The 115,343-nt window shown below is 41.7% G+C and carries 124 protein-coding genes, 5 tRNA genes, 3 pseudogenes and 2 riboswitches (2 of these 134 cut by a window edge); of the genes and pseudogenes, 87 read left to right on the top strand and 45 right to left on the bottom strand.

Annotated elements, in window-relative coordinates:
• Positions 1-411 carry the 3' end of a DNA polymerase III subunit delta gene (gene holA / locus P343_RS20255; RefSeq protein WP_023508510.1) on the top strand. It extends 618 nt beyond the left edge of the window, so only the last 411 of its 1,029 coding nucleotides appear in the window; the start codon falls outside the window, past its left edge; its stop codon occupies positions 409-411.
• Positions 412-472: 61 nt separating this feature from the next.
• On the opposite strand, the gene rpsT is transcribed toward holA, so the two are convergent.
• Positions 473-739, bottom strand: coding sequence for a 30S ribosomal protein S20 (gene rpsT, locus P343_RS20250; protein ID WP_023508509.1), 267 nt, complete (start codon positions 737-739; stop codon positions 473-475).
• 254 nt (positions 740-993) lie between these two features.
• On the opposite strand from rpsT, the gene gpr reads away from it, so the two are divergent.
• The 11 genes from gpr (at position 994) to mtaB (ending at position 14,348) form a co-directional block, all read left to right on the top strand.
• A complete protein-coding gene (gene gpr, locus P343_RS20245; RefSeq protein ID WP_023508508.1) occupies positions 994-2,073 on the top strand; it encodes a GPR endopeptidase in 1,080 nt (359 codons plus the stop codon).
• 83 nt (positions 2,074-2,156) lie between these two features.
• The gene (locus P343_RS20240) at positions 2,157-2,474 is read left to right on the top strand and encodes a hypothetical protein (protein ID WP_023508507.1); all 318 of its coding nucleotides are present in this window, start codon (positions 2,157-2,159) and stop codon (positions 2,472-2,474) included.
• Between the two features lie 349 nt (positions 2,475-2,823).
• Complete coding sequence (gene lepA, locus P343_RS20235) at positions 2,824-4,647, top strand: translation elongation factor 4 (protein WP_023508506.1); 1,824 nt, start codon at positions 2,824-2,826, stop codon at positions 4,645-4,647.
• Positions 4,637-5,782: a radical SAM family heme chaperone HemW gene (hemW, locus tag P343_RS20230; protein WP_023508505.1), complete on the top strand. Its 1,146-nt coding sequence runs from the start codon at positions 4,637-4,639 to the stop codon at positions 5,780-5,782. The genes lepA and hemW overlap by 11 nt, the downstream gene beginning before the upstream one ends.
• Positions 5,783-5,999: 217 nt before the next feature.
• Positions 6,000-7,034 (top strand): heat-inducible transcriptional repressor HrcA, encoded by a 1,035-nt coding sequence (hrcA, locus tag P343_RS20225; protein WP_023508504.1) that lies wholly within the window; start codon positions 6,000-6,002, stop codon positions 7,032-7,034.
• A 28-nt stretch (positions 7,035-7,062) separates the two neighbouring features.
• A complete protein-coding gene (grpE, locus tag P343_RS20220) occupies positions 7,063-7,695 on the top strand; it encodes a nucleotide exchange factor GrpE (RefSeq protein ID WP_023508503.1) in 633 nt (210 codons plus the stop codon).
• A 95-nt stretch (positions 7,696-7,790) separates the two neighbouring features.
• Positions 7,791-9,638, top strand: a complete 1,848-nt coding sequence (dnaK, locus tag P343_RS20215) for a molecular chaperone DnaK (protein WP_023508502.1) — start codon at positions 7,791-7,793, stop codon at positions 9,636-9,638.
• 275 nt (positions 9,639-9,913) lie between these two features.
• The gene (gene dnaJ, locus P343_RS20210; protein ID WP_023508501.1) at positions 9,914-11,050 is read left to right on the top strand and encodes a molecular chaperone DnaJ; all 1,137 of its coding nucleotides are present in this window, start codon (positions 9,914-9,916) and stop codon (positions 11,048-11,050) included.
• Positions 11,051-11,282: 232 nt separating this feature from the next.
• Entirely contained in the window at positions 11,283-12,227 is a 945-nt protein-coding gene (gene prmA, locus P343_RS20205; RefSeq protein WP_023508500.1) for a 50S ribosomal protein L11 methyltransferase, read from the top strand.
• Positions 12,175-12,996, top strand: a complete 822-nt coding sequence (locus P343_RS20200; protein WP_317134697.1) for a 16S rRNA (uracil(1498)-N(3))-methyltransferase — start codon at positions 12,175-12,177, stop codon at positions 12,994-12,996. The genes prmA and P343_RS20200 overlap by 53 nt, the downstream gene beginning before the upstream one ends.
• Before the next feature lie 2 nt (positions 12,997-12,998).
• Positions 12,999-14,348, top strand: a complete 1,350-nt coding sequence (gene mtaB, locus P343_RS20195) for a tRNA (N(6)-L-threonylcarbamoyladenosine(37)-C(2))-methylthiotransferase MtaB (protein WP_023508498.1) — start codon at positions 12,999-13,001, stop codon at positions 14,346-14,348.
• A gap of 16 nt (positions 14,349-14,364) precedes the next feature.
• Here mtaB and P343_RS20190 read toward each other — a convergent pair whose 3' ends face one another.
• Complete coding sequence (locus P343_RS20190) at positions 14,365-15,285, bottom strand: Na/Pi symporter (RefSeq protein WP_023508497.1); 921 nt, start codon at positions 15,283-15,285, stop codon at positions 14,365-14,367.
• Between the two features lie 244 nt (positions 15,286-15,529).
• On the opposite strand from P343_RS20190, the gene rpsU reads away from it, so the two are divergent.
• From rpsU to P343_RS20095, 20 genes are all read left to right on the top strand, one after another.
• Positions 15,530-15,709 (top strand): 30S ribosomal protein S21, encoded by a 180-nt coding sequence (gene rpsU, locus P343_RS20185; protein WP_010025726.1) that lies wholly within the window; start codon positions 15,530-15,532, stop codon positions 15,707-15,709.
• Between the two features lie 70 nt (positions 15,710-15,779).
• Positions 15,780-16,223, top strand: a complete 444-nt coding sequence (locus tag P343_RS20180; protein WP_023508496.1) for a GatB/YqeY domain-containing protein — start codon at positions 15,780-15,782, stop codon at positions 16,221-16,223.
• Positions 16,224-16,366: 143 nt separating this feature from the next.
• Positions 16,367-17,365 (top strand): flotillin-like protein FloA, encoded by a 999-nt coding sequence (gene floA / locus P343_RS20175; RefSeq protein ID WP_023508495.1) that lies wholly within the window; start codon positions 16,367-16,369, stop codon positions 17,363-17,365.
• 33 nt (positions 17,366-17,398) lie between these two features.
• Positions 17,399-17,866, top strand: a complete 468-nt coding sequence (locus tag P343_RS20170) for a hypothetical protein (RefSeq protein ID WP_152525240.1) — start codon at positions 17,399-17,401, stop codon at positions 17,864-17,866.
• Between the two features lie 285 nt (positions 17,867-18,151).
• Positions 18,152-18,433, top strand: coding sequence for a sporulation protein YqfC (yqfC, locus tag P343_RS20165; protein ID WP_023508493.1), 282 nt, complete (start codon positions 18,152-18,154; stop codon positions 18,431-18,433).
• Positions 18,434-18,448: 15 nt separating this feature from the next.
• Positions 18,449-19,663, top strand: coding sequence for a sporulation protein YqfD (yqfD, locus tag P343_RS20160; protein WP_023508492.1), 1,215 nt, complete (start codon positions 18,449-18,451; stop codon positions 19,661-19,663).
• Positions 19,664-19,849: 186 nt separating this feature from the next.
• On the top strand, positions 19,850-20,749 hold the full coding sequence (locus tag P343_RS20155; RefSeq protein ID WP_051384696.1) for a PhoH family protein: 900 nt from the start codon (positions 19,850-19,852) through the stop codon (positions 20,747-20,749).
• Between the two features lie 96 nt (positions 20,750-20,845).
• Positions 20,846-22,996, top strand: coding sequence for an HD family phosphohydrolase (locus P343_RS20150; RefSeq protein ID WP_023508490.1), 2,151 nt, complete (start codon positions 20,846-20,848; stop codon positions 22,994-22,996).
• A complete protein-coding gene (gene ybeY / locus P343_RS20145) occupies positions 22,993-23,469 on the top strand; it encodes an rRNA maturation RNase YbeY (RefSeq protein ID WP_023508489.1) in 477 nt (158 codons plus the stop codon). The genes P343_RS20150 and ybeY overlap by 4 nt, the downstream gene beginning before the upstream one ends.
• A 36-nt stretch (positions 23,470-23,505) precedes the next feature.
• On the top strand, positions 23,506-23,844 hold the full coding sequence (locus tag P343_RS20140) for a diacylglycerol kinase family protein (RefSeq protein WP_236620303.1): 339 nt from the start codon (positions 23,506-23,508) through the stop codon (positions 23,842-23,844).
• Between the two features lie 15 nt (positions 23,845-23,859).
• Positions 23,860-24,255: a cytidine deaminase gene (locus P343_RS20135; RefSeq protein ID WP_023508487.1), complete on the top strand. Its 396-nt coding sequence runs from the start codon at positions 23,860-23,862 to the stop codon at positions 24,253-24,255.
• Entirely contained in the window at positions 24,252-25,157 is a 906-nt protein-coding gene (era, locus tag P343_RS20130) for a GTPase Era (protein ID WP_023508486.1), read from the top strand. The genes P343_RS20135 and era overlap by 4 nt, the downstream gene beginning before the upstream one ends.
• 167 nt (positions 25,158-25,324) lie before the next feature.
• Positions 25,325-25,471, top strand: a complete 147-nt coding sequence (locus tag P343_RS36560) for a YqzL family protein (protein WP_023508485.1) — start codon at positions 25,325-25,327, stop codon at positions 25,469-25,471.
• Positions 25,472-25,516: 45 nt separating this feature from the next.
• Positions 25,517-26,263: a DNA repair protein RecO gene (recO, locus tag P343_RS20125; RefSeq protein WP_037593765.1), complete on the top strand. Its 747-nt coding sequence runs from the start codon at positions 25,517-25,519 to the stop codon at positions 26,261-26,263.
• Between the two features lie 54 nt (positions 26,264-26,317).
• Positions 26,318-26,971, top strand: coding sequence for a transcriptional regulator CcpN (ccpN, locus tag P343_RS20120; RefSeq protein WP_031263504.1), 654 nt, complete (start codon positions 26,318-26,320; stop codon positions 26,969-26,971).
• Between the two features lie 291 nt (positions 26,972-27,262).
• Entirely contained in the window at positions 27,263-27,715 is a 453-nt protein-coding gene (locus P343_RS20115; RefSeq protein ID WP_023508482.1) for a YaiI/YqxD family protein, read from the top strand.
• Positions 27,716-27,753: 38 nt separating this feature from the next.
• Positions 27,754-29,565, top strand: coding sequence for a DNA primase (dnaG, locus tag P343_RS20110; RefSeq protein ID WP_023508481.1), 1,812 nt, complete (start codon positions 27,754-27,756; stop codon positions 29,563-29,565).
• A 21-nt stretch (positions 29,566-29,586) separates the two neighbouring features.
• Positions 29,587-30,693, top strand: coding sequence for an RNA polymerase sigma factor RpoD (gene rpoD / locus P343_RS20105; RefSeq protein WP_023508480.1), 1,107 nt, complete (start codon positions 29,587-29,589; stop codon positions 30,691-30,693).
• 300 nt (positions 30,694-30,993) lie between these two features.
• Positions 30,994-31,707 (top strand): tRNA (adenine(22)-N(1))-methyltransferase, encoded by a 714-nt coding sequence (locus tag P343_RS20100; RefSeq protein WP_023508479.1) that lies wholly within the window; start codon positions 30,994-30,996, stop codon positions 31,705-31,707.
• A 21-nt stretch (positions 31,708-31,728) separates the two neighbouring features.
• A complete protein-coding gene (locus P343_RS20095) occupies positions 31,729-32,853 on the top strand; it encodes a Nif3-like dinuclear metal center hexameric protein (protein ID WP_023508478.1) in 1,125 nt (374 codons plus the stop codon).
• 70 nt (positions 32,854-32,923) lie between these two features.
• On the opposite strand, the gene P343_RS20090 is transcribed toward P343_RS20095, so the two are convergent.
• Both P343_RS20090 and vrrA read right to left on the bottom strand, forming a co-directional pair.
• The gene (locus tag P343_RS20090; RefSeq protein ID WP_031263502.1) at positions 32,924-33,886 is read right to left on the bottom strand and encodes a 4-hydroxy-3-methylbut-2-enyl diphosphate reductase; all 963 of its coding nucleotides are present in this window, start codon (positions 33,884-33,886) and stop codon (positions 32,924-32,926) included.
• 194 nt (positions 33,887-34,080) lie between these two features.
• Complete coding sequence (gene vrrA / locus P343_RS36555) at positions 34,081-34,707, bottom strand: VrrA/YqfQ family protein (protein ID WP_084297688.1); 627 nt, start codon at positions 34,705-34,707, stop codon at positions 34,081-34,083.
• 236 nt (positions 34,708-34,943) lie between these two features.
• On the opposite strand from vrrA, the gene P343_RS20080 reads away from it, so the two are divergent.
• Positions 34,944-35,840 (top strand): deoxyribonuclease IV, encoded by an 897-nt coding sequence (locus tag P343_RS20080; protein ID WP_023508474.1) that lies wholly within the window; start codon positions 34,944-34,946, stop codon positions 35,838-35,840.
• Between the two features lie 76 nt (positions 35,841-35,916).
• Here the strand turns inward: P343_RS20080 and P343_RS20075 are convergent, their stop codons facing one another.
• Entirely contained in the window at positions 35,917-36,180 is a 264-nt protein-coding gene (locus tag P343_RS20075; RefSeq protein ID WP_023508473.1) for a DUF2624 family protein, read from the bottom strand.
• Between the two features lie 378 nt (positions 36,181-36,558).
• Here P343_RS20075 and P343_RS20070 point away from each other — a divergent pair, with 378 nt between their 5' ends.
• The 3 genes from P343_RS20070 to P343_RS20060 all read left to right on the top strand — a co-directional run bounded on the left by P343_RS20070 (position 36,559) and on the right by P343_RS20060 (position 38,775).
• A complete protein-coding gene (locus P343_RS20070; RefSeq protein ID WP_023508472.1) occupies positions 36,559-37,548 on the top strand; it encodes a sensor histidine kinase in 990 nt (329 codons plus the stop codon).
• An 81-nt stretch (positions 37,549-37,629) separates the two neighbouring features.
• A complete protein-coding gene (locus tag P343_RS20065) occupies positions 37,630-38,001 on the top strand; it encodes a hypothetical protein (RefSeq protein WP_023508471.1) in 372 nt (123 codons plus the stop codon).
• A 195-nt stretch (positions 38,002-38,196) separates the two neighbouring features.
• Entirely contained in the window at positions 38,197-38,775 is a 579-nt protein-coding gene (locus P343_RS20060) for a nitroreductase family protein (RefSeq protein ID WP_023508470.1), read from the top strand.
• A 183-nt stretch (positions 38,776-38,958) separates the two neighbouring features.
• Here the strand turns inward: P343_RS20060 and ispG are convergent, their stop codons facing one another.
• Entirely contained in the window at positions 38,959-40,068 is a 1,110-nt protein-coding gene (ispG, locus tag P343_RS20055; protein ID WP_023508469.1) for a flavodoxin-dependent (E)-4-hydroxy-3-methylbut-2-enyl-diphosphate synthase, read from the bottom strand.
• 135 nt (positions 40,069-40,203) lie between these two features.
• Entirely contained in the window at positions 40,204-40,548 is a 345-nt protein-coding gene (locus tag P343_RS0118375) for a LysM peptidoglycan-binding domain-containing protein (protein ID WP_152525239.1), read from the bottom strand.
• A gap of 246 nt (positions 40,549-40,794) precedes the next feature.
• Here P343_RS0118375 and P343_RS20050 point away from each other — a divergent pair, with 246 nt between their 5' ends.
• From P343_RS20050 to P343_RS20010, 10 genes and pseudogenes are all read left to right on the top strand, one after another.
• A complete protein-coding gene (locus P343_RS20050) occupies positions 40,795-41,439 on the top strand; it encodes an NfeD family protein (RefSeq protein ID WP_023508467.1) in 645 nt (214 codons plus the stop codon).
• Positions 41,440-41,612: 173 nt separating this feature from the next.
• Positions 41,613-41,687 (top strand) — tRNA-Asn (locus P343_RS20045).
• Position 41,688: 1 nt separating this feature from the next.
• Positions 41,689-41,762: transfer RNA gene (locus P343_RS20040), tRNA-Met, on the top strand.
• Positions 41,763-41,788: 26 nt separating this feature from the next.
• Positions 41,789-41,861 (top strand) — tRNA-His (locus P343_RS20035).
• Between the two features lie 3 nt (positions 41,862-41,864).
• Positions 41,865-41,941: transfer RNA gene (locus tag P343_RS20030), tRNA-Ile, on the top strand.
• Between the two features lie 8 nt (positions 41,942-41,949).
• Positions 41,950-42,039: transfer RNA gene (locus P343_RS20025), tRNA-Ser, on the top strand.
• 166 nt (positions 42,040-42,205) lie between these two features.
• Positions 42,206-42,265: pseudogene (locus tag P343_RS37710) on the top strand (Fe-Mn family superoxide dismutase); the annotation flags it as partial.
• Between the two features lie 357 nt (positions 42,266-42,622).
• Entirely contained in the window at positions 42,623-44,689 is a 2,067-nt protein-coding gene (locus P343_RS20020; RefSeq protein ID WP_023508466.1) for a peptidoglycan D,D-transpeptidase FtsI family protein, read from the top strand.
• Between the two features lie 430 nt (positions 44,690-45,119).
• The gene (locus tag P343_RS20015) at positions 45,120-47,192 is read left to right on the top strand and encodes a peptidoglycan D,D-transpeptidase FtsI family protein (RefSeq protein WP_023508465.1); all 2,073 of its coding nucleotides are present in this window, start codon (positions 45,120-45,122) and stop codon (positions 47,190-47,192) included.
• Between the two features lie 372 nt (positions 47,193-47,564).
• Complete coding sequence (locus tag P343_RS20010; protein WP_023508464.1) at positions 47,565-48,089, top strand: hypothetical protein; 525 nt, start codon at positions 47,565-47,567, stop codon at positions 48,087-48,089.
• A 170-nt stretch (positions 48,090-48,259) separates the two neighbouring features.
• On the opposite strand, the gene P343_RS20005 is transcribed toward P343_RS20010, so the two are convergent.
• Positions 48,260-48,790 carry a hypothetical protein gene (locus P343_RS20005; protein WP_031263500.1) on the bottom strand — a complete coding sequence of 177 codons (531 nt, stop codon included), beginning with the start codon at positions 48,788-48,790 and terminating at the stop codon, positions 48,260-48,262.
• Positions 48,791-48,795: 5 nt separating this feature from the next.
• Entirely contained in the window at positions 48,796-49,002 is a 207-nt protein-coding gene (locus P343_RS20000; protein ID WP_023508462.1) for a hypothetical protein, read from the bottom strand.
• A gap of 280 nt (positions 49,003-49,282) precedes the next feature.
• Here P343_RS20000 and rpmG point away from each other — a divergent pair, with 280 nt between their 5' ends.
• Complete coding sequence (rpmG, locus tag P343_RS19995) at positions 49,283-49,432, top strand: 50S ribosomal protein L33 (RefSeq protein ID WP_023508461.1); 150 nt, start codon at positions 49,283-49,285, stop codon at positions 49,430-49,432.
• 154 nt (positions 49,433-49,586) lie between these two features.
• Positions 49,587-50,168, top strand: coding sequence for a 5-formyltetrahydrofolate cyclo-ligase (locus tag P343_RS19990; protein WP_023508460.1), 582 nt, complete (start codon positions 49,587-49,589; stop codon positions 50,166-50,168).
• Positions 50,169-50,432: 264 nt separating this feature from the next.
• On the opposite strand, the gene P343_RS19985 is transcribed toward P343_RS19990, so the two are convergent.
• Positions 50,433-51,284 carry a hypothetical protein gene (locus tag P343_RS19985; protein ID WP_023508459.1) on the bottom strand — a complete coding sequence of 284 codons (852 nt, stop codon included), beginning with the start codon at positions 51,282-51,284 and terminating at the stop codon, positions 50,433-50,435.
• Positions 51,285-51,474: 190 nt separating this feature from the next.
• Here P343_RS19985 and P343_RS19980 point away from each other — a divergent pair, with 190 nt between their 5' ends.
• The 3 genes from P343_RS19980 (at position 51,475) to P343_RS19970 (ending at position 53,925) form a co-directional block, all read left to right on the top strand.
• Entirely contained in the window at positions 51,475-52,452 is a 978-nt protein-coding gene (locus P343_RS19980) for an ROK family glucokinase (protein ID WP_023508458.1), read from the top strand.
• Between the two features lie 46 nt (positions 52,453-52,498).
• Positions 52,499-53,131 carry an MBL fold metallo-hydrolase gene (locus P343_RS19975; RefSeq protein WP_023508457.1) on the top strand — a complete coding sequence of 211 codons (633 nt, stop codon included), beginning with the start codon at positions 52,499-52,501 and terminating at the stop codon, positions 53,129-53,131.
• 68 nt (positions 53,132-53,199) lie between these two features.
• On the top strand, positions 53,200-53,925 hold the full coding sequence (locus P343_RS19970; RefSeq protein WP_023508456.1) for a class I SAM-dependent methyltransferase: 726 nt from the start codon (positions 53,200-53,202) through the stop codon (positions 53,923-53,925).
• A 31-nt stretch (positions 53,926-53,956) separates the two neighbouring features.
• On the opposite strand, the gene P343_RS19965 is transcribed toward P343_RS19970, so the two are convergent.
• From P343_RS19965 to comGC, 6 genes are all read right to left on the bottom strand, one after another.
• A complete protein-coding gene (locus P343_RS19965; RefSeq protein WP_023508455.1) occupies positions 53,957-54,160 on the bottom strand; it encodes a YqzE family protein in 204 nt (67 codons plus the stop codon).
• Between the two features lie 95 nt (positions 54,161-54,255).
• Positions 54,256-54,645, bottom strand: a complete 390-nt coding sequence (comGG, locus tag P343_RS0118370) for a competence type IV pilus minor pilin ComGG (RefSeq protein WP_023508454.1) — start codon at positions 54,643-54,645, stop codon at positions 54,256-54,258.
• Positions 54,626-55,078: a competence type IV pilus minor pilin ComGF gene (gene comGF, locus P343_RS19960; RefSeq protein ID WP_023508453.1), complete on the bottom strand. Its 453-nt coding sequence runs from the start codon at positions 55,076-55,078 to the stop codon at positions 54,626-54,628. The genes comGG and comGF overlap by 20 nt, the downstream gene beginning before the upstream one ends.
• Positions 55,075-55,404, bottom strand: coding sequence for a type II secretion system protein (locus P343_RS19955; RefSeq protein ID WP_023508452.1), 330 nt, complete (start codon positions 55,402-55,404; stop codon positions 55,075-55,077). The genes comGF and P343_RS19955 overlap by 4 nt, the downstream gene beginning before the upstream one ends.
• Complete coding sequence (gene comGD, locus P343_RS19950; RefSeq protein WP_168371014.1) at positions 55,385-55,846, bottom strand: competence type IV pilus minor pilin ComGD; 462 nt, start codon at positions 55,844-55,846, stop codon at positions 55,385-55,387. The genes P343_RS19955 and comGD overlap by 20 nt, the downstream gene beginning before the upstream one ends.
• Positions 55,812-56,141: a competence type IV pilus major pilin ComGC gene (gene comGC, locus P343_RS19945; RefSeq protein ID WP_023508450.1), complete on the bottom strand. Its 330-nt coding sequence runs from the start codon at positions 56,139-56,141 to the stop codon at positions 55,812-55,814. Before comGC ends, comGD begins: the two co-directional genes overlap by 35 nt.
• A gap of 809 nt (positions 56,142-56,950) precedes the next feature.
• On the opposite strand from comGC, the gene P343_RS19940 reads away from it, so the two are divergent.
• Entirely contained in the window at positions 56,951-57,970 is a 1,020-nt protein-coding gene (locus P343_RS19940) for a DUF3231 family protein (RefSeq protein WP_023508449.1), read from the top strand.
• Positions 57,971-58,322: 352 nt separating this feature from the next.
• Here P343_RS19940 and P343_RS19935 read toward each other — a convergent pair whose 3' ends face one another.
• A complete protein-coding gene (locus P343_RS19935; RefSeq protein WP_031263494.1) occupies positions 58,323-59,183 on the bottom strand; it encodes an aldo/keto reductase in 861 nt (286 codons plus the stop codon).
• A 480-nt stretch (positions 59,184-59,663) separates the two neighbouring features.
• Between P343_RS19935 and P343_RS19930 the strand changes: the two genes are divergently transcribed.
• The 4 genes from P343_RS19930 to P343_RS19915 all read left to right on the top strand — a co-directional run bounded on the left by P343_RS19930 (position 59,664) and on the right by P343_RS19915 (position 63,483).
• A complete protein-coding gene (locus P343_RS19930; protein ID WP_031263493.1) occupies positions 59,664-60,914 on the top strand; it encodes a L,D-transpeptidase family protein in 1,251 nt (416 codons plus the stop codon).
• A 184-nt stretch (positions 60,915-61,098) separates the two neighbouring features.
• A complete protein-coding gene (locus P343_RS19925; protein WP_023508446.1) occupies positions 61,099-61,611 on the top strand; it encodes an FMN-binding protein in 513 nt (170 codons plus the stop codon).
• A 55-nt stretch (positions 61,612-61,666) separates the two neighbouring features.
• A complete protein-coding gene (locus P343_RS19920) occupies positions 61,667-62,587 on the top strand; it encodes an FAD:protein FMN transferase (protein ID WP_023508445.1) in 921 nt (306 codons plus the stop codon).
• Complete coding sequence (locus tag P343_RS19915) at positions 62,575-63,483, top strand: RnfABCDGE type electron transport complex subunit D (RefSeq protein WP_023508444.1); 909 nt, start codon at positions 62,575-62,577, stop codon at positions 63,481-63,483. Before P343_RS19920 ends, P343_RS19915 begins: the two co-directional genes overlap by 13 nt.
• 583 nt (positions 63,484-64,066) lie before the next feature.
• Here P343_RS19915 and P343_RS19910 read toward each other — a convergent pair.
• The 4 genes from P343_RS19910 to P343_RS19895 form a co-directional block, all read right to left on the bottom strand.
• Complete coding sequence (locus P343_RS19910) at positions 64,067-64,516, bottom strand: DUF2231 domain-containing protein (protein ID WP_023508443.1); 450 nt, start codon at positions 64,514-64,516, stop codon at positions 64,067-64,069.
• Positions 64,517-64,574: 58 nt separating this feature from the next.
• Positions 64,575-65,843 (bottom strand): sensor histidine kinase, encoded by a 1,269-nt coding sequence (locus P343_RS19905; protein WP_023508442.1) that lies wholly within the window; start codon positions 65,841-65,843, stop codon positions 64,575-64,577.
• Positions 65,836-66,516 (bottom strand): response regulator transcription factor, encoded by a 681-nt coding sequence (locus P343_RS19900; protein WP_023508441.1) that lies wholly within the window; start codon positions 66,514-66,516, stop codon positions 65,836-65,838. The genes P343_RS19905 and P343_RS19900 overlap by 8 nt, the downstream gene beginning before the upstream one ends.
• 128 nt (positions 66,517-66,644) lie before the next feature.
• The gene (locus P343_RS19895; RefSeq protein ID WP_023508440.1) at positions 66,645-68,231 is read right to left on the bottom strand and encodes an alpha-amylase family glycosyl hydrolase; all 1,587 of its coding nucleotides are present in this window, start codon (positions 68,229-68,231) and stop codon (positions 66,645-66,647) included.
• Between the two features lie 155 nt (positions 68,232-68,386).
• Here P343_RS19895 and P343_RS19890 point away from each other — a divergent pair, with 155 nt between their 5' ends.
• Positions 68,387-68,791: a GH25 family lysozyme gene (locus P343_RS19890; RefSeq protein WP_023508439.1), complete on the top strand. Its 405-nt coding sequence runs from the start codon at positions 68,387-68,389 to the stop codon at positions 68,789-68,791.
• A 173-nt stretch (positions 68,792-68,964) separates the two neighbouring features.
• Here the strand turns inward: P343_RS19890 and P343_RS19885 are convergent, their stop codons facing one another.
• Together P343_RS19885 and P343_RS19880 are read right to left on the bottom strand one after the other, a co-directional pair.
• On the bottom strand, positions 68,965-70,122 hold the full coding sequence (locus P343_RS19885; protein ID WP_236620302.1) for a glycosyl hydrolase family 18 protein: 1,158 nt from the start codon (positions 70,120-70,122) through the stop codon (positions 68,965-68,967).
• 337 nt (positions 70,123-70,459) lie between these two features.
• A complete protein-coding gene (locus P343_RS19880; RefSeq protein WP_031263489.1) occupies positions 70,460-71,284 on the bottom strand; it encodes a helix-turn-helix transcriptional regulator in 825 nt (274 codons plus the stop codon).
• A 108-nt stretch (positions 71,285-71,392) separates the two neighbouring features.
• Here P343_RS19880 and P343_RS19875 point away from each other — a divergent pair, with 108 nt between their 5' ends.
• From P343_RS19875 to P343_RS0118365, 3 genes are all read left to right on the top strand, one after another.
• Positions 71,393-72,607, top strand: coding sequence for an MFS transporter (locus P343_RS19875; RefSeq protein WP_023508436.1), 1,215 nt, complete (start codon positions 71,393-71,395; stop codon positions 72,605-72,607).
• Positions 72,608-72,718: 111 nt separating this feature from the next.
• A complete protein-coding gene (locus P343_RS19870) occupies positions 72,719-73,330 on the top strand; it encodes a flavin reductase family protein (protein ID WP_023508435.1) in 612 nt (203 codons plus the stop codon).
• Between the two features lie 72 nt (positions 73,331-73,402).
• Positions 73,403-73,873, top strand: coding sequence for a GNAT family N-acetyltransferase (locus P343_RS0118365; RefSeq protein WP_031263486.1), 471 nt, complete (start codon positions 73,403-73,405; stop codon positions 73,871-73,873).
• A 6-nt stretch (positions 73,874-73,879) separates the two neighbouring features.
• Here the strand turns inward: P343_RS0118365 and P343_RS19865 are convergent, their stop codons facing one another.
• Positions 73,880-74,422 carry a GNAT family N-acetyltransferase gene (locus tag P343_RS19865; protein ID WP_023508434.1) on the bottom strand — a complete coding sequence of 181 codons (543 nt, stop codon included), beginning with the start codon at positions 74,420-74,422 and terminating at the stop codon, positions 73,880-73,882.
• 222 nt (positions 74,423-74,644) lie between these two features.
• Between P343_RS19865 and P343_RS19860 the strand changes: the two genes are divergently transcribed.
• From P343_RS19860 to P343_RS19850, 3 genes are all read left to right on the top strand, one after another.
• The gene (locus P343_RS19860; RefSeq protein WP_023508433.1) at positions 74,645-75,094 is read left to right on the top strand and encodes an NUDIX domain-containing protein; all 450 of its coding nucleotides are present in this window, start codon (positions 74,645-74,647) and stop codon (positions 75,092-75,094) included.
• Between the two features lie 111 nt (positions 75,095-75,205).
• Positions 75,206-75,613 carry a GNAT family acetyltransferase gene (locus P343_RS19855; RefSeq protein ID WP_023508432.1) on the top strand — a complete coding sequence of 136 codons (408 nt, stop codon included), beginning with the start codon at positions 75,206-75,208 and terminating at the stop codon, positions 75,611-75,613.
• 71 nt (positions 75,614-75,684) lie between these two features.
• Positions 75,685-76,110 carry a GNAT family N-acetyltransferase gene (locus P343_RS19850; RefSeq protein ID WP_023508431.1) on the top strand — a complete coding sequence of 142 codons (426 nt, stop codon included), beginning with the start codon at positions 75,685-75,687 and terminating at the stop codon, positions 76,108-76,110.
• Between the two features lie 58 nt (positions 76,111-76,168).
• Here P343_RS19850 and P343_RS19845 read toward each other — a convergent pair whose 3' ends face one another.
• On the bottom strand, positions 76,169-76,960 hold the full coding sequence (locus P343_RS19845) for an alpha/beta fold hydrolase (RefSeq protein WP_023508430.1): 792 nt from the start codon (positions 76,958-76,960) through the stop codon (positions 76,169-76,171).
• Positions 76,961-77,171: 211 nt separating this feature from the next.
• Here P343_RS19845 and P343_RS19840 point away from each other — a divergent pair, with 211 nt between their 5' ends.
• Complete coding sequence (locus tag P343_RS19840; RefSeq protein WP_023508429.1) at positions 77,172-77,888, top strand: alpha/beta hydrolase; 717 nt, start codon at positions 77,172-77,174, stop codon at positions 77,886-77,888.
• Positions 77,889-77,895: 7 nt separating this feature from the next.
• Here P343_RS19840 and P343_RS19835 read toward each other — a convergent pair whose 3' ends face one another.
• Positions 77,896-78,198: a heme biosynthesis protein HemY gene (locus P343_RS19835; protein WP_023508428.1), complete on the bottom strand. Its 303-nt coding sequence runs from the start codon at positions 78,196-78,198 to the stop codon at positions 77,896-77,898.
• Between the two features lie 340 nt (positions 78,199-78,538).
• Between P343_RS19835 and P343_RS19830 the strand changes: the two genes are divergently transcribed.
• The 3 genes from P343_RS19830 (at position 78,539) to P343_RS19820 (ending at position 82,446) form a co-directional block, all read left to right on the top strand.
• Positions 78,539-80,152 (top strand): S53 family peptidase, encoded by a 1,614-nt coding sequence (locus P343_RS19830; RefSeq protein ID WP_023508426.1) that lies wholly within the window; start codon positions 78,539-78,541, stop codon positions 80,150-80,152.
• Between the two features lie 112 nt (positions 80,153-80,264).
• The gene (locus tag P343_RS19825; protein WP_023508425.1) at positions 80,265-80,933 is read left to right on the top strand and encodes a VOC family protein; all 669 of its coding nucleotides are present in this window, start codon (positions 80,265-80,267) and stop codon (positions 80,931-80,933) included.
• A 244-nt stretch (positions 80,934-81,177) separates the two neighbouring features.
• Entirely contained in the window at positions 81,178-82,446 is a 1,269-nt protein-coding gene (locus P343_RS19820) for a CYP152 family fatty-acid peroxygenase CypC (RefSeq protein ID WP_023508424.1), read from the top strand.
• 93 nt (positions 82,447-82,539) lie between these two features.
• Here P343_RS19820 and P343_RS19815 read toward each other — a convergent pair whose 3' ends face one another.
• The gene (locus tag P343_RS19815) at positions 82,540-82,869 is read right to left on the bottom strand and encodes a winged helix-turn-helix transcriptional regulator (RefSeq protein WP_023508423.1); all 330 of its coding nucleotides are present in this window, start codon (positions 82,867-82,869) and stop codon (positions 82,540-82,542) included.
• 130 nt (positions 82,870-82,999) lie between these two features.
• Between P343_RS19815 and P343_RS19810 the strand changes: the two genes are divergently transcribed.
• Entirely contained in the window at positions 83,000-83,707 is a 708-nt protein-coding gene (locus tag P343_RS19810) for an SDR family oxidoreductase (RefSeq protein ID WP_023508422.1), read from the top strand.
• Positions 83,708-83,744: 37 nt separating this feature from the next.
• On the top strand, positions 83,745-84,323 hold the full coding sequence (locus P343_RS19805) for an NAD(P)H-dependent oxidoreductase (RefSeq protein ID WP_023508421.1): 579 nt from the start codon (positions 83,745-83,747) through the stop codon (positions 84,321-84,323).
• Positions 84,324-84,454: 131 nt separating this feature from the next.
• Here the strand turns inward: P343_RS19805 and P343_RS19800 are convergent, their stop codons facing one another.
• Positions 84,455-85,027: a hypothetical protein gene (locus P343_RS19800; protein ID WP_023508420.1), complete on the bottom strand. Its 573-nt coding sequence runs from the start codon at positions 85,025-85,027 to the stop codon at positions 84,455-84,457.
• A 421-nt stretch (positions 85,028-85,448) separates the two neighbouring features.
• Here P343_RS19800 and P343_RS19795 point away from each other — a divergent pair, with 421 nt between their 5' ends.
• Together P343_RS19795 and P343_RS19790 are read left to right on the top strand one after the other, a co-directional pair.
• Positions 85,449-86,015 carry a TetR/AcrR family transcriptional regulator gene (locus P343_RS19795; RefSeq protein WP_023508419.1) on the top strand — a complete coding sequence of 189 codons (567 nt, stop codon included), beginning with the start codon at positions 85,449-85,451 and terminating at the stop codon, positions 86,013-86,015.
• A 45-nt stretch (positions 86,016-86,060) separates the two neighbouring features.
• Positions 86,061-86,705, top strand: a complete 645-nt coding sequence (locus P343_RS19790) for an alanyl-tRNA editing protein (RefSeq protein ID WP_023508418.1) — start codon at positions 86,061-86,063, stop codon at positions 86,703-86,705.
• A gap of 55 nt (positions 86,706-86,760) precedes the next feature.
• Here P343_RS19790 and P343_RS19785 read toward each other — a convergent pair whose 3' ends face one another.
• On the bottom strand, positions 86,761-87,681 hold the full coding sequence (locus P343_RS19785) for a DMT family transporter (protein WP_023508417.1): 921 nt from the start codon (positions 87,679-87,681) through the stop codon (positions 86,761-86,763).
• A 159-nt stretch (positions 87,682-87,840) separates the two neighbouring features.
• Here P343_RS19785 and P343_RS19780 point away from each other — a divergent pair, with 159 nt between their 5' ends.
• The gene (locus tag P343_RS19780; protein WP_023508416.1) at positions 87,841-89,115 is read left to right on the top strand and encodes an MDR family MFS transporter; all 1,275 of its coding nucleotides are present in this window, start codon (positions 87,841-87,843) and stop codon (positions 89,113-89,115) included.
• A 130-nt stretch (positions 89,116-89,245) separates the two neighbouring features.
• Positions 89,246-89,548, top strand: a complete 303-nt coding sequence (locus P343_RS19775; protein WP_023508415.1) for a rhodanese-like domain-containing protein — start codon at positions 89,246-89,248, stop codon at positions 89,546-89,548.
• Positions 89,549-89,999: 451 nt separating this feature from the next.
• Here the strand turns inward: P343_RS19775 and P343_RS19770 are convergent, their stop codons facing one another.
• The gene (locus tag P343_RS19770; protein WP_023508413.1) at positions 90,000-90,680 is read right to left on the bottom strand and encodes a hypothetical protein; all 681 of its coding nucleotides are present in this window, start codon (positions 90,678-90,680) and stop codon (positions 90,000-90,002) included.
• Between the two features lie 89 nt (positions 90,681-90,769).
• Here P343_RS19770 and P343_RS19765 point away from each other — a divergent pair, with 89 nt between their 5' ends.
• Positions 90,770-91,285, top strand: coding sequence for a GNAT family N-acetyltransferase (locus tag P343_RS19765; protein ID WP_023508412.1), 516 nt, complete (start codon positions 90,770-90,772; stop codon positions 91,283-91,285).
• 55 nt (positions 91,286-91,340) lie between these two features.
• On the opposite strand, the gene P343_RS19760 is transcribed toward P343_RS19765, so the two are convergent.
• The 5 genes from P343_RS19760 to P343_RS0118360 form a co-directional block, all read right to left on the bottom strand.
• Positions 91,341-92,204, bottom strand: coding sequence for a hypothetical protein (locus P343_RS19760; RefSeq protein WP_023508411.1), 864 nt, complete (start codon positions 92,202-92,204; stop codon positions 91,341-91,343).
• 131 nt (positions 92,205-92,335) lie between these two features.
• The gene (locus P343_RS19755; RefSeq protein ID WP_023508410.1) at positions 92,336-92,518 is read right to left on the bottom strand and encodes a Fur-regulated basic protein FbpA; all 183 of its coding nucleotides are present in this window, start codon (positions 92,516-92,518) and stop codon (positions 92,336-92,338) included.
• Positions 92,519-92,596: 78 nt separating this feature from the next.
• Positions 92,597-92,700, bottom strand: a riboswitch (SAM riboswitch).
• A gap of 78 nt (positions 92,701-92,778) precedes the next feature.
• Positions 92,779-93,246, bottom strand: a complete 468-nt coding sequence (locus P343_RS19750; protein ID WP_037593761.1) for a methylated-DNA--[protein]-cysteine S-methyltransferase — start codon at positions 93,244-93,246, stop codon at positions 92,779-92,781.
• Positions 93,239-94,156: a DNA-3-methyladenine glycosylase family protein gene (locus P343_RS19745; RefSeq protein WP_023508408.1), complete on the bottom strand. Its 918-nt coding sequence runs from the start codon at positions 94,154-94,156 to the stop codon at positions 93,239-93,241. Before P343_RS19745 ends, P343_RS19750 begins: the two co-directional genes overlap by 8 nt.
• The gene (locus tag P343_RS0118360) at positions 94,156-94,728 is read right to left on the bottom strand and encodes a bifunctional transcriptional activator/DNA repair enzyme AdaA (protein WP_031263481.1); all 573 of its coding nucleotides are present in this window, start codon (positions 94,726-94,728) and stop codon (positions 94,156-94,158) included. The genes P343_RS19745 and P343_RS0118360 overlap by 1 nt, the downstream gene beginning before the upstream one ends.
• 208 nt (positions 94,729-94,936) lie before the next feature.
• On the opposite strand from P343_RS0118360, the gene P343_RS19740 reads away from it, so the two are divergent.
• From P343_RS19740 to P343_RS19720, 5 genes are all read left to right on the top strand, one after another.
• Positions 94,937-95,749 carry a lipid II flippase Amj family protein gene (locus tag P343_RS19740; RefSeq protein WP_023508406.1) on the top strand — a complete coding sequence of 271 codons (813 nt, stop codon included), beginning with the start codon at positions 94,937-94,939 and terminating at the stop codon, positions 95,747-95,749.
• A gap of 110 nt (positions 95,750-95,859) precedes the next feature.
• A complete protein-coding gene (locus P343_RS19735) occupies positions 95,860-96,318 on the top strand; it encodes an HIT family protein (RefSeq protein ID WP_023508405.1) in 459 nt (152 codons plus the stop codon).
• Between the two features lie 159 nt (positions 96,319-96,477).
• Positions 96,478-97,284 carry a hypothetical protein gene (locus tag P343_RS19730; RefSeq protein WP_023508404.1) on the top strand — a complete coding sequence of 269 codons (807 nt, stop codon included), beginning with the start codon at positions 96,478-96,480 and terminating at the stop codon, positions 97,282-97,284.
• 59 nt (positions 97,285-97,343) lie between these two features.
• A complete protein-coding gene (locus P343_RS19725) occupies positions 97,344-97,943 on the top strand; it encodes a GNAT family N-acetyltransferase (RefSeq protein ID WP_023508403.1) in 600 nt (199 codons plus the stop codon).
• An 89-nt stretch (positions 97,944-98,032) separates the two neighbouring features.
• Complete coding sequence (locus P343_RS19720) at positions 98,033-98,269, top strand: DUF896 domain-containing protein (RefSeq protein WP_023508402.1); 237 nt, start codon at positions 98,033-98,035, stop codon at positions 98,267-98,269.
• Between the two features lie 33 nt (positions 98,270-98,302).
• Here the strand turns inward: P343_RS19720 and P343_RS19715 are convergent, their stop codons facing one another.
• The 6 genes and pseudogenes from P343_RS19715 to P343_RS37015 all read right to left on the bottom strand — a co-directional run bounded on the left by P343_RS19715 (position 98,303) and on the right by P343_RS37015 (position 104,219).
• On the bottom strand, positions 98,303-99,214 hold the full coding sequence (locus P343_RS19715) for a class I SAM-dependent methyltransferase (protein ID WP_023508401.1): 912 nt from the start codon (positions 99,212-99,214) through the stop codon (positions 98,303-98,305).
• A gap of 263 nt (positions 99,215-99,477) precedes the next feature.
• Positions 99,478-100,062, bottom strand: coding sequence for a 3-isopropylmalate dehydratase small subunit (gene leuD / locus P343_RS19710; RefSeq protein ID WP_023508400.1), 585 nt, complete (start codon positions 100,060-100,062; stop codon positions 99,478-99,480).
• A 41-nt stretch (positions 100,063-100,103) separates the two neighbouring features.
• Positions 100,104-101,513 carry a 3-isopropylmalate dehydratase large subunit gene (gene leuC, locus P343_RS19705; RefSeq protein WP_023508399.1) on the bottom strand — a complete coding sequence of 470 codons (1,410 nt, stop codon included), beginning with the start codon at positions 101,511-101,513 and terminating at the stop codon, positions 100,104-100,106.
• A 27-nt stretch (positions 101,514-101,540) separates the two neighbouring features.
• On the bottom strand, positions 101,541-102,635 hold the full coding sequence (gene leuB, locus P343_RS19700) for a 3-isopropylmalate dehydrogenase (protein ID WP_023508398.1): 1,095 nt from the start codon (positions 102,633-102,635) through the stop codon (positions 101,541-101,543).
• A 63-nt stretch (positions 102,636-102,698) separates the two neighbouring features.
• A pseudogene (locus P343_RS19695) lies at positions 102,699-103,835 on the bottom strand (2-isopropylmalate synthase); the annotation flags it as partial.
• A gap of 216 nt (positions 103,836-104,051) precedes the next feature.
• On the bottom strand, positions 104,052-104,219 hold the full coding sequence (locus P343_RS37015; protein ID WP_023508396.1) for a hypothetical protein: 168 nt from the start codon (positions 104,217-104,219) through the stop codon (positions 104,052-104,054).
• Between the two features lie 834 nt (positions 104,220-105,053).
• On the opposite strand from P343_RS37015, the gene P343_RS19690 reads away from it, so the two are divergent.
• The 3 genes from P343_RS19690 (at position 105,054) to tpx (ending at position 107,762) form a co-directional block, all read left to right on the top strand.
• Positions 105,054-106,460, top strand: a complete 1,407-nt coding sequence (locus tag P343_RS19690) for an MFS transporter (protein ID WP_023508395.1) — start codon at positions 105,054-105,056, stop codon at positions 106,458-106,460.
• Between the two features lie 148 nt (positions 106,461-106,608).
• Positions 106,609-107,088, top strand: coding sequence for a MarR family winged helix-turn-helix transcriptional regulator (locus tag P343_RS19685; RefSeq protein WP_023508394.1), 480 nt, complete (start codon positions 106,609-106,611; stop codon positions 107,086-107,088).
• 155 nt (positions 107,089-107,243) lie between these two features.
• A complete protein-coding gene (tpx, locus tag P343_RS19680) occupies positions 107,244-107,762 on the top strand; it encodes a thiol peroxidase (RefSeq protein WP_023508392.1) in 519 nt (172 codons plus the stop codon).
• 133 nt (positions 107,763-107,895) lie between these two features.
• Here tpx and P343_RS19675 read toward each other — a convergent pair whose 3' ends face one another.
• The 4 genes and pseudogenes from P343_RS19675 to P343_RS19660 all read right to left on the bottom strand — a co-directional run bounded on the left by P343_RS19675 (position 107,896) and on the right by P343_RS19660 (position 110,761).
• Positions 107,896-108,822 carry an ABC transporter permease gene (locus tag P343_RS19675; protein WP_023508391.1) on the bottom strand — a complete coding sequence of 309 codons (927 nt, stop codon included), beginning with the start codon at positions 108,820-108,822 and terminating at the stop codon, positions 107,896-107,898.
• Positions 108,822-109,028 carry a hypothetical protein gene (locus P343_RS19670; RefSeq protein WP_023508390.1) on the bottom strand — a complete coding sequence of 69 codons (207 nt, stop codon included), beginning with the start codon at positions 109,026-109,028 and terminating at the stop codon, positions 108,822-108,824. The genes P343_RS19675 and P343_RS19670 overlap by 1 nt, the downstream gene beginning before the upstream one ends.
• Positions 109,025-109,729: pseudogene (locus tag P343_RS19665) on the bottom strand (ABC transporter ATP-binding protein). The gene P343_RS19670 and the pseudogene P343_RS19665 overlap by 4 nt, the downstream one beginning before the upstream one ends.
• Before the next feature lie 126 nt (positions 109,730-109,855).
• Positions 109,856-110,761, bottom strand: a complete 906-nt coding sequence (locus P343_RS19660; protein ID WP_023508389.1) for a DMT family transporter — start codon at positions 110,759-110,761, stop codon at positions 109,856-109,858.
• 102 nt (positions 110,762-110,863) lie between these two features.
• Here P343_RS19660 and P343_RS19655 point away from each other — a divergent pair, with 102 nt between their 5' ends.
• From P343_RS19655 to P343_RS19635, 5 genes are all read left to right on the top strand, one after another.
• Complete coding sequence (locus P343_RS19655; RefSeq protein WP_031263479.1) at positions 110,864-112,279, top strand: aminotransferase-like domain-containing protein; 1,416 nt, start codon at positions 110,864-110,866, stop codon at positions 112,277-112,279.
• 122 nt (positions 112,280-112,401) lie between these two features.
• A complete protein-coding gene (locus P343_RS19650; RefSeq protein ID WP_023508387.1) occupies positions 112,402-113,328 on the top strand; it encodes a D-alanyl-D-alanine carboxypeptidase family protein in 927 nt (308 codons plus the stop codon).
• A 16-nt stretch (positions 113,329-113,344) separates the two neighbouring features.
• Positions 113,345-114,292 (top strand): VanZ family protein, encoded by a 948-nt coding sequence (locus P343_RS36255; protein WP_023508386.1) that lies wholly within the window; start codon positions 113,345-113,347, stop codon positions 114,290-114,292.
• 156 nt (positions 114,293-114,448) lie between these two features.
• Positions 114,449-114,531: riboswitch (cyclic di-GMP riboswitch) on the top strand.
• A 65-nt stretch (positions 114,532-114,596) separates the two neighbouring features.
• The gene (locus P343_RS19640; RefSeq protein ID WP_023508385.1) at positions 114,597-114,926 is read left to right on the top strand and encodes a hypothetical protein; all 330 of its coding nucleotides are present in this window, start codon (positions 114,597-114,599) and stop codon (positions 114,924-114,926) included.
• A gap of 75 nt (positions 114,927-115,001) precedes the next feature.
• Positions 115,002-115,343: the 5' portion of a 3-oxoacyl-[acyl-carrier-protein] synthase III C-terminal domain-containing protein gene (locus tag P343_RS19635; RefSeq protein ID WP_023508384.1), read on the top strand. The gene runs 645 nt beyond the window's last position; 342 of the gene's 987 nt are visible here — the first part of the coding sequence; its start codon is at positions 115,002-115,004; its stop codon lies off the right edge, out of view.

Here is a 115,343-nt window from a genome sequence, read left to right as displayed (position 1 = left end):
GTAGTTGATGAAATCGGATCGAGATCATTGGAGACAAATGTGTTTCTTCTTGTTAACCAAGTAATGCAAAGAAAAACTGCTGATGCGCTGCACTTACTCCATGATTTGGTGCGGATGAAGGAAGAACCGTTGAAATTACTTGCTCTTTTAGAGAGGCAGTTCCGGATTGTGTATCAGGCTGGTTTTTATCAGAACGCGGGATATACACAGAATAGTATTGCCGGCAAGATTGGCGTCCATCCTTACGCAGTAAAGTTGGCCTTGGATCAGACTCGTCTTTTTAGCTCGGCGCTGCTGCGTCATGCACTTGAGAAATGCGCGGAAACGGATTACCAGATCAAAACTGGCCAGGCGGATAAGCTTCTGGCATTAGAGATGCTCATTGTCGAGATTTCCAGAAGAACTGCTTAAGATTGAAAAAAAAAGCATAAAAAAAAAGAGGCCCGCTTCACTAGCGAGCCGTTTTTCATGCTTAAGCTTCCAGCGTATTCAATTTCTTGGAAAGTCTTGACTTTTCATGAGCTGCTTTGTTTTTATGGATCAAGCCTTTAGTAGCTGCCTTGTCAACCTTCTTCGTTGCAGCAACAAAAGCGACCTTTGCGCCTTCAACATCTTTTTCTTCAACTTTCGTGTTGAATGATTTAATAGCTGTGCGCATTGCGGACTTATATTGCACATTGTGCTGACGGTTCGCTTCGCTCGTTTTTACACGTTTAATCGCTGATTTAATATTTGGCATTCGATTCACCTCCAAATCATGAATTCCCGGTCATCATACTAACTCCGCCGAAATAAACACGTTCTTTTATAAATAAACGATAGGCTGAAAAAGCCTCTATTCCTATGAGCAGAGATTCATTCTGACAAAGTGTATTGTATCAAAGCGTCCCATCTTTTGCAATGAATGAATGAAAAAAGCGCAAATGAACATCCTTTTAACAGATATATATCGTTCACATTGGCTTATTCCATGTACAAGGAGGATTCAAGCGCATGACTAGCGATTTAGATTTGAAAAATTACGCAGTACGGACAGACCTTGTTATTGAAGAAAATGCCAACAAAACGTCAAACAAAGGCGTACATGTTGAGGAAAAAATGGAAGACGGCATAAAAGTGACATCAATGGTCATTGATCAACAAGCAGCTGCATCAATGCATAAAAAGGCAGGTGCTTATCTCACCTTTGAAGCAAAGGAGCTGCGTACAGGAGATACAGAGATTGAGGAAAAAACAGAGAAAGTTTTTGCAAAGTATTTCGCTCAATTTCTGAAGAAACTCAACATATCAGAGCATGCCAGCTGTCTTGTTGTCGGTTTAGGAAACTGGAAGGTAACGCCTGACTCACTTGGACCAAGCGTTGTGGAGAACGTGCTGGTTACTAAGCACATGTTTGATCTTCAACCTGAGAATGTTCAGCCAGGATACCGTCCCGTCAGCGCCATCACGCCTGGCGTTATGGGAGTAACCGGTATTGAGACGAGTGACATCATTCTTGGCGTCATCGAGAAGACGAAACCTGATTTTCTCATTGCAATCGATGCGTTAGCCGCGCGGGCGATTGATCGTGTCAACACAACCATTCAGGTTGCCGATAGCGGGATTCATCCGGGTTCCGGTATCGGAAACAATCGCAAAGAACTCAGTCGTCAATCCTTGGGAATACCGGTGATTGCCATTGGAGTTCCTACTGTTGTCGATGCCGTCACCATCACTAGTGATTCACTTGACTTGTTGCTTCGCCATTTGGAACGAGAGATGTCGGAAAACAATCCATCAAAATCACTTACTCCTTCATGGATATCGTTTGGAGAAAAAGTAGATTATAAAGGGTTGAAACTTCCAAGTAAAGAAAATCGAGCCGCTTTTCTCGGTATGGTGGGTACATTGAGCGAAGCAGAAAAAGCCCAATTAATTCAAGAAGCACTTGGTGCGAGTGGCACACAACTGATGGTTACGCCAAAGGAAGTCGACTTCTTCATTGAAAAGATGGGCAATGTGATTGCAGAGGGACTCAATGCAGCCCTCCATAATCAAGTAAATCAGAAAAATGTTGGCGCATATACCCATTAAGGTTATACTGCAAAATTCTTGTGCATAGGATAAAACAAATAACAGACTTGTGGACAAGCAATAAGAGGAGGGAGCGGTAAATAATGAAACGTTTTGTCATTGAATGTATCGTTATTCTTTCCTTGTTGCTTTTGTGCATGCTTTATGGGGCGGTAACTGTCAGGGACGCGCAACATCCGCAAATCGCAAGTCAATCAACCGGTACGGTTTTTCAAACACAAAAAATTGTTGTCCCGAAATCAAATGAACAAACTTCTGAAGGTCAAGAGACAGTCTCAAACCCGCCTGAAAAAACTGTTGAAAATGGGTATTCACTTTCGGAAAAAGTGCAGCGTTTCTTTCTATTAGTGATCAGTGCAATTGCAGAGGTAGTGGATGGTTTGATCCAAGTTTTTGCATAAAAACATTAACGACAGATTTCAGCCGATCAGTATACTGGTCGGTTTTTCATTGTTTAGGAAGTGATTAATACAGTCCAAAAGGAAATATGTGCCAAGCTTCAGAATATACACGGATAAATGCATGGACTTATGAAAAGCAGTTTTATCCTGAGGAAGGCATACTTTTGGAGCGTTTTTATTGAAAATCATTTTTTGTTGATAAGATCAGTCCTGAGGTTATTCTCCCTGTAAGATTTTTCATCCTCAAACTCTCTGGCTCATATCCATTCAGTATTCTAGATTGAAACGCTCTCTGTCGATTGATATAATCGAGAATAAGTGGTGTTTTTTACGAGCAGGAGGAACAATTATGTCAGATAAGAAAGATACGCGTCAGTCGCATATCCGCAACTTTTCAATTATTGCTCATATCGATCATGGCAAGTCAACCTTGGCAGATCGGATATTGGAAGCGACACAAGCGTTAACGCAAAGAGAAATGAAGGCGCAAGCGCTTGACGCAATGGATTTGGAGCGTGAACGTGGAATTACCATAAAACTCAATGCAGTTGAATTAAATTATAAAGCGCCGGATGGCGAAACCTATATTTTTCATTTGATCGACACACCAGGACATGTCGATTTTTCTTATGAAGTTTCTCGAAGTCTAGCTGCTTGCGAGGGCGCACTCCTCGTTGTTGATGCGGCACAAGGCGTCGAGGCTCAGACACTTGCGAACGTGTATCTTGCATTGGAAAATAATCTGGAAATTATTCCGGTTATTAATAAAGTTGATTTGCCGAACGCCGATCCTGATCGGGTTAAAAATGAAATTGAGGAAGTTATCGGCTTGGACGCTTCTGAAGCGGTGCTTGCGTCTGCCAAGACTGGTCTCGGTACTGATGAAATTCTCAAGCAGATTATTGATAAAATTCCCGCACCAGCAGGAGATCCGGAAGCTCCGTTAAAAGCACTCATTTTTGATTCTCTTTATGATGCCTATAGAGGAGTCGTAGTCTATATCCGGGTTGTTGAGGGGACCGTTCGTGTCGGTGACAAGATCAAAATGATGGCGAACGGAAAAACGTTCGAGGTGCTGGAAGTAGGTGTATCAACACCAAAAATTGAAAACCGTGATGTTTTATCTGTAGGCGATGTCGGCTTTTTGACGGCGTCGATTAAATCTGTTCATGACACACAGGTAGGTGACACGGTGACACATGCAGATCAGCCTGCATCCGAAGCGCTTCCCGGTTACCGAAGGATGAATCCAATGGTGTATTGTGGTTTATATCCTATTGACACCGCGCGTTATGACGATCTTCGTGAAGCGCTTGGCCGCCTTGAATTGAATGATTCTGCGCTTCAATACGAGCCGGAAACATCTGAAGCACTTGGTTTTGGCTTCCGATGCGGATTTCTCGGCCTATTGCATATGGATATTGTTCAGGAACGGCTGGAACGTGAGTTTAACATTGATTTGATTGCTACCGCTCCGAGCGTTATTTATAACGTCAAGTTAACTGATGGCTCAAGTGTTCGTGTCGGTAATCCTTCTGAAATGCCGGAACGTAAGTTTATTTCAGAAATAGAAGAGCCCTATGTCAAAGCAACGATAATGACGCCTAACGATTACGTTGGCGCGATTATGGAGCTTTGCCAGCGAAAGCGCGGCGAGTTCCAAACGATGGAATACCTCGATGCTAATCGGACAAATGTGATTTATGATTTGCCCCTGTCGGAAATCATGTACGACTTTTTTGATTTCCTCAAGTCGAGCACGAAAGGCTATGCATCTCTGGATTACGAGATGGACGGCTACCGTACAAGCGATTTGCTGAAAATGGATATATTGCTCAACGGAGAAAAAGTGGACGCGCTCTCTGTCATTGTTCACCAAGAATTTGCATATGACCGCGGCAAAGCAATTGTTGAGAAGCTTAAGGAATTAATTCCGCGCCAGCAGTTTGAGGTGCCAATTCAGGCGGCAATCGGACAAAAAATCATTTCGCGTTCAACGATTAAAGCTCTGCGTAAGAACGTACTTGCAAAATGCTATGGCGGCGACGTCTCACGTAAACGCAAACTGTTGGAAAAACAAAAAGAAGGCAAGAAGCGGATGAAGGCGGTCGGTAGTGTCGAAGTGCCGCAGGAAGCATTCATGGCCGTGTTCAAAATGAGCCATGACGATTAATCATAATGCAGCAAAGGGCGCGTACATTCATATCCCTTTTTGTGACCATATCTGTTATTATTGCGATTTTAATAAAGTATTTATGAAGAATCAGCCGGTTGATGACTATCTTGATGCACTGTCAACAGAGATGAACAGCTACCGTGCTAACGGTCTGCCTGAAACGCTGTATATCGGTGGCGGGACACCAACGGCATTAAATGAAGGACAGTTTGAGCGCATGTTCTCGGATATCGACCGTTATCTCATGAATCCGCGTGTCCGAGAGTTTACCGTAGAAGCTAATCCGGAAAGCCTCACTGAAGAAAAGCTGAACATCATGAAGCGACATGGAGTCACCCGATTGAGCATAGGTGTTCAAACGTTTGACGATAAGCTGCTGCAATCGATTGGACGCGCGCATAATGCAAGCGATGCAGAATATGCCGTTCGCCTTGCTCAGAAACATGGTTTTCATAATATAACGCTCGATCTTATGTTTGCTTTGCCCGGGCAGACTGAAGCAAGCCTGCATGAATCATTGGATCGGGCTTTAAGTCTTGGAACACCACATATCTCGATTTATTCACTGCAGCTTGAACCGAAAACCATTTTTTTTAATCGGATGAAGAGTGGCAAATTGAAGCTTCCGGGTGAAGATATTGAGGCGGATATGTATGGACAAATCATTTTTGCTTTGGAAAAGTACGGCTTAAACCAATATGAAATCAGTAACTTTTCGAAGCCAGGTTATGAGGGTGTTCACAACTCCCTGTACTGGCAAAATGAAGAATATTATGGCATAGGCGCCGGAGCACATGGCTATGTGAACGGTGTAAGATATGCCAATGCCGGACCGGTAAAAAAATATATTGAGCGTGTACATTCGGTCGGTCATTCAAGAATGTCTGAGCACACTGTGACTTCGACTGAAAAAATGGAAGAAGAAATGTTCCTTGGCCTCCGTCTTTTAAAAGGTGTGAGCGTAGCGCGTTTTGAAGAAAAATTTGGTAAAACGATTGAGCAAGTCTACGGTGCCCAGATAAATCAATTGAAAGAAGAAGGTTTGCTCACTGAACGAGATGGAAGGATTTTGATGACGAGAAAAGGGGTCTTTTTGGGGAATAATGTGTTTGAGGCGTTCTTAATTTCATAGAGGAAGTTCGCAAAGTCCCGTCAACAAGTAGCGTGATTAATCCACGATAACAAGTCGGATCTTAGTTAAAGCGGGAATCTCCAAATCCTGCGAAACTTCTATGAACATGTCTCATTAGAATGACTGAAAACATTTGACAAATAGGAATGAAGTTGGTAAATTTTAATGTAGATTTAGCACTCGGATAGATAGAGTGCTAACAGAGGTGATCAACAAGATGTTAACTGAGCGTCAGTTGTTTTTGCTGCAACTTTTAGTTAATGACTATGTTGTCTCTGCCGAACCTGTGGGCTCACGATCAATCGCCAAGCGGGAAGATGTTCATTTTAGCCCTGCGACGATCAGAAACGAGCTTGCGGACTTGGAAGAGATGGGTTACCTTGAGAAAACGCATCTGTCATCAGGACGGGTGCCGTCGGAAAAAGGTTACCGATTTTATGTCGATCATTTGCTGTCGCCGGCACTGCTTCCCGACGACGAAATGGGCAATATCCGTGATGCCTATCAGAAAAAGTTTTCTGAGACCGAGGAACTGATTCGCGTTACGGCCAAGATACTTTCCGAGTTCACGAATTATACGGCAATCATGATTGGTCCTGAACTTCTGGAAATGAAAATGAAGCATATTCAATTGGTTAAGCTTAGTCCGACTCAGGGTGTACTTATTATTGTAACCGACACGGGCCATGTGGAAAATCGCGTCGTGTCTGTCCCGGACTCGATTAAAGCAGAAGATATTGAGAAGATTGTCAACATATTGAATGAGAAACTGAACATGGTGCCGCTCTATCAGCTTCAGAATCGTTTGAATGCAGAAATTGCCGATGTTTTGCGTAATCACGTCCGTGATTATAAGCGTGTGATGTCGCTATTGACTGAGGGTTTGACAATCAATGATCCGGAGCAAATTTTCTATAGCGGGAAAAGCAACATGTTTTCTCAGCCTGAATTTCAAGATGTCGATAAGATTATTTCTCTTCTCAATGTTCTTGAAGGTAAAGAAATTGTCCGTGAATTGATGAACATGCCGGCAAAGGGCCTGCATATTCGTATCGGGCGAGAGAATAAATTAATTGGTATCGAGGATTGCAGCCTGATCACTACTACCTATTCGATAGGCGGTGAGCATCTTGGCACTGTTGCAGTAATCGGCCCTAAAAGAATGGCATATCCGCGTGTTGTCACACTGATCGATCTGGTGTCCAAGCTTTTGACAGAAAATCTTAACAAACAAGAGCGCAAGGAGCGTTAGTCCTTTCTATATTTCAGGAGGTGAGCCTATGACAGAACAGGCAAATAAAGAAGAACTCAATACGAACGAAAAAGCAGAAGTAATCAATCAGGAAGAACAACCGGAAACAATCGAAGAAGAGCTTGCTTCCGAGTCAAAGGATGCATCTGAAGCCGTAAAAAATGAAGAGGCTCCGGACACGGATACTTTGCTCAAAAAAATTGCAGAACAGACAGATGAAATTGACACCCTTACAAAAAAGGTAGACGATTTCAATAACCGCATGTTGAGGACGCAAGCCGATTTTGATAATTTCAGAAAGCGTACGAGTAAAGAAAAGGCTGATGCCCGTAAATATCGCGCTCAAGATCTCGTTACTGATATGCTTGAAATTCTGGACAATTTTCAGCGTGCGCTTGCAGTTGAAACAGTATCTGAAGATGGTCAGGCCTTGAAAAAGGGAATGGAAATGGTGCTTTCAAAATTGGAAAATGCGCTGAAAAAAGAAGGTGTTGAAGAAATCGCCTCGCTCCATCAGCCATTTGATCCAAATGTTCATCAAGCAGTTATGCAGGAAGACAGTGCAGAACATGAAGCAGGTACGGTCATCCAAGTACTACAGGCTGGTTACTCGTTAAATGGGCGTGTGATTCGTCCGGCAATGGTGAAAGTCAGCTCTTAATTAAAAGTCCATCTAGAGAATTTTTCCCGGACTTTTTGAGCATCAGCAAAGACAGCTCAAACTTAATGTTTTTCAAATATTAGGAGGAAATGAAAATGAGCAAAATTATTGGTATTGACTTAGGTACGACAAACTCTTGTGTGGCAGTAATGGAAGGCGGCGAGCCTGTTGTCATTCCTAACCCTGAAGGTGCTAGGACGACACCATCTGTTGTGGCTTTTAAAAATGGTGAACGCCAAGTTGGTGAAGTAGCAAAGCGTCAGGCAGTTACCAATCCCAATACAATCCTTTCTATTAAGCGTCATATGGGCTCTGATTACAAAGTAGATGTTGAAGGGAAGAAATATACGCCTCAGGAAATCTCAGCGATTATCTTGCAAAAGCTGAAATCTGATGCCGAAGCTTATCTTGGTGAAACAGTTGATAAAGCTGTTATTACAGTACCTGCTTATTTCAATGACGCTCAGCGTCAGGCAACCAAGGATGCAGGTAAGATTGCAGGACTCGAAGTTCTGAGAATTATTAACGAACCGACGGCTGCTTCACTTGCTTATGGTCTTGATAAAGGTGAAGATCAAACTATTCTTGTCTTCGACCTTGGTGGTGGTACATTTGACGTATCTATTCTTGAACTTGGCGACGGCATCTTTGAAGTAAAAGCAACAGCCGGTAACAACAGACTCGGTGGCGATGACTTTGACGAAAGAATCATCCAATATCTGACTAGTGAGTTCAAAAAGGAAACAGGCATTGATCTTTCTGGTGATAAGATGGCACTGCAACGTTTGAAGGATGCTTCGGAAAAAGCGAAGAAAGAACTGTCTGGTGTATCACAGTCACAGATCTCGCTACCTTTTATCTCTGCAGATGCTACCGGTCCTAAACACTTGGAAATGAACCTTTCTCGTGCAAAATTCGATGAACTAACTGCAGATCTTGTTGAATCAACGATGGGTCCTGTTCGTCAGGCCCTCTCAGATGCGGATATGACGATGGACGATATCCATAAAATTGTTCTCGTCGGCGGTTCTACACGTATCCCTGCTGTTCAGGCAGCGATCAAGAACCTGACAGGGAAAGAACCAAGCAAAGGCGTAAACCCTGATGAAGTTGTTGCTGTTGGCGCAGCTATTCAAGGTGGCGTGTTGACCGGTGATGTTAAAGATGTCGTTCTTCTTGATGTCACTCCGCTATCCTTGGGTATCGAAACGATGGGTGGCGTATTTACAAAACTGATCGACCGCAATACTACGATCCCAACCAGCAAGTCCCAAGTATTTTCAACTGCTGCTGATAATCAGACGGCAGTAGATATTCATGTACTTCAAGGTGAACGCCAGATGGCTGCGGACAACAAGACACTCGGCCGCTTCCAGTTGACCGATATTCCGCCGGCACCGCGCGGTATTCCGCAGATCGAAGTCACTTTTGAAATTGACGCGAACGGTATCGTTAACGTTAAAGCAAAGGACAAGGGAACCAATAAGGAACAATCCATTACGATCCAATCGTCTTCAGGCCTGAGTGATGATGAAATCGACAAAATGGTTAAAGATGCTGAAGCAAATGCCGATGCAGATAAAAAACGCAGAGAAGAAGTTGATCTGCGAAACGAAGCGGACCAACTCATCTTCGCAACAGAAAAGACAATCAAAGATCTTGGCGATAAAGTTGAAGCTGCCGAAAAATCAAAGGCTGAAGCTGCTAAAGATAAGCTGAAGAAGGCCCTTGACGGTAAAGATCTTGATGCAATCAAAGCTGCAAAAGACGAACTAAATGAAGTTGTTCAGCAACTATCTGTTAAACTGTATCAACAGGCACAGCAAGCTCAAGGTGCTCAAGGAGCACAGGATGCTGCAAATAGCAAAGCAGATGATAATGTTGTTGACGCGGATTACAAGGAAGTTAATGACGAAGACAAAGATAAGAACAAAAAGAACTGATTAGTCATATCTTAGTTAAAGGCTTGAAATGATCAGATCCAGCCGACCTACAAGGGCTGACTGGCTAGGCTTTGTTTAAAAACTTTGTCGTTTTTAAAACGAATGGTCCAAAAAGTGTTAAATCAATACAAACATCAGCCAATGTTTAACCTTGAAAGTATGTTTATTGAGAAAGTCGAAGTCGGACGCGGGTTCTGGCTTTGGCTTTTTCTTGCTTAACTATCTGTTTGAATGATAATATAAACTCTATGTGAAATCATTTCGGGAGTGATTTGATGAGTAGTCGGGATTACTATGAAATCCTTGGCGTCAGTAAAGACGCTTCAAAGGATGAAATTAAGAAAGCATTTCGGAAACTGGCGAGGAAATACCATCCCGATGTGAACAAAGATCCGGATGCGCCTGAAAAATTTAAAGAAGCGACCAAGGCTTACGAGACGTTGAGCGATCCGCAAAAAAAAGCTCACTATGATCAATTTGGTGAAGCCGATCCAAATCAAGGCGGTTTCGGTGGATTTGGAGGTCAAGGATTTAATGGTGCCGATTTTGGCGGTTTCGGCGATATTTTCGATCAGATTTTTAATGGTGGAGCAAGGCGGCGGGATCCAAACGCGCCGCGCCAGGGATCTGACCTTCAATATGAGATGTCAATCACATTTGAAGAAGCTGCTTTTGGCAAAACAACCGATATCCGGATACCGAAAGAAGAAACCTGTACAACTTGTCATGGAACAGGCGCAAAATCGGGTTCCAAACCTGAGCAATGTTCACATTGCCACGGTACTGGTCAATTGAATCAGGAACAGAATACGCCTTTTGGCCGAATAGTAAATCGCCGGGTATGCCCGTATTGCCATGGAACAGGAAAAATCATCAAGAATCCATGCGGTACATGTGCCGGAACCGGTAAAATGAAAGTAAATAAAAAAATTGAAGTCAAAATTCCTGCGGGTATTGATGACGGCCAGCAAATTCGTTTGTCCGGCCAAGGCGAGCCAGGGGTAAACGGAGGACCATCCGGCGATCTTTACATTGTCTTCAGTGTGAAGCCGCATAAATATTATCAGCGTGTCGGGGATGATGTCCTCTTGGAGGTCCCTCTAAACTTCGCCCAGGTTGCGCTTGGTGATGAAATTGAAGTGCCGACACTGTATGGAAAGGTTAAGCTCCGCATTCCTGCCGGAACTCAGACAGGAACGAAATTCCGATTGAGAGGCAAGGGCATTAAAAATGTTAGGGGCTATGGTCAAGGTGATGAGCACGTAACTGTGAAAGTAGTGACACCAAAACACTTGACTGACGAAGAAAAAACTCTATTCAAGAAACTGGCAGATATTGGGGGCAATTCAATTAACGAAGGCGATGAAAGCTTTTTCGACAAAATGAAGAAAAAAGTTTTTAAAGCAGATTAATTAAGAGATTCTGTTCAAAAAGGAGGACAAAAAGGGCCGAGAAAATCAAGGAAACGCAGCTTCGAGCACCAGAGCGTATGCAAATAATACGTGAGGAGCGGAGAAACAAGTTGACGAAGAGATTCGACAGCAATTTTTCCCGGACTTTTTGAACACCCTCTAAGAGCACCAATCGATCACAGGAACCAGAACATGCTTAACACCCTCAACAAGGAGCGAATCCATAAACGCGATGAAATGGTCGGAAATTTGCATCCATACAACAGAAGAAGCGATTGAAGCGGTGACGAACATTTTGTACGAAGCCGGTGCGGGCGGTGTGGTTATTGAAGACTCTCAAGATCTTCAGCAAGAATGGACATCGGCAGAAGGCTCTATCTATTCACTAGATCCGGCGGATTACCCAATGGACGGAGTGAACGTAAAAGCCTACTTGCCGGTGAACAGTTTTCTAGGAGAGACAGTAGAAGAAATCAAGCAGTCCGTGAACAATCTACTGCTGTATGATATTGATCTTGGTGATGGACGCATTACATTCAGCGAACATAATGAAGAAGAATGGGCAACTGCCTGGAAAAAATATTATAAACCGGTCAGCGTGGGTGAAAGGTTTTATGTATCGCCAACATGGGCGGACTTCCAACCTGAGGATGAAAGTCGTCATGTGATAGAGCTTGATCCGGGAATGGCATTCGGTACAGGGACTCATCCTACGACTATTCTTTGTATAGAAGCCCTGGAAAAATATTTGCCGAACAAGGCTGATGTTCTTGATGTAGGTACAGGGACAGGAGTTCTTTCGATTGCTGCTGCCAAATTGGGTGCTAGCAAAGTTCTTGCTGTAGATTTGGATCATGTTGCTGTTCAATCCGCTCAACTTAACATCAAGCTTAATAAGGTCCAGGACATTGTTGAGATCAGACAGAATAATCTTTCAGATAATATTGAAGGCACTTATGATGTAGTTGTCGCCAATTTGCTGGCGGAACTTGTGATTCGCCTCAGTGAAGGCGGAGTCGCAGATCTCATAGGAGGCAATGGTCTTCTAATTGCTTCTGGCATCATCAAACCGAAAAAGGATCAAGTAGTAACGGCGCTTGCTCGGACCGGCCTAAGCGTGATCGATGAAATGGAATCCGGCGACTGGATTGCTCTCGTCGCCAAAAAGGCGGATTGATATGCAGCGTTACTTTGTGCCGTCAGATCAATTTGATGAAAAAAGAGTCGTCATTACTGGAGAGGACGCTCGCCACATTCACAAAGTTATGCGCATGAAGCCATCTGACATGATTGTGTGCGCGAACAATAAAGGGGATGCCTATCTTTGCAAGATTGATCTTTGCGAAGACGGCAAGGTTCTTGCTTCAATCTGTGAGCGGCTTGAAGGAGACCCGGAACTTCCGATTCGTGTGACCATTGCGCAAGGCATTCCTAAAGCCGATAAATTTGATACAATTGTCCAAAAGGGTACTGAATGCGGTGCCGCAGAATTCATTCCTTTTCAGGCGGAACGTTCGGTTGCTATTTGGAAACAGGACAAAAAGGATAAAAAGAGGGTTCGCCTCGAGAAGATTAGTAAGGAAGCAGCAGAACAATCGCATAGGTTGTGTATACCAGAGGTTCGTGACCCAATGAATGTGAGTCAGTTGATTGCTTTTGGTGAGTCATTTAAGAACAAGATGGTCGCCTTTGAAGAGACTGCAAAAGCAGGGGCTCAAGCCGGTTTTCCCACTCTTCTGAATAAAATGAAGGAAGGCGATCATTTGCTTGCGGTCATCGGTCCTGAAGGCGGGCTTACGTCGCTTGAGGCTGAACAACTGCAAGAACATGGTTTTATTCTTTGCGGATTAGGGCCGCGGATACTAAGAACGGAAACAGCTGCTCTTTATCTATTGTCAGCGATATCCTACCATTTTGAACTATTACATTGCGAGGTGGATGAATAAAAATGCCTTCTGTTGCTTTTCACACACTAGGATGCAAAGTTAATCATTATGAAACCGAAGCAATCTGGCAGCTTTTCAAAAAAAGCGGCTATGACCGTGCTGAATTTGAGAAGCATGCGGATGTTTATGTTATTAATACGTGTACAGTGACCAATACCGGTGATCAGAAAAGCCGCCAGATCATCCGGCGCGCGATTCGCAATAATCCGGACGCTGTCATCTGCGTGACGGGTTGCTACGCGCAGACCTCACCGGCGGAAGTGATGTCCATACCTGGTGTGGATATTGTCGTTGGTACGCAGGACAGAAATCGCCTGCTTGGTTTTGTGGATCAGTATCGCAAAGAACGGGAACCAATTAATGGCGTCAGTGACATCATGAAAGCAAAAGTGTATGAAGAATTGGATGTTCCTGAGTTTACTGATCGAACCCGTGCCTCTTTGAAAATCCAAGAAGGGTGCAACAATTTCTGTACCTTCTGTATTATTCCATGGGCTCGGGGGCTCCTCCGCTCGAGAGAACCTGAAAATGTAATATGCCAGGCGCAGCAACTCGTGGACGCGGGCTACAAGGAAATTGTCCTGACCGGTATCCATACAGCGGGTTACGGTGAGGATATGGAGAATTATAATTTCGCACAGCTTTTGCGTGATTTGGAAGAAAAGGTGCATGGCTTGAAACGTTTGAGGATCTCATCGATTGAAGCAAGCCAAATTACTGATGAAGTGATTGAAGTAGTCAACCGCTCCAAAATCCTTGCACGTCATCTCCATATTCCGCTTCAGGCGGGATCGGATCGTGTGCTGGAACGCATGCATCGCAAATACAAAACGGCTTTTTTTGCCGAGAAAATCGCGCGATTGCGCGAGGCTTTGCCTGACTTTGCGCTAACGTCCGATGTGATTGTCGGCTTTCCTGGTGAAACCGAAGAAGAATTTCAAGAGACGTATGACTTTATCCAAGATCTTCATTTTTCTGAACTGCATGTTTTTCCATATTCACAAAGAACAGGTACACCGGCGGCAAATATGTCGGATCAGGTGCCTGAAGAGGTTAAGCATGATCGCGTGAATCGTTTGATCGAACTTTCCAGTAAGCTTTCAGCGGAATATGCAGCCAAATACAAGGATCATGTTCTTGAAGTTATTCCCGAAGAACCTTTAAATCACAGAGAACCGGATGGCTATTTTGTAGGCTTTACTGATAATTATTTGAAAGTAAAGTTCCAATACCCATCCAATGATATCGTTGGTAAATTAGTGCGCGTAAAATTAGTAGAAACAGGTTACCCAATGAATGAGGGGGCATTTGTCCGAGTGGTGGAAAATCCCCAAATGACAACTGCGCATTAATTAATACGGCAATGTATTATAAGCGTGTTCGCTCAACCCAACGTCCGAATGGACCGGCTAGCGGCACTGCGATCAATCCGGTAATTAAATTGAAAATTACTGACGCGTGCGCAAGTGCCGCTCTCCCACTGCCTGCAATAATCATCGTATAGTCGGCCATGAAATGAATGAATGGGAAAAAGACAACCACGCTGAGCACATTAAAAAGAATATGCGTGTATGCGGTCCACCTGCCTTCTCTACCGGTTCCAAGACTTGCAATGTAAGTTGTGAGACATGTACCGACATTAGAGCCAAGCATAATAGCAATTGCGGCTGGAAGCGACAGAATGTTGTGATCAAGAAAGCCCATGCAGACGAGCACTGTTGCTGAACTTGACTGGATAATTGCTGAAAATAGAGTACCCACGATAACTGCGTAAATCATGCTTTCGTTGGCATCGACGAGCAAATCGCGAATAAAAGGCGCTTGAACCAACGACTCAGCGAGGGAACTGAACCCGGCCATTGAAGCAAACAGACAGCCGATGCCAAACAATAATGACCCTATTGAAAAGAAGCGGCGGAACGGCAGGCACATCATGATCAACCCTGCGCCAAAGAAAAAATAGTGCATTGAGCCTACAGGCAAGGCTGCAACTTCACCGGTTATGGTAGTCCCAATATTGGCACCGAGAATGATGCCAACACTTTGTGAGAAGCGCATCGCATGTGCTCCGATTAAGCCAACGGTAATGATCGTTACTGCGGAACTGCTTTGCAGAAGCATGGAAGCGATGGTTCCGATTGCCAAACCTTTAAATGGCGTGCTCGCGGCACGTTCGAGTGTATGGCGCATTTTGGAGCCAACCAGAGCATGCATGCCGCCGGTCATAACGCCCATGCCAAGTAAAAAAAGCAAGATATACAGGATAAAGACAACGACTTGCTGATCCACATCCGATCACCTCGTCCTATTGTATGGACAAGGGTAGTTAAGAATGACTAGAAAATGGTTAATGGCTGAAAATGATAGATGCAAAATCCAGTTTTCTTCATGGACATTTTCCGGAAAAACTTTAGTAAATGTAAAAAAACGCTTACCTGAATTTGATAATTTGTCATCTATCGTATATAATGGCTAGTGACATAAAAGAGATGTCATTTGAGTTGTTTTCGTTTTTGGAGGGAGGGAAACATAGATGGTCGAGACAAGGGTTCGGAAAAATGAATCGATTGAAGACGCGTTAAGACGCTTTAAACGGTCGGTTTCTAAATCCGGTACATTAGCGGAAGTTAAAAAACGGAGAAATTACGAGAAACCGAGTGTTAAGCGTAAGAAAAAATCTGAGGCTGCGCGTAAGAAACGCCGCAGATACTAAGAGAGTTTGTTCAAAAAAGCGGACAAAAAGTCCGGACACTTTGAACATTCTCTAAGAAGGAGTTTTACACATGAGCCTTGTTGATCGTCTGACTACAGATATGAAACAGGCGATGAAAGCGAGGGAGAAAGCACGTCTCTCGGTGATTCGCATGATTAAAACATCACTGCAGAACGAATCGATCAAGCTAGGTAAACCATTGTCGGAAGACGAGGCACTGGCAGTTCTGACCCGAGAGCTTAAGCAGAGGAAAGACTCCCTCCAAGAGTTTAAGAATGCAGGGCGGCAGGATCTTGTTGAAGAAGTCGCCAATGAAATTGCAATTGTCCAGTCTTACATGCCTGAACAGCTTTCTGAAGAGGAAGTTGAGGCACTCATAGATGAAACAATTTCTGAGGTTGGTGCTGTTTCAAAGGCGGATATCGGCAAAGTGATGAAAGCAGTCATGCCGAAAGTCAAAGGCCGGGCTGATGGCAGCGTGATCAATAAAATCGTACGCAGTAAATTAAGTTAATTGAAAAGAAGCTCTGTTTGTCATAAAAGCAAACAGAGCTTTGTTTACATAGGCCATCTTTTTTTATATGAGCCTTGGTAAAATCAGAGTTACACAAACTAGTTTTACCAAACTATTGATCATTGAAAAGGGGATGAAGAAAGTTGGATGCTTCAACAGTAGGAATACTTATTATTGCGGCTTTAATCATTATCGCGATTGTCATTCTTTTTACCTTTGTTCCGGTCATGCTATGGATTTCGGCTCTGTCATCCGGTGTTCGAATCAGTATCTTTACATTAATTGGCATGAGGCTGAGACGCGTTGTTCCAAGACGTGTCATTGACCCACTGATTAAGGCAACGAAGGCAGGACTGGATCTGCACACAAACCAACTGGAAAGCCACTATCTGGCAGGAGGTAATGTTGACCGAGTTGTAAATGCGCTCATTGCGGCACATCGAGCAAATATAGCTTTGACTTTCGAACGTGCGGCAGCGATTGACCTCGCTGGTCGAAATGTGCTTGAAGCGGTCCAGATGAGCGTTAATCCTAAGGTCATTGAGACCCCATACATTGCCGGCGTAGCCATTAACGGTATTGAAGTGAAGGTTAAGGCGAGAATCACAGTACGTGCGAACATCGACCGCCTGGTCGGCGGTGCGGGTGAAGAAACTGTGGTTGCCCGTGTTGGCGAAGGGGTTGTCAGTACGATAGGCGCTTCACACACACATAAGGATGTTTTGAAAAATCCGGACACGATTTCGAAGACAGTACTTGAGAAAGGGCTCGATGCCGGAACCGCTTTTGAAATACTCTCTATTGATATTGCGGATGTCGACGTTGGCAAGAACATCGGAGCATTTCTTCAGACAGAACAGGCGGAAGCGGATAAGAATATTGCTCAGGCGAAAGCTGAAGAGCGACGCGCGATGGCTGTCGCGAATGAACAGGAAATGCGCGCCCGAGTTGAGGAAATGCGCGCCAAAGTTGTTGAAGCGGAATCGGAAGTGCCGCTGGCAATGGCCGCTGCGCTTAAATCTGGGAAATTAGGGGTTATGGATTACATGAATTATAATAATATTAAAGCCGATACGGAAATGCGCCATTCATTCGGAAAAGAAAATAATAATGACAATACTTCCGGTGATGAATACAAGTAATCTGTCATTTCATAAGAGGAAGGGGTGAGCGCAGTGTCTTTTATTTGGATTATCGGGGTGGTTATCTGGCTGATCTTCTATGTGGCGCGATCTGTTGAAAAGCAGAATGCTCAGGAACAGAAACGTCGTCAGCAGAATAGAAGCGGAACCACTCGTTCACATGCGCCATCTGTTCAAAATGTCTCAAGGACCGAGCAACGACAGCCGCGGCGACAGGAATCGGTCACTGAACAGGCTTATAGCGACACTCAGACCGATGAGAATGTTTGGATGAAAAAATATTATGAAACCGCTCAGCGGATGAATCAATCCGTGGGTTCAAGAACTGTACCCGAACGAAGAAAGCCCCAAATGAATCATTCTCGTACAGCGGAGGTTATGGAACGAAGCTGGAGGAAGAACCGCGACGCTGTACGTCAAGCCTTTATTTTTTCAGAATGTATTGGTAAACCGCGTGCAGTTGAACCGCACCGCTTTTTTTCTGGTAAGCGAATAAACTAAATAATGTTTATGATGGTCCGCAGCCGATTTCAGCTGTGGACTTTTTACGACTGCCCGCGGCAAGCGAGCGGCTGAAGTGTCATAAAGCACAAGTTTGGTGAATTAAAGCCGCATAAAGAGTGATAGCCAAGGACCAGACGCAGCCTGGTTTTTCTTTATAAAAAATACGTAGTTTATCCAGCAAGAAAAGTAATGGTTGTATTTCCTTTCTTCAAGATTAGCCATGATTCATGGTGCTAGCTTACCTCATTCATTCATAAGTTTGTAAAGAGGTGGAGAGAGATCATGAAAAAATGGAGCACTCAATTTAAAAAATGGTTTGCAGACGTGTCCAACATTCCCGAAGATGTGGTGTTGGGTGTACCTCGTATAACCTTAATTGGTCAGTTCCGCCTCTCCATAGAAAATTATCAGAACGTTCTCGCCTTCTCAAAAACAGAGCTGAAGCTCATGCTCAATGAAGGTGAACTTCATATCTCAGGTGAAGATTTTGTACTTGAGACCATTCTGGAGAAAGAAATTGTGCTTCAGGGTCGGGTGAATGATGTTCGGTTTGTGAACAATTGAAAGGAGGCTGGCCGGTTGAGGCATACGATTCAACACGCGGAGGGTTATCTGAAAGCGGAAATAAAAGGGGACGATCCCGAAAAATTTATCAGCCTCTGCGTACGTGAACACGTTAAAATGTGGCATATTATAAGGAAAAATGAGACAACCCTTATCTGTTTTATGGAGCTAATCGACTCAAAGACAATGAAAAAATGGCTTAAAGAAACAAATTGCAGGGTACACATACTTGAAAAAAATGGTCTGCCTTTTCTGCTGAAGAAATTGGGAACAAGGCTCGGTATCGTGGCAGGCGTTGTTTTTTTTATTACGTTGATGCTTGTTTTATCAAATATGGTCTGGTCTATTCACGTAGAAGGGGCGGATGCGAAACTTGAGGAACAGATTCGTACAATTCTAAAGCAGAACCATCTGTATGAAGGATCGCTTGATTTTTTTGTTCCTGATACGAGTCAATTGGAGAATGCGTTGTCTACCAAGTTGACCAAAGTGACTTGGATCGGGGTCTCCAAAGATGGCACTGCATACAATGTGGATGTGGTACAGAAAAAGTATCCGAAGCCTAAAGAGGTAACAGGACCTAGAAATCTCGTCGCCGCTAAGCAGGCAGTTGTTCAAAGTCTTTTCGTTGAATCCGGACAACCTGTTGTTGAGAGTGATCAATTTGTGCGCCCCGGACAAATACTCGTTAGCGGTATGGTCGGCAATGAAAAGTCATCCTCCTTTGTATCGGCGAAGGGTAAGGTCATTGGAGAAACATGGTATCACACCGAGGTGCGTATTCCATTAGTCAGCCATTACGCGCTTTACTCGGGAAAAAGTTATCAGAAGCATCAGCTCATTCTATGGCATCTGTCTGTACCGCTGTGGGGAATGAAAAAAGAACCCTTTAAAACATATGATCGGGAAAAGATCCGAAAGCCGATTCGTTTTCTTGTTTGGCAGACCCCCTTCACCTATGTGCGGGAACAATTCAGACAGAAAAAAATAGTTATGCGCAATCTTACGGTCAATCAAGCTATTGAGGAAGCGATTGAAGCATCAGACAAAAAACTGTTAGACAAGCTTCCGAAGGATTCGAAGATTATTTCCTCAACAATTGACAATAAAAAGATCGTGAAAGGCAGCCTGTACATCCGCAGCCACCAAGTTGTCTATGAGAATATCGCTGTACCACAGGCAATTAATGTGGCCAAAGAAAAGCAGAAAATGAAAAAGAAAACGGATTGATTATGGACATCCGTTCTTTTTGTTTGCATGCATCATGCATGTGTTTTTAAAACGGATTGGAATTTAAGCGGTGACATATGGTAAAATGATGAAAACGTGATTGATTTTGAGGAGGACACATAAAGCTTGCCAGAACGCCATTTATATAAAATTACCATAGATTGGGAAAATGGAAATGAAGCGCTGATGCTGTTTGGACCCGGAGACGCGCATTTGAAAATTATCGAGCAGACACTTGGGCTTTCGATTGTGACCCGTGGCGGCTCTATAAATGTCTCTGCAGAAAATGAGGCGGATGCACGAAAAGTAGAACAAGTCTTAAAGGCACTTTTGAGCCTGATAAGACGAGGTATTTCTATTTCCTCACGTGATGCTGTATATGCGCTTAAAATGGCGGATAACGGCCAGCTGGAAGCCTTTAGTGATTTATATGAAACAGAGATCACCACGAACAGCAAAGGAAAGCCAATCCGAGTGAAAACGCTTGGACAGAAGCGTTATGTGGATGCGATCCGGAAGCATGACATGGTTTTCGCTATTGGACCGGCTGGAACCGGAAAGACTTATTTGGCTGTTGTTATGGCTGTGACCGCGATGAAAGCTGGAAAGATTAAACGCCTGATTCTGACCCGACCTGCAGTGGAAGCTGGGGAAAGCCTAGGCTTTCTGCCCGGCGATCTTAAGGAAAAAGTAGACCCATATCTCCGTCCGCTTTACGACGCTCTGCATGACGTGCTTGGGGCTGAGCATACACTTCGCCTGATCGAAAGAGGAACAATTGAAGTGGCTCCTCTTGCCTATATGAGAGGTCGTACACTTGAAGATGCATACGTAATTCTCGATGAGGCTCAGAACACGACACAAGAGCAAATGAAAATGTTTCTGACTCGGCTCGGTTTTGGCTCGAAGATGATTATCACAGGTGATGTCACGCAAGTCGATCTTCCAAAAGGAAAAAAATCCGGCTTAAAAACAGCCAAAGAATTATTGGAACATGTTGACGGTATTTCTTTTATTAATCTTAACCGTACAGATGTTGTAAGGCATCCGCTTGTGCAGAAAATTATCGAAGCATATGGTGACTGAATAACCGAGAACACCTCGCAAGAATCTTGGCGGAGCTTGTTCATTCCGGATGACTGCCTAGCCCGGTAAAAGGAGATAAGTTGCGGAGGCAATCCAATGACATCATCAAGTCAATTCAAAAAGAGAATTAGAGAAGTTGCCCTCACCTATTTGGCAGATTGGGGGATTGTGCTCATCGTCGGTATTGCTTTATATGGACTGATGGTCGGCAGTGTTTTGCCCAAAAATCCAAATGTGAAGCTTCATCAAATTGCGACGAGTGATATTCAATCGCCGATCGACACGGTGGATACACAGGCAACACATGTGAAACGGCAGGAGGCAATCGGATCAACGCCTTCTGCTTATGCATATAATAAAAATCTTGGACTTATGCAAGTCGAAAAAGTGGGCGACCTTTTCGATACGATTGCTGCAGTCAAAAAAGACGAAAAGATTTCAAGCGATTCGCCGCAAGTAGCCGTTGACAACGCGATTAAAATGATCGGGGACCGTCTATCGGGTTCATCAGATGCTCATCTGTCGGACAGCACGCTAACTGCCTTGCTGACTGCTTCGGACCATAACCTGCAGATTGCGGAGGATATAGCAAGCACAAGCATTTATGAAGCCATGAACGATAAGGTAGGCTGGAATGATCTTCAGCGTGTTCAAGACAAGGCTTCTGCATCTTTGCCCTCTTCCGTGCTGAATGACAGCATACGAAAGGCGCTGAATGAAGTCCTTCAATCCTATATTACTGCTAACTATTCGTTTGATGCGAACGCGACCAAGCAAAATAAGCAGGAAGCGGCAAGAAATGTTGACAATGTCGTCATACATCAAGGTGAAGTCATAGTAAAAAAAGGCGAATTAGTCACAAATGATATGATTCGCCAACTCAAATTAGTCGGATTGCTTGATGAACACTTTAATGTCATTCCTTTCGTCGGATTACTGCTTTTCACTGGATTTATTACGTTTATTTTTTGGTTTGAATATTATCGTTTTAAAGAAAAACATCCAAGATACTCAGTGAAATATTTGTATATTTACGCGCTTATTTTTATTGGAGCAGCGGCCATTATAAAAATATGCAGCTATCTCAGACTGACTAATGTGTCAGGAATCAGTTATCTTGTTCCGCTTGCCATTGCGCCCCTAATGATCCGCATACTTCTGAACGAACGTGTGGCTGTGGTTTCCGGATTGCTGCTTTCACTAGTCGGTAGCGTACTTTTTGGAATCAGCGCAAAAGCAGCGATTTTTGACTCGTCAATGGGCATCTTCTTGTTTTTTTCAGCACTTGCCGGAGCTGTTGTTTTAAGAAAAAGACAGGCACGTCCGAAAATCATGCAGACCGGCGGATTGATTGCGCTCGTTAACGTGCTTGTCGTACTCTCTCTTCTAATGTTTCAGAATACGCCTTTTTCACCTGCAAGCACCGGACTGACTTTGGGATTTTCCGCCTTATCCGGATTTCTTGCTGTTGTTCTGACAAATGGATTGATGCCGCTGTTTGAAACTGGGTTCAGCATACTCTCGCCAATACGTCTGATCGAACTATCTAATCCGAACCACCCATTGCTGAGAAAAATACTGATTGAAGCGCCGGGTACTTATCATCATAGTTTAATGGTCGCTAATCTGGCGGAGAGAGCCTGTGAAGTTATCGGAGCGAACGGCCTGCTTGCACGTGTGGCAGCTTATTATCACGACGTTGGTAAGACTAAGCGTCCGAAATTTTTTGTTGAGAATCAAATGGATGGAGTCAATCCGCATGATAAAATCTCACCACAGCTGAGCCGAACAATCATTATTTCTCACCCTTATGACGGTGCGGAAATTCTGCGTCAGTATCGAATGCCGAGAGAAATCATTGATATTGCCGAGCAGCATCATGGGACAACGCTGCTCAAGTATTTTTACGTAAAGGCTCAGGAGCAAAGTGAGAAACCGATTGACGAAAGTGAATTTCGTTATCCGGGTCCGAAGGTGCAAACGAAAGAAGCGGCAGTCGTGGAACTGGCGGACAGTATTGAAGCTGCCGTTCGGGCAATGCAAAAGCCGAATCCAGTTAAAGTAAATAATCTTGTCAAAAGTATATTTAACGACCGTTTGAGTGACGGACAGTTTGATGAGTGCAATATAACATTAAAAGAGCTTAAAAGTGTGGAAAAATCGATTGATGAAACGCTGAGAGGTGTCTATCATTCGCGTATTGAATACCCAAAAGACCTCAAAATGAAAAAGGTGACCACTAAATGACAATGACCATTGATATGCACGATGAAACCGGAGAAATTAATGAATCCATTCAAAATAGCGTCATTCAGCTCATTGATTATGCTGCAGATCAGCTGAATTTGGAAGGAGAAATTGAATGTTCGCTTACCTTTGTGGACAATGAAAAAATACAAGTCATTAACCGTGATTATCGCGGAATTGACCGTCCAACCGATGTGATTTCGTTTGCGTTAGAGGAAATGGAGGAAGATGAGGTGCCCATTCTTCCTGAAGAAGGCGAACCACGTGTTCTGGGCGATATCATTATTTCTATTGAGAGGACCCATGAACAAGCGGCTGAATATAATCATTCGTTTGAACGAGAACTAGGCTTCTTAGTTATTCATGGTTTGCTTCACCTTCTTGGCTATGATCATCAGACCAAAGAAGAAGAAGAAGAAATGTTCGGGCTCCAGGAAAAAATTCTTTCCTCATTCGGATTAAGCAGAGGATAAGTGATGAGTAATCATTCTCCAAGAAGGCATAAACATTTGCCAGAAAGCTTCAAAGACGCCATTTCCGGCTTCGTTTTTGCTTTTTTGCAGGAACGAAATCTTCACATCCAAATGTTTGCTGCAGTTGTTGTCATCGTTTTTTCGTTAATGATTCATGTTTCGCTAGTTGAGCTGATGATTGTTTTCATTTTAATTGGAGGCGTGATCAGCCTCGAACTTGTGAACACTGCAATTGAGCGTCTTGTTGATCTTGTCACTCAAGAAGAGCATCCCATGGCAAAAGCGGCGAAGGATACTGCAGCAGCGGCAGTCTGGTGGTTTTCATTAATTTCAGCGATCATTTACCTTTTTATTGTGCTTGATTCTTTAATCTAATAGGAGTGTACAAACATGGATGACAAACAATTAATTGAAGAGGCGCGTCTGGCGATGCAAAAAGCGTATGTGCCTTACTCGCACTATCAGGTCGGTGCAGCCCTCCTAACAAAATCAGGAAAAGTATTTACTGGATGCAATATTGAAAATGCCGCCTATTCTGTATGCAATTGTGCAGAGAGAACCGCTCTATTTAAAGCATTCTCTGAAGGTGAACACGAGTATGCTGCGATCGCAGTCATTGCAGTGAGCAGCCGACCTGTTCCGCCATGCGGTGCCTGCAGGCAAGTCATGAGTGAATTATGCCCTGGAGATATGCGGGTTGTTCTGGCGAATACAGAGGGATTGACTAAAATAACTACAGTCGCCGAATTACTCCCAGGCGCATTTGAATCGGAGGATATGCAATGAGCAAATCGTTTAAATCAGGATTTGCGGCGATCGTAGGTCGCCCGAACGTTGGTAAGTCGACGCTGTTGAACCGAGTGCTCGGTCAAAAGATCGCGATCATGAGTGATAAGGCACAGACAACCCGCAATAAGATTCATGGCATTTACACAACAGAGCAGGAGCAGGTCGTCTTCATCGATACTCCGGGTATCCATAAGCCGAAACATAAGCTGGGCCAAATGATGACTTCACTGGCGCTTGCAACATTGAACGAGGTCGACCTCGTATTATTTCTGATTGATGCCGAGCAGGGCTATGGGAGAGGGGATCAATTTATCATTGATTTCTTGAACAAAACCAGTGTCCCAGTATTTCTCATTGTTAATAAAATCGACAAGGTGCATCCGGATGAACTGCTCCCATTAATTGATCGCTATCGCCAACTTTACACATTTAAAGAGATTATTCCGGTGTCTGCTCTTCAGGGTCAGAATGTTTCTGCGTTGATGGAGCAAATTGGCAGCTATTTGCCGGAGGGACCGAAATATTATCCTGAAGATCAGATTACTGATCATCCAGAGCGTTTTATTGTTGCTGAGCTCATCCGTGAGAAGATCCTTCATCTGACACGTGATGAAGTGCCACACGCGATTGCCGTCGTTATCGATAAAATGAAGGTTGATGAACGACGCCAGCTCACGGAAATACAAGCGACCATCATGGTTGAACGAACATCACAGAAGGGAATCATTATTGGAAAATCAGGAAGCATGCTCAAAAAAATTGGGACACTGGCACGACAAGAAATTGAAGCGCTCATTGGCTCCAAAGTATTCTTGGAGCTGTGGGTAAAGGTTGATAAAAATTGGCGCGACAAGGAAGAAGAGCTTAAGAATTTTGGTTATACCGTTCAGGATGACTAACTGCTAAGAATCATGATCTATCATGAACAACTGGAAATGAAACCTTTTTCATTCATTTTACGTCTAAAGAGGACATCGTGAGCACAAATTGACAATCATTTCTTCACATTTTTCTTCGCATTTCGCTAACGCTATAAGTGAGGAGAAAAAATGGGAGGATGAGAATTATGTTGGATATCAGTTGGAAGTTATTTTGTATGACAGGCAACATTGGCTCTTACCTTTTGGTTAGAGAGATCGAGAAGGAAAAGGATGAAGATAGCATTGAGACGGAAAGTCGGATTTCCGATATGAAAGAACATGCGGGAGCATAGGTCAGCAGTCCGCGTTTCGAAATAAGGAAGCGAGTGGTACAGATGATGGCTAAAGCGGAAGGCATTATCATTCGTACAACCGATTACGGGGAAACGAATAAAATTGTGACCCTATATACGAAGGAATTTGGCAAAATCGGGTTAATGGCGAGAGGAGCAAAGAAACCGAAAAACACACTTTCCGCGGTTAGCCATGTACTCTTCTACGGCCTCTGCCTCTTTAGTAAGGGCAGAGGTCTTGGTACGTTATATCAAGCTGAAACATTAAACTCTTTTCGGACAATTCGTGAAGATATTGAAAAAATGGGTTATGCGGCATTGATTTTAGAGCTAACTGATCGACTGACTGAAGAAGGACAACCTACACAAGGCGTCTTTAATTTATTGCGTGACATTCTTTTGCTCATTGAAAAAGGAACAGATCCTGCTGTACTGGCTGCGATCTATGCGATGAAAATGATGCCTTTTGCAGGGATTAGCCCTGAATTAAACAAATGTGTTCATTGCGGAAATCAGCATATCACCTACTCCTTCTCAATTTCAGGAGGAGGGTTCCTTTGCCCGAATTGTCAGCATACCGACGAATATGCGCTCCAACTCTCTCCGGGAGTACAGAAATTGTTGCCAATTATCAAAGCTGTTCCTTTGGAAAGATTGGGAAAAGTATCATTAAAGCCAAAAACTATTGGCGAGATTGAATCAATCATTTATGCTTATTATGAGCAAAACGCTGGAATTAAATTACGCTCTAGGCATTTCCTCGAGCAATTGTCCAAATTTCGAACAAAATGAAACACTTTGTTTTCGAAATCGGGACAAGTGTTTGAACAGGACAACACCAAAGAAATGTGGGAGGGAACTGCTTTGGATCTCAACGATCGACAGCATAAAATTATTGAAATAGTCAGAGAGGAAGCGCCGATCACAGGGGAACAAATCGCGGAAAAGTTGAACGTTACACGTGCGACTTTAAGACCAGATCTAACAATCTTGACAATGTCCGGCTTTTTAGAAGCTCGTCCAAGAGTTGGCTATTTCTATACTGGCCAGACTTCCGGAACCATACTTTCTGAAGAGATAAAAAAATTGAAGGTGAAAGAATTCCAATCTTTACCTGTTGTCATTTCTGGATCTGCATCTGCTTATAAAGCTGTTTGTGAGATGTTTGTTGAAGATGTTGGCTCCTTATTCGTAGTCGATGACAAAGGTCTGCTTGCCGGCGTTATATCGCGCAAAGATTTGCTTAGAACAGCAATCGGTTCTCAGGACATGAATCAGGTGCCGGTCAATGTGATTATGTCACGGATGCCAAACATTGCCTATTGCAAAAATAACGATTCTGTATTAGATGTCGCTGTTCTGCTGATCACTAAAGAAATTGACGCTGTGCCTGTTGTGCAAGCGAAAGATACAGGCTTTGAGGTCATAGGTAGGATGACCAAGACGAATATTACTAAGGCGTTTGTGAGTCTTTCAAGTGGAGAAAGCAACAAATTCTGAAAAAAGTTTATCATGAGATGAGGAAGGGTATTCTCATGTCGGGAAGAAGCAAGAATGGAACAAGAATCAACTAATAAAGCCTCTTTGCCGAAGCAAAACTTTATATAAGACTAGGTGCATCGATAAATTTTTTAAGAAAGAAAATAGTTTTCACTGTTTTAATCCTGAAAATTAGTTTATAATAATATTTTGTTGTCCTGCGCAAAATTCGACATATTATGACAATATTTTAAAAATAAAAACATAATAAGACAAGCAGGATTTTAAACGGAAAATAGAGAATGATTAATTATGATGAAAAACATCACATTATTTGTCGATGCCGATGCTTGTCCGGTAAAGAAAGAGATCCTGAACATTGCAGGCACATATCAGCTTGATCCTATTTTTGTCGCGTCCTACGCCAGCTTTTCACCGGAAAGGGATGGAACATGGGTATTTGTCGACCAGCAAAAAGAGGCGGCGGATCTGTACATTGTCAATCATGCGAATCCTGGTGATGTCGTTGTCACACAAGACATTGGATTGGCCGGATTGCTGACCAAACGAAGTGTATTTGTGCTATCTGTGCGTGGACAACTGATCAGCGAAATGAATGTTGACGTGTTGCTCGACAGAAGGTATCAAGCCTATCATGCGCTCAATGCGGGGGAAAAAATAAAAGGTCCGAAGCCGTTTACAAGCACAAATCGGAAAAATTTTTCCGATGCATTAACAAAACTGTTATGCCGACTCGATCATTAGGATATAAATAAGTAAGAATACTGGTGGTGCATGGCATTTTGCAACTTCAGGATAACGTTATTGAAGAAATAAGGAAATCTCTGGATATTGTTGATGTGATCGGCAATTATGTGCAATTAAAGAAGCAAGGAAAGAATTACATCGGTTTATGTCCGTTTCACAGCGAACACACACCGTCTTTTTCAGTGTCACCGGATAAACAGCTTTATCATTGCTTTGGATGCGGTGCAGGCGGCAATCTCTTCACCTTCATGATGGAAATTGAAGGCATGTCTTTTTCGGAAGCGGCGGAGTCGCTCGCTGATCGTGCCAAAATTGATTTGGGCTCTTCTTTTTCAAAGAACAGCGACAAACGCGACCCGAACAACCAGAAGAGGAAACAGGTAACCGAAGGTCTGGAACTATTAACAAAATTTTATCATTATTTACTGACAACTGCAAAGTATGGTTCACCGGGGATGCAGTATCTTGAAAATCGTGGTTTCAGTGCTGAAATGATTAAGCATTTCAGAATTGGTTACGCAGTCGACAGCTGGGATGCCGTGACCAATTTGCTCCAAAAAAGAGATGTAAACCTTGAGCAGATGGAACGTGCGGGGATAATTGCAAAGCGTGGATTCGACAACAAATACTTTGACCGTTTCCGCAATCGTGTGATTTTTCCTATTTTCAATATGAGGGGCCAGACAGTCGCTTTTGGGGGGAGAACACTTGGCGAAGATAAACCCAAGTATTTGAACTCGCCCGAATCCGAGGTTTTCCATAAAGGCAGTATTTTGTACGGCTATCATTTAGCAAGGCAGGCAATCCGAAAGACGAGTCAGGCAGTGCTTCTCGAAGGCTACGTAGATGTGATTCGTGCACATCAAGCAGGTGTAACCTGCAGTGTGGCTTCAATGGGTACATCGCTGACCGAAGCACAGGCCGCGGCGCTGACCCGCATGGCCGATACCATTATTATTTGTTATGACTCCGATAATGCAGGAATTGAAGCAAGTTTCCGCGCGGCGGAGATGCTTCAAGGAAATGGGAAAGTCATTAAAATCGCAAAAATGCCCGAAGGTCTCGACCCCGATGACTACATTCGCAAGTTTGGCGGCGAACGCTTTAAAAGCGATGTAATAGGGGCTAGCCAAACACTGATGACTTTTAAGATGGGCTATCTCCGGCGAAAAAGAAATCTGAGTGATGAAGGAGATCGGCTCCTCTATATTGAAGATGTATTGAGGGAATTGACAAAGCTCAATCGCGCTGTCGAACGTGATCACTATCTCAGATTGCTTTCGGAGGAATTCTCAATTTCCCTTGATTCCTTGAAAAAGCAGCAGCACCAATTGTACACCATGGTACAAAGACGGGAAAAGCAGAAAGCGCGAACCATGCCGCTTGCCCGGACAAATCGGATTCCCCCTGCATATGAAATGGCGGAGCGAAAACTGCTCGCACGGATGATGAGAAGCAGGGAGATTTCCGATCGTGTCCAAGACACTTTGGGTGGCTCCTTTACCATTGATGTCCATCAAGCCTTGGCCGCGTATCTTTACGCCTACTATGCACAAGGAAATCCACCGGACGAAGGACTTTTTATTCAGAAGCTTGAGGATCCCGCGCTACAGCGCAAAGTTTCGGAATTATCCATGATGCCGATGAGTGAACAGGTGGATGATAAGGAAATTGAGGATTGCTTGCATCAAGTCATCAGACAGTCGAAGTCGTCGATGATTGCGGATAAGGAAGAGGAGAGAAAGAAAGCCGAGCAAAGCGGAGATTATGGCCGTTCAGCACGGTTGCTATCCGAGATTATCAGTATAAAAAAACAGTTGGGCCATTTTCAGGTAGAGCATGATTAGGATTTGGAAGGAGGGGGTCAAATGGCTGGAAAAGTCAGCAAGACGGATCAAGAACTGACGGTGGATCAGGAAAAGGAACAGTTATTGGAACTCGGAAAGAAAAGGGGTTCACTCACCTATCAGGAAATAAGCACCCGTCTTGCTCCATTTGATCAGGAACCGGAACAGATGGATGAATTTTATGAGACACTTGCCGATCAAGGCATTGATGTGTCAGATGAATCCGAAGGGCCGAGTTCCGACGAAAAGAATAAAGAAGAAGAATTCGACCTGAATGATCTCAGTGTTCCTCCGGGTGTTAAAATCAACGACCCCGTAAGAATGTATCTTAAAGAAATCGGCCGCGTTGATTTGCTCTCTGCTGATGAGGAAATTACACTGGCGAAACGCATCAATGATGGAGACGAGAGCGCAAAACGGCGTTTAGCTGAAGCAAACCTTCGGCTTGTTGTCAGCATCGCAAAGCGCTACGTGGGCCGCGGCATGCTATTTCTTGATTTAATTCAAGAAGGCAACATGGGCCTGATGAAAGCCGTTGAAAAATTTGATTATACAAAAGGCTTTAAATTCAGCACTTATGCAACCTGGTGGATTAGGCAGGCAATCACCCGCGCGATTGCCGACCAAGCACGTACGATTCGAATTCCTGTTCACATGGTCGAGACAATTAATAAATTGATTCGTGTTCAAAGGCAACAGCTGCAGGATCTTGGTCGCGAACCTACACCTGAAGAAATTGGCAAAGAAATGGAATTATCTCCAGAAAAGGTTCGTGAAATATTGAAAATTGCACAAGAACCGGTTTCACTTGAAACCCCAATTGGTGAAGAAGATGACTCACATCTTGGCGATTTTATCGAAGACCAAGATGCGAAAGCCCCTTCTGAAGCAGCTGCTTATGAACTGCTGAAAGAACAGCTGGAAGATGTCCTAGACACCTTAACGGACCGTGAAGAAAACGTATTGAGACTCCGTTTTGGTCTGGACGATGGTCGTACTCGGACATTGGAAGAGGTCGGCAAGGTATTTGGAGTGACAAGGGAAAGAATCAGGCAAATTGAAGCAAAAGCATTGCGAAAGCTGCGCCATCCAAGCAGAAGCAAGCAGTTAAAGGATTTTCTTGACTGACCCGCAAATACGGTTGCTCCCGGCAGGGGGGCAATTTTTTTTGTCAAGTTCGTCGGGATATCCGAAAGCTCTTTAGCTCTAATTCTAATTAGTTTTATGACAAGATGCAAATGGCGGCCTAAAGACTAAGAGAACAGGCAGATGCGGGAAGTGCCTCTCTCTTTTCTATTTTAATACATTTTGCAAGCGCTATCAATTATGTTATTTTTATTTCTGTGCTCGTCTTTGATAATTGGGGTTTTTTCCACCTTTGTGGTACGATAACAGGGAAATATGAATTGATATGTAAGGATTGTGACTATGGAAACCGTACAATTATCCCCAAGATTGAATGCCGTGCTTCAATTTATTCCAAAATCAAAATGTTTGGCAGATATCGGTTCTGACCATGCCCATCTGCCCTTGCGTGCGGTTCAAGACAAAATCGCAGAAACAGCAATTGCGGGTGAAGTTAGACCAGGACCTTATTATCAGGCTCTAAATAATGTGAAGACGTCTAGAATGCAGGAGTATATTGACGTTCGAATGGGTGATGGGCTCGATGTGATTCGTGAGCCTGGTCAAGCAGATGCTATTGTAATCGCCGGTATGGGTGGCGAACTGATTCGTGATATTCTCGAACGCGGAAAGTCTAAACTTAGTACTAATACAGTACTTATTCTTCAACCGAACATTCGTGAGGCATATGTCCGAAAATGGCTCAATGATAACGGATGGGACATTATAGATGAATGTATTGTTGAGGAATTTCCTCACTTTTATGAAATTATTCAGGCCAGACAAGTAGCGGAGAGAAAAGAGTTAACGGATATGGAGTTGCAAATGGGGCCGATACTCTCAAAAAAAGGAGAGCCGGCGTTTATAAAAAAATGGAAAAGACGTGAGAAAAAACTGTTCGATATTCTGGATGCTCTGAATCATGCAGAAGAAACTGATTCCGTACGCCGAAAGAAAGAGGATAGTGAAAACTATTTGCAATTGATCAAGTCTTGCTTAAATCAACTTGAATCATAAAATGGATCAGGAGTGATCAAAGTGGCACAGTGGATTTCAGGAGACCGGCTCATTCAGCGTTTTGAAGCGTGGGCGCCCAAGAAACTGGCTTATGAGCATGACAAAATCGGTCTTTTAGTAGGGAGCTTGCATAAAAAAGTTAAACGCGTCATGGTCACCTTGGACCTGCTAGAAAACGTTGCAGATGAAGCAGCAGAAAAGAATGTGGATTTAATTATCGCCCATCATCCTTTAATCTTCCATCCACTGAAAAATGTTCGTTCGGATGAAGGGCAGGGGAAAATTGTAACCAAGTGCATTAAACATGATATAGCCGTTTATGCCGCCCATACCAACCTCGATATTGCAGAAGGCGGTGTGAACGACATGCTGGCGGATCAGCTTGGATTGAAAGACACAGATATTTTGCAACCCACTTATTCTGAACCGTTATATAAGCTGGCGGTCTACGTTCCAGTGAGTCATGCTGAACATATAAGGGATGTCCTGGGCGATGCCGGAGCCGGAGCAATTGGAAAATACACGCGCTGCTCGTTCAGTACGCATGGAGAGGGCGCTTTTCTTCCACAGTCAGGTGCAAAACCATATAAGGGAACGGTCGATAAGATTGAAAAAACATCAGAAGAGAAAATTGAAGCGGTCGTTCCTGAACATTTGCTTCATATAACGATCCAGAAAATGATCAAAGCGCATCCCTATGAAGAAGTTGCCTATGACGTCATTCCTCTGCAGAATGAAGGTAAAAAATATGGACTTGGAAGAATCGGAAAACTTTCCGAAGCAATTCCATTTAAAGACTATTGTCTTCTCGTAAAAGAAAAACTTGGCTTAGAAGGCCTGAGGACAGTTGGATCGCCGGAGAACATGGTGAAAACAGTCGCTGTATCCGGCGGTGATGGGAATAGCCTGATTCCGTACGCAAAATATCAGGGGGCAGATGTCCTGATTACCGGCGATATCTATTACCATACTGCCCACGATGCACTGCTTTGCGGTCTGAATGTTATAGATGCTGGTCATCATATTGAATCCGTGATGAAACAGGGGGTTAAAGACTTTCTGTGCAAAGTCATCGCTGAAGAAAAAAGTGACACGGAGGTACTCATTTCAAAAGCAGTGACAAACCCATTCCACTTTGTTGTCTAGTGGGTGATCATTTTGGTTTTCAATGCAAAAAAGAGGGGACTGTTGTCCGCCTCTTTTTGTTATATAGGTCTTATTTGGTCTGCTGCTTCAATTTAACCTTAGGTAAAATATTTTTGTTTTTTGTTGCTCTGCTTTCAGTCGACCATGTCTCAGGATTATCAGGATCATACTGATCGAGGAACAGAATGACTTCTTTGGTCAGTTGGGTCGGAGTAGACGCTCCGGCAGTGACAGCAACGGTGTGAACACCTTTCAGCCATTCCAGTTTAAGTTCGGAAAGGTCGGCAATGCGGTAAGAGTGTGTATGCGCAATTTCTTTCGACACTTGAGCAAGACGGTTTGAATTGTTGCTGCGCGGATCACCAACGACAATCAGCAAATCCGAATCCTTCGCCTGCGATGCGACAGCCTCTTGTCTCGTCTGAGTTGCTTGGCAAATTTCATTACAGTTTTCCGCCTGAGGGTACTTGGTTTTTATATAATTCATGATGTCCATGACATCCCACTGGCTCATCGTCGTTTGATTGGTAATTATAATCTTGTCAGTGTCCAACTGGAGTTGATCGACATCATCCATTGTCTCTACAAGGTGGACAATATCCGGTGCGACACCGATTGCTCCTTCAGGCTCAGGATGCCCCTTTTTGCCGATGTAGATGACGTGATAGCCTTCTTTTTTCTTTTCTTCAATAAGATTGTGGGTTTTTGTGACATCAGGACAGGTCGCGTCGATCGCGGTCAATCCTCTTTGCTTTGCAATTTGCCTGACTTCAGGCGATACACCATGAGCTGTAAAGATCACGGTTCCATGATCGATTTCCTGAAGCAGATCGATTCTTTTTTTACCGCGAACGTCAAGCGTGATGACTCCATCCTCTTTCAGGGCCTCAGTGACATGGTGATTATGGACGATCATTCCTAATATATATATGGGCCTTGGCAAGTCTGGATTCATGGCAGCTTGTCTTGCAATGACCAAGGCGTCGACAACGCCGTAGCAATAGCCTCGCGGTGAGACTTTGATAACTTTCATGGAATCTCCCCGTTCTGCAGTTTCTGCATATTGGTTCTGTTCAAAAAAGGAGGACGAAAGATTCACGCTAAGAACGCAGCATCCTGCGAAACATCAGCTGATTTTTTCCTGGGCTTTTTTGAACACCCTCTTATAGTGATACTTCTCAATTATTATAAATGACCCATGTCATGAACACAATGAATCTGTAGTAACTAAATATACATACGTGGAACCGATGGCTTTGTTGGCAGTGTATCGCTATTCAACAAAGAGGCTTTTTTTTGTAATGCAGTCGTCTTTTTGACTTTTTGAGTGGTTCTAGTCTTTTTTTTCTCGGTTTGCACAGTTGCATGATGCGATTCACTAGAAATATTCTGATTTTTGGGCTCAACAGGCGATTCAGTATCGCCATTTTGTTCTTCATCCTTTTTGTCCTCATTCTTCGAATCCTCAGTTGCAGAATCTTCTTGCATGCCTTTGAGCACGCTGATAATGGCCGGGGCATTCTTTATCAGCGGTCCAAACTGTTGAATCATAGGAAGTACAGTTTGAGCCGTCTGTATGGCCTTCTGAGCATTCATGAGCATGCCAAATAGATTCATACCTCCTCCTGAGCCGCCAGCTGTTCCGGGGGAAAGAAATGATGAGATTAATCCGCTTAATCCGCCCAATCCACCTGTAGCTGAAGATGGAGGAATCGGAGCTTGAGACGGAGGAGGAGCCATGCTTGGGAAAATTGGCGGGAACCCACGAGTTGGCGGCGTGGGGCGCTGTGAAGACTGTACAGGAGGATTCCAGAAAAATGGCTGCTGCGGCCCACGGTCAAACGGTGGCATCATGACTCATTCCTTTCTTAACGACGTTTGTACGCTATTCAAGTGATGCGATTTTATGACTCTGTCACGGGGCGAACAAGGCCTGATTAACACTGTAATCCGGTACAAAACAGGGATACTTGCTGATATCTAGTTTATGTCGGCCGTGCTTTAACGGTGACAATCGTTGATAAGCCGGCAATAAAGTGCAAAGTGGTACAACTATGTTAAAATAACAAGGTATAAAGGAGGAGATGTCTGTGCTGAAAATTGGATCTCATGTCCACATGTCGGGCGCAAAAATGTTGCTTGGCGCAAGTGAAGAGGCGGTCTCATTCGGAGAGAACGTCATGATGATTTATACAGGTGCACCGCAGAATACGGTTAGAAAACCGATTGAGAAATTAAATATTGAACCAGGACATGCACATATGGCAGAGCACGGCGTTGAGGAAGTGGTCGTTCATGCACCATATATTATTAATATAGCTAATACCGTGAAGCCGGAGACATTCGCTTTAGGCGTTTCTTTCCTGCGCAAAGAAATTGATCGTGCTGAAGCAATCGGAGCGAAACAGATTGTTTTGCATCCTGGTGCTCATGTTGGCGCAGGTGTTGACGTTGGAATTAAGAAAATCATTGAAGGCCTAAATGAGGTACTCGAGCCGCGGGATAAGGTGCAGATTGCTTTGGAAACGATGGCAGGAAAGGGTAGCGAATGCGGTTTCCAATTTGAACATCTTGCAAAAATTATTGATGGTGTGCAACTGGAAGAAAAATTATCTGTGTGCTTTGATACTTGCCACACAAACGATGCAGGTTATCCGATCGCTGAAGATTTTGATGGTGTACTCGAAGAATTTGATCGCGTAGTCGGTGTTAACCGGATTCAAGTGGTACACGTGAATGACAGCAAAAATCCTGAAGGGTCCAGAAAAGACCGTCACGAAAATATTGGTTTGGGAACCATTGGTTTTGATGTCCTGAATTACATCGTTCATCATCCACAGCTTGAACATTCACCAAAAATTCTCGAGACACCTTATGTCGGTACTGATAAGAAAAACAAAAAACCGCCATATAAGTATGAAATTGACATGTTTAAAAAGCAACAATTTAATGAGCATTTGATTCAGGATATCGAATCGCAATCTTGATTAATAGAAAGAATTCCGGAGCATTTATTTGCTCCGGTTTTTTAATGGGTTTTGATGCTCAATTTCTATGGCAAAGTTACAGCCCCTTCGCCAAATGTTCAAATTGTTTTTCAAGAATTTCGGCAAGCTCAGTTCCAATCTCTTCATTGAGGATTTTTCGAAGTGTCTGCTGACCGTCCGGCTTGAAAGGGTTAATATTTTTATTCTGAACACGCATGGCGATACTAGAGGCTTGTTGCTTTGTCACCGGAATATTATATTGGCTGGCATATTGATAAAGTTCTCCGGGCGTCAATTGGTTCATTCGCTGGATCACAAGCTGTTCAATGAAAGGATTCATATAGTCAACTCCAATTCCTATATTAGACTCACTGTTTAAACTATGATTGATTCTTGAAAATGATGACGTAGACAGAATGCAAATATTTCTGAAAAATGTCGGAACTTGTCTAACAATAATTGCCAATAAAATTGTCACAATGCACAGGATTAAAGTATAATTAAGGTCAATAAGAGTGATAAAAAAAGAGATATTTGTGTTCCATCACACTGATAAAAGTTCAGCTCAAACTGCGAACGTTCCAGTCATGCTGAAAATGACAAAGACAAATAAGAAAGCAGAACGCGAGCGATTATGCTTTTTCGTGCTATACAGAACACAAAAAGTATGCATCCTTCTGGGGAATGGTGACTGAGAAGCTGTTACTAATGCAGGGGAGTGATAACAATTATCTACCGTGAATCGTTTCTTTCTGTTACTGAAAAAGACCAATTTGAAGAACAATTTTCTTTGGAGATACGTTTTTGCCTGACTCCTGATGGACGAATACTGGAGTGCAACAAAAATGGACAGGTATTAGTGGATCGATTCGGCACACACTTTCTGAATTTCTTTACGGATCATATCGCTTTGGAAGTGAAAACTTATCTGAAAACAATTATAGAGAGCAATGACATCGTCTCTGCCCTTCTTAGGGATAAATTAAGCGAGAAAGATCTTGGTACTTTATATAATGGTTTTATGAAGGCAGGAAAAATTATTCTTGTTGGTTTTCGAACGCAAATGCTGACTCGGATGACTGCTGAATTTGCGCATGAACTGAGAAATCCTCTGACTGTCATCAAAGGTTTTTTACAATTATGTGAATATACGAAGGAATACGATAAATACCAGCCGGTTATTTTGTCGGAAATTGACAGAATGTATACGATATTGGAAAATTTCTTGACGATGTCATCAAGGAAGTGCAATTATCAGTCCATGAACCCTGATGCGCTCTGTAAGACAATTGTTTCACTCTTGTCAGCGGAATGTATCGTGAATAAGATTGACTTCGATTACGATGTTACTTATTCTGAAAACGTATGCAAAGTAGATGTTGATAAAATAAAACAAGTCATGATTAACTTGCTTCGTAATGCATTGGAAGCATTTAATGACCGTACAAGAGACAAGAAAATTGTATTTCGTGGAAGCGTGGAAGATAAAGGGTACCGTTTTTCATTAATTGATAATGGTCCAGGGATGGAGACAGATGTGCTCAAGAATCTTGGTCAGCCGCTTTATACAACAAAACCAAGAGGAACTGGAATTGGATTGTCACTCTGTAAGAAGATTGTTGCCGATCATCGGGGAATTTTTTGCGTTAGCAGTGTTCCTGGAAAAGGGACAACCGTCAGTTTTTTTCTTCCCTTTGTATCCCCATAAAATTTCCATAATGTGCATCTGTGAAAATCATCTTTATGAGTCACACTATAGGTGATCCTAAAATGAAAGTGAGGGGTCATTATGGCTGATAAGGATCATTTTCACGATGAAGACTCATTATATGATAAGCAAAATGCTTTTCATAATGAGGAATACGCGAGAGAACTGTCTGCCGATCAATATGATCCGGAAGCGGGAAGATCGCGCAATGATGATAACCGTTCCACACGTGGTGATCATCGAGGAACTGTTGAAGGCGGCAAAGGCATTGGTTGGTTAGCTTTGGTTTGTTCCGTTATCTCATTGTTCTTCCTGCCGATAGTCTTGGGTATTGCCGGAATCATTATTGGCTATATTGCCCTTAGGCAAGGCGCTCGAACATTGGGAGGATGGGCGATCGGTATTGGCTGTCTCGCTGTACTGATTCAATTGCTTTCACCGCTTTTTTGGTAAAAAAACAAGGGAACCTTTGCTTCGGTAAAGGTTCTTTTGTTTTGTTTTAGAATGTAAAGAATAGCAGGGGACAAATTGAAAATATGTTTGGGTTTAATTAGCTGTTTTGCGGTGCATATTTCTAGAAGGTTAACTGTGATAAATGTTACACTAAATTAGAGATATTTTGAACATATACAAAAAGGAATGAGTGCTATGGAGACCATTGACGCGATAAACACACGGCGTTCGATACGCAAAGTCACAGAACAGGAACCGTCAAAAGAAATAATTGAACAAATTCTTGATGCTGCAAGACGGGCACCGAATCATATGAACACTGAGCCGTGGCACTTTACCGTTTTGACCGGTGAAGGAAGGAATAAGCTTGGTGAAGTTTATGGAAAAGTGAATCAGAAAAATCTGGCAGATGCCGATCAACCGACTTTAGATGCAGCCTTTGAAAAAGGAGTTGCCAGCGCGAAACGAGCACCTGTCATCATTGTTGTAACAATGGAACCGAGTGATAATCCTCGTGCAATTGAGATTGAAGATGTTGCGGCAACCGCATGTGCGGTGGAAAACCTGATGCTCGCTGCTCATTCGCTCGGGCTTGGCTCTATCTGGCGCACTGGTGGCGCTGCTTATTCGGAAGAAGCAAAGCAGCAATTCGGTGTGTCCGAAAATGGCCGGGTCATGGGCTTTGTCTATGTTGGCTACCCTGATCTAGAAACGACGCCAAAAGTTCCTGAACGTAAATCTGTTGCTGAGATCACTGAATGGGTTGACGCGTAATTCAATAATCATAGTAATTAATAAAAAGACCGGATAATATTCCGGTCTTTTTGCATTATCCAAATTGAGAACGCTTGATAAGACCTGAACTCTACATATGGATTACTATGAACTCGTCATACAAAAAAGCAAGCCTAGATTTTTAGGCTTGCTTTTTGTACGTGGCAGTTAATGTAGTTAATATTAAATGTTTACTTCAACCTGCTCCGCTTTCTTTTTCGCAAAGTATTCAGCTGCCAGCTTGTCAATTTCAATTTTCAATTCTTCAACCATGCGATCTTCAGGCACTTTGCGAATCACCTCGCCATGCCGGAATAGAAGGCCTTCACCACGACCGCCGGCTATACCGATATCCGCTTCTCTAGCTTCTCCAGGACCGTTAACGGCACAGCCAAGCACAGAGACTTTAATTGGCACATTGATGTCGGAAATGTATTGTTCGACTTGATTGGCAATCTTGATCAGATCAATTTGGATACGCCCGCAGGTCGGACAGGAGACGAGTGTCGCTGCGTTGGTTAGTCCAAAGGTTTTCAGAAGTTCTCGGCATACCTTGATCTCCTGAACAGGATCGGCAGACAATGAGATACGAATCGTATTACCAATCCCTTTGTTCAGCAGAATACCCAAACCGGCGGCACTTTTAATGCTTCCTGAGAACAGTGTGCCGGATTCGGTAATGCCCAAGTGAAGGGGATAATCAAAGGTGCGTGCCGCTTTTTCATAAGCCTCGACGGCGAGATTAACGTTCGATGCTTTCAGCGAAACAATAATGTCGTGAAAGTCCAGGTCTTCAAGAATCTTAATATGATGCAACGCGCTTTCGACCATTCCGTCCGCAGTAGGATAACCGTACTTATCCAAGATGTGTTTTTCAAGGGATCCGGCATTAACGCCAATGCGTATTGGAATGTGTTTTTCTTTAGCGGCGCGAACAACCGCTTCAACGTTTTCCTGTTTTCCGATATTGCCCGGGTTAATCCGGATCTTATCTGCGCCACCTTCGATTGCCTTTAATGCCAGTTTATAATTAAAATGGATATCCACAACGAGCGGAATATGAATTTGCCTTTTGATATCCGGAATAGCCAATGCATCTTCCATGGTCGGACAAGCAACACGCACCATTTGGCAACCGGCATCTTCAAGTCGCTTGATTTCCGCTACGGTAGCCTCGACGTCCCGCGTTTTCGTGGTCGTCATGCTTTGGATAATGACTTCATTGGACCCGCCGATCGTCAGGTTGCCCACTTTGACTTTTCTTGTTTTCGTGCGGTGTGTAATTTCAGACACGAGCGCTTCGCTCCTTTTTAAATAAGTGAATGATTTGTGACTTTTGCAACTAACGTCAGTATATCATGAATCCACCCGGACTGCCTGAATAAATGCATGTGTGAAAGACTTTACACATCAAATTGCAACTGTAAATCAAGGAGCAGTGGATGCTGGTGATGAAACGCTTGTCTTATCATAATTTGGAAATGCATAGGTTTCTCCGATCTGAAGATGGTTAGGATCCACTGATGGATTCAGTACGGCGAAATCTTTAAGTACTCTTTCAATAGAAGGTTCATTCTCATTAATTTTTTCGGTAATGGAGAGCAGAGTATCTCCCGGAGCCACGGTGATCCGTTGATAAGGGACAGCGGCTTTTTCAGTTACCGTTTTTGCAGGTTGGGCAGCTTGTCCGGCTGGAAGTGATCCGGAAGTCAGATCAACATAACTTGTCCAACAGGCCATGATAAAAAGTATGGTGAAAAATCGTTTTTTCATCGCTTCTTCTCCGTTCAAAACAGCAATTTTTGCGAAACAACGCGCTATAATCATCTATATGCCGGTTATCCGAATAATATGCTTATTTTTTGAAAAAAGTTGGGCGATTTTTCAAAGAAACTTTCCCTGGTGCACGGTGTATGGTTTAATTAATAGTGAGAAATTTTATGTGTCTCAGATGCAGGAAAGATCATATTTTTATTATAGAGAAAGAAAAGATTTGCTCATATATAGAGGAGGAACGACATGGGACTACTATCGTATCCTGCAGGTGGATTTATTATTATTTTACTCGCGTCTTGTTTTTTGTTTGCAGAACTGCTTGTAAAAGCGAAGGGACTGCTTGCTCTGACAGGAAGTGGGCTATTCATCTATTACTTTTTGCATTTTCTTACCGAACAAGCGTCACCATGGATTTTCTTGCTGCTTATTGGAGGCTTGCTTTTGATCATTGTTGACGGCAAGTTATTTACGACCGGAGTTATCGGCGTGTTCGGCTTTATTCTTATGGTTCTCGGCTGCGCCTTGCCAACACCGTCATTGCTCTATGGGATGTTGGTTGGAATCGCGTTTGTGATCGGATCTTGCTCTTCGTTATTCTTTAGGAAGCTATTGCCTGATCGTGACTACCTTGACAAACTCATGCTCAATGACCGGCTTTCTAGTGAAAAGGGCTATAACTCCATGAATAGTGACTATCATGGTTTGATCGGGAAAGAAGGAAAAACAATGACACCGTTTCATCCGGTCGGAACAGTGAAGATTGAAGGAAAAAACTACAGCGCGATTACCGATGGTGTTTTTTTGGATAAAGATATCTCAGTTAAGGTTATATCTGTGGATGGCACTCGAATCTTCATTGACCAGCTCAATGATGGTGTTGGTGTTTAACGTATTAAAGAATGATTTGTAAAGAAATAATAGAGAAATGTAAAAAAAAGTATTGTTATTTACAACCAGTTATGGTATATTATTTCTTGTCGTTGGGACAGGCATTGAAGCTTAGAAATTTAAGTTGACAGGCTTTAGCGCTTATGTTAAATTAATTCATGTTCTGAATTTGTTCCACAGTAGCTCAGTGGTAGAGCAATCGGCTGTTAACCGATCGGTCGTAGGTTCGAACCCTACCTGTGGAGCCATGGCGGTGTAGCTCAGCTGGCTAGAGCGTACGGTTCATACCCGTGAGGTCGAGGGTTCGATCCCCCCCGCCGCTATTTTTTTCTTTACATCACTACCCATGGCGGTTATGGTGAAGTGGTTAACACACCGGATTGTGGTTCCGGCATGCGTGGGTTCGATCCCCATTAACCGCCCGTGGACCCTTAGCTCAATTGGTTAGAGCTGACGGCTCATAACCGTCCGGTTGTAGGTTCGAGTCCTACAGGGTCCACCACTTAGTATGGAGGAATACCCAAGTTTGGCTGAAGGGATCGGTCTTGAAAACCGACAGGGGCTTCACGGCTCGCGGGGGTTCGAATCCCTCTTCCTCCGTTGGTATACATAATGTAATACCTCAATGCAAGCACTCGGAAATCGCTCTCAGATAGCATTTCCGGGTGTTTTATTTTGTTTGGATATTTATCTGTATCTGACAGATTTTTATAGGCACATGCACTTTGACCCTCTAGCTATGATGACAACAACAAATTAGGATTCGCCGCTTTTTGCCGGGAAAAAACCACTGCTTGGTCTGGACGTCTGGGAACATGCGTATTGACCCGAATATATCGCCGCTTTTTTTAAAATTATTGATTGGAAGGAAATCAATCAGCGATTTATTACAACCACATAATAGTCCGATTAAGATTTTGACAGAATAACAGTGCAAACGTAAAATAAATAATAGGCTTGACATCATGGGGACGCCAATCGCTGGCGTCCTTTTGTGATGAATAGAAATAACCGTTTATATAGGAATATAACGATGATTTACGCAAAATATGAAAACTCTTGCAAATCACCGTATATAAATCCGTGCGTGCACACGAATATATGTACTTAGCTAAAAAATGTTCGGATGAAGCGATACGGTATTGCGCTGAACACAAGGCTATTCAGCCTAGGAGGGGAAAAAGTGGCTCAAGAAACGGTGAAAAATAAGGGAACAAAGCATAACTTGCCAATGAGATTGAATATTCTATTCCTTATTGTTTTCATGGCATTTGCAGGCTTGATTGTGAGGTTGGGCTACGTCCAAATAGTCAATGGCGAGCATTATAAAAATGCCGTGAATGCCAACAAGTCTCAATCGGCGCGAATCGATTCGGCAAGGGGCAGGATTTTCGACACAAATGGTGTAACCCTTGCAGATAATAAAGCGGAACTTGCAATTGTCTATATTCGGAATGCCGGGATCAGCGCTTCAAAGAGTATTAAGATTGCTCAGAAACTGGCCCAATACATTACTTTGGACAATAAAGCCATCAAGCTGATATCGACCAGAGATAAGAAAGAATATTACATTCTCACAAAATTCAAGAACATGCAGGACGCTTATGATAAATATTTGTCTGCATCAGAGCAAAAGAACAATGCCAAAACACCGAACAAGGCATATAAATTACTTCTCTCCCGAGTCCCTAATTCAGTACTGAATGGTTATTCGGCAAAAGATGTTCAGGTCATGGCAATCCAGCATGAATTTAATCAAGCATCAAATCTGAGTCCATACATTATCAAGCGTGGCTTGCATGTCGACGATAAAGAATACATCAATGTTGTCGATAACCTCAGTGATTTTAATGGCGCCATTCAAACGGCAGATGTTTCTTCGCGTACCTATATTAAGAACAAGCCTTTTTATGTTGGGAAAATGGGTCCGATTCCGGAAGATAAAATTAACGGCTATTTAGCACAAGGATATAGCAGAAATACAGAGGTCGGGATCAGCTATATTGAGGACCAATATGAGTCTTACTTGCGCGGTGTACCCATGACACTGACTTACGAAACGAAAAAGGGGATGCCGGTGGGCAACCCAACAATTAAGTCAGGGACACGTGGAGATGATTTGCAGCTGACCATTGATATTCGGCTGCAAAAGAAGCTCGACCAGGTGTTGGAACAGAATATCTTGTCCGCACGATCGATGGCGGGAAATGGACAGAATAACAGTGCCTATGCCGTGATGATGAATCCGAAAACCGGTGCAATCCTTGCCATTGGCGGGAAAAAATATGTTAATGGAAAGTTTGTTGATGTCGCAAGCGATGCTATAACGTCGCAATTTGAAATGGGATCCGCAGTCAAAGGAGCTACGGAATTAGTTGGCTTTCAGCACAATGCGGTTCCTTCGCAATTTCACGATATGCCAATCAATTATCGAGGTTCCAAAAAATATTTCAAATCATGGGAAGTGAGCGGACTTGGGACATTGACCCCTGAAACTGCTTTGCAGTTTTCTTCCAACGTTTTCATGGCAAAGATCGTTTCTAATATGTCAGGAATTATTTTAGCTCCTTCCGGTGGAAAATATATAGCGAGAACTCCTTTCGTTACGAGTCCGAAATTCATTAAAGCGATTAATGATTTGCGAAACGGGTACAGCCAGTTCGGACTTGGTGTGAAGACTGGAATTGATCTCCCGACAGAAGGAAGCGGATATAATGGCGGTATGCCTAAGGATCCCGGTGTTATTCACCAATATGCCATCGGCCAGTTTGACACGTACACCCCGCTAGAGATGGTGCAGTATATTTCAACAATCGCGAATGGCGGATACCGAATGCAACCTCATCTTCTGGAATCGGTTCATGCGCCGGGAAACGACTCGAACAATCTTGGCGCTAACGTGTATACGTATTCACCACAGGTGTTAAATACGATAGCGAATAATAAGCACGATTTGGCACGCGTGCAGCATGGACTATATCTTGTTACCCATGGCGCACGCGGTACTGGAAGTGTCTTCTATTCACAAGGTCAGAAATATAAAGTGGCTGCGAAAACAGGTACTGCGCAGATTAATCAAAAAGATTTGAGCTTGTACAACGAAACTTTGGTATCATATGCACCATATGACAATCCTCAAGTAGCCATTTCTGTTGTTGTACCAAGCGTACGAACAGGTCATCAAAACCAGCAAATTGCTCTAGAAATGTATAAGGAATATGATCGGTTGTATCACTATACCAGTAATTAAAATGATTTTGATTGTAAAAAGGATAACTTCTGATAAGTTACAGGGGTTATCCTTTTTTAATGACTTAGTTCATTAATCTACTGTTTCCGTGAGATAGTAAAGGATTAAACAGGATTGGTTTAGTTTATAAACACGGGATCAAAAAACGAAGCTATCTAAATGTCGATTTTTCAACGTTTAGATAGTATTCTTAACTTAGAAAGTCCTTGAAATATAGTCATTTCTAATTTCTAATTTTGTGAGCGGATACCCTTTTTGAAAACGTCGTTTAGTGAAATACAGCAATATTCAACCAGAATATAAAAACACTTGCAAGTCATTGTATATAAATCTGTGTATGTACATTAATACATGTACTTAGTCACAAAAAGTACATAAAGTGTTACAGTTTGTGCTGAACGCAAGGCTTTACTGTCTAGGGGGGATAAAAGTGACACAAAAAACGGTAAAAAATAAGGGAACAAAGCATAACCTGTCTATGAGACTAAATATTCTATTTCTTTCTGTTTTCATAGCATTTGCAGGTTTGATTGTCAGGCTTGGCCATGTCCAAATTGTCGATGGCGAGCATTATAGAAATGCCGTTAATGCCAATAAGTCTCAATCGGCGCGAATCGATTCGGCACGCGGAAAAATTTTTGACACGAATGGTGTGACACTTGCCGATAATAAAGCAGAACTTGCGATTGTCTATATTCGGAATGCTGGGATCAGCGCCTCAAAGAGTGTTAAGATTGCTCAGAAACTGGCCCAATACATCACATTAGATAACAAAGCCATTAAGCGTGTATCGAACAGGGACAAGAAAGAATATTATATCCTCACAAAATTCAAGAAACTGAGCGGTGCTTATGACAAATATTTGTCGGCTTCGGAACAAAGAAAATATGCCAAATCACCGAACAAGGCGTATAAGGTGCTTCTTTCCCGTATCCCTGATTCGGTGTTAACTGGGTATTCAGCAAATGATGTTCAAGTCATGGCGATTCAACATGAATTAAATCAGGCATCTAACCTGAGTCCGTACATCATCAAGCGCGGCTTAAATGTCCATGATAAGGAATACATCAATGTTGTCGACCACCTCAATGATTTTGATGGCACCATTCAAACGGCAAATGTGTCTTCACGTACTTATATTAAGAACAAGCCTTTTTATGTGGGAAAAATGGGTCCGATTCCGGAAGACAAGATTAACGGCTATTTAGCACAAGGCTACAGCAGAAATACTGAAGTTGGAATAAGCTATGTTGAGGATCAATATGAGTCATACTTGCGCGGTGTTCCGATGACGCTAACTTACGAAACGAATAAAGGTTTACCGGTGGGCAACCCGACGATTAAATCCGGAACACGCGGAGACGATTTGCAGCTGACCATTGATATCCGGCTACAAAAGAAGCTCGACCAGGTGTTAGAACAGAATATCTTATCCGCACGATCGATGGCGGGAAACGGACAAAATAATAGTGCCTACGCTGTAATGATGAATCCGAAAACCGGGGCAATCTTAGCCATTGGCGGGAAAAAATATGTTAATGGAAAGTTTGTCGATGTCGCAAGCGACGCTATAACGTCACAATTTGAAATGGGATCTGCGGTCAAGGGAGCAACAGAGTTAATAGGATTTCAGCATCATGCAGTGCCGGAACATTTTTATGACATGACCATTGACTATCCAGGAGGATTAGGAAGTTTTTCGTCTTGGGAGCCAGGAGGATTAGGCGCACAGACACCTGAGACTGCCTTGCAATTTTCATCAAACGTTTTTATGGCATCGATCGTATCCAAAATGGCTGGTATATCATTGTTGCCAGCGGGAGGTCATTATAGCGCGAAATTTCCGACTGTTAATGATCCACGATTTATACGAGCATTTAATAATCTTAGAAATGGTTATAGCCAATTTGGCATGGGAGTTAAAACAGGAATTGATTTGCCAACAGAAGGTACAGGTTTCAATGGTGGAATGCCTGACAATCCTGGACTTATTCACCAGTTTGCCATTGGACAGTTTGATACCTATACACCATTAGAGATGGTTCAATATATTTCAACAATCGCCAATGGTGGGTATAGAATACAGCCCCATCTTCTAGAATCGGTTCATGCACCTGGAAGTGATTCAAACACACTCGGTAAAATGGTATACTCACTCGAGCCAAAAGTGCTGAATACGATACCTAATAACAAGCATGATTTGGCACGTGTGCAACATGGTTTATATCTTGTTACCCATGGCGCACGAGGAACCGGAGGTGTTTTTTATTCACAAGGTCAAAAATATAAAGTAGCTGCAAAAACTGGTACAGCGCAGATTGATCGACATAATCTAAACCTTTATAATGAAACCCTGGTTTCCTATGCACCCTATGATAATCCTCAAGTAGCAATCTCTGTCGTTGTCCCAAGGGTCGAAATCGGACATCAAAACCAACAAATCGCTCTTGAAATGTATAAGGAGTATGACCGATTGTATCACTATACAAGCCCAGGAAATTAAAACAAGTAATTAGAGGATTGTGTTGGTCTTTTTGTGGATTGTATTGAGTTCTCTCTAATGTTGCTGAAAGTAATTTTTTTATATGATGTTAACAGAAAAATTCAAACAAAACCTGATTCCATACGGATCGGGTTTTGTTTTTAGATGCGTTAAGAATGTATGACAACTTATAGGACAATGTTCGCTACAAGATAGCGTAAATAACTATTTTTGTGTTGATTTGTTTTTAAGTATAATAAAGTAGACTTATTTAGATAATGCACAGGCTAATCGATCATGCATTAGTGATGGTTCTAATAACTATTTTCATAGCGTCAAGATTGAATTCTATTCATGAAGCTTACAAGGATTTCAAATAAGAGGAGCCGAAGTATGATTAACTTTTGGAAAACTCACAGATCTTGGCGATACTTGATCATAATTATTTTTATTATCGTCTGTTTTATTGTATTTCCATTGTTCCTATCTGTTTTTTGTACAATCGATTATTCAAGTTATTTTTCTCTTCTTTTTCAAGGGAATTTATTATTTTGTGTATTTCTTTTTATACTGATCAAAAAATATTTAATAAGAGACATAGATAACGCCCCAAAAGATTCTTGGATCGATCATGCAGGCAGGTTAATTGGTGTAATTGCTATAATTGTTTTATATCTCTATTTTGATGGCCCTCGAATTTTGGATGTCCCAAATGCATTATCAAATAAAACTAAATTAATAACAGGAACTATTTATGAAGTCGATAACGGTAGATCCGGAACACAATATTTCTATTTAGAGGATGAATATTATGAATATGATTATGCTAAGTATGGGTTGAAGGATGGTGACCATGTGTCGATGATTATATTGCCGCATAGTCATTTTGTAGTGACACTTAAAAAAATCAGGAGTTAAAGGTGCTTGTAAAAATTGTTCCAAATTAAATTCAAAGTACTTCGAGTAAATGAATTTTGGTTTTGAAAATTGCTCGTTTTGTATTAACAAGATTAAATTTATGCCAGTGTACATGCAAAAAAACCAAGTTGAATTGTTAGGTCAACTTGGCTTTTCTACCTTTTATTTAATTAATTGCTGTGGTTTTTTGTAATCACTTGAGCAAGCTTCTGAATGGACATATCGCTGGACACTTTGTATGATCCGAGCTGAACATATTTTTCAAGCTTATTTTTGTGGAGATACTGGTCGAAATTGAGCTTCTGATTCGATTTGAGAATCTTCGCACTGACCAGTTCGCTAGAAATGTCTCCCGGTGTCATGCCGCTCTTAATATGCAGATTATAGGTTGTTGTTTTGCTCGTTTTTGCCGGTGATTTGTCTTTACTGTTAGTGTTTGTTTGATCTTTGCTCTTACTTGCCTTATCAGTTGCCTTTTGTGTATCGCTCAGCCATTGGTTATAGGCGTCGAGATCAATGGCTTTACGGTGATGGCTGGCAAGATATTGAGTGACGGTCGCTTCCGTCAACGGCGTTTGCTTGACTACATTTTTAGCCGGTTTCTGTTCTCCTTGATTGAAGATCAAATAGTAAAAGAAAGCAAAGACGGCGCATGTCAGCAATATGCCTGCGGCGAAACCGCGAATTTCATTTTTTGTCACTGCATTCACCCTTTAGAATGATCCTGGTCCCCGAGCATAATTTCCTCTTCGAGCACACGAATTTTTTTCTTGACCTTGTACAGTTCCTGCATCATTGTGATTGAATTTTCCTCCAGCTGGCCCTCCACTTGCTTAATGCTGTCTTGTTTGTAATAGGATACAGCCAGTGCAGTCAATCCAATGATCATGAGTATCAAGATGACAAACCCCAATTCATTACCCCCCTCACGATTGTCTGAGGTTCATGTGTATTAACGCTCACATGACAATCACCATAGTTATTTATAACATATCTCAAATAGTTACGGAAGAATAAGGGTGAAAAAGAAAGAAGATTGTAAAATAAATAGAAAAAAATGGGGAAAATGAGAAAGTAGTCCACTTCCTTATATGAAATAAGTTATTGTAGAGGTTGAAGCATTTCTTTTTTTTTGTTAAGATAAAGTGTATGTTTTTGGACACGATGATAATAAGTGCAATGGAGGGATAAATATGCGAGTTAAGGTTATTTTGGAAAATACGGAAACCGGTGATCGCGATTACATCACAACGAAAAACAAACAAAAGAACCCTGAACGTCTTGAGCTGAAAAAGTACAGCCCAAAACTGAGAAGGTATGCGACTTACCGCGAAACAAAGTAAGCAGGCTTGAATAAAAAGCCGCGAAAGACCTCTGACGGGTTTTTTGCGGCTTTTTGTCATGCAGGTCCGTTTTCGTTCCGGACTTATGCCGGCTGCTTATTCGCGTGACTACTCTGAATTTCTCAGTCATCAGGTTTTCAATATGGAGGATAGAATGAACTTACAAAAGCAGAAAATACGCAACCAGATACTCCATGATATGGAAAAAATTGATGAGTATGTTTTTACCGAAAAATGCAAGAAGGTCAGGAACCATTTGTTTGCTTCCGAAATGTGGAAAAACGCCGAATTCGTTGGGGTTACACTATCCGTCGGCAGAGAAGTGGAAACCATGGCCATTATTACGAAGGCGTGGACAGAAATGAAACGGGTTGCTGTGCCAAAATGTCATCCATCTGATCGAACGCTCAGTTTCTATGAACTGGAATCGTTTAGTCAGCTTGAATCCGGATTTTACGGCCTGATGGAGCCGAATACAGATAAGACACAGCTGATTGGAACAGACGCGCTGGACTTGCTCATTGTTCCAGGCGTCGTTTTTGATCATCAAGGTTATCGTATCGGTTATGGAGGCGGTTACTACGACCGTCTTTTGCCACATTATTCAGGCATCACGGTGTCACTGCTCCTTGAAAGCCAATTTATCGCGGGCATTCCTGTAGAGGATCATGATCAGCGAGTGAAATGGCTAATCACAGAAGAGGGCAGGTATCGCGCGCAAGAAATTAGCGAATGAAAGCAGCTCGATTAAGCCACACTAAACCCAAATTAGAAAGTCCGGGGGTGTTTTATTGTGGTGAGAAGAACGGAAATCCTTGCAACCGTGTTGTTGGCACTGACAGCGGTGTTTATAATACGCAGGCGCCGTACGCTTTTTGAATTATTGGTACTGATCATAGGACATTGCTGCTTGTTTGGATGGATGAAAAAAGACGAATCTGTCCGATAGTGAAAAAGAATGCCGGCATAAATTATCGTCGGTCAACGTTCTGCTCTGAATTTATGAGAAATTTTGTCTAAGCAAAACAATTTGTTGCCCTGCAGTTTCAATAACAATCAACATATGATCGGGCGCAATCAATAAAAGAGGCATGCTGCTGCCAAGCGCCGGCTCTCCTTGTTCAGGCGTAAGCTGGATGCCTTTTACATAAGTTTTATAAATACCTTCCCAGAGCTGCCCGGTGATGCGCTCTGCTTTTTTCTCTCCAAATGGAAAGATGCGTTGAAATGACTCTGCCGTCAACTCGTCAAGCGGAACGACACGATAGTCGGTTAACTGAAATCCATATTTTTCGGATGCTTTACGGAGCAGCGCTGATCGTTCAGCTTCAGTTTTTTGTGCATAATGACTGATCTGTTTTACCTGTTCAGAGGTTGCTGGTTCTCGAAATGCGCTGTAAGAACCATTTTTTGGCGTGACAATGAGAAAGTCCTGTGACAGTATTTCTTTGCCATAGATAGATTGACCAATATGTAATTCGGCTTGATGAACAGTCAGACCTACATAATATCCGGATGACAAAGGCATTTCCTTTGTTGCAGTCAGTTCACTAACATTTTTCTGCCAATGATTGATGATAGAAACGAGACGGTTGTTTCGAAACAATAAAGAAAAATCTTGCATCAAGTCGTTTTTTTCAACGGTTTGAGAGGACACTGACCATCTCAGTAATTTGTCTTGCGGCATAGCACTTAGCTTGGTTTCAGCAGCAGTATAGTGCAACCGTGCATGCTCTGGAAAATAAGTGATACTCGGCTGTACCTGTAAGAAGAACGGCAATATTAGCAGCACGAAAATAGCCGCTCCTGCAGCGATCAGGCTTTGAAACAGGACATTTCTATTTAGTCGCATAGACAGAAAACCTCCGGACAAGTCGATATAGTTCACTTTATTCGTACAAGCCGTCATTCATGCCTCAGCCTTGGGTCATTTATAGGCATATGGAATGGTTTCATAATGTTAACGATTTATTCATTGGCAAATTGCGCTTTTTAGGCGAAAATAGAACTATGATTTTATTTCGATTGGCGGGTGTATGGTAATGATTAATATAGGTGTGGATTTAGGCGGAACAACAATAAAAATGGCGTTAATTGATGATGATGGAAAGATGATCGACAAATGGGCAATCGCGACGAACACCATTGATAATGGAAAACATATCGCAGCAGATATCAGTGCCAGTGTGCTTAAGAAGATGAAACAATTCAATTTGGAACGTTCGACCGTAAGAGGTGTAGGGGTAGGTGCTCCCGGATTTATTAACATGGACACCGGATTTATCTATCAAGCAGTTAATATAGGATGGAAGGATTATGCGCTGAAAGATGAATTGGAAAAATCAATCGGCCTGCCTGTAGTGATTGATAATGATGCAAATATGGCGGCACTTGGCGAGATGTGGCTTGGCGCGGGTCTTGGCGCAAAGAATTTGATTTGTGTCACACTCGGAACAGGTGTAGGCGGGGGAATCATCTGTGATGGAGAGATCCTCCATGGAGTTAGTGGGATGGCTGGAGAAATCGGTCATATTACAGTGTTGCCAAGTGATGGAGCTCCATGTAATTGCGGCAAGACAGGCTGCCTCGAAACAGTTTCTTCGGCAACCGGTATTCGCAGACTTGCTTTGGATGCATTAGATTATAATGATTCAGAAAGTATTCTTCGCGATATCTTTGAGAGCAAAGGCGATATCACTGCAGAAGATGTGTTCAATTGTGCAGCGCAGAATGACCCGCTCTCTTCAACAGTTGCCGAGAAAGCAGCGTTCTATCTTGGCTTCGCGCTTGGCGCTCTTGCTGTAACAATTAATCCGGAAAAAATTGTTATCGGTGGCGGGGTCTCCCATGCAGGCGAGACATTGCTTACTCCTCTAACAAAATATTTTAAGCGTTTTTCGTTACCACGTGTCTTTGATGCTTGTTCCATTGATATTGCAAAATTAGGTAATGATGCTGGGGTAATCGGCGGGGCATGGCTCTCTAAGACGAAGCTCCAACAGGCACATACAACTGCGTAAATCTATGAATCTCATGTGATTGGTCGCTCTAGAAAAGGGGGATTTGATGAGCTGGATGGTTTGTCCGGTTGGCCCTATACAAGCCAATTGTTATGTAATAAAAGATAAAAATTCTAATCAGTCGCTTATCATTGACCCCGGAGAAGAATTTGAAAAAATAGAAGCGATTGTCGCGCGTGAACAGCTAGAACCCATAGCCATTCTCTTGACACACGCTCATTTTGATCACATTGGCGCTTTGGATCAGGCACGGGATGCATGGCGTATTCCTGTCTGCTTGCATCAGGATGAGGCCGATTGGCTCGATGATCCGAAAAAAAACGGCTCGTCATTTTTTTCGATGATCCAACCCGTTTGTGCCAGAAAAGCGGAAGTGTTGCTGAGTGGCGGACAACGATTATCTATTGGTTCTTTTGCATGCAAAGTCCTGCACACGCCAGGTCATTCACCTGGAGGTGTGTCTTTCTACTTTGAACAATTGAAAACTGTTTTTTGTGGGGACGCCTTATTCCGAGGAAGCATCGGCCGTTCAGATCAATTTGGAGGGAACCACGAGCAATTACTATCGAGCATTGAACAACAATTGCTTACGCTCCCTGAAGATACGGTCGCATGCCCGGGACATGGACCTTCGACAACGATTGTCAAAGAGGCAGAATCGAATCCTTTTCTGATTTAAATACCACTGCACGTTCAAGTGCCTTTATCATAGGATAGGTTGATAAAGAGCGAAGGAGCGTGCGGGGTGTGAACAAACACCGATATATTGATTTTCTCGCTAAATTGGCAGTTGATAATGCGCATCCTGGTGGTCATCAACTTACGAAGGCGATTATTGAACGATTGCCGATTAAGAAAGGCTGCGGTGTATTGGATGTAGGGTGTGGTACTGGTGCTACAGCGGTCTTTTTATCCGAACAATTGGAAGCAGACGTCACTGGAATCGATCTGCATCCGCGTATGGTGGAACGGGCAAAGGAACGTGTGAAAGCATGCGACAAGCCCGTTAAGATCATTCAGGCATCTGCCGAGCAGCTACCCTTTCAGACAGACACATTTGATTGCCTGCTTTCGGAGTCAGTAACAGCGTTTACAGATGTTGAACGCTCCGTTCCTGAATATTTCCGAGTCCTGAGACCAGGCGGACATTTGATGGCAATCGAAATGACGATCGAACATCCGATTGATGAGAGGGATCAACAGCTGATTCAATCGGTATATGGTGTGAATGGCTTAAATACTGAAGAAAATTGGCTGGAAATTTGGAAACGTGCGGGTTTCGCTCAAGTCACTGTATTACCTGTAAGTCAGTTCAGAAATGTCACAGGTGACGCATTGCCAACCTATAACTTCACAAGCGAGATTGATGAGGAAACGCTCGAAGTCTGGCTAGAGCACATGCATATGATGCAGACGTATAAAAACATTTTGTCTTACCGAATTTTTCACGCAATGAAAACAAACGCGGATTAAATAACCCGGCTGCGCTCTTCGCGTTGCCGGGTTATTTCTTATGCTTGTGAAGACGCTCGGTAATTCTGGACGCATAGCTTTCGATAGCATCAGGAATTTGGCCGAAAAGCTGATTACGAAATGGCGGACGAGCTGCTTTTTGTTCCATTCGAACCTTTTTTCGCTCCGCACGAGGGGTTTCCATATAACGGACAAACTGTTCTGTAAGAAAGCGAACATATTCATCGGATTTCAATTGGGAGATCTCCTTTGAATTTTTATAATAGTTTGCCCGTTTTTTCTCATTTTGATGCATTAAAGAAGATTTATTGACAAAATAGGGTATTCAGATCAGGGATCTATTCGCTCGAGCCAATTTATAGGCTCTCCGCTTTCCATTGAATAAGTCATTTGGTCGGTTTCTTTACTCTGATTGTCTGACAGTGTAAATTTAACCTTCAACAGCCCTCCGCTTTCTGTGGCAGAAAAAGTAACTGTTCCTTTGTGATAGACAAATGTTCCTTGACTAGGCAATGTCTTCTCTCTTATATTCTGTTCAAGGTCATTCAGCACACATTCACGGAGCTGCTGAAGTTGAAACTGAGCATGGACTTGGCGGAAAAATTGCCGATCGCTATATAACAACAGCAGAGCATGAAAAACAAAGGCGAGGAGGAGTAAAGACAGTATCATGGTTAACGGAAGGATGAATCCACGTTGGCTATGGAGAGGGCTTCGCATTTACATTCTCCTTCACATAGAGACGGTCGTCCCAATAATAAGAATGGTTGGCTTCATCGATCACTTGAATGGAGACGTATGTTCCATCGGATTGGAAAAATGCATTTTTGACATGTTGAAGAACAATTTCATAACCTTGTCCACTAACCTGGCGAATGACGCGTCCAGGACTAACACTTTTATAAGTTATTGTTTCTGTTCCTTTTTTGAGGATAAGGCTGCGATGATCTGAGGAACTGCTGACTGTTTGTGACAGGTGTAATTCAGTTGCTGTCTGGACAAAAAAGATACGTGTCTCTTTTTGCGTATCTAAGCGTGACTCAAAGCGGTTGGTCATGAATTGTGTTACAGCCACCATCAGGCCAACAATAATTAACAAAATAGAGAGGGCAATCATCATGGAGAGTAAGGTAAAACCATTTTGGTTTCTCATTTTTTCGCTTCACCCGTCAGGTAATGGGTTCTCCCGGCATAGTTCCAATAGACGCGTAGATATGCTGAGTGGTCGGTTTGTTCGATCCACTCCAGCTGAAAGACCGTAGCAGGCTCAGCTTTAGAAAGGATGTCCCCATCAGTCTTCCATAATAATAATTGATGTCGGAGATAGGTGAGTGCTTCATTTTTCTGTTTTAAAATTTGTCGTTCACGATATGTTTGCATCAAAATAGGGAAGACAATACCAATAACAATTGTGAGTATGCAGATTGAGACAACAGCTTCTGTTAGAAATATGCCGCGTTCATCCTGAAACTTTCTCAATATAAACCCTCCCTTGTCCAAGCAGCATCACCAATTTGTAACGAATGCTCCCCATTGAGATTGTGAAGGTGCCCGATTGAGAAAAATGGCCAAGCCGATTAATCGTAATTGTGGTTTCGCCAACGCTGTTATAAATCATGATTCTGCGATTCATATCCGACTTTTCAATTTCATTGCTGCGTGAAACATAATAATAGTGGTCCTGATTGTTGAAAACGATATGAACAAGCTGAGATTGGGTGATCGCTTCGATCTGTGCATCTTGAATCATGTCTTCAATATCTTCGGTGAAGTGTCTTAGTGTGATTTCATCAGACCAATGAGAGAAGGTGAGAAAAGTGAGGGGACCAATGATACAGGCGATTGAAAGAACAATAAGCATTTCAAGCAGCGTGAATCCTGCCTGATTACGGAGCACTAACGGTTCCTGTTGCCGTATCATAATCAAGCTCCGTGCCATTGGATGTGGTAATGCTATTGACATAATTTCCAGTAAGAAGATCATCTAAAGTCGCCGGCAAGCTGCCGTCATGGTCCATCTGATAAGCAGCAACCTGGCTTTGTACCAACTTAACGGTTGCTTCTGTACTTTTATCTGTGACAACAGCATTGGACTTTGTCATATTTGGCACGGCAATCAACAATAAAATGGAAATAATTAACAAAACGATCATCATTTCAATTAGGGTAAATCCGCGTTCTGAGGTAAGAATCAATTTGCGAAGTGTTTTCAACATTCGAGGAACTCCTTTGGTGTGGGATAAAAAACGACTAGAAGATAAGCTTTACTGGAAGATAAATCGAGCAGATAGAAAAGTAAATCAGATAAATGAAGAAAAGCCTGAAAGATGAAGCGATGAGAAAGAGGAAAATGATATTGAAGGAAAAACGACAGGTAACATTCGCCTCCTTAAACCGTGATCAGATGGTAGAAGAGAACCATGGTTAATGAATTCGACAGCATCGAGTCTGATCCTTTTTTATTTGACAAAAATTTGTGACAAAACCCAAAACAGATTACAAAATCTGAGACAAACTTATTGGGCTTAGATCGTATTTACACAAGAGTTTTGACTTGATCCATACCTCTGTTTATTTCGGTAAAGATTGGAACGGTGCCTTTTTAATGAGTGACAATGAAATGATAAAGTAATGAATATCCTTATAATCGAAGTATGAGAAATATTAACATAGAGCAGCCGAAAGCATGCGGGTATAAGAATAATAATTACAATTAAGGAGATTTTCGGATAAAATTTCCTGACACTTCTTGTCTGCGGTACTCGGTTATCCTCCAAAACATCCAAACGTTTGATATAAACGGCAATACGTTAACAGGCAAGTAAATCTATTCTGCACCGTGATATTACTGTTACCATTATCCAGTAGGTTCGAAATAAATTACGTCTTAATTAGTTGCGTATCTTTCTATTTGTGCGGCAGATATTTCCGTAGTCATTGTACATAATTTGGAAGACGTATGGATGAAGAAAATGTTCATAATACTAAATGAAGCTTAACAACAAATGGAGGAAAATACGCGCTTATGGAGAACATGAAGCATGAAACGGAACACAGCATACGCCTAACGTCACCAGAGATGGCAAGCCTTTGGACTTCGTACCAAAGTGATACAATGGCAATTTGTGTACTTAAGTATATGTTGGAAGAGGTTGAGGATAGTCAAATAAAAACAGTTTTTGAATACGCCTTAGAATTGGCCAACACTCATATCCAAACAATTACAGGAATCTTTAAAGAAGAAAATTTCCCTATTCCTGCCGGATTTACGGATGAAGATGTAGACCTAACAGCACCACGTTTATTTTCTGATACCTATTGGTTAAAGTACCTTCATGTAATGACAATTCACGGTCTTACTGGATATGCTGTTGCTTTAACGACTGCGACACGTTCAGATATTCGTGATTATTACACTGAATGTAATCGTTCATCAACCGAATTGTACAATAAGACCATAGAAGCGCTTTTATCAAAAGGGATTTTCCAAAGACCTCCATATATTTCAACTCCAGATAAGGTTGAGTTTGTTAAGAAACAATCCTTTTTAAACGGTTGGTTTGGTGATCGCAGACCTTTAAATTCTGTAGAAATCAGTAATATTTTCTTCAATTTAAATAAAGATACCGTTAACAGAGCATTACAAATTGGCTTCAGTCAAGTGGCAAAATCTAATGAAATTCGTGATTTTATGTTAAGAGGTGCAGATATCACTTTTAAACATATTGAGGTTTTCAGTTCAATCTTGCACGAGAATGACCTACCTTCCGCTCTGCGTCTGGAATCGGAAATAACTAATTGTATTGTTCCACCATTTTCAGACAAGTTGATGATGTATCATACACAAATTTTAGTTGCTGCAGCAATAGCCTTTTTTGGTGCTGGAATGGCAGCATGTATGAGAAGGGATTTAGCAGTACAATATCAACGAATTATTACAGAAACTCAACTATACGCAGAGGATGGAGTAAATATTTTAATCAAAAATGGATGGATGGAGCAAGTTCCACAAGCAGATGACCGGAAAGCGTTAGCATACATTTAATTACGTTAAAGAAAAGTTAGGAATTGAATGGAAAATGGTGACCGCAAAGTTGAAATATTGCTATGGAGTATTGCCTTACCAGGTTTTGGGTCAAATACTGAACGGAAATTTTTGAAAGCTCTATTATTTGGCGGACTAGAACTTTTGGTGAATGTCCAATCTAAATTCAATACAGTAATAAAATATAATTACCACTGGGATATTATTGAAGCGATAAACCAAACCAACTTTCAAGGGCTGATGTTCTACCCTTGTTTGTATAAAAGTGTTCGTAAAACAATTGTGTTAACAAATGAAAAACCGGCCGAATGGCGCCTTTACCAGTTCAGCCGGTTTGAATCGTGTTTTTTTGTTAAAATTCTTCGTAGCGTGCTGGATCCTGATCGAAAGTTCGTCCACCTGGATGGCTCAGCTTGCCAATCGTCTGCATCTCTTCATCACTTAGTGAGAAATCAAATAATGAAAGATTCTCAAGTTGACGTTTCGGTGAAGATGATTTTGGCAGCGGCAACGCGCCAAGCTGAACATGCCAGCGCAGGATAATCTGAGGGATCGACTTCTGATGCGCATCAGCGATTTTTTTGATGGCTGCATCTTGTAACAGTTTATTGGCACGTCCAAGCGGGCTCCATGATTCGGTCACGATGCCATGCTCTTTGTCAAATGCCCGCTGCTCATCCTGTGAGAAATAAGGATGGAGCTCAACCTGATTGATGCTAGGCGTCACACCGGTTTCTGAGATCAAGCGCTCCAAATGCTCCGGTAAGAAGTTGCAGACGCCTATAGAACGTATTAAGCCCCATTTTTGTGCATCAATCAAAGCCTGCCAGGCTTCAACGTATAAATCCTTGCTTGGATTTGGCCAATGAATCAGATAAAGGTCATAATAATCCAAGCCCGAACGGAACAGCGATTCTTGAATTGTTGCTAAAGCCTCATCATATTTATGATGTCTTCCGGGCAGCTTTGACGTCACAATTAATTGTTCACGCGGTACTGAGCTGCGCCGGATGGCCTCACCAAGTGCTCCTTCATTTTCATAATTAAAGGCTGAATCTAGTAAGCGATAACCTGTGTCAATAGCGCCGACAATCGTGTTTACTCCTGAAGCTCCGTTTAGCTTGTATGTACCAAACCCTACAGCTGGAAGTTTTATCCCGTCGTTCAGCGTGATTTCTGGAATAGATGTCACTGAATTCTCCTCCTCCTTCATCCCCATTAGTTTAGCATTCCAAAATAGGTGCGTCTAACAATGCGCTTAGCTGATTCTGTCAGCTTTTTTACTCCTTCTCTGCTCATTTTTACAATGATAAAGCGCACAAAAATCAAGAGTATTATTTTGTGATCCGATCCATATGATCCATTATCTTCTCGAAAAAGAGATTGATTGGAGGATGGAACGAAATATATTTTCATAAGATGAAAAAAATTATGAATCATTGCGTTTAGGGTTGTTAATCGTGGTCAATTCATTTATTTTATATTTAACTATTAATATTTGAAACATCTTTGTAATATTAATTGTATAATAGTAAAACCATTAAGTCTGAGGTGAATCATCATTCGTAAGGTATACGTGATCGTTATAAGCAGTGTCATTCTTATAGCAGCATTAATTATTGCTATTATGAGTTATTTTCAGGCGACCCGGTTTAATGCACATGTGAGCATAAATGGCATACAGGTCGGCAGATTGACAACAGAACAAGCGCTAAAAAAATTAAAAGAACAGACGTTAAAAAATGACGTGTATATTGGGAAAGAGCAAATCTTCGATGGGAAGAACACAAAAGCGAAATTCTCAAAACAAGATCTGCCCGAAGTGAACCAATTATTCAAGAAGCAGTGGACGTGGTTTCCTTCTTTGCAATCAAAAAACTATGCACTAATGCCAAAAGAGTTGGATCAATATCGGGCAAAAATACTTAAGAAAGACGTATTGAAACGAATAAATGCATTGAACAAGAATTTGAAAGCACCAAAAGATGCCTATGCCTATTTGGATAAAGGCCAGATCAAGGTCTCTAAAAGCGAGAATGGGCAAAAGTATGATACGGGCGAATTAATACAGGATTATGATCGCCAAGAATACAATAGTGAAATTCATTTAAAAGCGATACGCTTATTACCGATTAAATCAAACAGCCAAACCGTGGAAAAGGAAAAGAACATCCTGAAGGAACTTGTTACACGGACAGTCGACTATAAGGTTCAAAACAAGACTTATTCTTTGAAAGCGAGCGAGCTCCTTAAAAATGCAGCAGTGTCAAAATCTATGAAAGTGGACATTGATATGGGCGATCTTAAGAACAAGATAGCCGATATTAATCGCAATCAGTCTACTTTAAATAAAAAGTACACCTTTAAGACGCATTCAGGATCAATCATTTCTGTCCAGGGCCAATCCTATGGATGGGCACTTAATGTCAGCAAAGAAACCAAACGTATTCGGGATGCATTTGAGAAAGGAAAAGCTTCACTAAAAGCTTATAATGTCTATGGAATCGGCTACAGCACATATGGAATTGGCTACCATAATACGACAAACCATGGTATAGGCAACACATATGCTGAAGTGTCGATTAAGGAACAGCGAATCTGGATTTATAAAAACGGACAGTTGAAGGCAACAACAAATGTCGTGACCGGAAGGCATAATACAAATGAAGATACTCCAGTAGGATTATGGTACATTATGTATAAGCAGTCTCCATCAACACTTGAAGGCAGTGAAGCGGGCAATCCTCATTATTCAGTTAAGGTCAATTATTGGGCACCGTTTACGAATAGCGGTTGCGGATTTCATGATGCGAGTTGGCGTCGGAACTGGAAGAGCGACGCGTACCTGACGCAAGGATCAGGAGGTTGTGTGAACACGCCTCCAGCTGTGATGAAAACCGTCTATGACAATCTTGAACAAAACGAACCGGTAATCATTTATTAAAAAAAAAACAAACAGGATTTAAAGCGTTCATCTGAATTATTTGATGGACGCTTTTTTTAGTATAATAAGAGACACTATCAAAAATTTTTTTCAGCAAAAATTCAGTTTCTAATAGTAGAGTATGTATTGAATCGAACCTAACTTAACTAAAAAAGTATTTACTTAACGAATAGGAGGACTTTTGATGAGCAAGATCAGCCCAAAATGGATGGCATTATGCACTGCAGCGATCAGTATCACCTATGCAGCAGGATATGTAGTTACGGAACCAAAAGCTGCTCCAGTATCAGCAGCAGCACAACAAATACAATTGCATCCTCTGGACAAAGGATCAAAGAGCCAAAATGATCAACATAGTTCAAATAGCCAGGCTAATCAAGGCAGTACAAAAAAACAAGATAATCAGAGCGGCAGTTCAAGTCAAACTCAGTCAATGTACAAGGACGGAAGTTATGCAGGACAAGGGATGAACCGAATTGGTTCGGTTTCGGTAAGTGTTACGATCCAAAAAGGAAAGATTGAACGTGTTCAAATTACCGACTGTACAACATCATATCCGGAAAACTTGATTGATCATCTTCCTCAGCAGGTTGTCTCACGTCAGAGCTCGAATGTAGATAATGTATCGGGAGCGACTGAAAGTACAGATAACTTTAAAACAGCAGTCATGGAGGCATTAAGCAAGGCAAAGGCTTGATTATTTTACGGATTGATGAAGAAACAGGTGAATGAGGAGGTGTTCTGATACCAAGATGATCGATACACGAATGTTTATTTGCATGGACACGACAGTAACGATAAAGGTTGTTTCGGATCAGGAAGAACAGATCGATGATGTCATTAAGGAAGCGGTCCGCAACTTTTATCAAATAGAGCGTATATGCAGTCGCTTTGATCAAGACAGTGAACTGATGCATCTTTGCCAACGTGCCGGTGAGATGGTCAGCGTTTCTTCGATTTTATATCAGGCCATTAAGTTTGCTGTTGAAACAGCGGAAGAAACAGGAGGAGCATTTGATCCAACCATTGGCAGGATTATGGAGCAACGAGGATTTAACAGTAACTATTTGTCTGGTGCGAGAATGTGTTCTACTTTCGTAGAAACTTCGAATGTAAGTTATAAAGATATATCCATGATCGATGAGAAAATGGGGATTTACTTAAAAAAGCCTATGGTAATTGATCTGAATGCGGTTGTTAAGGGAATGGCTGTTGATCTTGCGGTGAAAACCATGCGAGATGCAGGTTTCAATAATTTCATAATTAATGCAGGCGGAGATATCTACGCAAGCGGACATAACGAACAAAATGAACCGTGGAAGATTGGCATTAGAAACCCATCAAATCGAGAAACATGGATCGGTTTTGTGCAGTTATCCGATGAGGCAATTTGTACATCAGGCGATTATGAACGCCCAAGTACGATTACTCCAGGGGAGAACCATCTACTTAATCCCCTCAGGCATAAATCTCCTCGCGAGCTGTCAAGCTGTACGGTTATTTCTCCTTTCACGATGCTTGCAGATGCGTTTTCAACGGCTGCATCTGTAATGGGTACTGACAAAGGAATTAAGAAGATGGAAGAAATGCAGCTGGACTGTCTGATGCTCACCCACTCATCAGAACGCTATTACACAAAAAATTTTAAGGAGAATGTATCATGGACCGAATAGATACGACCATCCGTCGAGAATACAGAAACGAACCTGAAACAAGAATGGGAAGAGCGAATCGCGCGCCGAAGAAGCAGAAAAAGTCGTCATTTCAAAAGTTTATTAAATCACCAAAAGGAATTGTTTTTATCATCCTGGCTATCTTGTCTTATGTCGGCACGTTTTATCCAACGGGTTTGTCGGGAATTAAAAATATCGTTTTAGCGATGGTAACAGGTGTACTTCTTGACTATGTTGTCGCCTATGTAATGAGTCGCCCATTACGTTTTTCTGATGGTGCCCTAATCACTGGGCTCATTATAGGAGGCGTCCTTAGCCCTGCGGTACCTTGGTACTTCGTCATGTTCACCACAATCGTTGCGTTGCTTTCAAAGCATATCCTTAAGGATAAACGAAAGCCTTTGTTTAATCCTGCTGCGGTAGGGCTGTTCATCAGTGCAACCTTGTTCTCGACAGGGGAGAGCTGGTGGAGTGGTTTGTCCATGACACCTGTGTGGATGACGGTTATTCTGCTTGCAGGTGGCTTTATTATAGTAAACAGAATTAACAAACTGCCGCTCGTATTTTCTTTTCTTGGTACCTATATGATGTTCTTTCTGATCTTGGGAATTCTTAATGTAGCTGGAGCAGGTGATGCACTCCGGGCACCATATATAGATGCAGCGTTATTTATGTCCTTCTTTATGCTGACTGATCCACCGACATCACCGGCAAAATATCGTGAGCAAGTGATTTTCGGCTTACTTGCAGCCTTAATCAGCGGAGCAGCTTATCTCTATCTAAGTAAGTTATCCTTCTTGCTTGTAGGATTATTTGCCGCAAATAGCTTGAAAGCTATTCATTCGAAACTGGATCAGCACAGCAGTACTCGGCGTAAAGTGATGAACGTGAACTGACACGAGCCTTTGAACACTGCAGTTTGTGAACAATGAATTAGAAAAACTAAGAAAAGCTGCTCCATTATGATGATATACTCCCCTTAAGATAGACAGATGTAAACATCAAAATCTGTTTTGTCTTTGGGGGAGTTTTCTTATGTTTAGGTAATTGTATTCTAGACAGTAAGAAATTTTGCTTGCTTAAATAAAAAACACGATCTTAGATAGGTTTGAAACATTCTAAAGCCTAGAAACCATAGTCAAAAGAACTTAAAGAAGCAGTTATGGGGCGGTTTTCTTTCGGAGGAATATTCTTAAGATATGAGATTGTGAGGCTGTATGGAATCCCAAGCAAATCGGTTCTCTGACGATAGAGTATGGCGAAACAAAAAGCTTACCGGAAACAATAATCAAATTAGAAATAAGGACGTTCGAAAAACTTTCGGTGAAGGTAAATGAGTACTTAAAATTTTTATGATCATGAAAGATACCAAAAAAAGACTAAACGACCTTAGCCCTATGGAATACAGAGCTAAAGCCGCTAGATTACTGTTTTATTATTTTCACTCTTTACTTAACAGTTGGAAATTCATCATATGTGTTACCTTTTGTTGAGGGAATAGGTGGATCCGGCATGTTTTTGGATATAGACCATTTGACCTCCATAATGTCCGGTTAATGCAAGTGTTATTGATCCGAAAATACAAAAGATAAGAACCAATGGGATCAAAATCTTTTTCTGGAAAAAATGGAAAAGAATCCTCAATCCGATAGCTGCTCCGAAAAGAAGCAGTGTCACCGTTGCATAGAATTGATGGATTTCTACAACTGAACGGTAAGCGTTGCCCCAGTGTGCAGCTGCAAATTCTTCAGCTCCATCACCGGATAGATAAGCTGCAATTCCTGAGAGGAAACCCACGGAAAGAAGGAGCAAGGCTGCCTTGTCAAAAAAATCTTTCTTCCATAGTGCAACAATTTGCAGGATTGTACCGAAAATCAATAAAGCGATAGGAAAATGAACAAGTAAAGGGTGAAGTGGTGTTCCGAACATATCAATCGTCTCCTTTTTATAAACAAATAGTAAAGAAGAAAACTGAAAATGAACTGAATTAATTCGAATTCTTGAGTATCGGCAACGTGATTTGAAAAGTAGTGCCTTTGTTTAGTTTACTCTCAAGTACTATTGAACCGCTGTACGCGTCAATAATTTCCCGTGCAATCGACAGCCCCAGTCCGTTCCCGCCGCTCTTCCTTGCTCTTCCTTTTTCTACTCGATAAAAACGCTCATAAATATGTTTTTGCTCGTTCTCAGCAATACCAATTCCCGTGTCTTTGGTAGAAAAGCAGAAGCAGTGATTTTTTTCATCTGCCCACACGCGTAGAAAGATCTGATCTCCAGCTTTTGTATACTTAAATGCATTGTCCAGAAAAATAGTAAATAGTTGCTTGATTTCAACCGGATTGGCATGGAGCTTAAGTTCATGTTGAGGCAAATCAAAATCGAATTTTTTCTCTTCAAGTACTGCTTTTTGGTGATAATATGTGGCAAAAGAATGGATCATTTTGATTCCTTCTATATCCGACCGTTGTACGGCTATTCCATCACGATCGGCTTTTGCAAGAGTGAGTAAATGGCTAATCAGTGTATTCATTTCACTGACTTCCTCTTTTAGATCGGTGAGTGTTTCTTTTGATGATTCGGACAAACGCTCGCTTTCTTCTGCTTCAAGATATTCAAGTCCGGCAGAAAACACGCTAAGGGGGGTCCGCATTTCATGACTCGCATCAGCAACAAAAGTTCTTTGTTTCTCATAGTTGTGTTTCACTGGAAGAACAGCTCGTCGCGCAAGAAAATGTGCAATCATAATCGATAATGAGCCAGCAATAAGACTTAGTACAAAAAGTAGTATGAACCATCGTTCGATGAGTTCATGAGCGCCTCTAATGCCTTTAGCAATGACAATATAGCCAATTCGATGTCCCTTCGCGACAACCGGCTCCATTGCATAGACCATGTAATTTTTTTCACCATTTATGGATGTAACCTTTGTTAGACCCCAGTTCTCTTTTTTTGCCACGCGTTCAATAAATTCATGGCGAAGTGGATTGGGCATTGTGCCTCTATAGACAACATCTTCTCCATTTTCTGAAAGAAAAGCCGACAAATAAAGAGAATGTTTGAAATGGCTGCCCTCAAGGTGATGCCGTTCGGCAAACTCTATTGCCTGGTCACGCGCAACATCCTCAACTTGCCAACTGACAGACTGATAGATCATGCTTTTAAATACAAAAAAGAGAACAATAAAAAGAGCAGCAAGGGTAAGGAAAAACCACAGACTGTAGGTCAGTGTCAGTTTTCTTTGCAGCGTTTTAAACATGTTCATCCACCCACATATAGCCCAAACCGCGGATTGTTTTAATATAACTGCTTTGCTTGGACTGACCAAGTTTCTTTCTTAATAGCTTCACAAAGGCTTCCATGGTATTAAACGTGACGTCACTGCTCTCTTCCCAAACTCTCGACATAATCATTTCTTTAGAAAGAATCCTACCAGTGTTTTTAACAAAATAAACAAGCAGCTGGTATTCTCGAGAAGTTAGGCTGAGCAGTTCGTCATTTTTTTTAATCAAATGATTCGTCAAGTCAATGGTTAGGTCGTGGGTTCGGATCACATTTTGATCGACCGGGAAAAAGTTCCTCCGGTAAAGAGATCGGAGACGTGCAAAAAGTTCTTCAAAAGCAAATGGCTTCATCATATAGTCATCTGCTCCAGAATCAAGTCCTTGAACGCGATCTTCAAGGGCATCTCGTGCTGTGAGCATAAGTATGGCTCCACTGTATCCTTCTTTCCTCAATAATCTGCTGACTTCAATCCCGTCCTTTTCAGGAAGCATCCAATCGAGGATGATCACATCATAATCCCCGGTAAGGGCTTGGTCGTATGCGGTTTCTCCATTGTCGACCCAGTCAGCAGCGAATTGTTCTTTCTTTAACATTTTCATAATTAATTTTCCAAGACGCAGGTCATCTTCAGCAAGCAGTACTTTCATTAATCTACCTCATTTCGCAGTGAATCAGACATCGTTTTATCTGTTCTTTAAATAAATTCTACTACAAAAAGGGACTTCACAGGAGTAGTAGTTTATCCTGTGAAGCCCCTTTATCTATTGCTTATTATTCACTTTAAGAGAATGGTTGAATAGGACGGTAACGTAATCTTGATTGTCCCATGGCCCCTCTTAACATTCTCATGTGAAAAGGTGGAGAAGAGTACTTTATGTGTTTTAAAAGCTTCTTTATCGACAGTGATCGTGACCGTTTGATCGGATAGGTTATTTAGAACAAGTACCGAGTCTTTCTGATCATTTCTTGTATAACCCAGAACTCTGCTGTCTCCGGTCTGAAAGTCCTTAATATCCCCTGAAACCAGAGCTGGATTTGAATTACGGAGATGGATCAGTTCACGGTAACGATTGAGAAGCGAATTCGGATCAAGATCTTCAGATTGAACAGAAACTGCATTTGGGCCAACGTTATATTGCGGCGTTTCCCAAGTTGTCTGACCTTCTCCATCACCAGGATACCAGCGGAAAGGTTCACGCTTGAACTCATCCGGGCCTGCTCCAAGCATCCCAATTTCTTCACCATAATAAATATATGGATTACCTGGCATAGTCAGGAGAACCGACGCCGAAAGCTTTGCTTTATCCACGTTACCGTTAAGAAGCGACATCGTTCGAGGTTGATCATGATTTGTTAAAAATGGTGCGTCAATTGCATTTGCGTTTACACTCTGATATTGGGAAAGGGCACTCATTTCAAAAGCAACGAGTCCGTTATTTTCACCACTCTGGACTGCATCCAATATCTTACCGGCAAGATCAAAGTTGAAATTCGAGTTCAGTGCCTGATAATAAGGTGCGATGTTGTTTGGACGGTCCCAGACTTCTCCTACCAGATAAACTTTCGGATCTGTTTTCTTAAGGGCTTGACTGAATTCATCCCACCAGGCGACATTTTTTTCCGTATCCCCGGTGTAGATGTGCATCGCCGCATCCAACCGGAATCCGTCAGCCCCCTGATTCAGCCAGAACTTGCCGATGTTAATGGCTTCTTCCCGAACCTTCGGATTATCATAATTCAAATCGGGCATAGCCTTGTCAAAGACTCCGTAATAGTAGTCGCCTGAACCTGGATGAGTTTCATGCCAGACTTGCTGACCCCATGGCCCTTTTTCATTGATGTCTGTATTCTTGTCCGCCCAGATATAGTAATCTCTGTATGGACTGTTCTTGTCATTTTCTGCAGCCAGGAACCATGGATTCTGATTGCTCGTATGATTCAGAGCGATGTCCAAAATTACTTTCACACCACGTTCATGTGCTTCTCGTGCCAGTCGGCGGAAATCGCTCAGAGTTCCATATTGTGGATCCACATTATAGAAATCTGTTGTATCATACTTATGATAAGTCGGTGATGGATAGATCGGCATCAACCAGATGGCATTGACACCAAGGTCTGTCTTACTGTTTTTGTGTCCGTCATTCAGATAATCCAGTTTCTGGGTGATCCCATTTAAATCGCCATGCCCATCGTGATTGGAATCATAAAAAGAGTTAACAAACAGTTCATAGTAAACCCCAAGATTGCTCTGATTTGATCTGAAAAAAGAGTCGCTTTTTGCAAATGATTGAGATGCAAAGCTAAAAATAAAAACTAGTGTCAATACTGCAGAAACAATTTTGATCCAGAATTGTTTTTTCATTATACTTCCCCTCTCTTTTTGGTTGTCTTATCCTAGCATGATTCGACACGACAAAATCAAAGCGTATACTATATTCACGAAAATAGGGTAAAGGTCACGGAATTATAAATAATGGACTATACATTTTAATTCATAATTTACTAGGGAATGATTCTATGAAGAAAAAAATAGTTTTAGCGGTTACTGCTTTTGTTATATCAGCAGTGTTTATTGTTTGTTTACTCCTAGTCAATGGCGTGATCTTGTTTAATCACCCGTCAAAAGAGGTTTATCCTGTACGAGGAGTAGATGTTTCAGCATATCAAGGAAAGATTTTATGGGATGTTTTATCTAGGCAAAAGATCCAATTTGCATATATTAAAGCGACCGAGGGTAGTACTTCCCAGGATAAGCGATTTTCATATAATTGGAAAAACGCTTCCAAAACTTCTTTGCGGATTGGTGCTTATCATTTTTTTAGTTATGATAGTTCTGGAGAAGCGCAGGCCGAAAACTTCATTCATACAGTCCCTAAAATAGAATATATGTTACCGCCAGTTGTCGATATCGAATTTAAATGAGGGAGTCTGTCTGGGCAGGGGAACTACATGATTTAGTCAGCCAGCTGCTTTTAGCAGAAATTATGAAATTAATCCATTGAAACGAGAGCAGGATGTCAAAGGCTATGACTGCTGAGTTACATTACCTACTATCATTCTCGCTCTGTCTTAAATACTATAAAATAGAGGCTGCTTTACGTTCGCCACTTGCGAATAGTAAAATTGTTTTCGAGCAGCGCCCAGTTTTGCGGATATGGATAGCCGAGTGCCCAATAGCTGAGACCGCGGAGCTTGAATTCTTTGACCAAGTCAAATTTTGCTTGTGCGCTTCGTGCATCTTCAAACCAAACTTCATGACTGCGACCTTGTTCATCGACATAGCGATAATAGGGTGATTGCGCTTGTTGATCATACTGAATTGCAGCCCCGTATTTAATGGCCCGGTCGACAGCTTCCTTCGGACTAAATGTTTCAGCCTCCCGGCCCTCAACATGAGGGAGCAACCAGTCACGAGCGTATGTTTCAAATCCTAGGGAAATTTTATTTGCCGGTATGACCGATAAAGCGTATTGAACGACCTCTCTCATTTTATCAACAGGTGAGATCGCCTGTGGCGGGCCGAGACGGAAGCCCCATTCATAGGTCATCAGCACAACAAAATCAACAATTCGACCGTGAGCCTCGTAATCATAGGCTTCATACGATGCAAAAGGCTGTGTAGCACCCGTTTTCGGCATCACTGCAGTAGAGAGTAAGAAACCCAGAGGATGCAGGCGATCAGCTGCCTGCTGAAGAAATTGATTGTATTGTTCGCGATCAGCAGGCAGAACATTCTCGAAATCAACATTTAATCCTCGATATCCTTTCTCCTGCATGATCCGAACAATGTCCGACAGTAAATTTTCACGATATTCCGGAGTGTTGAGTACGCGATGCAATAAGTCTGATCCGGATTCAGTTGCAGAGAAGTTATTAATCGCCATGGTTGGTAGGACGTTTTGCGCAAAAGCAGCAGATAATCTTGCCTGATCATCTAACAAATCCAAGGTTCCGTTTGCTGTGACATGGTAGGCAAATGGAATAACCGAAGTAAGCAGATAGCCTAGTTGAAGAATTGTTAATGCGTCAACAGAATCAGATTGGTATGTATAGGCATTGACTTCAAGTGTTGGCTTGGGTCCCGCGTAGGGTGGTACTTCTGGAATAGGAACAACTAATGCCTGGCCAATCACGAGTCGGTTTGAGTCGGACAACCCGTTTATGGCTGCAACCACAATTGCAGATACGTGGTAATAGTTTGTAATTTGCCATAGCGATTCTCCACTCTGCACAACATGAATCAACACAGCCATCGCTCCTTCTTCATCTAGACTTGCATTCAATGACGAATGAATTATGGATTCGAATCTATGATCACTGGAACAGAATACAACTGGATTGTCATGTGAAGAAGAGATCCATCCTGAATCTAAAGATATGCATGGAACGCTCAATAATATGCTCTCTCCAGTTCATATTTAAAATCCGGACTGTTCAATTTCATGCACTATCCATCTTCAGACAACAATTAAATTTATGAAGAATACGGCTGATTAATTCAATTAGGTTGAGCTTTGTAGTTGTAAAACGAAAGCTTTCTAATTGTACGCAAACACGTCTGTTGTTGTTACTCCAAGTATCACCTTACTTTCACGATTGGAGGGTCTGCAGTTTTGTTAGAGAGGCATGATCTCCTGCAAGATGAATTGTAATTGTTGCACCAGGCAATTCTTCGGATTGAAAAGATAAGTAATTAAGGCGAATATCGCCGACAATTGGATGATGCAATAGCTTTTTGCCTTCGGGTGTTCCACAGATCGTTTGATCATTCCACCACGAATCAAATAATGAACTTGCTTCCTGCAATTGATGGATAAACGTGTTCAGATCTGAATTATTTGACGTTTTGCTAAAGGCCATTCTGAGCTGGCTTACGCGCCGCTTTGCATGACCTTGCCAATCATCAAGCAGTTCTTGCATATACGGATCAGTGAAGGCACGCCATACGGTGTTCCGATCGAGCCCTGACATTTTGGGGTAATTACCAAATATTTTCAAAGTTGCTTGATTCCACGCAATCATGTTCCATCTTTGGTCGGTAATATAAGCGGGGTGGGGCTGCTGTGCGTCCAAGAAATGCTGCATGCCGTCACTGATGATAAGTTCTCCAGTGTGTTCATCTGGGATTCTTTGATCTGCTAATGAAAAGAGATAGGCACGTTCTTTATTATTTAACTGAAGAACAAGACTCAGAGACAATAAGACGTCTGCCGACGGGTGTACCGTTCGCCCCTGTTCCAAACGTGTATACCAGTCAACACTGAGCCCCGCCAAATCAGCAACTTCTTCACGTCTTAGTCCCTCAACCCGTCGACGGAAACCTTCTTTTAAACCGGCTTGTTCAGGTGAAAGGGATGCTCGCTTTTTCTTTAAAAATTGACCTAGCGCGTAATACTTTCCTTCGTTTTTCTTCACCTGATGACCTTCTTTCATAGGATTATCAATCCTAGGATAACGAACGCTCTTCTTGCGTGCAGGATATTATTATACCTTATATCTTGTCGAATAAAGAAGGAGTTGGCGATGGTGAATGAAACAATTAATAAGAATAATAGATTTTCAACAGGATTACAAAACATTCTTGCATTAACTTGCGCCGCTGCAGTAGCTAATTTATTTTACGATCAGGTGTTGCTCTCTGATATTGTCAAGCATTTTTCCATTCAGGCGAGCGAAGCAGGACTCTTATTATCTGTGATTCAAATAGGGTATACACTTGGCCTTCTTTTTGTTGTCCCGTTAGGAGATCGGTTCAACAGAAGAATTCTGATATTAGGGAGTATGTTATTGTCTGCGGTGTGGCTTGTCCTAATGACATGGGTGTCTTCTTTTCAATTATTATTAGTGATCGGATTTTTGCTGGGATTCAGTACAGTCTCAGCACAATTGATTGTCCCTTTTGTTGCTTCAAATGCGTTGCTTGAGCAGAGAGGAAAGCTAATCGGACATTTATTGACGGGGATTTTTATGGGGGTGCTTGTTGGGCGTGTTTTCGGCGGGTGGATTGGCCAACTTTTTGGATGGCATGCCGTACATTGGACAGCAGCGTTCATTTTAATCTGTATTGCGAGTTATCTTTTCTGGCGGCTGCCAGAAGACCAGGCGCCGAAGCAGGCATCCTACAAGGAAATTATTGGCTCGTTGTTGCCACTCATCAAGAAGGAGCCCATTCTTAGAGAGACGTTAGTGCTTGGGTCTGCAGCATTTGCTGCTTTTAACGTTTTCTGGGTGCCCCTTGCGCTCTTGTTAAATGGGGAGCCCTATCACTTTGGAAGCGGCATGACAGGTACTTTTGGATTTGTTGGAATTGCGGGTGCGTTAGCAGCAGGGTTTACAGGCAAACTGTCAAATCGTCCGAACGTCCGAGGGTGGAACATAACCGCATTGCTTGTGATGGTCCTATCCTTCGTGTTTTTCGGATTTGGTTGGCGTTCTTTGCCGCTGCTTATTCTTGTAACTTTCTTTCTTGATGTCGGTTCACGTATGAACATGTCTTTGAATCAAGGAAGGCTGTACCAACTCGATCCCGGCAAACACAGTAGATTAAACGCACTATTCATGGTTGGCTATTATCTAGGCGGTTCAATTGGTTCTTGGGTTGGCAGTCAAGCTTATCACATAGTGGGTGCTGTGGGAATGGTGATCAGCGGCAGTGCATTTCTCTTGTTAGCGATCTGCTATGAATTTATAAAAAAACAAAAGAATCTTATGAATCAAAGTAGACGGTTCGTTGAGTGATGCGCAATATTGCTAACAGCTATTTTCTGAATGAGGTTATACTGTTTTTAAGAAGATTGAATCATTGAAGTGGAAACTAATTTGTTTGAGAGCAGAACAGGGGGCTAAATTTTGATAAGCATTGATCCAAACGCACTACCTGGGCGGGAAAATTATAAGTTTTTATCAGGCAGCATTATTCCGAGACCGGTAGCCTTCGTAACAACGCAGTCATCAGAAGGTATATTAAATGCAGCACCATTTAGTTACTTCAATATCATTACTGATGAACCGCCAATGATCTCCGTATCCGTGCAACGATTAAACGGAGCGATGAAAGATACATCGAGAAATGCGGTTGAAAAAGGTGAATTCGTTGTCCACATTTCTGATGAAAGCTATATTGATCAAATAAATAACACGGCAAAGCCATTGCCATCAAATGAAAGTGAGGTTGAAGATTCTGGACTAACCCCTGTCAACAGTATCAAGGTCAGTGTTCAAGGGGTAAAAGAAGCGAACATTCGACTGGAATGCGTGCTTGAGCGAGCAATAGAACTAGGTGGGACGGATGGCAATCCTTCTTGTGACTTATTAATTGGGCGGGTCGTTTATTATCATATTAGGGAAGATTTATACAAGAAAGGACGAATCAATGCTGCTGGGTTAAAACCGGTTAGCAGACTAGCCGGAAGTGCCTATGCAAAATTGGGTGAAACCTTTGAAATAATAAGGCCTGTGTAAGGTTCATAATGAAGAGCTGAGTCGGACGGTTCCAATTCAATCGTAATATAGATTCTTTTTATGGAGGAAATCATGATTCATTTTAGATTTGCAGATCATTCCGATTCTGAATTGATTCGCAACCTGATGGTTCAAGCCTTTACTGAATACCAGAATTCGAAGGTGCCATCTAGCGCGATGCAGGAATCAACGGCATTAATTGAAGTGGCGTTGGAAAATGGGGAACAGGCGCTGATTGCATTTGACGAAACAATCCCAGTTGGAATGGTACGTTTTCGAGTGAGGAATGATGTTCTTTATTTTTTCCGGCTTTCAGTAATCCCTGAAAGACAGGGTCAGGGTGTTGCAAAAAGAATTTTGCAAGAACTTGAAAAAGTTGCAAAAGATAATAATAGACATTCTATCGTGTGTAGGGTACGCAAAAGTGTAATCAGAAACGTACATCTCTATCAATCAATTGGTTATCAGGTCTTTGATCAGGAAGTTGTTCATAAGCCAGAAGGTATTGATATTGAAGTTGTGCTTATGAAGAAGAAGGTGTAAGTAGAATCATATTTCGTTAGGATTTATGATCGCCAGCGTGATGTGGTCCTCCCAGCGATTATTAATCTTTACATTTTTCCGTGCCAATCCTTCTTTTTGAAAGCCGGTCTTCTCTAAAACACGATTGGATCCTGTGTTATGCGGCATCACTCCCGCCTCAATTCGATGTAGATGAAGCCGGTTGAATGCATAATCGACGATCAAATGGACGGCTTCGGTCATATACCCTTTACCATTCTGCGTTTTATCTAAAAAATAGCCGATAAAAGCACTTTGCAGAGGTCCTCTTTGAACTTGAAAAAGATTGATGGTTCCCAATAATGCATGATCCTCATTTCGAAAAATGCCGAATTGATATTCAGAATCCTGTTCTGCTTTTTGTTTCCATCTTTGGATTAAACGCGTTTGGTATTCAATAGAGTAATAATTTATAGTGCGTGTCATAGAAAATTGTTCAAAAAAATCCTTATTAGTTACTTGTAATTGCAGCAAATGCTCAACGTCTGTTAACGTAAATGGTTTCAGATAAATCTGATCACTAGTCAGCAATTTTATCCTCCTTCTTGAGTTAAAGACAGAAAAGCTGTCCTTTTTGCTATAATTAGATTAATGCCATTATATCTGTTCATATGGATTTGTAAATAAACTGACCATATGCTGGTAAGTTTATTTTTGATGTTGCCTTTTAAATCAGGGGAATAAAAGAAAAAGTAATTTGTATACACAAGGCTGAGCGAAATTTCGAAACAGATAAATTGAAGGTGATGTCGGGTGCCCATTCCGACTTTTGGATCAAAATTGGAGAACTTGACTTATAAAAAACGAAAAGGTGCCTACGCAGTAGTTTTTGAGAATCACTCCAGGATGAGACTGGGTTTAATCCGGGTAAATCATAATTATTTTTTACTTGGAGGTGGCATGGAAGAAGGAGAAACAGATGAACAATGCCTGCGTCGGGAAATTCTTGAAGAAGTTGGCTATACGTTTAAAAATATAAGATACATAGGACACGCGCTACAATATCTTATTTCAAGAGATGGAAGGCCTTTGATGAATGATGGCTATTTCTATGCTGTTTCCTTGATGGAGAAAGTTCAGCAGCCAGTAGAAACCGATCACTTTTTCGAATGGGTGAATAGTGACCGTTCACTTGAAACGCTTATGGTCCGAGAGCAGCAAGCTTGGGCCATTCAGCAGGCATTAATAACTGAGCACATTTGACTAAAAGGTAAAGCTGTGAATACTCTGACAAACTCGAAGAAAGTGTTAGATATGTCAGAATTTCTATGATCACAAATGCATCTAAACATTTTATTATTGGAGGATTTTATTATGAAATTTCGAACGTTTACATTGAATGATTTTGATTCAGTTATTTCTTTATGGAGAAAAGCCGGATTAATTCTGTCACCTTCAGACACTTCTGAAGGATTGAAGAAAAAATTAAAGAGAGATTCTGAGTTATTCTTTGTTGCGGAGGAAGATCATCAAATCATCGGTGTGGTGATGGGAAGCTACGACGGAAGAAGAGGATGGATAAATCATTTGGCGGTTGATCCGGAATATCAGGGGAGAAAAATAGGGCAAGCAATGATCATAGAACTAGAAAAACGCTTCAGAAAAGAAGGATGTGAAAAAGTTAATCTACTGATCGAACCAAGCAACAAAGGGGTTCAGAGCTTCTATGAAAAGCAAGCGTACAAAAGAGACGAATTAATTTTTATGGAGAAATGGATTTAATTCAAACCTTAGTTTGCATAAGTCAATGATACAAAAATAATGCATGTGCCTCTGAAAAGGAGAGCGTTTACGTGATTAGAATAGCCAAAACGTCTGATGTTAAGAAACTTAGCGATCTTTGTTCTCAACTTGGTTATGAAGTGGAAGAAACAGACATCAAGAAACGACTTCAGTATATTTTAGATAACCCGGATCATGGATTATTTGTTTACGAAGATCAGAAAGGTTTGGTTGGTGGTTGGGCACATGTCTTCGGTAAACATCTGCTAGAAGGGATATATGCTGAACTCGGGGGAATAGTTGTTGATAGTCGGCATAGACGTCTGGGTATCGGGAAATCGCTGATTGAACACTGTGAGAAATGGGCCATTGAAAAGGGATATTCAGAGCTTAGAGTACGATCAGGCGGGACGAGAGAAAAAGCACATCTATTTTATTCTCAAATGGGCTATGAGAATACAAAATGGCAAAAAGTATTTAATCGACTATTAAAATAACCGAATATTGTAATGCTTGTGAGAACGAAAATTTGTCAAATTCTCCTTCGAAGAAAGCTCAGTGTTCGTTTTCTTTTTGTTCTTGCTGCGCATTAATAAATTGCTCAATAAAACCATTTAACTCAGACGCGGCTTTTGTTGGAATTTGATGCTTGACACCCGGAATCCATTTCAATTCATTGTGAGGTAATTTGTCATGCAGCAACTTGGCGTAGCGAAAAAAGCCCTGATCGGCTAGCCCGTAGACTAATAATACTGGAATTTTTATGTTTGCCAATTGTCCAGTACAATTATAGGACAAGCTGTACTGATAATATTCTTCAATATTTTTGGCGCTTCCATTTTGTTGTTCTTTAACCATGTTCCAGAATGAGGCCAGTGTATCCATATTGGTTCCGGAAATGTATAAAGCCAAAACGGATCGCGCCTTGAATCGGATAAGAGTCCTCGCAAGTATAATTTTGCTTCTTAATGACCAATCACTGATTTCAGACAATCCGCTGATCAGTATTGCTCCCTTTGCCCGCTCAGAATACTTCAATAGAAATTCAAGAGCAATAGTGCCTCCTGTTGAATAACCGCAAATATAGGCTTTTTCAATGTTGAGATGATCTAATAACCGTTTCATATCATCCGCAATCAGCGGGTAAGTCAAAGATTGCTGGGAAGATGAACTTCTTCCATGTCCTCGGATATCGAAAGTAATAATCTGGTAACTCGAGGATAATTCCTTTACCTGATACTCAAAATTAAAATGTGTCAGAAGAGGAGGGTGAATAAAGAGAATAGGTATCCCCTGACCGACAATCGAGTAATAAAGTTTGCAACCGTTCGTCATCATGAATGGCATATCAGATCACCTCATCTTGTCCATGTTGTTCATTATCATTTCCTGATTATTCGCCTGTATCCGAAACGGTCAGGATTTTTTCGATTTTCTTACCTTTTTTTGTATGATCCATCGGTGACACCGGCAGACTAGAGGTGTATTCTTCAGTTCTATTCGATCAAGATAAATCAGAGGCGAAGTAATTTTTGCCTGAATTTAGGGAGGAATATTCATGCATCAAGAGTTATGTGTTATTATTCATGGGTTTGCCGGAAGCCCGTGGGAAGTGGAACCATTAGCACATGCCTTGGAGCGAATGGGTTACGAAGTCGTGACGCCCTTGTTACCGGGGCACAGTATTAACAAGGAACGAATGGAGAAAATTACTGCAATGGATTGGCTGCAAATGATTGACAAAATTGTTGAAAATGCAATTGAAAAAAATAAAGAAGTTCATTTGATTGGATTTTCAATGGGCGCGATGATCGCTTCTATTGTTGCCTGTCGATATCAGATATCAACCTTAGCGTTACTTTCTCCGGCAGTCTATGTACTTACGCCTCATGTGTTAAGGATGAGGCTGGAAACACTTTTTCAACTCAATAAAAATAATCGATCATTTTCTGAGCACATGATTCTCAATGATCGATCATTCTTCCGTTTTATCCCCATTTATAATCTATTCCAATTTCAAAGGGTTGTCCGTCATGCAAAACGGATCTTTCAACATATTTCTATCCCGATTTGTATCATTCATGGAGAAAAGGATGAAACCGTAGATCCGAAAAGTTCAAAACTGATTTATCGAGAAGTTTCATCAAAAGAAAAAGAGTTGCACTATCTTCCGTTTTCAAGGCATCATATTTGCCGGGATCGTGATGTTGACACGGTTATTCAATTGATTGTTGAATTTTTGGAAAAATATAACAAACATCAATTAGCTAAGTGAAATCGAGTTAAAAATGATGGTGATGTCCTTTTGTTGGATTATTGATTTCAAATCCTGGTTCCGGAACATAAAAAAATTGGATCCATATCCCATCAAGGAGCTCCTCACGTTTATCTAAGAGCACGTCAATTTCTTTGTCTGTGTGAACAATTTCATCATGCTCTGTGGGTGTTCCGTAAGTCAGCGCATAATGGGCGTGGTCTCCATGATGCTCAGTCACTATGACGCGAAGCATCTGTCCTTTTGCATCTTCGTTTTCAAGCATTGTTTTCATAACTTTTGCGGCATTTCGATTGATTTTGCATTTCATGATTAATTCCTCCGTTTTGTTTCTTATGGCGCTTGTCTCAGTATGCCATATTCAGAGAGGAAAATCTCGTTTGCAGATTTGTATGTCGTTCTTTGAAGGTATTCTATACTTCTCTAGGGTTTATTTAAAACAATTTCAGATTATTTAGAGTTTTATTCTTTCTATATTAACCTTTTGTTGATATAATAGGAACGTACATTCCGGTGCGGGAATTTCAGATCTGGGGAATGATTTTGAACCATTTTCGTTCAGATTTTTTTGCAATTTCAAACGAAAGCACCATGAAAAACAAAGAAAACGGTGGTAAATTGAAATCAATTCAATACAGAGGTGAATAATCATGAATAAGGATGATCATTTGTTGAACAGACAATATGGACAGGAACCTTCGCATGAAATACCGTTGCCTCAGAGTGAGCGTCATCAGTTGGCCAATGCCCATCAAATTGGTCCTGCAGATCCGAACAAAGAGATGACAGTCACTATTCTCGTACACCGGCCTTCGATCAGCCATTTTATTGCTGAAAATAAAGGGAATTCTCTAAGTCGGGAAGATTTCGTCAGTACTTATGGTGCAAAACAGGAAGACCTAAACAAAGTGGAAATCTTTGCGAACGCACATCGTTTAAAAGTGAAAGAGGTCAATATTGCCGCAGGTACGATGATTCTTTCCGGAAAGACAGCCGATTTTAATCGAGCGTTCGGCATTCAATTACAGCAATTTAAACACCCTAATTTTACCTATCGTGGACACAGCGGTTCTGTTAAGATTCCTCAAGAACTCGATGGGATTGTCGAAAGTATCTTCGGTCTCGACAATCGCCCTCAAGTGAGCACACATTTCCAGATTCTTCATGAAACGGATCAAACCATACAAAGTCGTCAAGCGAGACAATCGTACACCCCTGCACAGGTTGCCCAGCTTTACAGCTTTCCTTCAGACATCAGCGCAAATGAACAATGTATCGGCATTATTGAGCTTGGCGGCGGTTATAAAACTGATGAATTGAGGGAGTATTTCTCAGGATTGTCTCTTGATGCACCGGATGTTGTTGAAGTGCAAGTAAATGACGTTGGCAATCAACCGACTGGGGATCCCAGTGGTCCGGATGGAGAAGTTGTCCTAGATATTGAGGTCGCAGGAGCGGTCGCTCCAGGTGTGAAAATCGCAGTATATTTTGCCTCAAATACCGATGCGGGTTTTCTAAATGCTATCAATACGGCCATTCACGATAATAAGAACAAACCATCGGTCATTTCGATCAGCTGGGGAAGTTCGGAAAGTAACTGGACACAGCAGGCGATGAAAGCGATGGATCGCGCGTTTCAGGATGCACGGGCACTTGGGGTGACCATTTGCAGTGCAGCGGGTGATCGCGGTTCTTCTGATGGTGTCAATGATGGTTTGGTTCATGTTGATTTTCCCGCATCCAGTCCGAACATTCTTTCTTGCGGCGGCACGCGTCTGGTAGGGAGCGGTTCTACCATAAATAACGAAACCGTCTGGAATAACGGACCAAATAGCAGCACAGGAGGTGGAGTCAGTGAGTACTTCAATTTGCCTGAGTGGCAAACGAACGCACAAGTACCGCTTTCGGCTAATCCGGGTGCAAAGTCAGGACGAGGAGTGCCTGATGTAGCCGGTAATGCGGATCCTGTGACCGGGTACCAGATATTGGTAGACGGACAGCGGACTGTAATTGGCGGGACAAGTGCTGTTGCACCCCTTTGGGCGGGACTGATTGCGCTGATCAATCAGAATCTTGGCCATCCGATTGGTTTTATGAACTCAATACTCTACGAGGATTCCACTCGATCATCTCTGCGAGATATTACGATTGGAAACAATGATTCGAGCCGGGAAGCCGACGCTTATGACGCCCATGCTGGATGGGATGCATGCACTGGAATGGGAAGCCCCATTGGTACGAGGCTTTCTAGTCTTTTTCATTAATTACTTTGAACATTATAGAGAATGCTGAACAATGAGATTGATCAATTGCAACGAGCGAGATGTTTCTGTCTCGCTCTTTTTCATCTAATAAATGACTGAAAGAGGGATGAGTATGAATATTGCGAAGGTAACTCTTTGTACGGATCAGCTAAAAAAGCTTAAGAAATTTTATTCAGAAGTGTTAGGTTTTGAAGTTGAAAAAGAAAGCTCAGACGAATTAATCCTGAAAATTGGGAGCAGTAAGCTGGCTTTCAAACCATGTGCATTAAATAAAACTCCTGTCTACCATTTTGCTTTTACTATTCCTGGAACCTTATTTAAATCGGCGAAAGAATGGATACAGTCAAAAGTGCCCTTAAACACGGAAGGGGGGGATGATGAAGTCTATTTTGAATTTCTGAATGCTAGGTCTTTTTACTTTTATGATTCGGCAGGAAACGTTGTTGAATTCATCGGGCGAAAAAGCTGCATAAGTAGAAAAGAGGACTTTTCCATTGATGATGTCATTAATATCAGCGAAATTAATCTAACTGTTAATGATGTTTTGGTGGAAGGTAAAAAACTATTAAATCAAGGCTTTAAACCACTAGATAATAAACCCTTGAATGAAAAAGGGCTTAATTTTATGGGGGATTTTAAAGGATATTTTTTACTTGGACCTGTTAATAGAACGTGGTTCTTCTCTAATAAAGTTTCCGGTGCATTTCCCGTTACTGTAGAACTAAGCCAGGGAATCACTGTGCGTGCTCATTCGAATGGAACTATTTCTTTTGAAAGCTGATCTTATATCTTGTACCTCCCGGAACGAAATACGGCCTCGTCCTGCCGAGAATATAAGTGCTTTGGGAAATACATCTTATTCTCTGTCGCAAGGAGTAATCAACATAATTTGAAACGATGTATTCCATATATGAAAAACAGTCTTTGCATTACGGCGTGTGAATAATTCCAAGCGAATATGTACATACCGATACTATTAAAATTTGTGAATCAAAAGGCTGTCATATAAGGAGAAGATTAATCGAATGGACGGGAATCTAAAAGTTCAAATTCCACAAGATGAAGGTCTAGAAAAAAGTCTGTCTTTACTCTCTGAAGGTTATTTATTTATTCAAAACAGATGCAAACGGCTTCAGACTGATATTTTCCAGACACGATTATTTGCTCAAAATGTAATCTGTATGACAGGCAAGGAAGCGGCAGAGATCTTCTATGATAACGATAAATTTGAACGAAAGAAGGCCTTGCCTAAGAGAATTCAAAAAACGTTAACTGGTGAAAAAGGTGTTCAAAGCTTAGACGGACATGAACATCAGCATCGAAAGCACATGTTCATGTCTTTAATGAGCGATGAACGTTTAAAGGATATCGTTGATTTAACAAAAAAACAGTGGGAAATAGCGATTGTAAAATGGCAAACAGTGGATCAGGTGGTCCTTTTCGATGAGGTTCAAGAGATGCTATGTAGAATTTCTTGTCAATGGGCGGGTGTTCCACTAAGAGAAGATGAAGTCAAGCAAAGGGCGGACGATTTAGGAAAAATGGTTGATGGGTTTGGGGCAGTCGGTCCAAGGCATTGGCAAGGAAAAGGTGCTCGGACGCGATCTGAACAATGGATCGAAGAGATCGTTGAAAAGATACGAAGCGGAGAATTTAACCCGCCAAAAGAAACAGCAGCATACACGATTGCATGGCATCAGGAACTGAATGGGCAACTACTGGAAACCAATATTGCCGCAGTTGAATTACTGAACATTTTGAGGCCGATTGTTGCGATTGCGACCTATATTGTCTTTGGCGCACATGCACTCCACGAACATCCGGAATACGTTGAGAAACTTCAGCACGGTGAAGGGCAATTTGTTCAACAGTTTGTACAGGAAATCCGGCGTTTTTATCCGTTTACTCCTTTCGTCGGAGCCCGGGTAAGACATGACTTTACCTGGAAACAACATCCATTCAATAGAGAAACGTTGGTTTTGCTTGATATTTATGGAATGAATCACGATCCGCGTATTTGGGAGCAGCCTGATGTATTCAATCCGGAACGCTTTAACGATTGGAAAGGCGGGAATTTTGACTTTATTCCACAGGGCGGGGGTGACCGTTATCGTGGTCATCGCTGTGCTGGAGAATGGTTAACCATAAACGTAATGGAAGCTAGTTTGAACTATTTAGCCAATCAGATTGAATATGAACTACCCATTCAGGACCTAAGCATCAATCTATCAAGAATACCCACCTTACCAAAGAGCAGATTCGTCATCAGTAAAGTTAGCCGAAGAGCACGTTGAAAAGGCCTTACCAACGAATTATTTTATCACAATCCAAAAGGGAACCAGAGCGATTTTTTCACTCTGGTTCCTATTTTTCATGAAACCTACCGCTTATTTTTGTAAGGTGATCCCAAATTTCTTGAGTTCCAAAAAGATAGGCTCCAGCTTCTTACCGAAATCCGTTAATGAATATTCGACACGAGGGGGAACTTCCGCATATACCCTTTTCGAAATAATCTTTGATTCTTCGAGCAGCTTTAATTTAGCAGACAAGGTTCTCGGGCTGATGCCCTCCAAATTTTTCAGTATCTGATTATATCTTAGTGTTCCATCGATCATCAACTCGCGAATAATTAAAAAAGACCACTTTGTACCGATTAAGTTAAGTGATGCTTCAATCGGACAATTCTGTGATGAATCTCGGGTTAATTTTGTGAACATCAGAAATCCCTCCAATTCACTGATAAGATCATTTTATACAAAAAGTATACTTACTTCAATAAAAATCCATACTTTACTTAGTATATTAATGGGACGATAATAACATCATCACGTAAGGAGGGGCAAATACATGAAGAATGAACGTGTCGTCATTATCGGAGGAAGTTCAGGTATCGGTTTTGAAATTGCAAAATTAGCCGTGCAAAAGGAAGCAGAAGTGATTATTGCTGGTAGGACGATAAACAAATTAAAGGCTGCACAGAAACAGCTTGGGAATGTAACCTATTATTCTCTTGATGTTGAAGACGAAGCCGCCGTTAAGGACTTTTTTGCGAAAATCGGAGAAATAAATCATCTTGCTGTTCCAGCAGCAAAAACAGGAGGCGGTAAATTCTTAGAAACAGAAACCATAACTGCCCGCCAACTTTTTGACAATAAATTCTGGGGACAATATTATGCCGCGAAATATGGAGCGCCTAACATTCGGAAAGGCGGATCAATTGTGTTGTTTTCTGGAGTCGTCGCTTTCAAGCATATGATTGGAGCTTCAGCGCTCGGGGCGTTAAATGCAGCGATTGCGAATCTGGGCCAGACATTGGCACTGGAATTAGCTCCAATCCGTGTGAATGTTATTTCGCCTGGCATTATCGACACACCGGCACGCGCGTCAATGAATGAAAGTGATAGAGCCGCGTACTACCAGAATGTAGCGGCACAACTACCTGTGGAAAGAGTTGGTTTGCCTGAAGATGTTGCCAAGAGCGCCATTCATGCAATGGAAAATGGCTTTATGACGGGGAACATTATTCATGTTGATGGAGGACATCACCTCATCTAATTTGTGTACTATGATGAAAAATTTTGGAGGGCTGGCAATGGGAAAACAAACGGTATTTATTATTAATGGTACAGACAATCAATACGACTATGCATCCAAAGGAGAACTAAACACCTTATTAGCCGAAACAGCAGCGGATTATCTTAAAGACAATGGTTTTGAACTGTTGAAAACAACGGTTAAAGATGGTTATGAGGTAAAGGAAGAAGATGAGAAATGGGGGAAAGCGGATGTTGTTCTATTCCAATTCCCTATATACTGGTTCGGGGCACCGGCAGTTTTAAAACGCTATTTTGAAGATATTTATAACGGTAAACAGTTTTATAAGGGGGGAACTGAATACGGCAGAGGCGGATTGCTTACAGGAAAGAGCTATTTAGTATCAACAACTTGGAATGCCCCAATTGAGGTCTTTAACAATCCGGCTTCATTTTTTAACGGGCAGTCGGTGGATGAGGTACTCTCGGCGTTCCATTACACCCACGAGTTTATTGGCTTAAAAAAACTGCCAAGTATTTCTTTCAACGATGTGGTTAAGAATCCTGACGCCACTTCTTATGTTCAGCAACTTAAAGATCATTTGAAAAATGTATTCGTAGCTCTAAATCAGAAATAATCGTAAAGGATGCTCGGGTTAAGTCCAGGCATCCTTTTTAAGTTTGGATTTCATTACGTTATTTTCACGATCATGATTGATTGCGTAAAAAAATCGAGACAATTCTCTTGTCCCGATTTATTTTCGGTGTCTTATGCCCATCCAAGAATACTGGAAAGGAGTGAAAGAGAGAGCAAGGTGCCCATTACACTTGCTGAAATTACTGCCATAACCCGAGTCTTGCCACTGGTTCCGGGTACAATCGACCGTATATATAAAATTAATCCTACGATGACGAACAAGCCTTCTAATAGAATGCTAATAACCGGGTATCTCCACAGGCCAAGGCCTAATAGAGGAAAGTTACCGATATTAGCTGGGAATATAGGCAAATCAATACGGTGGACGAGTAAATCAAGAATCCAATGACTGAAAACAACTGATCCAATAATGACTCCGCCTTTACGTCCCCAGAGACGAGCAGCCAAGAACCCGAAAATCAGAGAGATAAGCAGCGCACCGATTAAAGAATGGGTGTAGTCTGCGTGAATAACCGCTTCGCCGTATCCTCCGTTTCCAACAGGGACGATGGTCTCAACTCCAGTTAACAATAAAGGTACAAAGAGTATATCAAGTAATTGTGTGCTCAGCATAAGCGCCCATAAAGGCACTTGAGGGGTTTTTGCTTTTACACCGGATGCCAATGCAAAATGTCCTGCAAACATTTAATTTTCCCCTTTCCGTTTACGGACTTTTGAATCTAACCAACCACTGACAAATATAAAAAGTACCAATAAGATAAGAAAGCTCATCTTCATTCCAACTCCCGTCCTATTTATGATTGATTGACCACCAACTGGTTTACTGTCGCCAAAACCTAATTGAATTGAACGACGTAACCGTGAATTAAGCTTATCTGTATAACTAACATAATTAGAATATAAACTAATGTTATTAGTTTGTCAACGCATCATTTACCTTTTCTGTTGAAAGTATCTGTTATTATATTTTGCTTGAGCTTTCTTCACAAAACTTACTTAGTTAGTTATAATGCTAATTAAAATAGTGATATGATGAAAATATAAGATCATTCTTTTACTATCAAATCGATTAAATCATCTTTGAAAGAAAGCTGAGCGGTGAAAAATGAGAGAAAAGATTACCAGACAAGCAATTCTCCAAGTCAGTGAGGAAATTGTGAATCAGGAGGGCTATGAATCGCTTACATTAGCTAAACTTGCAAAAGTATTAAAAATAAAGACACCTTCTCTTTATAATCATATCTCGAACTTAAATGATCTAAGAAATGAACTGGCTGTGCATGCATTGAAGCAACTTTCCCATCAGATCATGATGTCGGCAGTAGGAAAAGCAGGTGATGTGGCACTAAAGTCGATTGGACTGGCAGACATTCATTTTATGAGTGAGAATCCGGGGCTGTATGATGCAATGTTAAGAGCACCAGATCCCCAAAATGAGGAAATAGAAAAAATCAGCTCGGAAATTATTTCTATGCTGTTACGTGTATTAGAGCCATACCATTTGAGTGAAGAGCACGCGATTCATATCATTAGAGGTTTGCGAGCCCTATCGCATGGATTTAACACCCTTGAGAGACGAGGCGGCTTTAATATGAATGTTCCTTTGGAAGATTCGATTTCGGTTGCCTTTGATACTTTCATTAAGGGCATGATTACGACATTGAAGAAATAAAGTGACTGAAGTACTTAAGAACCGCGTTCAAAGGGAGGGTAACCAATGCCAGTAAGGAAATTATTTTGGGAAAATCCGTACTTAACTGAAACTGAAGCAAAAATAACTAGTGTTCATGATCAGACGATAACAGTTGATCAAACCATTGCTTATGCTTTTAATGGCGGTCAGCAATCCGACTCGGGGACAATTGGCGGATATGAAATAATAGAGGCACGAAAAGACAGCAAAGAAATTTATTATGAACTGGAACCCAATCATTCGTTGGAATCAGGCGATGACGTCACGGTCAAGATTGATTGGGAAAAGAGGTATAAATTAATGCGTCTCCATTTTGCGGCCGAACTTGTGCTGGAAAATGTATATCAAAATTATAACCATCCTGAAAAAATCGGAGCGAATATTACCGCTGATAAGGCACGTGTCGATTTTTACTGGGATGGGAACATCTCGAATATTTTTCCAGAACTGGAAAATAAGGTTAACGAAATGATTCAATCAAATCTTGAGATCATCAGTGCGTTCAGTGATGAAGAAAAACAAAGAAGGTACTGGGAAATTAAAGGATTTTCCAGGGTTCCATGCGGAGGAACGCATATTAAAAAAACAGGTGAAGTCGGACCAATCCTGTTGAAAAGAAGAAATTTAGGTAAGGGCAAGGAGCGTATAGAAATCTATTTGACCGATTGATGAGAGTAAACCAAAAAACAGTGATGTAAAAGGGCTAATCTTTTACATCACTGTTTTATTTTTTTGTTAAAAAGATCGAAATACCGACGAAAATCACGAAGATGCCGATCCCTTGCTGAAGGGTAATACCCTGCCCGAGAATAAAATAGGCGAGGATGCATGTTCCGACAGGTTCACCAACAATACTCATAGAAATGGTTGATGTATTCAACCATTTGAGTAGCCAATTAAAAATCGTTTGACCTAAAATCGTGGAGATGAGAGCAAGACCAATGAACCAAACCCAATTATCTGAAGCGTATCCGGTCAATGAAAAGCCATAAAACATTGAATAGCCAAGAAGAAAGAAAGCACTGCTTCCGTAGCCGATAATGGAGTAGGGAACAAGTGATAGCTCCTTCCGAAGACTTTGCCCGAGCAAGAAATAACCGGTGATGACGCCTGCGGCGATTAATGCGAGTACATCGCCAAAGAAAGCAGTTCCACTGACCTGAAAGTCTTGCCATCCGATAATCACGCTTCCGGCAATTGCCAAGAGTCCGCCAAAAAATGAACGGCGGGTTAATTTCTCACCAAAAAGAAAATAGCCCCCAATAAAAGCGAACAACGGCTGCAACGTGACAAGCACCGTCGAGCTTGCAACAGACGTGAAGCGCAGCGATTCAAACCATAGGGTGTAGTGGGCAGCGAGAAATACGCCTGATAATACCCCAAGCAGCCATTGCTTTTTTGACAGCTTTTTCAACTCATGCCAGTTCGCCTTCTTTAACAATAGAAATGGCATGAGAATAAGCGCTGAGAACAGCATGCGATATCCGGCGATAATCGTTGAAGGAGCATCGGAAAGCTTGACAAAAATTGCTGATGTGGAAAGTGCAAAAGCGGCAAAAAATAAAATTATGTATAGAAAATTACGGTTAATGGATGTCAGTGAACTCACTCCAGCAACTAGTTTAGCTGAACAAATACTTGGCATATTCATCCTACCATAAATGTTCTGTTTTCATGATCATCTTTTTTTGAAAAAAGTTACAATTGATAACATTTAATGATATACTATTTGCTCTTGGGAACTCATTTAAGAAAGCAATATACATATTGTCAGATGTTTCTGTTGGCGGAAAGAAGGCATATTATGAGATTCAGAGACTTTCACAAAAATATTAAAATTAGAATCATTGAAACCTTTACCAGCCGTTTTGTCGGCGGCATGATCTTCCCTTTTATGACCATTTACTTAGCCGCACATTTTGGGGCCAAAACGACTGGACTACTGTTATTAATCAATATTTTCATTGGCGTTGCCAATTCATTTCTAGGTGGTTATTTGTCAGACCAGTTCGGACGGAAAAAAGTGATGTTTTGGGCGGAATGCGCAAGGTTTGCAGCTTTTTTCATGATGATGGTCAGCAACTCACCGTTCTTTGAGTCACCGTCGATCACTTTCATGATGATGATCATCAACAGTATTTGCTGGGGTATGGCCGGACCGGCGAATGACGCCATGATGATTGATGTGAGCACACCCGAGCAGCGCAAGCTGATGTATTCGATAACCTACTGGGCGAACAATTTATCAATTGCCATAGGTGGGATTCTTGGGGCATTACTCTTTCAGCACTATCTTTTTGAATTATTCGTTGCCTTATGTGTTGTTGAAATCGGTGTTGTGATTCTTGTCGCCTTTTTTATTGAAGAAAGTCATGCGAAGCAGCAAAGTAATGGAATGGCTCTGCACCAGCATTTTTATCAGATATTTAAAAGTTACCAAAGGGTTTTTCGGGATAAACTCTTTATCGTTTTTGTCATTGCTGGAGTTCTTGTCTTCTCGATGGAACTACAATTAACGAATTACATCGGAATCCGGCTGAGTGAGCATATGCCCACTCAATATTTATTGTTCTGGCCGGTCAACGGATTAACCATGATGGGTATTCTGCGCAGTGAGAATACACTCTTGGTTGCCTTGCTTGTGTTGTTTGTTTCCAAAGTTAGTCACTTGCTGAAGGATAAAACGACCTTGGTAATCAGCTGCATGTTGTTTTCAGTTGGTTATGGTGTATTATCCTACTCCAATAATGTCTGGCTGCTGGTCAGTTTCATGATTGTTCTGACCATCGGTGAAGTATTCCGGGTACCTGTCGAGCAATCGTACGCAGCCGCTATTCCACCGGAAAATGCGAGAAGTATATATATGGCAATAAACGGGCTGAAATATAATCTTGCGATGCTGATTGCATCATTGACCATCACAATTGGCACTTATCTGACGCCACTCGCCACTTCACTCATCATCACTGCAATCGGTCTGGGTGGAACAGGATTGTACTTTGTGATAATTCCTTATGTTGAGCGAAGGATTCATTTAAGAAATCAACCGGACTATTCGGAACAGGGTATAGAAATTTAGGTACATACAAAAACATCAAGTCATGAGTGTGACATATTTTACATCGCTGCATAATCGCGGTAAATTAATAGACAAGACCTGCTAAGAAACGCTGGTCTGACGCATGATAAATCAAAAAGGAGAAGTGGCCATGTTTGAAGAGATTTCGCCGTATGAAGTAGAGTTACTCTTGGCACAAGATAAGGCTGACAGCATCATCGATGTCAGAGAAGCAGATGAGTTTGAAAGCGGCCATATCCCTGGCGCAGTCAATATTTCAGTAAATGTGATTCAGTCCAGCATAAATCAAATCGACAAGGGAAACGAACATATCATTGTCTGCCATTCAGGAGGCAGAAGCGGGGTCGCTTGTACCATTCTGGCTTCCTACGGATATAATGTGAAAAATATGACCGGAGGAATGCTCGAGTGGACAGGGGAGATTGAGTATTAATTTGGAACAAGAATGGAGATAAAGTTTGTGAATGTTGGAGATGGAGCTCAAGAAAGATCGAAACCTCCGAACTAGAAAAAGTCGAGCAGGAAACGGCATCCGTTTCCTGCTCGACTTTTTTACAAGAGGAAAGAAAGTGAAAAAATTTGGACTTAGTCACTAGGGTGATCGGCGTTACTTCGCCGTGATTTAGGTTCAAAAACGAAAGTGCGAGACTCCTGCGGGACTAGTATTGTTGATGCGAGCCAGGGGAGACCCCGCAGACAGCGGGTTGACCGAGGAGGCTCCCGGATCGCCCGCGGCCGCCTCTGTTGATGCGAGCAACTGAAGTGTCATTGAAGCACAAGTTTGGTGAATTAAAGCCGTATAAAGAGTGAACGACAAGGACCAGGGGTAGCCTGGTTTTTCTAAGCCTATATAAAGATGATCACCAATCATTTATTTTGTAGATTCACTTCGATTTCCGATCCGTACTCCATATATATGGACAAAGCAATGCCGGATTTTCAGGTGATACATAGGTGCAGATTTGGTTTGCTTCGCTTTTCGTTATTTTTTTGTTGAATCGTTGAGACAGCCATTTCTCCAGATGAGAATCAAAAAGAACAGCGCTGTTCTCCATATTTGCAAATTTGTAGTTAAAATCTAGTACAAGAATCAAGAATAAGAAATTTGCTTTTTTATCACTAATCCCAGTTACTTCCTTGATATTTGATACAAAAATAGTATAATTCAAAGAATTATTCAAAAAGTGATCTGAAGAAAGATACTTTGTCTCAATAATTGTTGACAGAGACAAAATATAATCCGTAATTTTCTGAGGAAATCGGTGAAGAGCCGGTTTTTGCGCAATCGCAGTTCTGATGGATTCTATATGTTCAATAATCCATCCCGGATTTAAATGGTCAGTGCCAATTCTCTGACTGAGTTCATAGGGCAGGTTCCAGGCAATCTCTGATTTTACTGATTGATCGGCAATCACAGCAATGAGCAAGGCAAAGCTGTTGTGCTCAACGAGTCTTCTGCTCTCTGGCGACATATTAATCGAATCCAGCATAGATTGAGGCCTTGAATCCTGAAAATTAGTCTGTAGTTCGTTTAGCACTCCTGATGGGAGCGTATCGATGCTCATGAGTTTACCTCCAGTATTTTTTATTGCCTGATAAAATTATAATCTAATAACTTTGACGAAGGAAATAATTGCGTAAAAGAGGGATTTGTATGTATCAATTGGTTGAACCTACGCTGGACTTAGAAAACAATTTCATAGATTACATCAGCGAATGGGAGAAAGCGGGGGATAGGATCGTTCCTTCCGCTACCAATCGTTGTGGAAAAGCATTTAGCGAATTAATTCGAGAGTGGTGCATTGATAAAACAAACGCGCCTTATAAAAAAGGCTTTGTTCCCGCCTCCTTGTACTTTTTGATTGATGAGCACAAGAAAATATTGGGGGCAATTCAGGTTAGACATGAATTAAATGAATCCTTATTGGATTACGGTGGGCATATCGGATATGGTATCAGGCCTTCGGAACGTCGGAAAGGGCTTGCAACAAAAATGCTGGCGATGGCACTTGAAAAAGCTCGAGTGCTTGGGATCCAGCGTGTTTTGATCACCTGCGATAAAAATAATCGAGGTTCAGCTCGGACAATCATGAACAATGGCGGCGTTCTGGAAAATGAAATTGCTCATGAAGACAGAATCACGCAAAGATACTGGATCCAACTAGATTAAAGAAAGAGATGGCCACCTTTTTTGGTCATCTCTTTCTTTAATCTTTTACTACATGTTATTTTACAGAAACGGCAGCTGCCAAAAGGGACATTGGATTTTCAATTCCAGATAATTCGTAGATTATTTTCCCATCCTGCCATCTGACCATGCTTTGGCGGTTATCGGTATACAATTGGATGACACCATATTGATGTGGGATGGGCAACGTATGCCTTTCAAGATAGGCAACAACTTTTCTTGCGAGTGTTTTTCCATTTTCGGCATCTGCAGTCGGTGAGAGAACCATGAGTGTCCAGCGTCCTTCATTCCAAGAAATGCCAGCAGTCCCCGCCCCCGCATCCGCATAACCTGTAATGGAATAACCGAGATCTACAGCCTGACCATCTGATTTTCCATAGGCATGAAATGTAATTTGTTTTGCCGTCTCGGTACTGCTGGCATAACCAATGGCTTTAATTATGGTCACGGTTTTCGCTTTGGTGAGCGTTTTGTTATTCACTTGAATAGGAGTATTCGTCTGTTTAAAAGTTACTGTGTATCCCGGTGAATCCTTTTTAACAATAGCCGAAATATATTTTCCTTTTTCGACGGGTAGTGTCTGTGGAAGACGAACTTGATTCTGACTTTTCAAGAGCGATCTTGTATCCTTGAGTACCTGCTGCAAAGATCCGGTTTTGACCGCTGATGCGCTGCTGTTTACTTTCCCGGCAGATGAGTTGCTATTTCCACTCTGAATGCTTGATCCATTGCTACTGGTTCCATTTGATGACTTGCCTGCCTTGGATGATGAATAACTCTTATCGTTGGAGGAAGATTGGTCGGCACCATAGTTGGGTGATTTACTTTGATAACTTTGCGCGCAACCAGTGATCAGGATACAGGTGAGCATAAGTGTGATCACAATAATTAAGTTCTTCATGGTCATACCTCCTTTTTGTGTTGATGGCACGGTTAAACAGTTAAGCCCTGCATCAAACCTCTGGACAAGGTATACACCATAACTATTCCCTTATTAAATAATTTGGAAACGTTGAGATGACCAGATATCAGTTATCCTGAAGCTTTTTCGTGATAATGTGCGTGTAATTGAACCGTTTTGTATTCATGTTCCAACTTCGTCAAGCTTACTTCAAAAAGTTGTTTTCCATCAATTTTGAACACATCCGCATCAATAAGCTGATCAATTAGTTTTTGACGTTTATTTTCTATTGTTTGACGCAATGATTGATTCATTTAACCACAACCTTCTTATGAAAAAATAAAAGCCTCTCTCCAAAGTTAAGAAGAGAAGGCGTTGTGTTTGTTCCTCTCGACTTATCTTCAAAGCAATACGCTTATTGGAATTAGCACCGTATCTTAAGTGACCGGTTGCTGAGGTTTCATCGGGCCAATCCCTCCACCTCTCTAGATAAGCAGAACCAATATTTGATTGGTTTTATTATAATCCAAATTAATCACAGCTGTCAACTATGATATAAAAACATGATTCAGCGCTATTTGAACTTTTCTTCATGCTGAAGCAGCCATTTTTTTCGCCACAAACCACCAGCGTATCCTGTAAGTTTCCCATCCGATCCTATAACTCGGTGACATGGGATAACGATACTAATCTTGTTCTTGCCGTTCGTCATTCCAACTGCTCGCACTGCTTTTTCATTCCCGATAGAAGCTGCAATCTCCTTATAGGAACGTGTTTGTGCGTAAGGTACTTCCGTTAATGCGTGCCATACGGATTTTTGAAACAAGGTGCCGTCAAGAATATAAGGAATGGTAAATTCTTGGCGCATTCCGCTGAAATATTCATCAAGCTGAAAATGGCAAGTCAATAATACGCTTGGCGTCTCGTTTTCACGAAGATACTGCGGATTGCTGCGTTCAACAAACATAATTGAATAGATTCCGTCAGCATTTCCCGTTATTTCAATCACGCCAATCGGTGACACATAGTCAAGTTTATGCATGGTGTTCATAAAGCAACCTCCATAAGTAAAACGTAGCATAAGCATACCATCCGTCCCATGCTGCGGCCATTTCTTTGACTTCAGCAATGCTCTGTTTGTGCTCAAGCCCCAGATGAATTTTTAAAGCGTTGTGAAGGCCGACATCCGCTATTGGAAAAGCATTGGCGCGATGGAGACATCTCATCATGACCAAATCGGCAGTCCAAGCACCAATACCACGGATGCTCATTAACAAATTTCGAATCTCATCGTCGTCTTGCTTTGTAAGAAGGGTATTTCTTGTCCATTGATATTGCGCCAACGTTTTGGCGACGCCAATGATGTATTCAGCTTTTCGAACAGAAAACTGAAGTGCCCTTAAATCTTCAACATCAAGAGAGGCAATCGTCTTATAAGAAGGAAATAACCAATAGTTCTCATTATCAAATGTAAGTGATTCCCCATAATGATAAACAAACTTTTTTTTCAATTTATAAGCAAAAGTTAAATTGATTTGCTGACCGGTAATGGCCCAGGCTATTGCTTCGAACAAATCCGGAATACCCACAATCCTAAGTCCGTAAAAGTTATCAATAAGCGGTTTAAGCACCTTATCCCAAGCAGCAAAATCATAAAATTCACCTAAATTACTTTCGAAATCGAACCAGTCCCATACATAGGCTGCCGTCTTTTCTCGAATGGATGAAGATGGAGATTTCCCTAGAAATTCAACATTTAGCATTTTTTGCTTCATTCCTATTTTCAGTAAAACCAATTCGTCATCCAATTTAATCAGTTTATATAAGTGATCGCCTTTTATTCGGTGTGACACCTCCTGATCGGATCGAGCTAAAAATACCAGACATTCCGAAAAGTCGAAGGGCTCAGGTGGATAAATTTCAATATAAGAATCATGATCGAGCCAGCTCATTATGGTCGGTCCTCGTTGAGTAAATGGCGATATTCGCTTGGCGTACAATTTTTGAGACGACGGAAAACCCGATAGAAATTAGAAGGGCTCTGGAATCCCGTTTCATAACAAATCTCCAAATTGGTCTTTAGACTGTTTCTTAAATAATGTGAGGCTTTGTCTACTCTTATTTTCTCCAGATAGCTGCGCGGTGTCTCTGCCGTTTCGCGCTTGAATAATCGCTCTAGATAAAAGGAACTGATACCCACGTGATCAGCGATATCCTGCAGGATAAAAGGCTGTTTATAATGATTGATCAGGAAGGTAATGACGCTGTTGACCACGCCTAAATCTGGAGAATGAGTAGTATCCGGCCGGCATCTTTTGCAAGCGCGATACCCCGCGTTCTCCACTTCTTGGATATCTTGATAGAACGCTACATTGATTTTTTTCGGTTTTCTAGATCGGCAGGAAGGACGGCAGTAGATCTTTGTTGTCTTGACTGCTGTGAAAAATACGCCGTCATAGGCTCGATCACAAGCCAGAACCTTTTCCCACATTTCATCAAAAGAAAGATTAATTTTCTCAGGCATGTATTTCACGTCCTTTGAAGGTGCTAAAAAAGAGAATACGACATATTCTGTTTCTTTATTGTAACAAATTAAAGCCGATGTTTTCGTCCTCATTCTTGCGCTTATGGTCGAGGAGAAGATGTTTCGCAAAGATGAGGTGAACAGCAGTTTTCCAAAACTGTTCAGATGGTATAGAATAGTGAAAAGCAAATGATAAGGAGTCATCTGGATGCCACTTATAACAGGTAAGCTGATGATAGTTGCAATTCTCTTGATGGTGGTTACAGCCATCGAAACACTTGCTTATGCCACGCGAATTTCCGGAGCGAGAGTGAAGTTAATGGCTACAGCGATTTCTTTATTCAGTACCATGGTGATTATTTCAAGATTTTCAACGATGTTTCAACAGCCACTTACAGCAAAGCTCATTGCTGATGCCCCCGTAAAATTTAAGTTCACATTCGTAGAGGATCAATATCGGATTTTGATTGGTGTCATTTCCATAGGAGTTATCTTAGGTATTATACTTTTTCCTACATTTATCGGTATATTTTCTCGAGCCATTGTGCAGCTATCTAAAGAAAGAGGATCTATTATTTCACTCGTGAGTAAATGGTTTAATCTGAAGGGAATGAAGAGCCTTCGTCTTTATGTTCGTTTACCACGTATATATGATCTTAAAGGCATCACCTATAAAACGATACCCAAGAGACTTTTTGTAGTTAACGTAGCCATTACCGCAATCTATACTGTAGGTGTTCTCGCTGCCTTATACGCATCACTTCTTGTACCAGAGTACGCACAAGCAGCAGCTATGTCTTCAGGAATTATTAATGGCGTGGCGACGATCTTACTCACTCTTTTTATTGATCCTCAGGCATCCGTGCTCGCTGATCGAGTAGTAAAGAAAGAATGCAACTATATCTATTTAAAAAGTTACTCATTAACGATGATCAGTTCCAAATTTGTCGGAACTTTGGTTGCACAGGTAATCTTCATCCCCGCCGCATATTATGTGGCTTGGTTTGCAAAATTACTGTAAAAAATACTTGCTAGTAGCTGGAATAATAAAGGTACGGGTAAAAGAAACAGAGAAAATATGAATCTTATTTGAGCAGTTTATGTTTTGAAAACAAGTTGGAGGTTGTACATATGGACTGGAGAGAAAACAGAATCGAATCAGCAAAGAATGGAACAAATCCAATGGTTTTAGCAGAAATGAAAAGCGGGTATGCAGTAATCGGAGATACTCAATTTTTGCCTGGATATTGTGTGTTACTCCCTAAGAGAGAAGTATCTAGTCTTAATGATTTAACAATCCCCGAACGTGCACAATTTTTAACGGATATGAGCTTAATTGGTGATGCGATCATTAATGTTTGTCACCCTGTTCGTGTAAATTACGATATATTGGGTAACACAGATGCATTTTTACATGCACATGTTTTTCCGAGGTATGATTGGGAAAAGGAAGAAAGAAGAAAGATGCCGGTTTGGCTATACGATTCTTCAAACTGGTTTGACGAGGAAAAACATTTTAGCATTGAAAAACACGGAAAGTTAAAAGAAGAACTGACAAAATATTTATCAGCTATTTATGAAAATAAATGAATCAGACTTCTTAATTCGAATGAAGTAAAACTATAAAATGGCAAATTCATCTTCAAGTAAGCAGTACGGAAAAATTCTTAAACATAATTCGAAGTATTGCTAATAAAGAGATTGAAGAAAGATTTGCATCTGCACTCCTTAAATAAGGAGAGGACTCTATTGAAAGTTAACACTGAAATTGTTAAACACTATTTGAATGGCATATCGTCAAGTGATTATTCAGATTCATGGATCTTCCATTCCATTGAGGAAGGACAGTATTTGTTTGAAGAACCAGATCCAGAGCAAATACCAATCATCACGCAAACAGTTGAGGAGATTCAGACACAATTGGATCCATTTCTCCCCTTTAATCAAGATCTGTGGGACACACTTTTTCCCATGGCCGCAAGTAGACTCCAAAAAGTAACCATTCAATTAGTCGTTGGCTGTCCTTCTCCCTATGGGGCAATGGTTAGAACAGGCCCGGACGGATCTGAAACGATTATTTTTGATTTGATTAGAATGTCTTGTTACAAAAGTGCACAGAATGATGTTTCTGAAATCATTCGTAAAATGTTGACTCATGAGTGTGCACATCTTTTGCTGCATCAGGATTATCCGGAGTCAGAAGCAAATACATACAGAGAAAAATTAAGTTACCTTCTTTTTGATGAGGGGCTCGCTCATTTTCTGGCAATGGATGAACAAGTGAACAATTATGATTGGACAAGTTCGGAAACACTTGAGCGGAAAGAAAAAGCATTCCATGATTTTTCTGAGGCATATAAAGAAGAGAATTCCGATCAACAAAAACAAAACTTGATCAATGCCTGTGCAGGTGCGTTTTGGGATAAATTTGCTTGTATTGCCGGAATGTTTTGGTTTGCGGATATTTATCAAATGAATAGAAGAGCAGGAATCAAATCTGCTTATCAAAAGGGCTGGATTAACTTTTCGAATGAATTATTAAAGAAGGTGGGGTAATCTATGTATAATTGCTCATTTTTTGGTGTGATTTTGTGTTTAGGAAAGGAAGTGAAAATATGCTGATCAGAAATTATCAAGATGCTGATGAAGAAGGGTGGTTGCGTTGCCGTATTCTATCATTTTTACATACCGCCTACTTTGATAATGTATTGCAGAAGAAGGAAACATACACAAATCCTTCAATTGAACTGGTGGCTGTTGAATCAGGACAGGTCGTTGGCTTGCTTGACATTGAATATGAAGATGTATCTGGAACTGTTTGCACACTTTGCTCGGGTAGAGGAGGCATGATCTGGAATTTGGCTGTCCATCCGGATTACCAAAGAAAAGGAATTGGTGCACTTCTACTTGCAGAAGCAGAAAGAAAGCTTAAGACTCTAGGAATCTTTGAAATAGAAGCTTGGACCAGAGATGATCAATGGGTGAACGGCTGGTATCAGAAAAATGGTTTTACTCAGATGGAAAGCTATCTTCATGTATTTATTACTGGAGAAAAGGTGAGTAACTTTGTTCAATCATCCATTTCCAATTTGGAACCTGTTGTTGTGGAAGCACACTATTCAGGCAACGAAAAAGAGAAAATCTGGAAAACTTTTGACCGTGTGCATGACTGTAATGGGTATTATAAGCAATTAACACCAGCTCTGGACAATTGAAGTCATTGGAATTAGTCACGTATCTATGCGATAATGCTACAAGGCTATTAAAAAAGGTATTGATTCATTGAAGGAGAGAGCAGGAAGTAATGAGTAAGTTGATTGATGAAATTAACCGGCTGGCCAGATTATCTCGGGAACGACCATTAAACGCCCAAGAGCGAAAAAGACAGGCTGAGCTCCGCCAGCAATATCTGGACAATTTTCGAAATAGGTTCAAACAACAGCTCGCCCAAATTAAAGTTGTGGATTCAAAGGGCAACAACATTACCCCGAGAAATGCTAAATTAATGAGAAAATCAATGAATGCTAACAAAAAAAACTGACCGTCTCATTACCTGCTGACGGCCAGTTTTCTATTATTCTTTTACTGCATGAATGTAATAAATCGTTTCGAAAGCAGACAAATAGTCGCTTCGGTGAGCAAAATAGCGGTGATTAATTTGGTTTGGCGATAATTGCTCATAAATAAGCAATCCAGATTCCTCAAGTAGATGCTCCATTTCTTGATAGGAAAAACATGATTTCATGGGTCCGCCGCATGCGGCAGCACTTTTGACCATGTTTTCTACTCTGTTCGACAATCCTTTGGTTTCAAAAAGCGTTTCGTCAGCATAATCGAAAACGATCGAGCTTCCGGAAGGCACTTTGCTAAACACATTTTCTAGTAATCGTGCATTTTCTTCTTTCGTCAAATAATAGCTGACGCCAAGCAAGCTAAATAAAGTTTTCTTATGGACCATACCTTCGTGAATTAATGATTGAACGGCAAAGCCTTTGGTAAAATCCATAGGAACAAAATGAAGATTGTCCGGCGCAGTTAATCTAGCTTGTTCTAAGCGCTTCTTTTTAAGTGCTTGTGTTGCTGGATGGTCTACTTCAAAAAATTCTAAATGATTCAGTTCAGGATGCCGCAAGCAAAAAGTATCCATTCCTGCACCAAGTAAAACAACCTGTTTTAGACCGAATTCAAGCTCATGCAACACTACTTCTTCACAATAGGCTGCTCGAGCTAACGGAGTTGGTGAAAGCTGAACTTGTGTGATCCATTTCAGGATTTCATTCGGATTTCCCTTGAATTTTTCTGCGATTGCTGGATTGAAAAACTGTATGCCTTGAATCAATTTTTCTTTGATGTCGTTTAATTCTTCCTGTGAAATTAACTCTTGAGCAAGAAAATCATCAAAAATCTTCGGTGAATCAAACTGATGATGATAAGCTCTGCCGAATGTAGAAATTAATGAGGTTATGCTGGACTTACCTTTTTCCAAACAAATATCCTCCTTTATAAAACAAAAAAGATTCCCCTGGCCAGGAGAATCTCATTATATACGATATTTATATATTTGTAAATTATAGCATAAATAAATAATTTTGTCAATAACTAACTTGATCATGTCAGACGGAAATTGAATCTCTGAGTGCCATGTCACTGTACGTTCTAGTTTTTCATAGAGTTCATCGACTTTGCTGCCAAAGTAAAAAGGACTCTCTTTAACGAAAGTCCATTTACAATAAATTTCAGTCGTACTACTTACATTGCATGCCTTTGTTCATAAGCCGTGATATCGTTATCGTAATTCAATGTAATGGCAATTTCATCAAGACCTTTTATCAACAGTTCTTTTTGATAAGGATCAATATCGAATTTTTCCTTAAATTCATTACCTGTGAGCGTTTGTTCTGCGAGATTTACAGTTAGATGGAAGGCCCCTTGAGATGCACAACCGATTAATGTTTCAACTTTTCTCTCGTCAAGCCGAATAGCCAGGACGCCATTTTTCTGACAGTTATTGAAGAAAATGTCGGCAAAGCTAGGTGCAATGATCACGCGAAAACCGTAATCTTGAAGTGCCCAAGGCGCGTGTTCACGTGATGAACCGCAGCCAAAATTGTCTCGTGCAACAAGAATAGAAGCACCTGCATAGTCGGGTTGATTCAGAATGAAGTCTGTTTTCTTATTTCCTTTCTCATCAAAGCGCCAGTTATAAAACAAGCAAGCGCCGAATCCTTTGCGCTCGACGCGCTTGAGAAATTGTTTTGGAATAATTTGATCTGTATCTACATTTGTTCGGTCGAGCGGACAAACGAGACCTTCAAAGGTTTGAAATGCTTTCATAATTTTTACCTCCCAAACGATTATTGTGATGAAAGAGTCAGTTAGCGTGTGGTGGCGAATTCGCGGATATCGGCGAAATGACCATGAATTGCCGCAGCGGCAGCCATTGCTGGACTAACAAGATGGGTGCGTGATCCGGTACCTTGGCGCCCTTCGAAGTTGCGGTTTGATGTCGAGGCACAGCGTTTTCCGGATGGAACGATGTCGTCATTCATTGCAAGGCACATACTGCACCCAGCTTCGCGCCATTCAAACCCGGCTTCTTTGAAAACTTTGTCCAGGCCTTCAGCCTCAGCCTGTTTTTTAATGGTGTAGGAGCCGGGAACAATAAGGGCCCGAACGCCTTCGTGAACATGCTTACCGTTCGCAATCTGTGCTGCCTGCCGCAGATCGCTGATTCTGCTGTTTGTGCAGGACCCGATAAAGACTACATCAATTGGAATATCGTGAATCGGTGTGCCCGGTTTCAGATCCATATATGTGATCGCTTTTCTAGCCGCTTGCCTTTTCTCCTCAGATTCAAAAGATTCAGGATCCGGAACAGTATCATTGATTGATGCACCCATTGACGGGTTGGTTCCCCAAGTGACTTGAGGTTCGATTTCAGAAGCATCAATTTCAATCGTACGATCATAAGAGGCTCCTTCGTCGCTAGCCAGTTCCAGCCATTTTCGTGTTGTTTCTTCGAATACAGCACCTTTTGGCGCGAAACGCCGTCCCTTAATGTAATCAACGGTCGTTTGATCAGGACTTATTAATCCGGCTCTTGCCCCGGCTTCAATTGACATATTGCAAACGGTCATCCGTTCCTCCATGGACAGTCTACGAATGGCTTCTCCAGTATACTCAACGATATGGCCAGTTCCAATCGAGATACCGTATTTAGCGATGATGGCAAGAATCAAATCTTTCGCACCGACGCCGATGCCGAGTTGCCCGTTAACCTTAATTTGCATCGTTTTCGGCCGTTTCTGCCACAAAGTCTGAGTAGCCAAAACATGTTCGACTTCACTCGTTCCAATACCAAAGGCGATCGCGCCGAAAGCACCATGCGTTGAGGTATGGCTGTCCCCACAGACAATCGTTTTTCCTGGCTGTGTCAATCCAAGTTCAGGTCCGATAACATGGACGATTCCTTGGTGAGGACTATAAATGTCGGCGAGTTCGATACCGAAGTCTTTACAGTTTTTCTGAAGCGTCTCGATCTGGATTTTAGATATCGAATCTTTCGTTTCTCTGTTTTGAGCAGTTGGTACATTATGGTCAACGGTCGCGAAGGTGCGTTCAGGACGTCTGACTGACCGATGATTCATGCGCAGTCCCTCAAAGGCTTGAGGAGAGGTCACTTCGTGGACAAGATGAAGATCAATGTAGAGTAAATCTGGTTTTCCGTTTTCTCTGTGGATCAGATGCTGATCCCAAATTTTTTCGATGATGGTGCGTGGCTTCATTGGTTTTCCTCCTCATTGAATGATCATTTATTGGGTAACTGTACTGTTTTGATTCATTGTGTTAATCACAAGATCCGTTATCTCTGTTGTGTTTACAATCTTGTCATCTTGGTGATCAATCTGTAAATCACCGGTATGGTAGCCTTGGTTTAGTACCTCACGCACTGCGGTTTCAATCTTGGAAGCTTCTTGGTCCATATCAAGAGAATAGCGGAGGAGCAAGGCTGCTGATAAAATAGTCGCAAGCGGATTCGCTTTGCCTTGCCCGGCAATATCAGGAGCCGAGCCGTGAACCGGTTCATACAAGCCGACTTTATCCGATCTCAGACTTGCTGACGGCATCATCCCAAGAGAACCGGTAATGACTGAAGCTTCATCACTTAAGATATCGCCAAACATATTCTCAGTAACGAGCACATCGAACTGTCCGGGGTTCGTGATCAGCTGCATTGCTGCAGAATCAACGAGCTGGTGATTTACCGTCACTTCCGGGTAATGTTTGGCAAGCTGATTCACTACTTCACGCCACATACGGCTAGATTCCAAAACATTCGCTTTATCGATTGATGTAAGTTTTTTACGTCTTTTCATCGCAAGCTGAAAGGCTTTTTCCACAACGCGTTGAATTTCCGTCCGGCTATAGGCGAGAGTATCGACGACTTGTTCGTTATTCGCTCCGCGCCGTTCACTTGGTGTCCCAAAATATAAGCCTCCGGTGAGCTCGCGCACAATAACAAAATCAACATTTTCCACAAAGGTTCGTTTGAGTGGTGAGGAGTCAATCAATGCTTGGTATGCTTCAACAGGACGCAGATTAGCGAACAATCCCATTGCTTTTCGAATGCCGAGCAGGCCTTGTTCCGGCCTGATATTCATTGATTGAGCATTCCACTTTGGTCCGCCGACAGCACCTAATAGAATCGCATCACTTGATTGGCATTGATCGATTGTCTCTTGCGGAAGTGGAGTGCCATAGGTATCAATTGCCGCTCCTCCGATTTTCTTCTCGACAAACTGAACATCTTGTTGGCTATGTTTCATTATGGAACGGAGTACACGAACCGCTGATGCAGTTACTTCTGGACCAATCCCGTCGCCTGGTAAAACAGTAATAGTTTTCATCTGGAACAACTCTTTTCATCGCGAATTCTGAATCAATTAACGAACTGAAGTCTTTTCATACCTGGAGAATAGGGATCGGATATCACGATCTGAGATCTCTTTCTTTCTGTCCGCCAGGTTTTTAAAAGCGAGAAAGGACTGATCAACTTGTTCCTCAGTTAAGTGAATGCCCATTTCGATCGCTTTTTTTCTGAAGGCGTGACGTCCGGAGTGCTTTCCGAGTACAAGTCGGCCTGAGTCAAGTCCAATCAGGGAAGGTGAGATAATTTCGTAGGTTTTCGGATTTTTCAAAACGCCATCTTGATGGATTCCGGCTTCGTGAGCAAACGCATTGGCGCCGACAATCGCTTTGTTTCCGGGAATCGGACTGTTCATTAATCGGCTGACAAGCGCACTTGTTTTTTTGATTTCATCAAGCTTTAGCTGTGTACGGACATTGAAAATATCTTTCCTGATATGAAGCGCGACGCCGATTTCTTCGAGTGCCACATTTCCGGCTCGCTCGCCAACACCATTCATCGTACATTCGACTTGCCGGACACCCGCGCCGACTGCGGCCAGCGTGTTAGCGGTCGCCATCCCAAGGTCATTATGGCAATGGCAGGATAGACGGACGCGATCAATATTAGGCACATGTGTACTGACATATTGGAACATCGCCGCATATTCCTGAGGTGTACAGTATCCTACTGTATCAGGTAGATTGATAACTGATGCCCCTGCGTCAATGGCTGCGGAAATTACGTTGGACAGAAACGCGTAATCACTGCGCGAAGCATCTTCACATGAAAATTCAACCTGAGGGAAGAAACGGTGAGCATATTTGACGGATTGGACCGCCATTTCGAGCACGTCTTCCGGTTTCTTGCGTAATTTATAAGTCATGTGTACAGGTGAAGTAGCGATAAACACATGAACACGCGGACTTTCTGTTTGTTTCAGCGCTTCCCATGCGGCATCAATATCACTTTTCATGGAACGGGCAAGACCCGTGACAGTGCTGTTTTTTACAATTTCCGAAATGCTCTTGACCGCCTTAAAATCTTCGGGAGAAGCAGCCGGGAAACCAGCTTCGATCACATCGACCTGAAGGCGTTCCAACTGCTTTGCCACCTGCACTTTTTCTTGTTCATTCAGGCTACAGCCTGGGGCTTGTTCTCCGTCTCGGAGTGTTGTGTCGTAAATTTCAACCTTTTCCATTTTCATTCTCCTTTCCTTGATTAGTGTTCTGTTTTTGTTTTGCGCTTTATCTATTTTGTAAGAAGGCTTAGTTAGCCAAGTCTTCTGCGCAAGCTGTATATAAATTAAAAAGTCCTTTCACTCCGCACACCAATCGCAAAGGCGATTAGTATGCAGGGGTGAAAGGACTCGTTTCACGGTACCACCCGGCTCTTCAATATTCTCGCGAATATCGACTCAGCGGCAATTCCGGTTTTCCCGGAATGTCTTTTTTGATAACAAGTGCTTGTAACACTTGGCCGATCCTACTAAATCGTTCAAATCGGCACTCAGAGGCGAGTGTGTGATCAGCGGTGCTGCCGGATTTTCACCAAGCTCCGACTCTCTGGAAGCATCCATGCTCATCACTTTATCCTCATCATTGATTTAACTTTTAAAAATCATTTCGTCGTTAATTTGTTTGTGCTCCTCATGATACAGAGTTTATTTTTTTTGTCAACAGCATTTTCGAAATATTTATTGAATTACTTTTATGACGTATTTGGTTAAAAAAGCGGGGGAACAGTATTCTTCAAAGGTGCAGGCGCTGAAAAATTATGCGTAAAAAATTTTTTCTGCACTCAATAAAGCTATTAAAAGCCAACAGCTTGTTCAAAAATCTAATAACCGTATCAAAAATGATATCTTAAACGTTTTGAAAATGAATTTATGTATACTTGATATTTCTGTCCGACACATAATTAGCAGGTAAGCAGCTTATTCAACAGATGAACAGGTTATTAAACTCTTTTTTCAAAATTGACTGTTGACAGATCAAGAACATGAGGAGTAGACTGACCATACCTTAAAAATTCGATGTGAAAGGAATCCTTCTGATGAACGTTTTACGGCGATTGCAAAACCTACGATCTGAATTGTTGCAAGGGCTAGTTGTATTGACTCAGCCTAACTTCATTCAATAGTAGGGCACTGCAACCGTACGGTTTTCATCAACGGGAAGGTTCGTGTCCTGTTCATGTACTGTATGGGACATTTACTCTTCACATTAACCCATTCATCCATGAATGGGTTATTTTTTTACACTTTTTTAGTGAAAATGCATGCGAGGGTGATCGTGATCCAAAAAAATTACAGATGAATGCACTAGAGAAAGATGGCAGAAAAGCGGAGTGTTGAAAAGAGAGATTAAGTGTTTCTGTTAGGATAATTCCTAAAAAAGGATAAAAGGAGCAGACAAAGATGAACGCAGAAGGTGTCGCAAGCAGTGAAGAATTAAGGATCAGGCAGAAAAACTATGTACCTGAAGAACATTATACAGAAAAACAGAGACAGGAACTTGAAGCACGGATTAATAATCTTCCTGTGACAAAGACTATGTATCGCATTTTTACATTGATTACATTGGGGATGCTGCTTGATGGCTTTGACGTCTATCTGGCAGGGGGAGTGCTAGGACAACTTGTGCAAACCGGCTGGTCATCGCTTGCCTTGAACGCTACATTTATTTCGACAACGTTTATCGGGCTATTTTTCGGATCGGTAATTACAGGTTTTGTTGGTGATTGGAAGGGGCGCCAATTTGCTTATCAAATTAACCTATTCATTTTTGGTATTGGATCACTTGCAAGCTTCTTTGCTCCTAATATGACAACCTTAATTATTCTCAGAGGTATCAGTGGCATTGGACTAGGTGCTGAGATCGTGACTGGTTTCGCACTGCTCGGTGAATTCGTTCCAGCGGGTTCGCGTGGAAAATGGGTCGGAAGTTTATCTGTCCTTGCCAATTGTTCTGCCCCAATCGCTACCTTTCTCGGATTCTTGATTATTCCTTCGATCGGCTGGCGATGGATGTTTGCCATTGCGGGAATTCTCTCCCTCATTGTTTGGTATTTTAGGCGTAGTCTTCCTGAATCACCAAGATGGTATTTTTCGCAGGGGAAATTTAGCAAGGCAGAGCAGATTGTTTCCATTTTTGAAGCTGAAGCAAGGGAAAAGGGGATCCAACCAAAACATAGTTCACAACAAGTAAATCAAATTGTGACGAAACACGGCAGCTACAGTGAATTGTTCAGTAAAAATGCCATCAGGAAAACCATTCTAGGCTGCATGATATTAGCTGCGATCAATACAGCTGCTTATACATTTGTGACGTGGGTGCCCACTTTACTCGTCAACAGCGGAATTACTATTTCGAAATCGTTGGGCTATACGGCATTAATGATGATTGGTGCTCCGGTTGGTGCGTTTATTGGCAGGATCACCGTTGACCGGATTGGCCGAAAGTGGATGATTGTTGGCGCGTTTATGATGACGGCACTTTTGGGTTATATCTATGCCTTTCAGAATCAGCCTACCATGATCATGACCATAGGATTTCTAATGACTGTATGCCTGTATATTCTTATGGCTGTCGGACTTTCGATTTATGTTCCTGAACTGTTCTCCACCAGGCTTCGCATGCGTGGCAATGGAACAGCGCAGGCGGTTGGACGTCTTTTTACCATTGTAACTCCTTACGCGGTGGCATGGCTGCTTACGTACCAAGGAATTCTCGCCGTTTTCGTCATTATTGGTGTATTCCTTGCAATTGTCGCCGGATTAACCATAGTCTGGGGTCCTGAAACAAAACAGCAGATATTAAAATAACTGAAGTAAATGCGGTGTCAGTTTTTAATAAATAGGTGCTCATTGAAGTGATGGGCACCTGTTTTGCTGTGTTCATCAAAGCAATTTTTTTGACATCATCGTTTATATTGTGCACAATATAATTATCAATTTAAAAAGAGGGATCGGTTTGAAGGAATATCTGAACTTGCAGGATCATCTGTGTTTTTCAATATATGCTTGTTCCCGAGCGATTTCTCGAATGTATCGCCCCTTACTCAACAAGTTAGGAATTACCTATCCGCAATATCTTGTTCTGCTCGTATTGTGGGAAAAAGGAGAGCGCTCAATTAAAGAAATAGGAGAACGTTTAGATTTGGATTCTGGGACATTGACGCCATTGTTGAAAAGAATGGAAGAGAAGCAATTGATTCAGAGAACCCGGTTGAAAACGGATGAACGTGTAGTCAAGATCTCTTTAGCGCCAAAAGGTGAAGTGCTTCATGAAGAAGCGGCATGTATTCCTTCAGCGCTGGTTGAATCCAGTGGCATGAATATAGAAGAAATTGTTGAGTTAAATGAAAAGATTAAAGCCTTGACGAAACGAGTCCTCAGTGCTGAATCTCATAATTACTTTACGAAGCAAGATGATGACAGCATTATTGAGTAAAAATTTTTCGGTTTTATATTGTGCAAAATACAATTTTGCACAATATACTTTTAGGGGGTGATGTCGGAGAAGCTCGCTCATGTATGGTCTATATGGCAGGGGAATTTGATTATTGAAATGCAAGATATCTTTTATTTTGAGTGGAGGAATATAAAATGAGTGAAGAACGCACCGGAGTTGCAACAATACAAGGAAATCCATTAACTTTGATCGGTCCAGAGTTGAAGGTGGGGGACAAGGCGCCTGATTTCACGATCAATAAAGACTTGATCGAAGAAGCTAGCCTCTCAGATTACGAGGGCAAAATCAAATTGATTTCGGTTGTTCCTTCTCTTGATACATCCGTTTGTGAAGCGCAAACGCGCCGCTTTAATGAAGAAGCATCGAAACTGGGTGACAAAGTTAAAGTGATTACAATTTCAGTGGATCTGCCATTTGCGCAAGGGCGCTTCTGTTCAGTTGCGGGCATTGAGAACCTTGACACTTTATCCGACTATAAGTTCCGTTCATTCGGCAAGAGCTATGGCGTGTTGATCAAAGAACTTCAACTCGATATGCGTTCTATTTTCATTCTGGATGAGAGCAATACCATCCGATACGTGGAATACCTCGAAGAAATGACCAACCATCCGGATTACGATGCAGCATTGAGCGCTGTAAAAGCATTGCTATAAAACATAAGATTGACTGTATGAGTAAGGACTCAAGTGACGTCGATAATAAAAAAATCATAGCAGCTAAGCTATGATTTTTTTGTGCGATAGAATATAAAGTAATTTAGTTGTCAAAAAAGAGATTTGCCATAATCTACATAAATTTAAGCACAGTGAGCAGCAGGATGAGTCCTCCCGTCCATACAGTGGACGGAATAATGATCCATCTCTTAAAACGAGCCCAGACAGGACCTTCAATTTTTTGATCGTATGGAACAACATAAAGAAATTCATTTTCCATAATTCTTTTGAAGATTAGATTCAGCCAAAGATTTAGAAAGAAGAGAAAAGCTGCAAACATTAACCACTTAATCACTAACGGCAGCAGGCAAAGAGCAATGCTTGTCAGAATAATAAACTGGATGTAACTCCTAATCACAGATCCGTCTCGAAGAAAAACTTTGAGTACCAATTCAAGTAACCCATTCTCCTTGCTTCTTACCTTAAACATTCGCTTGGATTTTCTGAACAAAATTAGCGGTTTTCTGCTTCTTGTTTTCGGCGGCTTTTCCACATCAATTGAGAAATTCATAACGAACCTTATGTATTTATTTGCCTCCAGATCCTCTATTTCAAGTTCTCTTATAAACCCTTTAATAGATGAAGCCTGTCTGAATTGAAGGTATGCAAGTAGCAAAGTAAATAATGCGCCACAAATACCATAAACAGATGGATCGACAAATGAAAACAGAATCGTAAGGATATCAATAGTAAAAAAAACGATGATCTTCTGGTACAGAGGACGGCTGATGTATTTTTTTAGCGTGAGAATGATTAGCTTGAAGCTACAAAACGCTAAATAGAGATAGATGATCGAAGGTACGGAAAAACGGAAGACTTGTACGAGGATCGGAAGTGCGAGAAGAAAGATCAGCGTGATCCATACCAAATTCTGAACAAGAGAAAAGAATAACGCCCGTAGTTTCAGCTGTCGGATAATGCCTCTCTTTTGAATCAGAAACAATTTGTCTGCTTCTAATAAATACGTTCTGAAGTTTCCTCCGCTTGACAATAAGAGCATTAGAAACAGCACAGAGGGGAGGGGAAAGAGAGGGCTCCAGTAATGATTAACCGTTTGCCATCTTCATGGTACAAAATAGGTAGAAGAACGGCTGCGGGAATGACAAAGTACAAAAGTATCCAGCCATCAATGACAGAGCGCGCGACCCCCAATTTCTTCTTCCATTCCTGAGACAGCCGTTTGGCAAATAATCGTTGTCCCATCATCGTTCTTCTTCCTCCGTCAACGTGTCAAAACAGTCTAATAGTGAGCCGTTCCTGAGTTCACTTTCTTCGCGAATGTCTTCAAGGGTACCCTGAACAATAAGCTTTCCTCTGGATATCATAACGAAGCGATCACAAATTTTCTCGGCAGTATCGAGAACGTGGGTGGACATGAGTATCCCAGCTCCTGCTGCTTTTTCCTCTTGTAGTTTCAGTAAAAATTTTTTGATTGCTTTAGGATCAAGCCCCATAAACGGTTCATCTATAATATATAATTTGGCTTGTTTTAGGAAGGCGAGCACCAGCATGGCCTTTTGTTGCATGCCTTTTGAGAAACGATCCGGATATTGATGCACGACATCAGTGAGTCGAAAAGTTTCTAGAAGTTCATGAGCTTTTTGTAAAAAAGGTTGTTCTTCAATGTTTTGTGTGGAAAGCAGAAAGTCAATATGCTCCCATAAGGTGAGTTGATCGTAAAAAATAGGCCGCTCAGGTATGTAAGCATAGTCATCGACATGCACTTCACCTTTGATATGTGAGATGATGCCTAATATGGACTTAATTGTTGTGCTTTTTTACGCACCGTTTGGACCAATCAATCCGACTAGTTCACCGGGTTGAACAGAAAAATGAATATCTTTCAGTACGGTTGACTCGTGGGAATAACCTGCTTCCTGTATAGATACTGATAGTGACACTCTCATCCCCCTATTAGAATATAAGACTTATTTTATATTTAGTTGATTTTACCATATTCGCTCATCATGTAAACCCGTCTGTGAGTTAAAATATGAATGCTGTTTACACTTTTAATCGCTAATCCTGCTCATTTACTCTAGCTTTGGTTTCCGAATAAGTGAACGGATCTGTCCGGCATTAGCAATAACAACACCTGAAATGATCGTTAATGATCCAATGATCGAAATACTTGATATAGCTTCTTTATAGATCCAATGGCCAATAATTAGGGCAATAATTGGTGAAATGTAAAGCCAAGTTGAGGGGAAGATTGGATTTGTCCGAACGACGAGCCAATAATAGATTGTGTGACCAATCATCGAACCAATAATGGTTAAATAAAGTAATGATCCGATCGTATTTCCGGTAAATAAAGAGCTATAATTGATCTTCTCGGTGAACATCGACAGAACAATAAGCGCGGTTCCTCCACAGATCATCTGAACCGCATTCAGTGTAATCGGTGACATAGTCGAAAAAAGGGAATTAACCTGCTTTGAGTAGACAGTTGCCGCCGCATAACCTGTTTCTCCTAACAAAATAATGACACATCCAAGTACAGCATAGCCATCACTTTTAACAGTAAGATTAGGCAAAATGAGCATGAACACACCAACAAAACCAATTGCGCATCCGATTAATGATGAGACAGTTATTTTCTTGTGGAGTGCAATGACTTGAATAATGATGATAATCATTGGCCCGGTTGCTGAAAGAACGGCTGCCATGCCTGAACTGACATATTGTTCGGCCCAATACAGTGCGGCGGAAGTAGAGAATGTTAAGCCTAATCCAATAAACCACAATTCTTTGCGGAGAAGCAAACTCAATTTCGCTTCTTTTCTCAATAACATCCAGATAAAAAGTAATATACCCGCTAAAAAGAAACGGACGCCTGCGGAGAAGAAAGGCGGCGTGCCTGTATCAACTCCGATCTTAATTGCTAAAAAGGTAGTTCCAAAGATTAAACATAAGCTTATATAATTAATGACTATCATTTTCGTTCCCCCTTTACTCAATTGTAATAAGCGGGGGACAGAACAGATGATAAGCTATAGAACAGATGGCAGATGATGGTGTACAATAAAAAAATGGAGGGGATGCAGTTGAACAGATACATCTCAGAGGCTAATCACTCGAAGAATCTTTATGAGCAAGTGTATGATTACATCAATCATCGGATCGATCGCGGAGAGTGGCAAATGCATGACAAGCTTCCTTCGATTCGTGATTTGGCGCGTGCAATGAATGTTCACAGATTAACCGTGTTTAAAGCTTATCAGTTATTAAAACAGAAACAAAGAGTGTATGTGAAGGACAAATCCGGTTATTTTGTATCCCCAACTTATAGGGATGAAGTTCCAATGAATGATGCCCATATCTCCACTTCGATTCAAAGAAATTATTTGTCGGACATCCAACAGATACCAGCTACTTATCAATTTTCGCAAGCGATTATCGACCCCAATTTATTACCGAATCACTATTTTTCGGAATACGTGAAGAACGTTTTCGATCTGTATCCAAAGGTTCTGGGCTCTTATTCACCTCTACAAGGAGATGAAGAATTAAGAGGGGCACTTACTGAGTATTTTTTGCAAACAGAGAATCTCTATGTATCCGCAGATGAAGTACTCATCACGACCGGCGCGCAACAAGCCATTGATTTTGTCGCTGAAGTTCTGATAAAACCTAGAGATACTGTTTTTCTAGAGAGACCAACGTACAGCGCAGCGATTGATATCTTCCGGCAGAAGGAAGCACGCATCATTCCGATTGACATTCATCCTTATGGTTATGATCTCGATCGGGTTGAGTACTTAATGAAAAAACACAAACCACGTCTCTTTTACATAAATCCAACGTTCCATAATCCGACTGGCTATACATTGCCAAAAGAACAGCGAAAAATGCTCGTTGATCTGGCGGAGCGCTATCGCTGTGTTCTCGTTGAAGATGATCCATTTCATGATATCTTCTTTGACCATAAGCCGCCGCATCCGCTTTTTTCCTATGATACAAGCGGCTATGTCATTTATATTCGCAGTTTCAGCAAATATATTTCACCAGGCTTGCGTATTGCATCGGTTTGCTGTCGCCCATGGCTAATGAAACAATTGCTTATTGCCAAATCACTGTCCGATAACGGTACACCGCTATTAAATCAGAAAATTTTTCTTCACTATTTTTTATCTTCAAGGATGCAAAACCATTTGGAAAAACTTCGTATCGCATTGAACGTGCGAAAAGGACTCATGGAAGAAGCACTTTCCACAACAGATTGGAAATGGGAAAGTCCTAATGGAGGGTTCAACTTGTGGGTGAATGTGCCGGAGCACATTCACGTAGATACGCTATTTAAACAAAGCATAGAACAATCCGTTTCATTTGTTCCAGGCGAGTACTTTGATCCGGAACGAACAATGAAATCCTGGATACGGCTCAGTTACTCATTTGCCAATGAAAAGGATATTAAGGAAGGGATACGGCGATTACGAGCTGTGATTATCTCGTAAATTTAAAATTCTATGTGCTCCTTTCTTTTCTTTGCAAAAATCTTAAGAATTTCATAAGAAGATTTTAAAAAGAAAGCTCCTTTTTTGATGGTTTAATAGACATATCAGAAAGGAGCTATTTTATGCAGAAAAGAAAAAGGATGAATGTACGGTTTCTGCCCTTAATCATTTTTATCATGCTTATGTTCATCCTATACGGTTTTATCGCATCCGGTTCTATACTGTTCGGAACAGCTTCAGAAAGGGTACCGGAACAAAAAGGATACACGATACATAGCCGTCAAGCCATTCTCGTTGATTTAACTACGGGTAAGACTCTATTTCGGCAACAAGAAGAGCAGAGAGCCTATCCCGCCTCTTTGACCAAAATCATGACGACCCTTCTTGCCATTGAACACATCCATGATCTCCATAAAACAGTCCAAATGCCTGCCACTGTGTTCTCTGATTTAAGGGATAAAGATGCTTCAATGGCAGGTTTTTTGCCCAATGAAGATGTGAAAATTATTGATCTTCTTTACGGAACGCTGCTGCCTTCCGGAGCGGACGCATCAGGGACACTGGCAATTTCCGTTGCCGGTTCAGAACAGGCTTTTGTCTCAATGATGAATCAGAAGGCAGCTGAGCTTGGGATGAGACACACGCACTTTGCGAATGACAGTGGTCTTCAAGATCCTCGGCACTATACAACGGCAAAGGATTTGTCATTACTTTTATCCTATGCTTTAAAAAATTCCACCTTTCGCCAGGTGTTTACGACAAAGCAGCATCGAATCGATCCAACTAATCTGCATCCGGACGGAATAATGCTTCACAGCACACTCTTTCAGAAAATAGGCTCAGGACAAATTAACGGAGGAGCAATCCTCGGCGGAAAAACCGGTTACACGGATGAAGCCGGGTTATGTTTGGCATCATTAGCCAAAATGAACGGACACGAATACATACTAATTACCCTGGGTGCACCTGGTAATCACAGCACGACTCAATACGATATAGAAGATGCTTATACGATTTTTAAAAATCAAAACGAAAGGAACGCGAGATAAAGAAAGGGGGGATCTTATGGTCAGAGGAGTAGAACCTATTCGGCTTCTTAGCACATTCGGAAAATGGCGTGAATGGATGTATAGACAACAGCCATTGAAATTGCTGCTTATTAGTTTTCTTTTTGTATACGTGCTCATTTTATTGAAAGATTCAGTTGTCGGAGACCGATCGATTTCAACGTTGTTTACCCATTGGCACGAGCGAAAAGAGATGCGCTTTATTAATTGGGTGCCGCTTAATATTATCACTACACTTTTTTATTTCTCTGATCATCATGACCAGAGACTCTGGCAATCATTACTAGAATCATTCATCACATTTTCTGCGTTTCTGCCGTTAGGTTATCTACTACCGGCCGTCAAGACGAAACCGATAGAGTTTGAACAGTTTATTGCAATACCGGTTGGATTGAGCCTATTGATTGAAGCAGGGCAATACATATTGGGGACCGGAAGATGTGACATTGATGATTTAATACTGAACGTTTTAGGTGCGATTACTGGGTTTGTTATCTGGCATTTGTTGTCTGAATGGGTACCCGCTCAAGGCGTAAGAGCACGGATACTGGTTATTATAACCGCATTATTCTTTATATTTTGGCTTTCCGTTCAGCAGGTTCAAAAAACAACAGATCCAAACTTTTCAGAGTATGATCCAAAGATAGACGGATATTCATTGAGTATTCCTGATTATTCAGGAGATTATTTGAGTGGAAATGTTCAGCGGATGGAGATCAGACTGGACAAGGATCAGGGAAACGTTCAGGTACAAATAGCCATCAGTCGATCAACACAACTCTTCATTGAGCATGCATCTGCTCATTTAAGATTTTCACCAGCATCCTATAAACCCACTAAAGCCAGTCGAATGAGCAGAATACCTGAACACACGAAAGTGAAAATTTGGGGTAGGGAGATCAATGGTCAATTTTTTGCAGAGTTTGTAATCCTACAGTACGGATAATGTCAATAGATATCAGCTCATACAGAACGGAATTCTTCTAATATAATAAGTAACTCGATGAGAAAATAAGACTAATACTAATAGCACTGTTATGGTCGTTATTAAAATTATATGATACGAAGGTAACGCGAATTGATAAAAATTGCCAATTTAATAAAATGAAAAGAGCAAACTAACCGAAAGATTAGGACGCAAAGCTGCGGGTCTAAAGCGAAAGCAAAGACAGCCGGGTTACCATTAGGACATAGAAGCTGTGAGATACATGTCATGGCTTTTTTTGTTAATAAATTTTGGAGGTTTTTCAATGGGCAAATACAGTGTTTCGACATCAGGAAATGACATCAATGTTGTTTGTGAAGGCGTATTTACGATGGAGGATGCAGCTGGTTATGTGGAAGAGTTCAAAATAGCTGCTGCTAAAGTCAATCCGGCAACCGCTCATCTCATGCTGGACGGTTCAGGATTGAGAGTATCTTCACAGGAAATGGTCGGCATGCTGACCAATATTATTACTATGTACAAAGAGATGGGCTTTAACGACATCACAATGAACTTAGGAAAGAGCGCAGTCTTAAATATGCAGATTAAACGGCTGGCAAAAGAAGCCGGTCTTACGCAATTTAAATTAATCTAAAACGGACAAGACCGGAAGTAGATACTTATCCGGTCTTTTTCATATCAATCATTTATGTAAACGGAGGTCATCAGAATGATCAATGTGAACTTATTAGGAATTGAAGTATACCATGGTCAACAGGTTGTTCCCAATGATACGTACATCGACCATTTTAAGAAGAAAGGCAAAGATCTCGCGCATTTTTTTGAGGACATTATCGGCATGGACAAGCGGTATTTGGTTGATTCTGAAAAAGAAAACAGCGTGACGATGGCCATTGCTGCTGCTGAAAAAGTTCTTGATAAGACAGGACTGACTGGCGAGGATATCGACATGATTGTTCTTTCTAGCTTTTTTCCGGAGTACACCGCCCCGCCAAGTTCCATTCACTTGCATCACGCGATCAACGGGAAGCCCGACTGCATATGCCTTGAT

Origin of the sequence: Sporolactobacillus laevolacticus DSM 442, assembly GCF_000497245.1 — a bacterium.
Taxonomy (GTDB): Bacteria; Bacillota; Bacilli; order Bacillales; family Sporolactobacillaceae; genus Sporolactobacillus; species Sporolactobacillus laevolacticus.
The sequence above is the reverse complement of the archived record's forward strand: the minus strand, read 5'-3'. Positions and strand labels throughout refer to the sequence as shown.

Bases quoted from the DNA above. Each gene is read 5' to 3' on its own strand.
- P343_RS19900 (WP_023508441.1), bottom strand. From the start codon at position 66,516: ATGAAAGTACTGCTTGCTGAAGATGACCTGCGTCTTGGAAAATTAATT.
- P343_RS19895 (WP_023508440.1), bottom strand. From the start codon at position 68,231: ATGAAAAAACAATTCTGGATCAAAATTGTTTCTGCAGTATTGACACTA.
- P343_RS36255 (WP_023508386.1), top strand. From the start codon at position 113,345: ATGGTCAGAGGAGTAGAACCTATTCGGCTTCTTAGCACATTCGGAAAA.
- P343_RS19940 (WP_023508449.1), top strand. From the start codon at position 56,951: ATGGAGAACATGAAGCATGAAACGGAACACAGCATACGCCTAACGTCA.
- P343_RS19785 (WP_023508417.1), bottom strand. From the start codon at position 87,681: ATGCCAAGTATTTGTTCAGCTAAACTAGTTGCTGGAGTGAGTTCACTG.
- P343_RS19830 (WP_023508426.1), top strand. From the start codon at position 78,539: ATGAATAAGGATGATCATTTGTTGAACAGACAATATGGACAGGAACCT.
- P343_RS19725 (WP_023508403.1), top strand. From the start codon at position 97,344: ATGCTGATCAGAAATTATCAAGATGCTGATGAAGAAGGGTGGTTGCGT.
- P343_RS19875 (WP_023508436.1), top strand. From the start codon at position 71,393: ATGGTGAATGAAACAATTAATAAGAATAATAGATTTTCAACAGGATTA.
- P343_RS19990 (WP_023508460.1), top strand. From the start codon at position 49,587: ATGAACTTACAAAAGCAGAAAATACGCAACCAGATACTCCATGATATG.
- P343_RS19765 (WP_023508412.1), top strand. From the start codon at position 90,770: ATGTATCAATTGGTTGAACCTACGCTGGACTTAGAAAACAATTTCATA.
- P343_RS19890 (WP_023508439.1), top strand. From the start codon at position 68,387: ATGAAGAAAAAAATAGTTTTAGCGGTTACTGCTTTTGTTATATCAGCA.
- P343_RS0118375 (WP_152525239.1), bottom strand. From the start codon at position 40,548: ATGAAAAAACGATTTTTCACCATACTTTTTATCATGGCCTGTTGGACA.
- P343_RS19980 (WP_023508458.1), top strand. From the start codon at position 51,475: ATGATTAATATAGGTGTGGATTTAGGCGGAACAACAATAAAAATGGCG.
- P343_RS19775 (WP_023508415.1), top strand. From the start codon at position 89,246: ATGTTTGAAGAGATTTCGCCGTATGAAGTAGAGTTACTCTTGGCACAA.
- P343_RS19670 (WP_023508390.1), bottom strand. From the start codon at position 109,028: ATGATGGGACAACGATTATTTGCCAAACGGCTGTCTCAGGAATGGAAG.
- P343_RS20150 (WP_023508490.1), top strand. From the start codon at position 20,846: ATGACATCATCAAGTCAATTCAAAAAGAGAATTAGAGAAGTTGCCCTC.
- P343_RS19735 (WP_023508405.1), top strand. From the start codon at position 95,860: ATGGACTGGAGAGAAAACAGAATCGAATCAGCAAAGAATGGAACAAAT.
- P343_RS19745 (WP_023508408.1), bottom strand. From the start codon at position 94,156: ATGAGCTGGCTCGATCATGATTCTTATATTGAAATTTATCCACCTGAG.
- leuC (WP_023508399.1), bottom strand. From the start codon at position 101,513: ATGAAGCCACGCACCATCATCGAAAAAATTTGGGATCAGCATCTGATC.
- P343_RS36560 (WP_023508485.1), top strand. From the start codon at position 25,325: ATGTTGGATATCAGTTGGAAGTTATTTTGTATGACAGGCAACATTGGC.
- comGD (WP_168371014.1), bottom strand. From the start codon at position 55,846: ATGATACGGCAACAGGAACCGTTAGTGCTCCGTAATCAGGCAGGATTC.
- comGC (WP_023508450.1), bottom strand. From the start codon at position 56,141: ATGTTGAAAACACTTCGCAAATTGATTCTTACCTCAGAACGCGGATTT.
- P343_RS20240 (WP_023508507.1), top strand. From the start codon at position 2,157: ATGAAACGTTTTGTCATTGAATGTATCGTTATTCTTTCCTTGTTGCTT.
- P343_RS19885 (WP_236620302.1), bottom strand. From the start codon at position 70,122: ATGGCTGTGTTGATTCATGTTGTGCAGAGTGGAGAATCGCTATGGCAA.
- tpx (WP_023508392.1), top strand. From the start codon at position 107,244: ATGAGTGAAGAACGCACCGGAGTTGCAACAATACAAGGAAATCCATTA.
- P343_RS20115 (WP_023508482.1), top strand. From the start codon at position 27,263: ATGATGAAAAACATCACATTATTTGTCGATGCCGATGCTTGTCCGGTA.
- P343_RS19815 (WP_023508423.1), bottom strand. From the start codon at position 82,869: ATGTTCACAAAATTAACCCGAGATTCATCACAGAATTGTCCGATTGAA.
- P343_RS19640 (WP_023508385.1), top strand. From the start codon at position 114,597: ATGGGCAAATACAGTGTTTCGACATCAGGAAATGACATCAATGTTGTT.
- P343_RS19750 (WP_037593761.1), bottom strand. From the start codon at position 93,246: ATGCATAAACTTGACTATGTGTCACCGATTGGCGTGATTGAAATAACG.
- P343_RS19810 (WP_023508422.1), top strand. From the start codon at position 83,000: ATGAAGAATGAACGTGTCGTCATTATCGGAGGAAGTTCAGGTATCGGT.
- hemW (WP_023508505.1), top strand. From the start codon at position 4,637: ATGACGATTAATCATAATGCAGCAAAGGGCGCGTACATTCATATCCCT.
- P343_RS20050 (WP_023508467.1), top strand. From the start codon at position 40,795: ATGGGACTACTATCGTATCCTGCAGGTGGATTTATTATTATTTTACTC.
- P343_RS19800 (WP_023508420.1), bottom strand. From the start codon at position 85,027: ATGTTTGCAGGACATTTTGCATTGGCATCCGGTGTAAAAGCAAAAACC.
- P343_RS20135 (WP_023508487.1), top strand. From the start codon at position 23,860: ATGGATGACAAACAATTAATTGAAGAGGCGCGTCTGGCGATGCAAAAA.
- rpsU (WP_010025726.1), top strand. From the start codon at position 15,530: ATGGTCGAGACAAGGGTTCGGAAAAATGAATCGATTGAAGACGCGTTA.
- P343_RS19840 (WP_023508429.1), top strand. From the start codon at position 77,172: ATGCATCAAGAGTTATGTGTTATTATTCATGGGTTTGCCGGAAGCCCG.
- gpr (WP_023508508.1), top strand. From the start codon at position 994: ATGACTAGCGATTTAGATTTGAAAAATTACGCAGTACGGACAGACCTT.
- P343_RS20200 (WP_317134697.1), top strand. From the start codon at position 12,175: ATGAAATGGAATCCGGCGACTGGATTGCTCTCGTCGCCAAAAAGGCGG.
- P343_RS19760 (WP_023508411.1), bottom strand. From the start codon at position 92,204: ATGAAGAACTTAATTATTGTGATCACACTTATGCTCACCTGTATCCTG.
- P343_RS19825 (WP_023508425.1), top strand. From the start codon at position 80,265: ATGAATATTGCGAAGGTAACTCTTTGTACGGATCAGCTAAAAAAGCTT.
- lepA (WP_023508506.1), top strand. From the start codon at position 2,824: ATGTCAGATAAGAAAGATACGCGTCAGTCGCATATCCGCAACTTTTCA.
- P343_RS19920 (WP_023508445.1), top strand. From the start codon at position 61,667: ATGATCGATACACGAATGTTTATTTGCATGGACACGACAGTAACGATA.
- P343_RS0118365 (WP_031263486.1), top strand. From the start codon at position 73,403: ATGATTCATTTTAGATTTGCAGATCATTCCGATTCTGAATTGATTCGC.
- P343_RS19795 (WP_023508419.1), top strand. From the start codon at position 85,449: ATGAGAGAAAAGATTACCAGACAAGCAATTCTCCAAGTCAGTGAGGAA.
- prmA (WP_023508500.1), top strand. From the start codon at position 11,283: ATGAAATGGTCGGAAATTTGCATCCATACAACAGAAGAAGCGATTGAA.
- P343_RS19925 (WP_023508446.1), top strand. From the start codon at position 61,099: ATGAGCAAGATCAGCCCAAAATGGATGGCATTATGCACTGCAGCGATC.
- leuB (WP_023508398.1), bottom strand. From the start codon at position 102,635: ATGAAAACTATTACTGTTTTACCAGGCGACGGGATTGGTCCAGAAGTA.
- P343_RS19755 (WP_023508410.1), bottom strand. From the start codon at position 92,518: ATGAATCAATCATTGCGTCAAACAATAGAAAATAAACGTCAAAAACTA.
- P343_RS19790 (WP_023508418.1), top strand. From the start codon at position 86,061: ATGCCAGTAAGGAAATTATTTTGGGAAAATCCGTACTTAACTGAAACT.
- rpsT (WP_023508509.1), bottom strand. From the start codon at position 739: ATGCCAAATATTAAATCAGCGATTAAACGTGTAAAAACGAGCGAAGCG.
- vrrA (WP_084297688.1), bottom strand. From the start codon at position 34,707: ATGATGCCACCGTTTGACCGTGGGCCGCAGCAGCCATTTTTCTGGAAT.
- P343_RS19975 (WP_023508457.1), top strand. From the start codon at position 52,499: ATGAGCTGGATGGTTTGTCCGGTTGGCCCTATACAAGCCAATTGTTAT.
- P343_RS19740 (WP_023508406.1), top strand. From the start codon at position 94,937: ATGCCACTTATAACAGGTAAGCTGATGATAGTTGCAATTCTCTTGATG.
- P343_RS19805 (WP_023508421.1), top strand. From the start codon at position 83,745: ATGGGAAAACAAACGGTATTTATTATTAATGGTACAGACAATCAATAC.
- P343_RS19720 (WP_023508402.1), top strand. From the start codon at position 98,033: ATGAGTAAGTTGATTGATGAAATTAACCGGCTGGCCAGATTATCTCGG.
- P343_RS37015 (WP_023508396.1), bottom strand. From the start codon at position 104,219: ATGAGCATGGATGCTTCCAGAGAGTCGGAGCTTGGTGAAAATCCGGCA.
- rpoD (WP_023508480.1), top strand. From the start codon at position 29,587: ATGGCTGGAAAAGTCAGCAAGACGGATCAAGAACTGACGGTGGATCAG.
- P343_RS19835 (WP_023508428.1), bottom strand. From the start codon at position 78,198: ATGAAATGCAAAATCAATCGAAATGCCGCAAAAGTTATGAAAACAATG.
- P343_RS19855 (WP_023508432.1), top strand. From the start codon at position 75,206: ATGAAATTTCGAACGTTTACATTGAATGATTTTGATTCAGTTATTTCT.
- P343_RS20090 (WP_031263502.1), bottom strand. From the start codon at position 33,886: ATGAAAGTTATCAAAGTCTCACCGCGAGGCTATTGCTACGGCGTTGTC.
- P343_RS19985 (WP_023508459.1), bottom strand. From the start codon at position 51,284: ATGCGACTAAATAGAAATGTCCTGTTTCAAAGCCTGATCGCTGCAGGA.
- P343_RS19770 (WP_023508413.1), bottom strand. From the start codon at position 90,680: ATGAGCATCGATACGCTCCCATCAGGAGTGCTAAACGAACTACAGACT.
- P343_RS19690 (WP_023508395.1), top strand. From the start codon at position 105,054: ATGAACGCAGAAGGTGTCGCAAGCAGTGAAGAATTAAGGATCAGGCAG.
- dnaK (WP_023508502.1), top strand. From the start codon at position 7,791: ATGAGCAAAATTATTGGTATTGACTTAGGTACGACAAACTCTTGTGTG.
- P343_RS19910 (WP_023508443.1), bottom strand. From the start codon at position 64,516: ATGTTCGGAACACCACTTCACCCTTTACTTGTTCATTTTCCTATCGCT.
- ybeY (WP_023508489.1), top strand. From the start codon at position 22,993: ATGACAATGACCATTGATATGCACGATGAAACCGGAGAAATTAATGAA.
- P343_RS19655 (WP_031263479.1), top strand. From the start codon at position 110,864: ATGCAGTTGAACAGATACATCTCAGAGGCTAATCACTCGAAGAATCTT.
- P343_RS19845 (WP_023508430.1), bottom strand. From the start codon at position 76,960: ATGCCATTCATGATGACGAACGGTTGCAAACTTTATTACTCGATTGTC.
- P343_RS20065 (WP_023508471.1), top strand. From the start codon at position 37,630: ATGGCTGATAAGGATCATTTTCACGATGAAGACTCATTATATGATAAG.
- P343_RS20075 (WP_023508473.1), bottom strand. From the start codon at position 36,180: ATGAATCCTTTCATTGAACAGCTTGTGATCCAGCGAATGAACCAATTG.
- P343_RS19935 (WP_031263494.1), bottom strand. From the start codon at position 59,183: ATGAAGGAGGAGGAGAATTCAGTGACATCTATTCCAGAAATCACGCTG.
- P343_RS19905 (WP_023508442.1), bottom strand. From the start codon at position 65,843: ATGTTTAAAACGCTGCAAAGAAAACTGACACTGACCTACAGTCTGTGG.
- P343_RS19915 (WP_023508444.1), top strand. From the start codon at position 62,575: ATGGACCGAATAGATACGACCATCCGTCGAGAATACAGAAACGAACCT.
- P343_RS0118360 (WP_031263481.1), bottom strand. From the start codon at position 94,728: ATGCCTGAGAAAATTAATCTTTCTTTTGATGAAATGTGGGAAAAGGTT.
- P343_RS19820 (WP_023508424.1), top strand. From the start codon at position 81,178: ATGGACGGGAATCTAAAAGTTCAAATTCCACAAGATGAAGGTCTAGAA.
- recO (WP_037593765.1), top strand. From the start codon at position 25,517: ATGGCTAAAGCGGAAGGCATTATCATTCGTACAACCGATTACGGGGAA.
- comGG (WP_023508454.1), bottom strand. From the start codon at position 54,645: ATGCGAAGCCCTCTCCATAGCCAACGTGGATTCATCCTTCCGTTAACC.
- P343_RS20100 (WP_023508479.1), top strand. From the start codon at position 30,994: ATGGAAACCGTACAATTATCCCCAAGATTGAATGCCGTGCTTCAATTT.
- P343_RS20010 (WP_023508464.1), top strand. From the start codon at position 47,565: ATGATTAACTTTTGGAAAACTCACAGATCTTGGCGATACTTGATCATA.
- leuD (WP_023508400.1), bottom strand. From the start codon at position 100,062: ATGAAAGCATTTCAAACCTTTGAAGGTCTCGTTTGTCCGCTCGACCGA.
- rpmG (WP_023508461.1), top strand. From the start codon at position 49,283: ATGCGAGTTAAGGTTATTTTGGAAAATACGGAAACCGGTGATCGCGAT.
- yqfC (WP_023508493.1), top strand. From the start codon at position 18,152: ATGAAAAAATGGAGCACTCAATTTAAAAAATGGTTTGCAGACGTGTCC.
- P343_RS19650 (WP_023508387.1), top strand. From the start codon at position 112,402: ATGCAGAAAAGAAAAAGGATGAATGTACGGTTTCTGCCCTTAATCATT.
- P343_RS19675 (WP_023508391.1), bottom strand. From the start codon at position 108,822: ATGCTCTTATTGTCAAGCGGAGGAAACTTCAGAACGTATTTATTAGAA.
- era (WP_023508486.1), top strand. From the start codon at position 24,252: ATGAGCAAATCGTTTAAATCAGGATTTGCGGCGATCGTAGGTCGCCCG.
- dnaJ (WP_023508501.1), top strand. From the start codon at position 9,914: ATGAGTAGTCGGGATTACTATGAAATCCTTGGCGTCAGTAAAGACGCT.
- hrcA (WP_023508504.1), top strand. From the start codon at position 6,000: ATGTTAACTGAGCGTCAGTTGTTTTTGCTGCAACTTTTAGTTAATGAC.
- P343_RS19780 (WP_023508416.1), top strand. From the start codon at position 87,841: ATGAGATTCAGAGACTTTCACAAAAATATTAAAATTAGAATCATTGAA.
- grpE (WP_023508503.1), top strand. From the start codon at position 7,063: ATGACAGAACAGGCAAATAAAGAAGAACTCAATACGAACGAAAAAGCA.
- P343_RS19660 (WP_023508389.1), bottom strand. From the start codon at position 110,761: ATGATAGTCATTAATTATATAAGCTTATGTTTAATCTTTGGAACTACC.
- P343_RS20155 (WP_051384696.1), top strand. From the start codon at position 19,850: ATGCTGTTTGGACCCGGAGACGCGCATTTGAAAATTATCGAGCAGACA.
- mtaB (WP_023508498.1), top strand. From the start codon at position 12,999: ATGCCTTCTGTTGCTTTTCACACACTAGGATGCAAAGTTAATCATTAT.
- P343_RS20060 (WP_023508470.1), top strand. From the start codon at position 38,197: ATGGAGACCATTGACGCGATAAACACACGGCGTTCGATACGCAAAGTC.
- P343_RS20180 (WP_023508496.1), top strand. From the start codon at position 15,780: ATGAGCCTTGTTGATCGTCTGACTACAGATATGAAACAGGCGATGAAA.
- ccpN (WP_031263504.1), top strand. From the start codon at position 26,318: ATGTGGGAGGGAACTGCTTTGGATCTCAACGATCGACAGCATAAAATT.
- comGF (WP_023508453.1), bottom strand. From the start codon at position 55,078: ATGAGAAACCAAAATGGTTTTACCTTACTCTCCATGATGATTGCCCTC.